Origin of the sequence: Rhodoplanes tepidamans, from assembly GCF_030813915.1 — a bacterium.
GTDB classification, from domain to species: Bacteria; Pseudomonadota; Alphaproteobacteria; order Rhizobiales; family Xanthobacteraceae; genus Rhodoplanes; species Rhodoplanes tepidamans.
Genome location: NZ_JAUSUJ010000012.1, coordinates 113,238 through 205,818, shown reverse-complemented (window position 1 = coordinate 205,818; position 92,581 = coordinate 113,238). Strand labels below are relative to the sequence as shown.

Here is a 92,581-nt window from a genome sequence, read left to right as displayed (position 1 = left end):
CAGGATCGATGTCTCCGAGGCCATGCTCCACGTCGCCATGGGAAGCCTCCTCCTACGACGCATCAGCCACTGAATCGAGTTTCCAAACGGACTCTGAGAGCCGGCGAGATCGACGACCGCAATCTCCTGGTTGGTATTAGTCACGGCACACACCCCTGGAGAACCCGTGAAAGGGGCGCCTATCGCTCTGCCCCCTCACAGCTTTCTGACATGGGGCTTACGCTGTCCGGCTTTAAGCCAGGCTTAACAGGTGATAGCCTGGGTAATTGGCACTTACTAATAAAGGACCCACAAATATCGTTTAGAATTCGTCTCGACCCTGGACCAGAACGTTACCGGACGCCCGGTCACGCGATTGTCGCGGAGCACGAAACGCACAACGGGCCGTGGCGTTTGTTCACTGTCGAGCCCGCGCGCAAGTCGTAAACGCGGGGGCTCCGCGGCGGGTTTCCGGCCCCCCGGGAGTCGCGTTCCGACGTGATCAGAAGGCCCGGGCGGTGAAATTCTGCATGGCCGCCATGCAGGCGTTATCACCGGAGCCGATGGGCGCGGACGCCGCGGCGAGGCCGTCGCGCCGCGCGGAACGCATCGCCTCGCCGATCATCACGAGGCACGGCCCTGCCGGCAACGCCGCGACCTCCTCCACCAGCGCACCGACGGTCGTGATCACGTGGCGCTCGCCGGCGCGCGTCGCGTTCACGACCGCGACAGCCGGGGTGGTCGGCGGCAGACCGGCGGTGCAGGCGCGGGCGACGAGCGCCGGCAGCGTCTTCTTCGGCATGTAGACGACCGTCGTCACCGACGGATCGGCGAGCGCGGCACCGTCGAGCGTCGCGGGCAACCGGCCGTCACGGTCGTGGCCGGTGACGTACTGCACACGGCGCGCCACCGCGCGCTCGGTGAGCGATACGCCGAGACGCGCCGCAGCCCCCTGCGCGGCCGTGACGCCGGGCACGATCGCAACCGCGACGCCGGCGGCGCGCGCCGCCGCGATCTCCTCGGTCGCGCGGCCGAACACGCCGGGATCACCGCTCTTCAGCCGCACGACGCGCTTGCCCTGACGGGCGAGGCCGACCATCAGGGCGTTGATGTCGTCCTGCCGACAGGACGGCCGATGGCCGGTCTTGCCCACCAGGAGGGTGCGGGCCTCGCGCCGGGCGAAGGCCAGCACGTCGTCGGAGACCAGATCGTCGTACAGCACCACGTCGGCGCTTCGCAGCGCCCGCACGGCAGCGAGCGTCATCAGCTCGGGATCGCCCGGGCCGGCGCCGACCAGCGTGATGTCGCCGGCCCCTTCCCCGGCTCCGCCGGCGAGCAGATCGTCGAGATCGTCGCGGGTCGGCCGCCGGTCCGGCTCGGCGAAGGCGCGGTCGGCGAAACGCTGCCAGAAGGCACGGCGCATCGTCATGCCGCCGATCCGGGCCGCCACCTCGCCGCGCCAGCGCTTGGCGGCGTCGAGCCAGCCGGCGAGGCCGAGCGGGATCAGCGACTCGATCTTCGAGCGCAGCGTCTGGGCCAGCACCGGCGCGGCGCCGTCGGTCGAGATGCCGACGACGAGCGGCGAGCGGTTGACGATGGCACCGAACTGAACGTCGCACAGCTCCGGCCTGTCGACGGCGTTGACGATCGCGCCGCTCTTGCGCGCGATGTCGACGGCACGGCGCGCCTCCCCGGCCTCCTCCGGCGCGACGATCACGAACCGGGCGCCATGGAAATCCTCGGCCGCCCACGGACGCTGGTGCAAGGCCACGCTGCCGTCCGGCGCGACGCCGGCCGTTTCGCGCATCTCGTCCGAGAGGTCTGTCGCGATCACGTCTACATGCGCCCCGGCGGAGGCGAGCAGCCGCGCCTTCCAGGCGGCGCCGGCATTGCCGCCGAGCACGACGGCACGGCGGCCGCGCAACCGGACGAACACGGGCAGCACGGCGAGCGGCGCGAGGCCGCCGGCCCGCGTCTCCTCCGGAACTCGGTCAGGCTGCGACACGGGGGACCTCCGCCAGAAGCCGCTTCAGCTCGGGAATGCAGGAGCCGCAATTGGTGCCGGCCTTCACGGCGGCGCCGATCGCGGACGCATCGTCGGCGCCGGCCGCGATGGCGGCCAGGATCGCCTCGCGGCCGACCGAATGACAGGCGCAGACCACCGGGCCGCAATCGGCGCTTCCGTCCGGTGCGCGGCCGGAGAGCAGCGACAGCCGCGCCGCCGACGCGACAGGCCCGCCGAGCAGCGGCGCCAGGGTCTCCCAGCGCGGCACCTGCGCGGCCGGCCCGACGAACAGTGCTCCGGCGAGCCGGCCGTCGTCGAAGGCGGCGAGCCGGAACACGTCGCGGGCGGGATCGCGCAGCTCCGCCCGGTCGCAGCCCGGGAACAACGCCGTCGCCGCCGCGACGAGAGCCGCCAGTGGCCCGTCGCCGGCGAGCGTCCAGGCGAAGCCGCCGGCGACGGCGATGCGGGCCCACCAGAGCCCCACCGGCAGCGCGAGCGGCGCCGTCGACAGCGCGAAGCCGGCGAGCCGCATCGGCACGGGGACGAGCGTCGCCGGTGTCGCCTTCGCCTCGGGCTGGCCGGAATGGGGATCGGTCGCGCCCTGCACCAGCGGTCCCACGCGGCCGTACGAGGACGTCTCGGCGGTCCAGTGGATCGGCGCGAAGATCTCGCCGGGCCGCACGATCTCGGTCGCCACCACGCGCAGCACGGCACTGCCGTGCGCCGTCTCGGCCCGAGCGAAGCCGCCGTCTCTCAGGCCGCAGCGGGCGATGTCATCCGGGTGCACCTCGACGAACGGCTCCGGCCGGTGCGCGCCGAGTCGCGGCGACAGGCCGGTACGCGTCATCGTGTGCCACTGGTCGCGGACCCGCCCGGTGTTCAGGCGCAGCGGAAAGCGGGGCGACGCCGCGGATGCGAGCCCCGGCGCGGCGGCTGGCACGAAGCGGGCGCGGCGGTCGGCCGTGACGAAGCCGCCGTCGCCGAACAGGCGGGCCGTGCCGTCGCGAGTTCCGCGCCGGACCGGCCACTGCACCGGTGCGAGCGCGTCGTAGCCGGCGTCGTCGAGATCGTCGAGGCCGGAGATGTCGAAGGCGCGGGCGCCGTCGTTCTCGAACCCGGAGAGCGCGGCGTGCTCGCGGAAGATCGCGGCGGGCGACGTCCAGGCGAACGCCACGCCGTGCCCGAGCCGCTCCGCGACACGGGAGAGAATCCACCAGTCCGGCTTCGCCTCGCCGGCGAGCCGCAGGAAGGGCCGCTGACGCGAGATGCGGCGTTCCGAATTGGTGACGGTGCCGTCCTTCTCGCCCCACGCGGCGGCCGGCAGACGGATGTGGATGCCCGCCGCGCCGATACCGGCCGAGAGCGTGTCGTTGGACGCGACGTTGTCGGACACGACCAGCAGATCGAGCCGCCCGAGCGCATCGCGCACCGCGTCGGCCCGCGGCAGCGACACGGCCGGATTGGTGCCCATCACCCACAGCGCCCTGATGCGCCCGTCGGCGACGGCGTCGAACAGGTCGACGGCCTTGAGGCCCTCGCCCGTCACCATCGCCGGCGCGGTCCAGAACCGGCGCACGCGGTCGACCTCGACCGCGGAGAAGCCCATGTGCGCGGCCAGCATGTTGGCGAGGCCGCCGACCTCGCGGCCGCCCATCGCGTTGGGCTGCCCCGTGAAGGACAACGGCCCCATGCCGGGTCGCCCGATCCGCCCGGTGGCGAGATGGCAGGCGACGATGCTGGTCACCTTGTCGGTGCCTTGGGCCGATTGGTTGACGCCCTGCGACCACACCGTCACCACCCGTTCGGTAGCGCACCAGGCGCGGACGAAGTCCCTCACCTCGGATTCGGCCAGACCGGTGCGGGCCGCCGTCGCGGCGAGGCTCGGCGCGATCTCCCTCGCGCGCGCCAGCGTCTCGTCGAAGCCGGTCGTGTGCGCGGCGACGAAGGCGCGGTCGAGCACGGCCGAGTCGGCGATCTGCGTCAGCAGATGGGCGAACAGCACCGTGTCCTGGCCGGGGGCGACGGCGAGATGAGCGTCCGCCTCCTCGGCCGTGGCCGTGCGGCGCGGATCGATCGCGATCACCCGGGTGCCGCGCGAGCGCCGTGCCGCGGCGATCCGCTGGAACAGCACCGGGTGGCACCACGCCGCGTTGGAGCCGACCAGGACCACGAGATCGGCCTGCTCCAGGTCCTCGTAGCTGCCCGGCACGACATCGGCCCCGAAGCTGCGACGGTGGCCGGCAACCGAGGATGCCATGCACAGGCGCGAGTTGGTGTCGACGTGCGGCGTGCCGATGAAGCCCTTGGCGAGCTTGTTGGCGACGTAATAGTCCTCGGTGAGGAGCTGGCCGGACAGATAGAACGCGACCGACTCGCGGCCGTGCCGCGCGATCACGTCGGTCAGCCGCGTCGCGACCGCGTCGAGCGCCGTGCTCCAGCTCGTCCGCGCGCCATCGACGACGGGATGCAGCAGTCGCGTCGCGAGGCCGAGCGTCTCGCCCAGCGCCGCGCCCTTCGAGCACAGCCGGCCGACGTTCGACGGATGCCCGGGGTCGCCGGCGACGGTCGCTCCGCCCGCCCCGTCCGGAGTCGCGAGAATGCCGCAGCCGACCCCGCAGTACGGGCAGGTGGTGCGGACCGTTGGCATCGTGCCGATGGGATCGCTCATGGCTTCGTTCCGGCTCGCTGATCTCCGTCCGCATCATTCCGGGACGGCGCGGAGCGCCGGACCCGAACTCCAGCCCCGGCGAAGGTCGTCGCTGGGGTCCGGGGTCGCACCTTCGGAGCGCCCCGGAATGACGGGGAGTTGATCATCACGCCGCTCAATACACGTCGGCCTGATAGCGGCCCGCCTTCTTCAGCGCGGCGACGTAGGCGACGGCAGACTCCGCCGGCCGCCCGCCGTGCAGCTCGACGATGTCGACGAGGGCACGCTCGACGTCCTTGGCCATGCGCTTGGCGTCGCCGCACACCGCGACATGGGCTCCCTCCTCCAGCCAGGCGAACAGCTCGGCCCCGACCTCGCGCATGCGGTCCTGCACGTAGAACTTCTCCGCCCCGTCGCGCGACCAGGCGAGCGACAGCCGCGTGAGCACGCCGGCGCTCTTGAGCGCGTTCAGCTCGCTCTCGTAGAAGAAGTCGTGATCGCGCCGCTGATGGCCGAAGAACAGCCAGTTCCGGCCCGGCGCCTGGGTCGCGGCGCGCTCCTGCAGGAAGGCGCGGAACGGCGCGATCCCGGTGCCCGGGCCGATCATGATCAGCGGCGTCGCCGGATCCGGCGGCACGCCGAAGCCGTGCGCCCGCTGCACATAGACCGGGATGCGCGCGCCCTCGGACACGCGCTCGCCCAGAAACGTCGAGGCGACGCCGAAGCGGCCGCGCCGGTTGATCGTGTAGCGCACCGCATCGACGGTGAGCGAGACGCGGCCGGGATTTGCCTTCGGCGACGACGAGATCGAGTAGAGCCGCGGCTGCAGCGGATCGAGCGCCTCGACGAACGCCTCCGCCGACGGCCGGACGCCGAACTTGTGGAGCGCCCCGAGCACGTCGAGCGTCGTCGCATCGCCGTCCGGATCCTCGCCGGCGGCGAGCGCCCGCGCCTTCTGCCGCAGGGCTCCGCCCGTCACGTAGGAGAAGAGCTGGAACAGTGCGTCGGGTGCGGCGCCGAGCGAGAGGTCGCGCGACAGAACGTCGTGGAGCGACCGACCGGCGACGAGTCCCTCGGGACGGGCGCCGAGCTGGGCAATGACGGCATCGACGAGGCCTGGCGCATTTACCGCGAACACCCCGAGGCTGTCGCCCGCCGCGTAGCTCACGCCGGTTCCGGCGAGATCGAGCTCGATGTGGAACGTCTCCTTCTCGGATCCCGGCCCGTTGAGCCGACGCCGGCCGACGAAGACGGCGTCGACGGGCGCCTCCCGCGAGTAGCCCCGGTCCACCGCCCCGGCGGAAGCCGCCGCCGGTTCGGCAGGTGCCGCGGCCATTGACGGCGATGCCGCGACACCAATCTCGGCCGCCAGCACCTTCACGGCCCTGAACGTATCCTTGCCGCCGGGGGCGCAGAGATTGAGCCGCGCCTCGGCACCGGTGGCGAGCGCATTGGCGTAGGCGGCGCAGGTGTAGCCGCACTGGCCGCAGTCCTGCTGCGCCATCGCGGCCATCAGGCGGGGCGCCAGCGGGCGCCCCGTGGCCAGCGCCTGCCGCTCGGCGAGCGGCATCGCCGGATCGTGCCATGGCGCATCGTCGTTGTCGGCGAGCCCGGACTCCTTCGCCGACCCGACCGCACCCGCCGTCGCATCGACCGGCATGGGCGCCGTGCCAGGGGCCGCCAGCGCAGCGAAGAAGCCGCCGAGCCACGCGCGCTGCTCGGGCGAGAACGGCGCCGTCTCGGGCAGCATGAAGACGGAGGGCGGCTGGACCGACGCGTTCATTCGGCGGCCTCCAGGGCGCGCGTCGCGGTCGGCGCGGCGCCTTTCAGGACATCGACGCCGACCCGGAGCGTGAACTGCTGAAAGCTCTCGTCGGGCCCGCTGCGGCCGGCCAGATAGGCGCGCAGCAGCGCCTCGACATGCACGGCGGCACGCTCCTCCGGCACCCCCGTCCACAGCATGCGGCCGATGGCGGCGTTCTCGGCGAAGCCGCCGCCGACGACGACGTCGTAGCCCTCGACCGTTTCGCCCTCGCTGCCGACCGGCACCTTCACGCCGATCAGGCCGATATCGCCGATATAGTGTTGGGCGCAGGAGTTCGGGCAGCCCGTGAGATGGATGTTGACCGGCACGTCGAGCGCGAGTCGCGCCTCGACGTGAGACGCGATGTCGAGCGCGTTCTCCTTGGTGTGCGCATTGGCGAACTTGCAGCCGGTCATGCCCGTGCAGGCGACGAGCCCGGCGCGGATCGAAGTCGGCTGCGTGGAAAGGCCGAGGGCCGCAAGCCGCGCCTCCACCTCGCTGGCGCGATCCGCCGCGACGCCGGAGATCAGAAGATTCTGCCACACCGTGAGCCGCACATCCCCGTCGCCGAGCTCGCGGGCGATCGCCGCGATGCCGCGCATCTGCTCTGTCGTGAGCCGGCCGACCGGAACCACGACGCCGACATGGACGCGACCGTCCTGCACCTGCGGGTGCACGCCGAGATGCGCCATCCGGTCCGTCGCGGGACGCGGCGCGACGTGGGCGGCATCGACACGGTCGAGCCTGCGGCCCAGCACCTCCTCGACCCTCGCCAGGAAGGCCTCGAAGCCGAGCCGGTCGAGCACGTATTTGAGGCGGGCCTTCGCACGGTTGGTGCGGTCGCCTTCGGCGACGAAGACGCGCACGATCGCGTCGGCGACGGCCGTGCAGTCGGCGGGCCGCACCACGACGCCGGTGTCGCGTGCGAGATCCTTGTGGCCCGAGATGCCGCCGAGCGCGAGCCGCATCCACACCCCCGGTTCGACGGCTGCGCCGTCGAGCACCCGGACGGCCTGGAAGCCGATGTCGTTGGTCTCCTCCAGCGCCGGAATCCGTCCGCCGCCGTCGAACGACACATTGAACTTTCGCGGCAGGCCGATCATGGCCCGCTCGTTGAGGATGTGGAAATGCCAGGCACGCGCCAGCGGCCGCGTGTCGATCAGCTCCTGCGGGTCGATGCCGGCGGTGGGCGAGCCGGTGACGTTGCGGATGTTGTCGGCGCCGGCCCCGCGCCCGGTGAGGCCGAGATCCGAAAGCGCCTCGAGAAACGGCCCCGCGCTTTCCGGCGCGATCTCGCGGATCTGCAGGTTCGCCCGCGTCGTCACATGGGCGTAGCCGCCGCCGTGGCGGTCGGCCAGATCCGCGACGCCGGCGAACTGCCAGTGGTTCAGGATCCCGTTGGGGATGCGCAGCCGAGCCATGAACGAGGTCTGGGTCGGCGCAACCCAAAAGAGACCGTGATAGCGCCAGCGGAAGTTGTCCGGCGGGGTCGGCGCCTTGCCGGCGTCGGCCTCGCGCTTCATGCGGCCATAGGCGTCGAAGGGATGCTCGGCGCGCTTCCACTTCTCCTGGTCGACCAGCTTCTGGCCCGCCGCCAGAGCCTTGTCCTGTGCGGCGAGGTGGATGGCGTCGGGGCCGCTCGGCGGCGCCGACGGCGTGGCCGCCCCGGCGGGCGCAGCGACCGACTTCATCACGGCCATGCCGGCCGCCATGCCCTCGAGATAGCGTTTCTGCTCGGCCGAGAAATCGGACATGGGACGCTCCTCAGGCGGCCGCGGCGACCGCCGGCACGGGCGACGCGACGGCGACCGGCGGCCCGAACACCAGATCGTCCCGCATCGCGTTCACCTCGGCGCCGGACGCGATCAGGTCGAGATAGAATCCGGCATGGCGGGTCTCGCCGACCAGGATGGCGCCGACGAGCCTTTCGTCGTTCACCACCAGCCGCGCGTAGCGGCCGGTGCACGAATCGGACAGCGTGATCACCTCGGCACCGGCCGGTGGCATCACGTCGCCAGCGGAAAACACCGGGACGCCCGAGACCTTCAGGCGCGTGGACAGCAGCGTACCCTCGTAGCGCGCGTCCTCGCCGGCGAGCCGGCGCGCCAGAACAGCGGCCTGGGCGTAGCCCGGCTCGACCAGGCCGTAGACGGTGCCGCGATGGGAGATGCATTCGCCGATGGCATGGATGCCCGGCACCGACGTCGCGAGCGCGTCGTCGACCACGATGCCGCGCTCGACCGCGAGGCCGGCCGTGGCGGCGAGTTCGGTTGCCGGCCGCACACCGACCGCGACCACCACGAGTGCGGCCGGGATCGTGCGGCCGCCGGCCAGCCGCACGGCCTCGACCCGCTCGCCGCCCTCGACGGCCGCGGTCTGCGCCGCGAGCACGATCTCGATGCCCTTCTCGCGCATCGCCGCCTCGACGATCCGGGCGGCCCCGTCGTCGAGCTGGCGTTCCATCACGCGCTCGGCGAGATGGACGAGGGTCACCGGCACGCCGGCGCGCGCGAGCCCGTAGGCGGCCTCGAGCCCGAGCAGGCCGCCACCGATCACCACGGCCGGCGCCTTCCGGGCCGCCGCCTCGCGCATCAGGCCGAGGTCGGCGAGGTCCCGGAAGGTGATCACCCCGGGCAGGCCCATGCCGGGCACCGGAAGCCGGATCGGATCCGAGCCGGTCGCCAGCACCAGCCGGTCGAACGGTACGACGCCGTGGCCGCCGATCCGCACCTCTCGCTCGGTCGTGTCGATGCCGGTCGCGCGTGCCCCGGTGATCAGCCGCACCCGGTTGGCGAGATACCAGCGGCGATCGCGAAACCGGCACTCCTCCTCGCTCACCTCGCCGGCGAGCACGGCCGAGAGCAGGACGCGATTGTAGGCGGGCGTGGGCTCGGCGCCGATCACCGTCACGTCGAAGCGATCGGCGGCGCGCCGCGTCACCTCCTCGACGAACCGCAGGCCGACCATGCCGTTGCCGACCACGACGAGACGTTCACGCATGACCGCCTCCGGTGAGCGGCGTCAGGGCGGCATCACCCCTTCCCGCCGGCGGGAAGAGGTCGACGGTCGCGCGCCTGGCGCGGATGTCGGGTGAGGGGGCGCATCCGTATCCTCGCAGCGCTCCCTCGCCCCACCCCTCTCTCCACGCGCGGGGAGCGGGAGCGTGGGCGCCGTGTGTGGAAGATGATGCGCGTCTCACGACCGCGGACCTCGACGACACCGTCATCACGCCCTCACGCCGCCTCGACGAAGCGGTTGCGGGCGTAGAGGAACTCGAGCACCGCGGCGCGGCAGCGGTTATACTCGTGGTCGTCGACGAGCTCGAGCCGCCGTCGCGGACGCGCGAGGCCGACGGTCAGCACCTCGCCGATGGTGGCGGCCGGGCCGTTGGTCATCATCACGATGCGGTCGGAGAGCAGCACCGCCTCGTCGACGTCGTGCGTGATCATGATCATGGTGTTGTTCAGGCGGGCGTGAATCTCCATCACCTGGTCCTGGAGGTGCGCGCGCGTCAGCGCGTCGAGCGCGCCGAACGGCTCGTCGAGCAGCAGGATCTTCGGCTCCATGGCGAGCGCGCGGGCGATTCCGACCCGCTGCTTCATGCCGCCGGAGATCTCGGCCGGTCGCTTGTCCCTGGCGTGCGTCATGTTGACGAGCGCCAGGTTCTCCATGATCCATTCGCGCCGCTCGGCCCGCGAGCGGGTGCCGCGGAACACCTTGTCGACCGCGAGCGCGACGTTCTCGTAGACGGTGAGCCAGGGCAGCAGGCTGTGGTTCTGGAATACGACGGCGCGGTCCGGCCCCGGCTCGGCGACCTCGTGCTCCTCCAGGATCACGCCGCCCGTGGAGGCGCGCAGCAGGCCGGCGACGATGTTGAGCAGCGTCGACTTTCCGCATCCGGAGTGGCCGATGATCGAGACGAACTCGCCCTGCCCGATCCGCAGGGTGACGTCGCGGAGGACCTCCGAGACGGCACCGCCGCGCGTGAACGAGATGCCGACGTGGTCGATCTTCAGATAGGCGTCCATGTCCATGGCTGGTCCTCAGTTCGACGCAGTGCCGCGGGTGACCAGCACGGCGGCGCCCGCCACCAGCCGGTCGAGCAGGAAGCCGACGGCGCCGATATAGGCGAGCGCGACGACGATGTCGGGCAGCCGCGACGAGTTCCAGGCGTCCCAGATGAAGAAGCCGATGCCGACGCCGCCGGTGAGCATCTCGGCCGCCACGATGGCGAGCCAGGCGAGGCCGATGCCGATGCGCAGGCCCGTGAAGATGTACGGCGCCGCCGAGGGAACCATGATCTTGACGAAGAACTCGAGGTGATTCAGCCGCAGCACCCGGGCGACGTTGCGGTAGTCCTGCGGGATGTTGCGGATGCCGACCGCCGTGTTGATCAGGATCGGCCAGATCGACGTGATGAAGATCACGAAGATCGCGCTCGGATTGGCGTCGCGGAAAGCCGCGAGCGAGATCGGCAGCCAGGCGAGCGGCGGCACGGTGCGCAGTACCTGGAACACCGGATCGAAGCCGCGCATCGCCCACACCGACTGACCGACGATGGTGCCGACCAGGACGCCGGCGACCGCGGCGAGGCCGAAGCCGATCGCCACCCGCTGCAGCGAGGTCAGCACCCGCCAGCCCAGGCCGATGTCCTGCGAGCCGGCGACGAAGAACGGATCGACGATCAGGTCCTTGGCTTCGCTCCACACCCGCGAGGGCGGCGGCAGCGCCGAGGTGGGACTCCAGCACGCCATCTCCCAGACGAGCAGCAGCAGGGCGGTGACGACCAGCGGCGGCACGAGCATCGAGGCGACCCGTCGGACCACCGGCAGAACACGACTGGCGAGCGGCGGCCTCTTCAGCGCGAGCGACACCACGGTCGCGGCTGCGGGCATGGGGGTGACGGCGGCAGGCGGCGCACCGCTCTCGGCGGCGAGGCGCACCTGCGAGACGGTCTTGAGTTTCGGCATGGAAGTCGCCACGGGGGGCTCCTGGGGTCGGTGTTGCGTTCGCCCTCATGGTGAGGGGCGGCCGGAGGCCGCGTCTCGAACCAAGTGGCCCGATCTCGCGGGCCGCCCCCGCCCTTCGAGACGGCCGCTGCGCGGCCTCTTCGGGTGAGGGCGGTGAGGGGTCTGAAGCCTAAGTCACACGGTCACACGCTTGATGCGCTGGGCGCGCAGATAGGCCATCGGATCGGCCGGATCGAACGTGACGCCGTCGAAGAAGGTCTCGACGCCGCGGCTGTCGGAGGTGGGAGTCCCCGAAACGCCCAGCGCCTTGGCAGCCTCGATCCAGAGGTCCGACCGGTTGGTCTTGTCGACCAGCGCCTTGATGTCGATCGAGGGATCGAACTTGCCCCAGCGGATGTTCTCGGTGACGAACCAGGTGTCGAGGCTCTTCCACGGATAGGAGGTCGAGCCGCCTTCGCCCCAGAACTTCATGTACAGGTTGGTGCCCTTCGCGGTGCGGCCGAGGCCGTAATTGATGTCGCCCTTGATGCGGCCGATGATGTCCGGCACCGGCACGTTGAACCACTGCCGCTTGCCGATGATGGTCGCCATCTCCTGCTTGTTCTCGGGCTTGTCGCACCACTGCTGCGCCTCCATCACGGCCATCATCAGGGCCTTGGCAGCGCGCGGGTTCTTGTCCACCCAGTCGGCCCGCATGCCGAGCACCTTCTCGGGATGGCGGAACCACAATTCGCCGGTGGTCAGGGCCGTGTAGCCGATGTTCTGGTTGACGAGCTGCTCGTTCCACGGCTCGCCGACGCAGAAGCAGTCCATGTTGCCGACCTTCATGTTCGCCACCATCTGGGCGGGCGGCACCACGATCACCTTGATGTCGGTGTCGGGGTCGATGCCGCCGGCGGCGAGCCAGTAGCGGATCCACAGGTCGTGGGTGCCGCCCGGGAAGGTCATGGCGGCGGTGAGCTCCTTGCCCTGGGCCTTCTTGCGCTCGAACGCCGCCTTGAGGGGCGAAGAGTCCTTCTCGATCTTGAGGTCCTTGTACTCGTTGGAGACCGAGATCCCCTGGCAGTCCTCGTTGAGGTTGAGGAGCGTGTACATCGGCAGAGACTGGTTGCTCTGCATCACCTTCCCGGTGGTGTAGAGATGCACCTTGGGCCGCAGCAGGTGGGCGCCGTCGATGCCGTTGTGGGCGGTGCCGAGCGCCATGTTGTCGCGTGTCGCGCCCCACGAGGCCTGCTTGGCGATCTCCATGTCGGGCAGGCCGTGCTTGTCGTAGAAGCCCTTCTCCTTGGCGATGATCAGCGGCGATGCGTCGGTCAGCGCGATGTAGCCGAGCTTGGTTCCCTTCACCTCCGGTCCCGCGCCTTGCGCGAAGGCGCCGGCCGGCAGCGCGGCCCTGGCGGCGGCGAGGAGGGCTGCCGTGTTGGCGACGTTGCGCAAGAAGTGGCGACGGGTGGAACGCAACGCGCGGGGGGTGATGGTCATGCTGTGTCCTCGCTCGGCGAAAAACGAAAACGCCGCCGCTTCGAACCGACACCACGCACCCCCGGGGATTCCAGGTGCGTCGGACAGGTCGAAGCAGCGGCGTTGCTGCGTCAGTCGATATCGGCCACCGTCAGCGTCGGCGGGGCCACTGCAGATACTCATACAAGCGGCGTGCCAACCGTGCCGCGCTGCGGAAAACCACTTAATGTGCAGAGATTAGAGCGCGTCCCCGGACCAGAGCCGGACGGCCATCGCCACGGCGTTGCGCCGGTTCGCGGCACTGCGAAAGCGGCAGTTGATCAAACCGTGAGCAGATGCACGCGTTCAGGGGCCCGCCGGGCGGCCGAGAGCCGCGTCGTACAGATCGGTGCGGAACACCGCCCGCACCGCGTCGCGCGATCCTTCCGGCAGATGGCCGGCGGCCGCCATGGCGTCGAACAGCCAGTCGGCCTGGGCGGGCTCCGGACGATTGGCGCCGAGCAGCAGGAACTCGGGGTCGGTGCGCACCGTGCCGTCGGCGTCAACCACCAGGGCGCCGTCGAGGGTGCGGAGGATCACGGCGGCCGGAAGGTCGAGGTGGCGCGGCTCGCCGAGCACCGCCGCGAGATCCTCGCGGTTCTCCGGCGCGGAGCACCAGGCGGCGGCGGCGGCGAGCGCCCGGATCAGCGCGGCCGCCTCCGGCGCGCCGGCCCGCTCCGCCGGCACCGCCAGGACCTTCTCGGGCGCGCGGCGGACGATCGCATTGCCGAGCAGCAGGATCGTGCCGACCCCCTGGTCGACGGCGACGCTGTTCCACGGGCTGCCGACACAGAAGCCGTCGACGAGTCCGCGGCGCAGCGCGTCGACCATGAAGGGCGGCGGCACCACGACGAGGCGCACGTCGCGCTCGGGATCGAGGCCTGCGGCGACGAACAGGGTGCGGAGCTGATAGGCGTGGGTGGAGAACGGGAACACGGCCGCGAAGGTGAGCGCCCCCTGCCCGGCCGCCGCCCGCTCGCGCGCCACCGCGCCGAGCGCCGCCGCAGCGTCCGGGAGGCGCCCCGACAGGCCGCCCTTCGCCGCGAGCTGCGCCGCGAGCGGCCGCGACACCGTGACGGCGTTGCCGCCCAGATTGAGCCAGAACGGCGCGGCGAGCGGCAGCGCCACATGACCGAGGCCGAGCGTCGTCGCCACCGCGAGCGGCGCCAGCATGTGGGCGGCGTCGAAATGCCCGAACACCAGCTTGTCGCGGATATTGGCCCAGGAGGTCTCGCGCACCGGCACGAGATCGAGCCCTTCCGCCGCCGCGAAGCCGCGCTCGGCCGCCGCGATCAGCACGGCGGCGTCGGTGAGCGGCACGTAACCGACCGAGAGGCGCGTCATCAGAACAGCTCCGCGGCCGTGATGATCGCCTGGGCGATCTCGACCATCCGCTTCTTCTCGTTCATCGCGGTCCGCCGCAGCAGCGCATAGGCGTCCTGCTCGGAGAGGCCCTTGCGGGCCATCAGCAGGCCTTTCGCCTTGTCGATGGTCTTGCGGTCGGCGAGCGCGGTCTTCGCCTCCTCGAGCTCGCGGCGCATGCGGCTGTAGGCGTTGAACCGCATCACCGCCATGTCGACGATGGCGCGCACCCGCTCGGGCTTGAGCCCGTCGACCACGTAGGCCGAGACACCGGCGTCGATCGCGGCCTGCATGGTGGCGGCGTCGGAGCGGTCGACGAACATGGCGACCGGGCGCTCGACGATGCGGGATACCCGGAACATCTGCTCGAGCACGTCGCGGTTGGGGCTGTCGAGGGCGATCACCACCACGTCGGGAGCGAGCGTCACCAGGCGGTCGAGGAGATCGGGCGAGTCCGGAACGATCGCGACCCGCGGGATGCCCGCGGCGCGCAAGCCTTCCTCGACGATCGTCGCGCGGGCCCGATCGGCATCGACCACGGCGACGGACACCACCCCGTCCTGCATCGCACCATTCTCGCCGGAACGGCGGCGCGATGCAAACCGCCGGATTCGATTCTCGACGGCCGGCTGAAACCTCCGTCGCACTCGCGCTTTGTCCCGATGACACAACCGGGAGAAACGCATGCTCAAAGGCTTTCTGAGCGCCGTGGCCTGCCTGCTGATGCTGAGCGGCACGCCGGCGTCGGCGGCGTCGCGCGACGCCACACCGTCCGGCACCGTGCAGACGACCTCGGCCTCGGTGCCGATCATGCTCGCCCAGCGTTTCGACCGCGACGACCGCCGCAGGATGCAGGACGGCCGTCGCCACGACCGGCGCGATCGCTGGCGGGGGCGTCACTCCGGTCCGCGCCGCGATTTCCGCGGTCCGCCCCCCGGCTGGCGGCGCTACCAGGCGCGCCCGCGCGGCTGGCAGACGCGGGGATGCATGCAGATCGGCCCGATCTGGTACTGCCCCTGACGGGATCGCGACGGCGACGCGCCTCGCGCGCCGGTGCGGCTCTCCGCTCCGGCGCGGTCCCGCATGAGCGGACGGGACGTCACGCCGCCGCCCGGAAGCCCTGCAGCACGTTCACGGCGTTGAGGCCGATCGCCTCGACGGCGTAGCCGCCCTCCATGACGAACAGGGTCGGCAGCCCCGCCGCCGCCAGCCTCTCCCCGATCGCCGTGTAGTCGGGGCTGTCGAGCCGGAAGCGCGAGATCGGATCGCCCTTGAAGGTGTCGACGCCGAGCGACACGACCAGCGCCTCGGCGCCGAACGCGGCGATCCGCGCGAGCGCATGGGCGAGCGCCTCCGACCACGCCGCGAAGTCGGTGCCGAACGGCAGCGGGTAGTTGGCGTTGGCGCCCTCGCCCGCGCCCGTCCCGGTCTCGTCGGCGAAGCCGAGGAAGTAGGGATACTCCTGCACCGGATCGGCATGCAGCGAGACGAACAGCACGTCGCCGCGATCGTAGAAGATGTCCTGTGTGCCGTTGCCGTGGTGACAGTCGATGTCGAGCACGGCGACGCGCTCGGCGCCGGCGTCGCGCAGCGCCTGCGCGGCGATCGCGGCGTTGTTGAAGAAGCAGTAGCCGCCGTAGCAGGCCCGGTGCGCGTGGTGGCCGGGGGGCCTGCACAGGGCGAACGCCCCCCGCTCGCCCCGCACGATCAGCTCCGCCCCGGTGAGCGCCACGTCGGCGGCGGCCCGCACCGCCCGCCAGGTGCCGGCCGTGATCGGCGTGCCGGCGTCGAACGAGTAGTAGCCGAGCTTGCCGTCGATGTGGTCCGGGACGACCCGGCGCATGCCCGGCGCGATCCAGGTGAAGGGCAGCGCATCCCAGGGGCCGTGTTCGGCCACCCAGGCGTCCCAGGCGCCTTCGAGGAAGGCGACGTAGTCGGCGGCGTGCACGCGCCGCACCGGGTCGAGCCCGAAGAGCTTCGGCGGCATCACCGGGCCGAGCCCGGTCTCCTGCACCCGGGCCAGCACCAGGGCGGCGCGCCGCGGCATCTCGAAGCTCGGCACCAGCTTGCCGTCGTGCAGCTCGGCCTTCCCGTCGTGGCCGACGTGATCGTCGCTGTAGACCGTGATCATGAGGAGACTCGAAAGGCTCAGCCGGACGCGCGCAGGAAGGCGAGGACGACGATCCGCGGCGCGCGGCAGACGGCGAGATCGAGAATCCGTCCGCTCGGCACCACGGCCTTGCGGCCGACGAGGTCGACGACGATGTCGTGGAAATCGAGAAAGACGCCGTCGAGCGGATGCATCGCCTTGTACACGGCTTCCTTGGCCGCGAACAGGAGGCGGGCGCGGAGCGGATCGCCGGCGAGGCCTGACCGCTCGGCGACCGTGGCGACGAGCTCGACGATGTCATCGGGCAGCGGCTCGGCCGGCTCGACGTCGATGCCGAGCGCGGCGAAGCCGGAGCACCGGGCCACCGCCGCGACCGCCACCGCGTCGTCGTGGGCGAGCGAGCCGACGATGCCGTCCGGCCAGGCCGGCGCGCCGGAGGCGGTGCGCACCACCGCGACGCCGGGGTGGCCGAACCCGGCGAGCAGCCGGCGGACGACCACGCGGGCCGCTCCACTCGCCCGCCGCACCGCCACGACCGACGAGACGATCGAGTCCTGCTCGGCCTCGAGCAGCGCCGCTTCGTCGCCCGGCGCGATCACCCGATGCGCGATCGCGACGCCGGGCAGCAACGCGTCGAGCGCGCGCTGCAGGACCGGATCCCCGGGGGCGGGCGCGTCCGGCGGAGCCATGATCGTGTCTTCGAGCAGCGGCGGCATGGCGGCGGATCAGGCGGAGGCCTGGACGGCGAGCTCGGCGATCACCTCGCCGTCCTCGTCCGAGCCGATCTCGACGAAGCCGACGCCGAGGTAGAGCTGCTTGGCCGGGTTGTTCGGCTCGTAGCAGATCGCGATGGTGACGACGCCCGGCACGGCGCGGATCTCCTCGATGGCCTGCTCGAGGGCGACACGGCCGTAGCCGAGCCCCTGGAAGCGGCGATCGATCATGAAGCGATAGATGACGGCGCGGCGCGGATCCTCGTCGCCGACGTCGTACATCAGGAAGCCGACCAGCTCGGACCCGGCATAGATCGCCCGCGGCCGCGCCAGCGGATCGAACTTCGACTCGGCGATCGAGTAGAGATTGCCGGCGACGAGGTCGCGCTGCTCGGGCTCGAGCTCGAGCGCGGCGACGTCGCGCCAGTTGTCGGCCGTGACGGCGGCGAGCCGGACGCTCCGCGGCGAGGGAGCTCCGGGGACGTAGCGCCGCGTTCTGGGAGTCGTCGTCATGTCCACGGCCACGTGCTCCGTCGGCGCGCTCCGCGCCGGCCGGCGCGGAATACGCGAATGGCCGGGGCGAGCCCGGCCATGTCGATGATCGGGATTTCGGCGACGGTCGGCACGGCCTACTCCGCCGCGATCCGCCAGGCGGGCGCGACCGCCTCGGGCGCCCGATAGACGGCGGCGCCGAGCGCGCCGTCCGGGGTGCCGTGCCGGCGGAACAGCTTCGCCGGATTGCCGCGCCAAGTGGTGTGCGCATCGACCACCTCGCCCTTCATCAGGAACGCGTCGGTGTCGATCACCACGTGGTCGCCGAGCGTGACGCCGTAGTGGACGAAGGCCGACGGCCCGAGCGTGCAGCCGGCGCCCATGCGGATGAGGTCGGACTTGAACACGCCCTCCTCCAGCGAGTGGGCCTGCAGGACGCTGCCCTCGTTGAGATTGGCGAAGTCGCCGACCTCGGTGAGGCTGCGGTCGGTGATCGAGCAGCCGAAGTCGACGACCTTGCGGCCGACCTTCACGCCCATCATCTGCAGGATCAGGCTCTTCACAGGCGTGCCGCCGAACAACTGCACGTGCGGCCAGTCGGACAGCTTCCAGTGCCGCTCGTGGCTCCAGAAATACGGGTCGTAGATGGTCACCATCTGGGGCTTCAGCGCGCCGAAGCCGAGCGAGGCGCGCTCCATCAGGGTGAACCACAGCACCGCCCCGGCCGAGGTGACGGCGCCGGCGACGAAGAGCGCGAGGACGCCGAAGCTGTCGTAGGTCAGCAGCGCCGCCTGCCACACCGCGAGCGAGGCGAACACCAGGAGCCAGCGGGTGGCGAGGAACAGCGCCGCCGTGACGGCGTTGTAGCGGTTCTTGGCGGCGAGGCGGCGCAGCCGCTCGTCCTCGGGAATGGCGCCGAGCATCGACTTGTCGCGCTCGACCATGCGCGGGATCGCGAAGGGCGGCGAGCCGAGCAGGCCGACATTCTCCTGCACCGGGCCGTCGATCGGGATCATCACCTTGGTGCCGAGCAGCACGTTGGCGCCGGTGCGGCCGCCGGGCGGATAGTGGATGTTGTTGCCGAGATAGTTGTTGTCGCCGATGCGGGTGTGGCACAGGCGGAACGACGACGCCGACATCTCCAGGTTGATCATCGACAGCCCGTCCGAGACCATCGTGCCGGAGCCGATCTCGCAGCAGAACGGGTTGTCGTGCTTCTGGTTGGTGCCCATGTTCGAGCCGGTCTGCTCGACCGTGTTCAGGTTCCAGCCGACGAAGCGCATGTAGTGGACGATCGCCGAGGCGTCGCCGAACAGCACGTTGAAGAACTGCGAGTTCGAGAACTTCTCGGTGAGGCCCTGCAGCCACGCGTGGAGGCCGTAGTTCGAGTAGGTCCGCCCCTCCTTCAGGAACAGGCGGGCGAGCCGCGGCACGGCCCACACACCGGCGAGGCCGGTGACGATCGAGCCGAAGAACGAGACGAGCGACACCACCAGCACGGTCGGCAGCGAGGTCCAGAATCCGCTCGCGGCGGTCGCGGAGCTCTGCTCCCACAGCGCCAGCGCGACGATCGGGGCCGGGATCACCAGTGCGAACAGTCCGGCGAGCTGGACGACCTCGGAGAGACCTCGGCGCAGCGCCGTCGACGGCACCGCCTCGACCCGCACATAGTCCGCCGTCGTCTCGACCGCCGGCGAGCCGTGGAACCGCCTGCCGTCCGGCACGCGCTGGCCGCTCTGCAGCGAGGAGGCGTGGCCGAGCTGGGTGTCGTTCCCCATCGCCGTGTCGATGTCGAGCACGCTCGCCTCGCCCACGAAGGCGCGGTCGCCGATGCTCACCCGGCCCGTATGGATGTAGTTCGACTGCGCCCGGTAGCCGAGCAGGATCGTCTCCTTGCGCAGCACCGTGTCGTCGCCGATCGAGATCAGGTCGGTGGCGACCGGCACGAAGCGCGTCTTGACGATGGTGTTGCGGCCGATCCGGGCGCCGAGCAGGCGCAGATAGACGTTGAAGATCGGATGGCCGGCGAACAGCGCCACCGGCGCGTTGCGCATCAGCGTCTTGGCGGCCCAGAAGCGGAAGTAGCGGGCCGACCAGATCGGGATGCGCTCCTCCGAGAAGCGGCCGACCAGCAGCCATTTGCCGAGGATCGACACGGCGGTGAGGCCGAAGAAGCCGGCCACCGCGGCGGCGACGCTGCGGACGTAGAGATCGACTGGACCCGTCGCCGCATAGGTCCATTCGAGCCCGGTGTCGAACACCCACAGGCCGAACAGGCTGTAGGCGCCGTAAAACAGGAGCTGCGCGGCGCCGCAGGCGTAGTACGAAAAGTCCGACGGCGTGTGGAACGGCTCCGGTGCGGTCTCGACCGCCGCCGCCGCGCCGCTCTCTTCGAAGGTCGCGGCGAGCCGCGCGATGGTCGGATTGGCGTAGATGTCGCGCATGGAGACGCTCTCCATGCCCGGGTTGCGGCGGATGCGCGCGCAGAACCGCGCCATCAGGAGCGAGTTGGCGCCGAGATCGTCGAAGAAGTTGTCCTCGATCGAAACGCGCTCGACCGTCAGGATCTCGGCGATCGCCTCGACCAGCAGCCGTTCGTTGTCGGTGCGGGCGGCCACCACCTTGCCGCTGCCGCCCGGCTGACAGCGCGGACCGGTGGGCTTCGGCAGCCGCTTGCGGTCGGCCTTGTTGGAGGCCGACATCGGGATGGCGTCGAGCTGCTCCAGATAGGCCGGCACCATGTAGGCCGGCAGGCGGCGCTTCAGCGCCTGGAGTATGTCACCACCCGACAGCGCGCCGGCGCCCGGCTTCAGGGCGTAGTAGCCGACCAGCTCCGGCAGACCAGGCTCGGGCTCGAAGGTGGACACCGCCGCCTGGGCGATCTGCGGCAGCTCCATCATCACCGACTCGATCTCGACGAGCTCGATGCGGTAACCGCGGATCTTCACCTGGGTGTCGATGCGGCCGAGATACTCGATCTCGCCCGCGTCGTTGATGCGGCCGAGGTCGCCGGTGCGATAGATGCGCTTCGACGCGTTGTTGGGGATGCCGACGAAGTCCGGGATGAACTTCTGGGCGGTCAGTTCCTCGCGGTTGAGATAGCCGGCGGCGACGCCGATGCCGGCGATGCCGATCTCTCCGAGCTCGCCGCGCGCCACCGTACGGGGCTCGGCCGGATCGAGGATGACGATCGAGTAGGTCGGCATCGGGATGCCGATGGTGACGGGCTTCTCCGGCACCAGCTCGGTGACGGTCGCCGTGACGGTCGCCTCGGTCGGGCCGTAGGTGTTGAGGATGGTGCGGCCGCGGCGACTCCAGCGCATCACGAGGTTCTGCGGGCAGGCCTCGCCACCGACCATCAGCAGGCGCAGATGCGGCAGGTCGCGCTCGATGGTGGAGAGCAGCGTGGGGCAGCAGCACATCGCGGTGACGCGACGCTCGTGCAGGAAGTCGGCCAGCTCCTCGCCGACCAGCCCGCCGCCGGCCCGCGCCGGCACCAGCGTGGCGCCGGCCATCAGCGGCACCCAGGTCTCCTCGATCGAGAAGTCGAACGCGATGGTCATGCCCTGGTAGACGCGGTCGCCCGGCCGGTAGCCGTAGCGCGCGGCGGCGATGCGGACGAAGTTGCAGATGCTCGGATGCTCGACCAGCACGCCCTTCGGGTTGCCGGTGGTGCCCGAGGTGTAGATGACGTAGCAGCCCGGGTCGTCGGTCTCCCCGGCCTCGCCGGCGAACAGCCGGTCCGGCGAGCGGGCGTCGATCTCGGCGCGATCGGTGTCGAGCAGGACGGCGGCGGCGTCCTGGGCGGCGAGGCGCTCGGAGAAGCTCGCCATCGACACGATTGTGCGGATCTTGGCGTCGCCGAGCATGTAGCGGATGCGCTCGGCCGGCAGGCCGGGATCGAGCGGCACATAGGTGGCGCCGGCCTTCAGCGCCGCGACCAGCGCCACATAGGTCTCGATCGTCTTGTCGAACAGCAGCCCGACGCGGTCGCCGGCCGCCACGCCCCGTGCGATCAGGTGGCGGGCCACCTGATTGGCGCGGCGGTCGAGCTCGGCATAGGTCAGCGTCGCGTCACTCGTGACCACGGCGGCGAGCCCGCCGAACCGGTCGGCGGCATCCTCGAACAGGTGGTGCAGCCGCTCGCCCGGCCGCCAGCGGGGCGACGGGTCGACGCTGCCGCAGAACAGCACGTCGTGCCCGGCGATGGTCCGGGCGTGGCTCTCCCGAGAGGCGCCGTCGAGGCCGCCCTGCGACCCCTCGTGCATCCGGGCGGAACCGCCGGTCGATCCGTCGTGGAGATCGGCGATGTCGATTCGATGAGCCATCGTTCTGCTCTGGTTGCGGTCCGGTGCGGGTCGCACACCGGGCCGGGGTCGTGCTGCCGTGTTGCTGGGCCGAAGGCGATCCGAACCCGCCGCGGGCGCGGCGCATCCGATCGAACTCGGATTGGATGGGACTCGCTCGAGAATTTCCCCCGAGGCTTCTTGGATCCGGCAGCCTCTCACGGCGCGCACCGTGGGGATCGGCACATGAATGCCCGCTGAATAGGCCGTTTAGGCTTCGTGAACGCCGCACCGCGGCAGCGCCGGAACGCCCGCCCGACGCGGCGAGGCGGCGTCCCTCCGCACGATTACGGAAGTGCGAGGGGTGGTTAGCGGGACGTTACGAGGGCCCGTTCCGCCCCTGTGACGGCCCCCGGCCGGACCGCTCACAGGGCGATTCGCATGGCCTGGGCGGCGCGGCCGCCCGGGCCCGCACTCCGCGCCGCAGCCGCGCCTGGCCCGGCAGCCCCGCGAGCGCCGAGGCGCCGGCCGGCCGTGGACGGCAGCGCCGATCGTCCTGCCGGAAAATCCGGCCCGCCGGGGTCTGGCGTTCGGTCGGGACGGTGTGCTAAGGAGCCGTCCCCGACGCGATTCAGGCGGCGCTGCCGCCCTGGATCGTCCGGGGAGCCGGCCATCGAGAGATCGCCCGCCGAGGCACCCCTCGCAGCGATCCGGGCCGCCGGCGGCGGAGTAGCTCAGCTGGTTAGAGCAGCGGAATCATAATCCGCGTGTCGGGGGTTCGAGTCCCTCCTCCGCTACCACTTGATCCCCCCCGCAGGGTACATTGCGGGAACGCCCAATTCCCACAAAGCCTTGCGAGGAAGCCGGTGATGGTGAGGTCCGGGGTCACCCCGGTCGGCGCCGGCTCCACGACCACGGTCTCCACCAGCGCCCTGACCGCCTCGACGTGCTCGATCATGCTGCCCGGGTCCCCGGCGAGCGCGGCGGCCAGCCGGTCCACCTTCGCGAGGTAGGCGTCCACGGCGGCCGGGTGCAGCGTCACCAGCTTCGGCGGCTCGTCCAGGGCGGCGACCTCGGCCTTCAGGCGGTCCCGCTCTTTTCGCAGGTCAGGCAGGAGCCGGTCGGCCTCCTCTTCGCTGATCCGGCCCCGGACCAGCCCCTCGACGGTCCGGTCGAGCGCGCGCTGGGCGTCGTTGAGCAGGACCTCGGCCCGGGCGCGGGCGGCCGCAGCCTCGGACGTCCCTCGGACGATCTCGTCGTTGTAGGCCCGGACGTACAGCTCGATCGCCTCCCGGCTGCCGAGCTGCTCCCGCAGGTTCCGGACGACCCGGCTCTCGATGTCCAGGAGGTCGTAGGCGCGCCGGTTCGTGCAGGCGCCGGCCTCCTTCGCTTGCGAGCACATGATCCGGATCGTGCCGCGGTGGATGTCCTTCATCGACATGCCGGCCCCGCAGCACCCGCATCGCAGGAGCCCGGTCAGCAGCCGCTTCGTCTTCCGCTTATGGGGGGTCGCCGTGTAGCGCATCTTGCCGTGAGCGGCCTGCCACAGCTCGTCGGACACGATCCGCAGGTGGGGCGCCTCGACGCGCTGCCATTCGCTCTCGGGGTTCTCCCTGGACACCCGCTTCCCGGTGTCGGGGGCCTTGACCATGCGGACCCGGTTCCACACGAGCTGCCCGCGGTAGACCTCGTTGTTGAGGATGCCGTTCGCGCGCTTGTGGTTGCCGCTGATCGTCCCGCCGCGCCAGAACTGGCCGCGGGGCGGCGCCACGCGCTCGTCGTTCAGGCGCGCCGCGATCGTGCGAGCCACGTCGCCGGCGGCGCGCTCTTCGAAGATGCGCCGGACGATGGCGGCCTCCTCCTCCACGATCTCCATCTCGCCCGGCTTCCCGGGCACCGGCCGATAGCCGTAGGCCCGGCCACCGGCGTGGCGACCATCGCGCACGACGCCGGCCATGCCGCGGCGGACCTTGTGCGCGAGGTCGGAGAGGTAGAGCGCGCCGACCAGCCCGCGAATGCCGACCTGGACGATGTCGGCCTTGCCGTCATGGACGGCGACGATCTCGATCCCGCCGAACGAGAGCCGCTTGAAGATGCCGGCGAGGTCCTCCTGGTCACGGCTGATGCGGTCCAGGGCCTCGACGACCACCACGTCGAAGGCGTGCTCTCGGGCGTCGCTTAGGAGGTCCATCAGGCCGGTGCGCCCGAGCATGCTCGCACCGGACCGGGCGCGGTCGTCGTAAAGCCCGACGACCTGGAAATTGCTCCGCTTCGCGAACTCGCGGCAGAGGGCGACCTGATCTTCAATGCTCCGGTCGCTCTGCAGCTCCGTCGAAAAGCGGGCGTAAATCGCCGCTCGCTTCATCCTTGCAGTCCTTTTTTGCTTGGGCAGCAATATCCCGCCGGGCGTCGGCCCGTGCAAGGGCCACAACGATCTTCGCCACAGCCGGGTGGAGGCCTGGCGGGCACGAGAGTTCGCGATCGCGCCTCCTCATTCGAGGTCTCCAACCGCATTGTCGAACATGCTGCTCTCCTAAGCCTCGGTCTTCGTGTCGCTGAGGCGGCGGCACCAGCCGCGCGTCGGTCTCGTCGGCAGGCCGAACCGCTCCCGGTTCTCGGCGACGAAGCGCACGGCCTTCCGCTTGTTCGGGGTGCTGTCGCCGATCTCCTCGGCGGCCTTCTGCACGGCGGTCACCCACTCGGGGCCGTCGATCGGCAGCGGCCCCCAGCGCCACGCCATGCACTCGGACGCGGCACACATGGCGGGGTGATAGACCGGCGGCTCGTAGTGCTGGATCACGCCGCTCTCGTTGATGCAGTGGCTCTGGAACGGGCACAGCTTCGTGCGCGCGTCCTCTTCCGTGGTCAGCACGTTGTGTCCTCCGGCTCGCTGTTGGTCGTCGGTACCGGCAGTCCGTCCCTGAGCCGCGCGAGCGTGACGGCCCCCTCCTGCGCGAGCAGCGCCGCATGTGCCAGCTCGCCCGGATTGATGCGCTTCCGGGCGAGCATCAGCGACAGCTTGCCGGCCGCGCCGGCGAGCGCCTTGTGCGCCTTCTTCACGTCGTCGCCGATCGCCATCAGAGCCTCGCCATCGCGAGCGCGGCGGCGCGGGCTTGGTTCAGCTCGACCATCGCCTCGTCGCTGCCGCCCACGTCCGGGTGCTTGGTCTTCGCCAGCTCCCGCCACGCGGCGTTGATCTCGGACTTCGATGCGCCCGGCTGCAGCCCGAGCACCGACCAGCAATCCGGCGACCGCGGCGGGGTGTAGCGGAAGCCGGAGGAGCTCGAGGAGCCGCCGGCGCGGCGGGGCTTCGAAGCCCGCAGCGCCTCGTCGACCTTCTCCTTGAAGAAGGGATCGTTGGCCCACCGGGCGGCTCGATCCCAGATGTCCTCCTCCTGGGTGCGGGTGCGCATCTTTGCCTCGCGCAGGAGCAGGTGCCCCATCAGCTTCCGCGCGTTGCTGAGGTTCTCGTTGGCGCTGTTGAGGTCCGTCGTGTTCAGCCGCCGGCGCTCCAGCATGCGGTCCACGCTGCCGAGCGCGAGCATGATGCTGCTCTTCAGAGCGAGCAGCTCGGCCTCGGTGCCCATTACCAGCGCCTCGCCATGTGCAGCGCCTTGCTCGCGTCGGCGGCCAGCTCCGCCGGCACCAGCCCGTAGAGGCGGCCGTAATTCCAGGCCGTGTCGCGGAAGACGCGGCCGTCCTGGCAGTCGTGGAAGCTGTTCACGGCGGCGTGGACGTCGGCGGCGATCTCGCGGTCCTGGTCGGTCTCGATGGTGAAGCGGCCGAGCGCGTCCGTGACGGGCTCGCACCCCTCATTCCAGTCGCCGCGCACCTCCTCCATCGCGACCGCGAGGTCGACGATCTTCGACTTCGCCCGGATCGCCCGGAGGAGGTCGTAGGCGGTAGCGTCGGCGCCGAGCCCGTAGCGGACGAGCAGCATCGCGTACTCGATGTCCGCCTGCCGGCGGGCGAGCGCGGCGGCCTGCTCCGCCTCCAGCTTGGCCTTCTCCTTCTCGGCCTCGGCCGTGTAGGCCTGATAGGCCTTCTGGAGCCGCTCGTAGTCGCTCGAGGCGCGGGCGAAGTTGTCCTCCACCGGGAAGGCCTCGCAGACCTCCGTGATCCACTCGGCCCTCACGCGCCGCCGCTTCGGCGGGTAGCTGCGGCTCTTCGGATCGACCTTGGTCAGCTCCTCCGGGACACCGGCCCGCTTCATGACGATGTTGAGCAGCTTCCGCATCTGGGTGTTGTGGTCGATCGCCGGGATGTTCTTCTCGTGCGTCTCCACGTCGCGCGCTCGCGCCTGCTCCAGGAGCCGCGTCGCCTCGGCGGCGATGCTCGCCTTCGTCTGGTAGGCGCGCGAGCCCGCCGAGACGTTCCCCTCCGGGTTCAGGCACAGCCGGCTGACCGCGCCGCAGGGCGTGATCGGCTGCGCCGGGCCGAGGGCCGAGATGTCGATCGTCTGCTCGGTCATGTTGGCCTCTCGCATGGTGCTCACAGGAGGGCTCCCTGCGCGGGCGGCAGGTCGTCAGTGGAGGGCTTCGGGAGCATGGCTTCGCGGAGCGCCTGGACGATGCTGGACGCCCATCGGAGCTGGCGCGCCTCGCCGGTCTTGTTCGAGCGTTCGACCTCGACCATGTGGCCGCCCGCCTTCAGCCCCTTGTCGGTCGGCTCCCAATGGAGGCGGCCCTTGTGGTCGCGGACGCTCTTCTGAAAGCCGTGCCGCTCCAGCAACTCGTTCACGCGCTGCGCGGACAGCCCGCCGAGCTTCTGGCCGATGTCCGTGGCGGTCAGCAGCACCTCGGGCTCGGGCGCTGGCAGGAGCGGCACGCCCATCGTTTCGAGCATGTCGATGCCGAGCACCCGGCGGGTGTAGCGGTTGGCGGCGATCAGGAGCTGGTTGCCCTTGAGGCCGACGCTCGCGGCGATGCTCGTCGCGAGCTTCCACGAGAGCCGGGCCTCCCGAGCGGCGTCACGGGTCAGCCGGGCCGGGCTCTTCCCCGGCGCGCGGTACTCGCCGGTCTTCCGGATCGCCGGCAGGACTTCATGGAACACCTTCCTCTGGAACCGGCTGACCCTCTCAGCAAGGTCGGGAGCGATCCTCTTGGTCGCCCGGCGCTGGACGATCGCTCGGTACAGTCCCGGCTCCGAAATGATCGACATATCCTGGTCCGCGGAGGGGGTCGGCACAATGTGCCGACCCCTCTCGTCCGCATCCAAGGTTCGGGTCAGGTCTTTGGCTTCGGCGTACCCGAGTTCTCGCGCGACATCGGAGGCCACGAACCAGACCTCCCCATCCAGCTCGACCATGCGAATGGTGCGGTTCTCGAATTCGAACGGGATGACCTCGTTTCTGCTCATCGCTTCCTCCTGATCTCCCAGCCGGCGGCGGTGATGGCGTTCACCGCGGCGCCGAACTCGCGGATGAAGCTCTCGCGGACGGTGAGCGGGGCGGTGTCCCACCTCTCGCTCGGGTCCCGCTTGGAGTTGGCCCCGCGCAGGAACTCCGCATGGATGGCGCGCCCGCCGACCTCCAGGAGCGCGTCGATGTCCTTCTGGGTGACGGTCGGGATCAGCCTCGTGTTGACGATGTTCACTTCCACGTCCTCCCGGCGCCGCCGCACGCCGGGCAGTCCGGCCAGCCGGGTCCGCCGAACCGCCCCATGAAACGCCCGGTGCCGCAGCACTCCGGGCAGTCCTCCGTCTCCCCCTCCGCCGGGCGGAACGGGGCCGCCATCACCGCACGCGAGATGTCGAGCACCGCGGCGTGCGCGTCCGCTCGATCCGCGACGGCATTGTCCAGCGCGGTCAGGACCGCGGTCACCTCGGCCTTGCTCAGGACGACATGGCTGAGGGCGGCCTCGGCCTTGGCGCGCACCAGCGAGATCACGTCCTCGTTCGTCACGACTTCCTCCTGAACGGCCGGCTCGGCCACCGGCCCTTGCGCTCGCGCGGCTGACCGCACGGCCTCTCCAGAACCCGGCGCCGGAACTCCTCCTGCTCGGCGGAAAGGCGCTTCGTCTTCGCGATGGTCGGGACGTCCTGCGTCGCCGTCTTCACGCGGTGCGGCCTGATCAGCTCGGGTTGCAGGTTCCACGGCTCGTCCGGACCGCCGAGCGCGTGGGGGATCGGGTAGTGGTCCCACTGAAACAGGCTGATGATCTGCTCGGCGCTCATCAGCTTGGCGTGCTCGTGCGGGATGATCGGCACGAGCACGCCGTTCTCGTCGACCCGGCGCAGCGTGAGCAGCGCCGCGGCCAACTTCGTCTTCAGGGAGATGTGCTTCCTGGTCGCCATGTCACTTCGAGCTGGTGACCGCCGCGATCAGGGAGCGCACACGGAAGCCGGTCTGCTTGCCGTCCAGCGACCGCCACCGGCCCGTGCTCGGCCACCAGTCGAACCGCTCGTCGACCCGGTAGTGCTCCCCGTGGTCCAGGCACCGGACGCGGATGCCGGCCTCGGCCAGCGTCTTCAGCGCGGCGGGGATGCGGGCGCGGAACTCGGCGGCTCGCTGCCGCTTGTGCTCGCGCCACGCCCTGAAGTCGTCGCCCATGTCGCCCACGGCGCGCCTCGTGATCAGAACGGGATTTCGTCGTCGAGGTCGTCGCGGCGGGACCGCGTGCGGCTGCCGCCGGAGCGTTCCCGGGGCGGCGCGTCGTCATCGTCGTCGCCGCCACCGCCCCCACCGCGGCCCTTGCCGCCGAGCAGCACCAGGGTGGAGTTGAAGGGCCGCATCACGATCTCGGTCGAGTACCGGTCCTGCCCGGACTGGTCCTGCCACTTCCGGGTCTCGATCGCGCCCTCGATGTAGACCTTGTCCCCCTTCTTTACATACTGCTCGATCACCTTGCAGAGGCCCTCGTTGAAGCACACGACGCGGTGCCACTGAGTGCGCTCCTGGCGCTCGCCGGTGCTGCGATCGCGCCACGTCTCGGAGGTGGCGAGCCGGAGGTTCGCGATCGGGCGTCCGTCCTGCGTCCGCCTGATCTCGGGGTCGGCGCCGACGTTGCCGAGCAGCGTCGCCCTGTTGATGGAACCGGCCATCAGCGTCCCTCCATCGCGCGGCGGACCTGCGACCGGAGGCGCGGCATCTCGTAGTGCTGCGTCTCGGCGCCCTTGTGGACCAGCACTCGGGCCGGCCGGCCGTTCGCGTTGAAGGCGACCTCGGTGTGGCGGCTGCGCTGGCGGTGGATGATGTCGGTCCTGCCGGCGGCGCGGATCAGGTCGATGGTGTCGCGGAGAATTCGGTGCATGGCCCGCTCCTATGCGTTGATCTGCGGGGCGGCGAACTGGCGCTTCATCACGAGGCAGCTCATCTCGGCGGGCGGCAGCGTGATTTCGACGAAGCCGGCGGCGCGCCACACCTCGCTGACGCGCATGACGCTCTCGGGCGTCTTCGCTGTGCCGGCGGCGATCTTGTCGACGAGAGCGTGGTCCACGTCCTCCCACCAGTCACCGACGCTCTCGGACAGCTCCACGGCCGCGGCCGCATCTTCGATGGTGGCGAACCGCGCGAGCGGGTAGCTGGTCGCGAGGTGCGTGAGCAGCACCACGCCCACCTTGAAGCCGGTGAGGTCCTGGCCGCTCTGCTTCTTGACGGCCTCCACAAACGCCGGCGCGACCGCCACGTTCACCAGCACCAGGGCGAGCCCGCCGCGCGTCCACGCCTTGCCCGACGCCTTGAAGGCCGGCCCGGTGGCGTCGGCCACCTTCCTGACCTCCAGCTCCTCCGGCTCCGTCGTCCAGCCCTCGCGGCTCCACTCGCGCGGGTCCTGGATCATCCCGTCCTCCGGGATCATGGCCTCGATCTTCACGTCTGCTCTCCCATCAGGGTGTCCAGTGCGGCCTTCGCGTCGTCGATCTGGGCGGCGACGTAGGAGGTGAGTTTCCGGAGGGCGAGCAGCTCGGTTTCGCCTTCGGCCACCTTCTGCTCGGCGGCGCGCGCGGCGTTCCTGATCGCCCGGTTGATCTCTTCGAGCCCCGTGATCGTGTCCCGGAGCCCGCGCTCGTTGAGGGTCTCGGTCATCGGGTGCCGAGCCCCATCAGAGCCACGCGGTGGATGCGGCCGGCCGCCAACATCGCGGTCGTCACGAGGTGCTGGCGCACCGAGGGCTCGTTGAGGTCCGCGGGGCGGGAGCCGGCGAACTTCTCGCCGGTGGCGATCTCGGCGACGCGGCCCGGGTTCACCTGGAACAGGGCTGCGATGTCGTGCTGATTGATGCCCCGGCCGAGCAGGGCGAGGATCAGCTCGGCGTCGAGCGCCGTGAGGGTGTTGGACGGCTCAGCCATCTCAGCCCTCGCCCGTCTCGGCGCTGATGGGGTCCTGCGGATCGGCGGCCGGCGTCGCCCCCGGGCTCGCCGCTTCGGCCGGCGCGCGCTCGGGGTCCGCCGGGCTCGCCGGCTCGCCGCCCGCAGGAATGGTGGAGGCCTCGCCCTCGATCACCGTGTCGGCCGCCGGCTTGGCGGCGTCGCGCACGGCGTCCGCCTCCTTCTGGACGTGCTCGGCGTTGAAGCCGCGCGTGTCCTTCTGGCCCTTGCGATCGCGCAGGCGCTGCGCCAGCGACAGGCGCTTCGGCGTCACGTCCTTCGCGTTCTCGAACCCCTCGTCCTCCAGCTCTTCGCGGGTGTAGATGCCGAGCAGGACGTCCGGCGCGTAGATGCGGCACCACTGCCGGGACGCGCTGTAGAAGAGCTGGACCTCGGGCTGGGTGTCCCACAGCGGGGAGCCCTTCACCTGCCCGTACTGGTTCCGGCCGCGCGCGTCGCGCAGCTTGCCGAGCGTCTCCGAGACGTAGACGTGCGGCTCGGTCTCGCCCTTGAAGGTGCCCCACACCTTGCAGCGGCGCTCGTCGCCCTCGCCGATGATCTCGTAGCGGAGGCGCCCCTTCAGCGGCGCCCGGGCTTCGATCACGGCGTGGGTCAGTTGGCTCTCGAAGGCGAGCCGCTTCTCGCCACGGTTCTCGACCTCGTAGCTCTTATTGGCGACTGCAAAGGGGGACATTCGCCACTCTAGGGCGTGGATGCAGATGGCGAGGCAGGTGCCGGGGTTGGCGCGGAGGTGGGGCGGGACGGCGGTGCCCGCGACGCTCATCAGCTTCGCGAACTCCATCACCTCTGACATGCTGGTGAAGGCGACGCCGCCGATGTTGTCGGAGACCGGGACCGCGCCGGCGATGGCGCGGTCGATCTTCTCCTCGATCTTCTGGACGTCCAGGGCCATCAGAACGTCTCCCCGAGCATGGTCTCGATGAACTCGACCCGCTTGGCCCGGCGCTCCCGTGCGGCCTGCCCCATGCCCATCACGCGGGCGTCGCCATAGCCGCGGCCCGGCCACTCGCCCTTCTCGATGCAGCGCGCGATCATCTGGATGGCGGCGCGGTTGGCGCGGCGCGCCTCGGCGAGGTCCTCGTCGGGCACCACGATCGGCACGACGTCCCATGGGGCGTCGCTTTCCACGAAGAGGAACGTGAAGCTCTCGACCTCCAGGCCGAGCGCCTCAGCGCCCTCCCACACCAGCGCGGCTTGCTGGTCGTAGCCGTCCATCGCCATGCTGATCGACGGGATGCTGGTGTCGCGGATCGTCTTCAGGTCCGCGAACATGCCGCTGTCGGTGGGGATCACGTCCGGCCGCGCCCGGAGCCACAGCCCGGTCTCGGCGTCGCGCCAGATCAGCGAGTGCTCGACCAGCCCATTGAGGAGCCCCTCCTGCACCTCGGGCGTCTTCGCCAGCTCGCGGGCCATGCCCTTGATGCTGTCCAGCTCGGCGCTCGTGAGGACGATGCGGCCGGCCTGCTCCTGCGCGGCGAGCCAGGCCTTGCAGACCTTCCGGTTGCCCTGCCACGGCTTCATCTCGCCCCACTCGTCGGCCAGCTCGTCGGGCCGGGCGATGTAGAGGGTGGAGAAGGCGTCCTCGCCGAGCAGCAGGTGGTGCGCCGCCGAGCCGAGGATCATGGCTCGCGAGGGCTCGTCCGGCGGGGCGTCCGGGTTGCCGCTCCAGGTCGCGAAGAAGTGCTTCGGGCTCGCCTCCACCAGCGTGCGCAGCCCGCTCGACGAGACGCACGGGCCGACCGTGATGTCCGCCGAGTGGTAGCGCCGGAGCGGGATGCCGGCGTAGACGCCCGGCCGGTCGATGGGCAGGGTCGGGTTCTGGATGATCTTCACGTCACAGCCTCACGATGATCGTTGGGCGCCGATCGGGTTCGCACACGATTGGCAAGGTCACCTGGACAAGCCGGTCAGCAGAAAAGGAGGCGCCCTTGTTCGGCCACCGCCTCCCGTCTGCATTGAGGGTCCTGATCCAGTGGGGCGCGCCCCTGATCACGATGGGGCGCGCCTTCGTCTTCGGCCGCGGGGCGGGCATCTCAGGCCCTCCGCTTCCTCCGCGGCGCCGGGGCCACCGAAGTGGCGGCCTTCGGCCAATACTCGGTGCCGCCGCCGGCGAGCCGCACGTAGATCGTGCGGCCGGTGGTGGCGATCACGCGGCCCCACGGCCGGGCCGGCCGCACCACGATCGCGCCGGCGGGCGGGGTGTGGTTGTGGCCGAGCATCGTCAGCCCTCCAGCACTTCGGGCTCGTGCTTGGGCGCCGGCGGCGCGACGCGCTCCCAATACTGGCGGAAGTTCAGCTCGAAGTACCGGCGCTGCTCCTGGATCGTCTCGACCTCGCGCAGCTTTGCCGCGATCTGCCGGTCGAAGTGCGCCATGATGCGGTCGCGGTCCGGATGGAAGTCCTCGTCCGCCGCGGCGACGATCTCGGCGCCGTCGCTCTTGGCGTTGTAGTGCAGGAACTTCAGCTCGGCCGTGCCGTAGTTGTCCTTGATGTAGGCCACCACGATGGTGGGCAGCTCCTTGAACGGCTCGAAGCCGACGATCACGCCCGGGTGGACCTCGTGTGCGCTGTAGGCGCTCTTGATCAGCACCTTCACACGGTCGCCGATGCGCAACTCGTCCACGCGCTTCGCGTAGCGGAGGTCGACCTCCATGTTCACGCCGTTGATCTCGATCAGTGTCTTCTCGCTCATTGCAGTCGTCCTTGCTTGGGTGGTGGTGGTCAGTTCGCGCCGGCCGCGGCGACGGGCTCGCTCTCCGGCTGCCGGGCCTCAGCAGCCTCGCGCTCGCGGCGGGCCTTGCAGTCGGGGCACGAGCACTCGTCGATCCGGGCGTGGAACTTGCGGCCGGTGAGCGTCTCGAAGTTCTTGTGGGCCTCCTGGACGGTATCGCCGGGGCCTTTCAGGTAGCGGGCGGTCAGGCTGGCGGCGAGGAGCAGCGACGCCCACAGGACGGCATCGGCCGTGATCAGCTTGGCGACCTCCTCCTCGTTCTTCGGCCGGTCGCCCTCCCGCATGTTCATCATCGCGGACAGGAGCATCACGCCGGGCTCGGAGGCGCAGAGCGCGAGGTACATCTTCGCCCCGAAGGGCATGGGGAGGAGGTTGAAGGACCGCTGGATCACGTTCCCGACGTCGTCGGTCACCTTGGCGCCGAGGTCGGTGACCAGCGACTTGATGGCGGGGTTGACGGACATGAAGGTCTCCTTGCAGTGTTTGGTTATCTGGCCTTGCCACCGCGGGCACGGCTATGCCGCCCCGCGTTGTTCTTGCGGCTGCTCCCGTGGGTGAACCGGAGCCCGTGCTCGCGGCCCCCGTAGGAGATGTGGACGTGGTTCACACGTCCATAGTCGGTGGTCGCCCCGCCGGGCCACCCGTGCAGCATCGAGTAGATGCAGCTCGGGTTGCCGCGGAGGTCGACGGCCTGTCCGGTCGCGTGGAGCGACACCCGGCGGGTGCCGGCCACGAGCGTGTTCCGGACGGACGAGATGATCTGCGATCCGCACGCGGTGACGATCTCGGCGGCCTTGGTCGCGAGCGGGGCGACGAGCCCCGCCACACGGGGAAGCGCATCGCCGCGCTGCCGGATCGGTGCCCGGCTGGCCGGCACCTCCCACCCCCGCACGTCGCAGGTCCACGGGTAGCGGTCGTCGCACTCCAGCCGGCCTCCGGTCTGGAACGCCGCCCGACGCGCTTCCGCCGTGGAGACGGCGGCGAGCAGCACTGCGGCCGCGATGGTCACACGCTTCATTCGGGTTCTCCTCTGGTGGTGATCAGTCGGTGTGGTCGATGGCGATCCCGATCGCCGCGTCCCGGGCCTCGTGGCCTCCCTCCTTCACCAGGAGCGCCGAGCAGGTGACGATCACGTTCGTCAGGAACGTGATGAAGGCGGTGCGGCCGGAGAGCTTCAGGAGCGACGTGGCGACCAGCGTCACGTTCCTCGTGACGGACTTCGTGACCCGTTCGCGGACCTCCGGCTCTTCCGCCAGGGGGCTCGCCACCCCGCGAGATGCGCGGCGAGACTGCAGGCTGATCACGGTCATCGCGCGCGGCCCTCCGCCTTCACGGAGGTGGCGGCGGCCAGCAAGACGGCGCTCGCGGCCAGAGCGAGCCCCGCGACCGCGGCGGCCACGGCGCACCAGAGGCCGGTGTTGACCGCCGCCTGGGTAGCAAGTCGGTCGCCATCCGAGAGGCACCAGACCACGATCCAGATGGCGAGCAGGACCGAGGCCTTTGCAGCTTCCTTCAGCAGAAACAGGGACATTTTCGTCGCCTAGTGGGGGGTCGTGGTTCCTATAAGGGGCGGCTTGTTGCGTGCCGCCCCGGCCGTTCGGCGCCCGTCATCACGCCGCTTCGAGCACCTCCTTCCATTCGCTGGAGGGGAGATTGATCAGCGCGCCGCCGGCCTGTTCGAACTCGACGGAGCGGTCGTAGTCGGTGACCGTGTGGGCCTGATGCGTCACGGCATTCATGAGGCCCCACGCGGAAAGGTCCCCGCCGCGGATCAGCGACTGCAGGATGCTGGTGCGCTCGCCCTCGGTCGCGCCGACCTTCTTGGCGAGCAGCTCGACGGCCTTCACGGGGTCACCCTTGATGGGCGCGCCGGCGAGGCGCCGCATGCGGTCCACGGTTTGCGCGAACCGGGCCTCGTCGAAGGCGGCGCGGACCATGTCGCGGACCTTCAGCCGGATCGCGGCGTCATCCGCCTGCCGGGTGTCGTCGGCCCACTGCAGCTCGCCGTCCTCTTCGATGCGGCGGCCGACGTGGTAGGCGCGGAACGAGTTGTCCGGCACAACGGCCCCGTTCAGGCACACGAGACGGCGGACCAGGGCGGCGATGGACACGGAGCCTAGGCCGATCTCGCTGTTGCGGACGATGACGCCGGCCTCCACCACGTCCCCGACCTTCACCTCGGCCTGGAGCCGCGGCGTGACGGCCTGGATGTAGAGGCGGGCCTCGGTGAGCTGGGTGCTCACCACCTGCACGCCGGGGACCTCGGCGAGCGTCTGGAGCGCGCTGTCGGCGATGTCCTCGTGGTCGATCCGGCGATAGCGGTCCGAGAGGAACGCCCGCGCCGAGCTGTCGAGGGTGCGGACCATGCGCCGCTCGGGCTCGCGGGAGAACCAGTGGTTCACGTTGCGAGCGAGAAGGCGGCGCTCCTCCACGGAGCCTTCGAGCATCCGGTTGTAGTAGCGGGCCGGCACCTGCAGGCGCTGCCCGATCTGGTCGTGGGCGACCGGGCGGACGCTGAACTCGCGCTCCCCGTTCGCATCGAAGGCGAGGCGCACGCCGCCGTCCTCGCCCACCCGCATCTCCATCTGGCGCGTGTCCACCACGAAGTCGTTCTTCGCGGCGGAATTGGCGGCGATCCGCTGTGCGAGCGCCACAAGGTCCAAGCCCGCTTGCATTCCAGTCTCCGCATTTCGGTTAGGCGGCCTTACCACGTTTGTCTAGCTGGGCTTGCCACAGCTTGTCAAGCGGAGCTAACCAATACGCCGCAAAATTCCTACCGACCGACTTCTGGAGTGGGGCTGGGCAATTTCAGGGGTGTGATGATGTGCTTGGAAGCGTTTGAGTTGTAGGTTTAATCCTATCGTAAGTATTTATTAACGATTTGTGTCGGCGTGTGCAACAAGGAACTGCTTAGTTACACATTCTCGCGCATAATGACTCATCAGTTTCCGAAATATACTATTACTACAAATAGAGAGGGGGGCCTTCGGCCCCCCTCAATTGTCTATTCTGAGTTATAATATAGCAAGGCCCGGGCCAATTACATTGGGCGAAGGTGGCCCACCGCTCTACCTACGATCTTGCCTGCCCGATCTCTGGCGGCAATCACCGCCCCATTCGCGTCTTGGGCGAGCATCACGGCGCCCTTCACCGGCTCCCGCTGCGAGGTGTCGATGAACACGTAGTCGCCGGCGGACACGCCGGGGATGCCGTCCGAATTGACCTGCCGGACGACCAGGTGCTTGGCCTCGGCCTTGAGGACGTAGCGGCACATCGCCTTCGGGATGCGCCAGAAGACGGTGGCCTCGCCGCGCGGCCGTCCGACCTCTCGGATCGAGGCCATCTCGTGAGCAGCTATTCGCGAGGTCACTTCCGGCTCGCCGATCGTGGGAGGGCCTTCCCCTTCGCCAGTTGCGAGCCAGGAGGTCGAGACGCCGGTGGCGCGAGCCCAAGCCTCGATCACCTGGATCGTGAGCCCGTACTTCTCGTTCTCGGCGTTGGTGATCGTCCCGTGCGACCGCCCGACGTGTTTCTCCATGTCACGCACGGTCATCCCGGCATGCGTGCGGGCCGCCTTCAGACGCTGCCCGATCCCCTTACTAACCATCTACATCTCCTCGCATTTTCACACTCGAAGGACAACGCACTCCTCCCCTGACTTGACAGGACGATCCCCGCTATCGTAGCGATCGTGGTTAGGCCAGCTAACCAGACCACTGAAGCACACCTGACCAGGACTGACCAATGGACCCGGCAATCGCCTACATCCGCTCCACCAAGGGGCTCGCGGTGAAGGTCGCGAAAGCCCTCGGGATCGGACGGCAGGCGGTCTACCAGTGGCGCCGCGTTCCGCCGGAGCGCGTCCTCACTGTGTCCGAAGTCACCGGCCTGCCGCCTCATCAAATCCGTCCTGACCTCTACCCGGTCCCCGCCCGGGCCGCGTCGTAATTGGAAAGCACACCTTGCCAATGGTGGCAAGGAATTTTACCCGCATTGGCAAGCTGAGCTAACCAAGCACCACCAGGAGAGGTAAATGGCACGGAAAGCGAAAGAAGGAACCAACGAGTTCACGGAGTTCGAGCCGGCGTTGGTCCAGGACCTCGTCGAGCGGATCGAGGAGTGCAAGGGCGACCTCGACAGCGAGCGCGGCGCCTACATGAAGCGGTGCCGGGACATCCGCGATCGCATCGCGGGCGTCTTCCAGGAGGCGGACGCGCGCGGCGTCCCGTCGCGCGCCCTGAAGAAGTTCCTGAAGGTCCGTGATCAGATCGCGAAGGCGCGAGCGGTGCTCGACGACCTGGAGCCCAAGCACCAGGAGACCGTCCACGACATCGCCAAGGCGTTCGGCGACGCGGCGGACCTCCCGCTCTTCGCCGAGGTGCTGAAGCGCAAGGGCGGCGCGGCGGCGGCGGAGGAGCCCGCCACGCAGGTCGAGGTCGACAACGGGGCCTCCCGGCTCGCCGGCATGAAGAAGCCCCGCAAGACGAAGGCCGACGAGGACGAGCCGGCCGAGACGGCGGTCACGCTCAACTGAGGACCACGGGCGCGCTGTGAGGGGGCGCCCGCTTCTGTGAGATCGCCATGTCCCGTCGCCGGTTTGATCCGATCCTGGTGCCGCCCACCGCAGGCACCCCGACCTCCCGCAGGGTCCATCGGTTCCGATGCTCCTGCGGCAACGTCCACGACGTGAGCGCCAACACCTTCGGCGGCGCCCGCGCGAACGAAGACCTCCTGCGCATCATGAAGCGGGCCGGGTGGGAACTCGGCAACAAGCCCGAGCACGACCGATGCCCGGACTGCCTCGCTGCGGCCCGCAAGGCGCGCCGTGAGCGCCTGAAGGTGGTCACCCCAAGCAAGGAGCCCGAGATGCAGAAGATCGAGCCTGCGGCCGCGCCGGCGCCGGAGATCACGGCGGCGGCCGCCCCGGAGCAGCCCGCCCCGAGCAACGCGCCGCGGGAGATGACGCTCGACGACGCCTTCGTCGTCTATGAGCAGCTCGCGGAGGTCTACGACACCTCACGCAAGAGCTACACCGGCGACTGGACCGACGCGAAGGTCGCCACCCATCTCGGCGTGCCGCGCGCCTGGGTGGTCGACGTCCGCCGGCGCCGGTTCGGCGACAGCGGCATGAACGAGGGCATCGCCGCTCTGGCGCAGGACGCGCGCGAGCTCGTGGCCGACGCCCGCGCTGAGGTCGACAAGCTCACCGCCACCATCGGCGCCCTGAAGGCGACGATCCGTGAAGCGGAGACCAAGCACCGTGACCTGATGGCGAAGGCCGACCGGATCGAGCGCAAGATCGCCGAGATCGAGCAGGCGGTGCGCTGATGCACCCGGACAATGACATCGAGTTGAAGTGCCCCGAGCGGGCGCTGTGGCTCGCGGTCATCCAGGCGGCGATCTCCGACGCCTGCGCGACCTACTGCCTCGTAGGCAAGACCCACACGAAGTACGTGCTCTCCACCGACCGCAGCGCGGCGCTCAACCGCGAGGCCGCCCGGCGCTGGCTCACCGGACGCTCGCGGGACTTCCGGGAGGTGTGCTCGCTGGCCGGCCTGAATTGGGAGGCCGTCCACGACGTCGCCGTGAAGCTCCAGGCGGCCGGCTGGCCGCCGGGCGTCCGGATGCGCCTGGATCGGGGGCCGTGATGCGTGACTATCCGATCCTCGCTCTGGACGTGGCGAAGCGGCTCGGCTGGGCCTATGGCGCGCCCGGGCAGAAGCCGACCTCCGGCTCCGTCCGCCTGATCACGCCGAAGCAGGAAGAGGGCATCCCCGAAGGGGAGCTGCGCCGCGCCGTCTATCGCTCGCTCCGGCGGTGGCTGTCCGACTTCCTGATCGTGAACCGGACGCGGATGGTCACCTACGAGAGCCCTGTGGCGTCGATGATCCACGGCAACACCAACGTGCAGACCGTCCGGCTGCTGATCGGCATGGCCGAGCACGTTGAGGAGGTGGTGCCGGACGGCGTCGAGCTGCGCGAGGGCGGCATCTCCGAAATCAGGAAGTATTTCATCGGCACCGGCCGGCCGCCCAAGAACCAGGGCAAGAAGATGGTGATGGCCCGCTGCGCCGCGCTCGGCTGGCAATATGCCGACGACAACGCTGCCGACGCGCTCGCCCTCTGGGCCTACCAGTGCTTCTGCGTCGACCGGTCCGCCGATGTGCGGGGGCTGTGATGTCGCAGGGTGGTCGAACGCCGAAGACCCCGCGCCCGGAGGAGTGGTGGCGCTCCGAACTGGAGAAGGCTCGTGACGCCGGCGACAGCATGCCGGCCGCCGCGGCGCGGCTCGGGGTCACCCTCACGGAGGTGAAGTACCGGGCCTCCCGCTACGGCATCTCCTTCGCCGGGCACGCGCTCGCCGAGAAGGGCGTGCTGGTCCTGCAGGCTCACCCCGACGTGCTGCGCATGCTGTCGGACGAGGGCCGGCGCCGCGGAATGAGCCGGCGCCAGATCGCGACCAAAATCCTGGACACCGTCGCCCGGGACGATCTCTACGCCGCGGTGCTCGATACCGGGGACGAGGGGGATGGCGATGCTCTCCCCTGACGCTGCCGAGCTGCACCCGCTGCGCGGGGCCGAAGCCGTGGACCTGGAGCGCCAGCTCCTGGGCATCATCCTCTGCCATCCCGGGCTCGCGCTCGCGGCCGAGGAAGAGATCGGCCCGTCCGACTTCCTCCTCCCGGAGCATGGCCGCCTGTTTGCGGCGATCATCGGCGCCGAGAGCGCCGGCGAGAAGGTGGCGATCGAGAAGCTGGTCGCGGCGGTGAAGGGGCCGGATGACGCCCCGGTGCTGCCGGACGGCATGACGCCGGGCCAGTACCTCGCCCGGCTGATGGCCTCGACGTCGCCGGCCGACCTCGCAGAGGCGGAGGACCTGGCTCGGGCGATAGCCCGCGAGCTGCGCACCGCGGTGGACGTGGAGCACGGCGAGGCGGAGTTCGAAGCGCCCCCGCCGGACCCGGAGACGTTCCGGTCGAAGTTCGGCGCGGTCTGGTTCCATCAGCTTGAGCGGGACACCTTCGAGCAGCACGAGTGGCTGATCGACGACTGGCTCACGGTGGGCGACAAGTCGCTGGTCTATGGCGCCTCCGGCTCTGGGAAGTCGTTCCTCGCGATGCACGCGGCATTCTGCGTCGTGCTCGGCATCCCGTTCTTCGGGAACAAGGTGCTCGCCAAGGGCGGCGTGGTCTATCAGGCCGGCGAGGGCGCGAAGGGTATCGCGAAGCGGGTCAAGGCTTTCCGGAAGCACAACGGCATCCCGCCGAGCGAGCAGCTCCCGTTCGTGCTGCTCCGCAGCCCCGTGAACATCTGGTCCAAGGACGGCGACACCCAGGCCCTGATCGCCGAGATCAAAGCCCTCGGCCGCATGATGGCGCCGGCGCCGCTCCGGATGGTCGTGATCGACACGCTCGCGACGGCGACCGCCGGCGCGGACGAGAACTCCGGCCGGGACATGAGCACCGTGATGGACCACGTCACGCTCATCGCGAAGGAGTGCCGCTGCCATGTGATGCTGGTCCATCACAAGAACGCCAACGGTGAGCGGCCGCGCGGGCACACCAGCGTCTTCGCCAACATCGACAACGCGATCGAGGTGCGCCGCGACCCGGACACGGACATCCGGACCGCCGTCAACGGCAAGCAGAAGGACGACGCCGATGCCAAGCCGATCAGGTTCGAGCTAATGCGCGTGGTCGTCGGGCACCGCCGGGAGGACGGGAAGGAGATCAGCTCGTGCGTCTGCCTGCCGGTGGGCAAGAAGGTCGAGGCGCCCGCCACCAAGACGGTGGAGCCCGTGGCGCTCCGGGCCGCCGAGGCGGTGTTCTTCAAGGCGCTCCGGCGCGCCATCGGTGAGCACGGCGTGGCGCCGCCGGCGAGCTGCCGAGTGAGGAAGGGCGTCCAGCTCGTCGTCGACTACACCCACGTCAAGGCCGCCTACGCGGCTCTCGTGCCGCCCGAGGATGACGACCCGGCCAAGTACAGGGAGCGCATCAAGAAGGCCCTGCAGCGCGGCCGCGAGAACCTCACGAAGGCGGGCATCGTGGACGTCGACAGCCCCTTCATCTGGTACACGGGCAAGCCCGTGAAGGGCTGGGCTCAGCCCCAGCTTCCCGGCCCTGCCGACAGCGACGCGCCTCCGATCGACGAGGCCTCTCCGGAGCCCGAGGGCGACCCCGTTGGCGTCGAGGTGCTGCCGCCTGACGCCGAGGTGGAGCCGTGAGCGCGGTCACCCACAGGGAGATGTACTGGTGGGCCTCGGGCGAGGCCGAGCGCGCCCGGCTGCGCTTCGCGACGTGGCAGGACGACACCAGCAAGACGCAGCTCGCTCGGGCCGAGGCCGTCATGCGGCTGGTCGGCTGGTGTCAGGACCACGCCGAGGAAATCCGGGAGATCGCCGAACGGGATAAGGCCAAGGCGAAGAGATTGTCCCGTGACCGGGCCGCAGCCGCACAGGCAAGTGCGGCGGGAAATCCCGATGCCGCGGGCACAAATCACGCAACCACTGCGCAGGGTGATTGAGCAAAATGTCCCCCTTGTCCCCGTCTGTCCCCATCTCTGTCCCCATCTCTGATCACGAGAAGCTCCGGTGCGCCGAGCGAGAGGTGCGCCAGCGGCTGCGCGTCTATGGCCGGCTGGTCCAGCTCGGGCACATGCGCCAGCAGACCGCGGATCGTGAAATCGAGGTGATGCAGGCGATCGCCGAGGACTATCGGCGCAAGGTCGGCGCCCCGGCGCCGGAGCCGGCCGCCCCCGCGGCCGAGCGCGGTCTCTTCGACCCCCTGGAGCCGTGAGGATGGCGCGCCTCATCTCAGGTCAGGAGATCGTGGACGGCTGGCACCCGCTCGACGGCGTGCCGGCCCCCGAGTTCGTGCCCGACCAGTGGACGGGTCCGCACGTCGGTCTTCGCTTGTGGGAGGCCTTCGAGGTGCTGCGCCGAATGCCAATGCCGCGCGGCCCCCGCGAGTTCGGCCGCGCGTGGCCGGCCTATCGGGTCGAGTGGGCGGACCTCCTGGCCGAGCAGGAAGGCGCACAGCAGGCGGCGCAGCTCCGGGAGAAGCAGCGCGTCGCCAAGGTGCTGCCGACCGCGGAAGAGGTCTCGCGCATGGAGCGCGCCATCTCGTGGCCGGCCCGGTTCCTCGCCACCGACCGCCGGCTGTTGCTGGCGGTGCAGCGCGCCGCCCTCGCGTTCTCGGTCGGCCGGGACTTCGAGTGGATCGCCCACACCTGGGGCGGCTCGGCGGCCGTGTGGCAGCAACGGGACTGGCAGGGCTGCGACGTCATCGCTGACGGGCTCATCGCTGCCGGCGACCTGGTTTTCTGAGGAGGCGATCATGGGTGTGTGCTGGGTGAAGCGTGGGCGCCTGCGGCCCTACGGCCTCGAGTTCGGCGAGCGCGAGATGCCGCGGTTCGAGGTGGCGCGCTGGCGCAATCAGGGGCGGGTCTGCCGGCCGTACCGGCGGCTCGGGTGGACCCCGAACTGGCAACGAGTGCTGGAGGACCAGCACGAGAGGCGCCGATGTCCCGGGCGCCTCGGCGAGTGGCCGCACTGGCGGCCCTTCTTCGCCAAGCCGAGGCGCCGCGCCAACAGGAGCAAGCGGTGATCATGATCGGACGCGAGCACGCGGCCAAGCACGCGCAGGAATTCGTCCAGAAGCTGGACCGGTTCAGGAAGGCCCGGAACCTCACGATGGCGGACACGCTCTACGTCGTGGCGCTCGCGCTGTCGTCCCTGCCGCCGGAACTCTGCGAGGCCTACGACAAGCTCTACGGCCACCTCCGGGAGGAGATCGCCGAGGTGCGCAAGGTCCTCGCGGCGCGCGAGGCTGCCGAGGCCACCAAGCAATGAGCGGCACCCCTCCTGACTGGCTCACGGCGCTCGCGCTGATCGTGATGTTCGCCGGCGGCATCGGCTGTGGGTGGCTGGCTCGGGATTGGGCCGCTCCGATCTGCCTCATCTACTGGCGGGCGCGGTGCCGGGACCGCGAGCGGGAAATCGAGGAAATCATGTCGGGCAGCGCCCACGAGGCGGACCTCCAGGAAGCCGAGGAGCTGCGGACCAGCCTCACCTCCGCCCTGCACTCGGTCGGCGAGCTGCGCGCGGAGGCGCGCGAGCTGCGGTTCTTGCTGTGGCACGCCGTCCACGCGGCCGGCGGCGAGATTGTCATCTCGGTGCATGCGCTCGCCCGCCACGATCCGCGGGACTTGGTCCTGCACAAGAGCGACGACGTCGGCACCCGGGACGTGGCGCTGAGGGCGAGCGTGGTGGGGGCGTCGGAAGAGCCCAGCGTGGAGGCGGGACAGTGATCATCGTCGAGGACCTCAACAAGGACCCGCGCGCCACGTCCGAGTGCATGCACTGCCGGCTCCTGCACACCGTCCAGGTCTACTTCGACCAGTGCGGGGAGCGGGAGGCCGGCAAGACGGTCTATTCGCTCACCGAGGCCATCGCCGGGCTCGGCGAGGCGCTGGCGAGCGTGGTGCGTCTGGCCCCGGAGAACCGGCGGTCCGAGGCGCTGATGTTCGCCCACGCGCTGGTGGACGCCGCCTTCAACGCTCAGGAGCGGGGCGAGGACGACTACGAAGTCGTGGTCCCCAAGCCGCAATGATGGACGTGGTGAGCCTGGAGCTGCCGCGCGGGCCGGAGCGGGACTACCTGCTCCAGTTCGGCGTGGTGGCCGTCTACGTCGCGTGCGCGGCGGCCGGCAGCCCGTGCATCATCGGCACGAGCCGGGACCTCCTGGCGACCGCCGGCTATTGGAAGGACCACAGCCCCGTGCCGATCGAGGTCACGGTGGCCTACTGGACGGACAGCCAGGTCTCGGCCGACCTCGTGGTCGAGCGGCTCCAGCTCCTCTTCAAGGAGCGCCTCACCCCCGAGGGCCGCTATCGCGTCACCGCGGAGCAGGTGCGCATCGCGATCGAGCGCGTGTCGCTCGACGCCGGCGTCCGCGCCACCTGTCACGACGTGGCGATGCAGCGGGTCAAGGCGGGCGTGGAGCGGATGACCACCATGCTCGCCGAGGCCAACAAGAGCGGCCACATGCGCTGGTTCAACCGCATGTTCAAGGCGTACCGGCAGGCGGCGGCGCGCACCGGCGGGCGGACCATGTCCTACAGCGAGGCGCTCGCTCGGCTGCGCAAGGTGATGGTGCATCGGGTCGCCGCCGGCCAGTCTGTGGCCCTCACGAAGGAGGTGTTCGTGCAGGCGTTCCCGGCGGAGTTTCAGTCTGTCATAACATCGACAGATTGACCCGGGCTGGAAACGAGGGTTCTATTCGCGCGCACCCGCGACGGGGAAGTGCGTCGGCGGCGTAAGCCCCTCACCCAACGCGCTTCACTGCGGTGCAGTCTCCTTGCAGAATGGGCCTTAGCCGAGCCGCCTCCCCGGGCGGCTCGGTTCTTTTTGGGGCGTGCCGTGGACATCCGGGTCTCTGGAAACTTCGCCACCATCGCGGCGCCGTTCCAGAACCTGTCTGAGCGCCTGATGCGCGTCGCCACCGAAGGCCTGCAGGCCGGAGGGGACAAGACGCGCACCCTGGTCAAGAAGGCCCTGCGCATCCAGACCAACGTGCTGCTCGCTCGCTCCATCAACGAGCGCGTCTCCTCCTACTGCCCGGGTGGTTCGGAGACCTACATCATCCGCGCCACGGGCAAACCGATCCGCATCCCGGACGAGATCAGGACCACGGGCCGCGCCGGCGGGGCGTGGATGCGCTACTCGTGGCGGGAGCACTGGCGTCTTCAGCCGCGCAAAGGCAAGGGCCAGTGGGGTCCACTGCCTCAAGACTTCGCGCCAGAAGTCACGTCCTATCCCTGGGGACCAGCGCACACATTCCAGCGCAGCTTCTGGGACCCGAAGCGGGGACCACGCGCCGCCCTCCCGGACAACCGCCACATCCGAACCCTCTATGGACCGAACCTCGCCAAGGAGATTGGCAAGGGGCAGAGCCTGGAGGCCTTCCACCTGGGTGTGCAGACAGAGGTTGTGCCGGCCATCCAACGGAAGCTGGCTCGGGCCTTCAACCTATGATCTCGGCGCAGGGCTCAGGCCCTGGCCGGGGGGTGTCGCTAGGGACCGTACGACCTCGGCGATGGCCCGCCCGGCCGGCGCAGCCCGGGATTTCGCCGTTTTTCGTGGGGCAAAAAACCCGGTTTGCTTCCCCGGGAGAGCCTCAGAGGAAAAGTCGGGTCTGAGGGGGTCCTCAGACCCTCGCCATCAGCGCATGGGTCAGCCGGCGAGCGGCCCGCGCTCCTACACCGCAGAGGTTGCAATGGCACGGAAGCCCACGAACTGGCCGGCCGCGCGCGTGGAAATGCGCTCCGTGGAGGAGCTGCAGGTCTACGCCCGGAACGCCAAGACCCATTCGGACGAGCAGGTCGCCGAGCTGGTCGCCTCCATCAAGCAGTGGGGCTGGACCACGCCGGTTCTGGTCGACGAGGACGGCGTGCTGATCGCCGGCCACGGTCGGCTCGCGGCGGCGCGCAAGCTCGGCATCACCGAGGTGCCGGTCATGACGGCTCGCGGCTGGACGGAGGCGCAGAAGCGCGCCTACCGGATCGCAGACAACAAGCTCACCGAGAAGGGCGAGTGGGACGAGGGCCTGCTCCGCATCGAGCTGGGCGAGCTGCACAAGGAAGAGTTCACGCTGGAGCTGACCGGCTTCACCGGCTCGGAGCTGGAGGGCCTGATGCTCCCGCCGGACGACGGCGAGGGCGAAGGCGGCCCGCGCGTCTCGACGCCGGTGATCCAGTTCAACATCGTCTTCGACGACACGGCCCAACAGGAGGCCTGGTTCGGGCTCGTGCGCCGGCTCCGCGGCAAGTACCCGGACGAGCCGACGCTTGGCGCGCGCCTCGCGCGCTACATCGCGGAGACCGAGAGTGGCGAGGGTTAAGCGGTTCATCGACGTCGATGTGCTGACCGAAGCGAAGCGTCGGCTGCACCACATCTTCGACGTCTTCGACAGCGTCGCCGTGATGTTCTCCGGCGGCAAGGACAGCCTCGCGGTCCTCCACCTCACGCGCGAGGTGATGCTGGAGCGCGGCCTCCAGGAGCCCGTGAACGTCGTGTTCCGGGACGAGGAGCTGATCCCCGACGAGGTCATCGACTTCGTCGACGAGTATCGGCGGAAGGACTGGATCAAGATGATCTGGTTCACCGTTCCGCTGGCATCCACGAAGTACGTGCTCGGCGTCTCCCGCCCCTATGTGCAGTGGGACCCGGGCCGTGAGTGGGTGCGCGAAAAGCCACCTTGGGGCGTGAGCCTCGCGCCGGGCGACACACGGGTCTTCGATCAGTATTCGATGGACGCTTTCACGGCCGAGTTCTTCCGCGGCAAGGTGGCCTTCCTCACAGGGATCAGGGCGTCCGAGAGCCTGATCCGGTTCCGGGCTTGCGTGAACAAGCTCAACGAGAACTACATCAACGGCGTCGTCGATCCGCGTGCGCAGAACGTCAAGCTGTGCAAGCCGATCTTCGATTGGGAGGAGGACGACGTCTTCCGCTACTTCTTCGATCGAGGCATCCGGTACTGCCCGCTCTACGATCTGCAGATGTGGGCGGGCAACCAGCTCCGGGTCTCGACGCCGCTCCACGCCGAGAACGCGAAGCGGTTCGACCTCCTGCGCTCGACGGCGCCGGACTTCTACTCGCGCGTCATCAAGGTGTTCCCGGAGATGCTCGCGCACGAGCGGTACTTCCGGGACCTCAACCGCGAGGCGCTCCAGGCCCGCTACGGCCAGACCTACGAGGGCGTGGAGGCCTGGATCACGGAGAACCTCGAAGGGTCTCAGCTCGACCTCGCGCTGAAGCGGTTCCGCTCGGCGATGGGGCGGGCTCGCAAGGACCCGGAGGTCTACCCGCCGCGCTACCTGCTCTCCGCCTTCATGTCGGGCAGCTACAAGCGCGAAATCCTGCCCGCGCCTCGCCCCAAGGTGTCCTCGTGACGAACTTCCCGAACGACCCCATCTCGAAGATCGAGTGGCGCGACGCGGCCTCGCTGGACGCCAACGACTACAACCCGAACGTCGTGTTCACGCCCGAGCTGCGGCTCCTCGAACGGAGCCTCCTGGTCACCGGGTGGGTGCAGCCGATCTTGATCACGCCGGCCGGCCAGATCATCGACGGCTTCCACCGGGCGATGCTCTCGCGGGAGAGCACGGCGCTCCGGGCGCGCTACGGCGGCCTGGTGCCGTGCGCGGTGCTGGACGTGCCGCGCCACAAGGCGATGCTCCTCACGGTCCGGATGAACCGGGCGAAGGGCACGCACGTCGCGGTTCGCATGTCGGCGATCGTCCGGGAGCTGATCGACGTCCACCACTGCGACCCGCAGGAGGTGGCGATCGAGATCGGCGCCACCCGGGACGAGATCGACCTGCTCTACCAGGACGGCGTCTTCAAGAAGAAGAACATCGCGGACTATCGCTACTCGTTCGCGTGGTACCCGGCCGAGACGACGGCGCGATGAGGTTCGACGACCCCGGCTATCTGGCGGCCTGGAGGGCCGGCCGATACCCGCGCATCCACGACGCCATCTTCGAGATGGCGGTCGTCTACATGCGGGGCACGCGCGTGCTCGACCTCGGCTGCTCCTACGGGCTGATCGGCGACCGTCTGGTCCGCAACGGCATGGCGGAGTTCGTCGTGGGCGTGGACGCCGACGAGGCGGTGCTGGCGCAGGGCCGGGACGCCGGCGTCTCGGGGACGCTCTACAGCCTCCGGGTGACGGAGGAGACGCTCCCCGAGCTGATCGAGCTGGTCTCCAGCCGGCGGCTCGACGTGCTGGTGGCGCGCCGCGTCCTGCCCGAGTTGTTCGGCGAGAACGTCCAGCTCGGCCGGCGCTTCGCTCACGAGCTGCGCGCTGCCGGCATCCGGGAGGTGTTCGTTGAAGGGCGGGTGGCGTCGGTGCGGAGCGTGAACGCGCTCCGCTCCATCGACGAGGAAGTCGACCTCCTCTCGGAGGCCTACCGCGAGGCGCGCCGGATCGGCGCCGTCTCCTTCATGCAGGCCCGCTGATCAATCTCGTCCAGCGGCCGCCGCGCCGGCGGCTCGTGCTGCTCGTACTCGGCCCGCGGCAGGAGCCCGGGCGCGTCCAGGAAATCCGCCGAGAAGCGCCCGAAGTTGCGGGTGTGGAACGGGCGGGACCGCTTCCCCTCGCGGATCGCGGTCCGGTAGCGGTCCCACGCATCCCGGTTCTTGAACCGGCAGTGGACCATCATGTGGCAGACGAAGCAGAGGTGGAACTCGTCGGTCTTCCCCGCAGCGAAGGGCTCGCTGTAGTCCTCGGCGTGGGCGTCGATCACGCCTTCCGTCTGCCCGCACGCGCAGCACCGGCCCGGCCGGGCGAGGCGCCCTGACGCCCACTCGGCGCGGAGCCATGCCTGTGCGCGGTTCCTCTGTGCGGGCGAGAAGCCGTTGTAGGGGTTCATTGCTTCGGGTCCACGTCCAGCTCGTCGGGCAGCGCGCCGAAGAGCAGCTTGTAGCGTAGCAGCTCGATCGACCATGTGGGCACCACGTTGGACCCCTTGGAGGTCTCGGGCTTCAGCCATGCGTGGACCGTGTGAATGCTGACGCCGAGCAGGTCGGCGACGTCCTGCCGCTCCAGCTTGCGCGTCTGCATGATGCTCTGGAGCCTCTTCCGCCGGCTCTCGCGTTCAGCGTCGCCCATGTGCTATCTCCATCATCGCTGATCGTGCGCTCCCCCGGTGTCCTCGCGGGCCTGGGTGAGCCGATCAGCACGACCCCGGGCGCGCCAACGCCCGGGGTCACCAACTCCGCCGCGTTCGCGGCCGGCCGACGAATAGCATCGTCGTGCCCTCTCTCAGAAGCTCGGGTCCCGGTGCTCTTCGCACCGGCCGATCAGGAGGCCGGAGCCGCCGTCGTGGCGCTTCCAGCGCCGGGTCTCGCGGTTCCAGTAGACCTCCTCCCACGTCCCGTCCTTGCGCTGGCGGAAGGTCGCCTTCGTGCCCTGCGCGTTCGGGGTGAAGGCGTATTCGGCCGACCCGTCGTGGGCGCTGCCGCTGACCACCTTCGCGGTGTCGCGGCTCACCCGAACCAGGACGGCGCGGCCGCTCTTCTCGACCTCGTAGATCGTCGCGGCGTAGCGGTCGGTCCAGGACAGGACCGTCGCGCCCATACCGACCTCGGGGGTCGGCTGGCCGACCACCATGCGGGAGTAGAGGTGGTTCACGAGGCTGCTCGTCTCGGTGCCGATCTTCATGGCCGCCTCCCTTAGTTCGGCCGGCCGGCGGCGGCGATCTGCGCCACGCAGGTCGCCACCGGGGTCTTCCAGACCAGATCGGCGCGGGTCGGGAGCAGCTCGCGCTCCATGCTGTACTCGGGGCCGGTGAGGAAGCGGCGCATCTCCTCGCGCATCAACACCAGCGCGGTGTCGATGTTGGCGTTCGTCACCACGCCGGTGGCGACCACCGCGCGCATCAGGCGGTGCGCAATGTCGGCGATCATGTCGGCGGCGGGCTCGGCGGTGCGGGTGGTGGCAGTCATCGCGGGTCTCCTCGCGGTTGGGGCCTGCGCCAACAGGCCGGGGTTTCAGCCCGCCGGGGCCTGCCGCCCCGGTCGGTCCGGGGGTGCCGCCCCCGGTCGGGAAGCCGCTGCTCGGCGGCTCCATGTTGGGTATTCTATACCCATCAACATCACGAGCAACATCAAAATGGGCAGTCCGCCACGAATTCGTGGTCGGGCTCGCTCCACTCCGGCGGCTCCTCACCGATAGGGTATCGCTTCCGTCCGTGGGCTTCGTCGTGGATCGCGGCGAGCAGCTCGTTGATCGACGATCTGGAGACGCCTCGATCCCACGCGGGGTCGCGCAGGTATCCGGCCTCGGCGGCCGCCTCCCGTGCGCGGTCCAGCGTCATGCCGCTGCTCCTGATCAGGGCGCCTCGGCCCGGCACCAGGGGGATGCCGTCGAGGATGTAGCGGATGTCGCCGTCCGGCCTCAGACCTCCCCGGCCGGCGAGGAACTGAAACAGCGATACAGGGCGCCTCGGGCGTTCCCAGGCGGGCCGTCTGCGGTCGATGTGCTGCAGGCGGCCCCACGCCTTCGCGATGGCTCCACGGCGCGTCCTGGCGCCCCTGATCGCCTCTGCGATCTCGTCGTCGGTCCAGACGTCCGCGACGAGGTCCCACGAGGTCGTGAAGTAGTGCTCGCGCGCATAGTCGCGGACGACCCTCACGAGGTCCGGCATGGCCGAGCCTCACGCGGTGATCCGGCCGGTCGCACGGGCCTGATCCGCATAGACGGACAGGGTGTGCTCGGCCTCGAAGTAGGCGTCGCGCTCCATCGAGAAGGCGTAGCGGCCGACCTGGATGCGCGCGCCCTCGATCTCGGAGCGCAGCACGTAGCCCGGCTCGGGCTCGCCGACGCCCATGTCGCAGAGGCCGAAGAGGCGGTCGGGCTCGTCCGGATCGCTCTCGGTCAGCAGCCACCGCGCCGAGCCGTAGGGGTTGAACACCTTGACCACCGGCTTGTGGTCGGGCTCGCGCTCGCCGCGCTTCTGCGCCTCGCGGGTGGCGAGGCCGTTCGCTGCGAGCTGCCGCAGGATGTCGGCGGTGAAGATTTTCTGCATGGTCGTGGTCCTCGCGGTTTTCTGACGCGCCAACGTCAGGCGGTGATGGTGTCGGGGTTGACCGCCGTGAACTCGGCGGGCGTCATCGGCTCCAGGCATTCGAAGTGACCGGAGCGGTTTCGGATGAAGGCGGCGTAGGCGGCGCGGAACTCGCCGGTGACCCGGCAGGTCCGATGCGTCCAGGGCTCGCCGACCAGGAAGCCGTGCGCGCGGTGGACGGCGGGCGGCATGATGTCGAGCATGTCGGCATAGCGGCCTGCGTCGACCTTCTTCCATGCGGGCGTGGTCATCGTGTCCTCCTCAAGCTCGCGGGGAGCCCCACGGCAGGCCGTAGTGCTCGGCGCAGGTGGGGCCGTAGCCGACCGCGGTGCTGCGCTCGTCGGTCAGCGTGCGGCGGCAGAAGCAGCAGTTGCCGGTCATCAGGCCGTGCTCGGCGGCCACGCCGGCCGGGTCCCGGGCGAACCGGATCAGGTAGTCGACCAGCCCGGGCGCCGACGCGCGGGACGGCTCGAAGGTGCCGTCCCGGTGGATGCGCCCGTAGAAGCGCCGGCTCTCGTAGGGACCGTCGTCGGTCACGTTCAGCGACCCGGGCACGCGCGCCCGCTGGCCGGCAACGTTCAGCCGGACGTTCCCGAGGCCCTGGCAGTTCAGCACGATGGCCGGGCGCCTCAGATGCTGGCCGGCCCTGTCGAACAGGGCGATGACGCTGGAGAGGTCTCCGACCTGGACCGGCGTCGGCCGAGGCGCGTTCGCGCGCTCGACCAGCCTCTTCACCCACTCGCCCTGCTTCATGCTCAGCGAGCCAAATCGAGCCGCTCCGTTGAGGAGGCTGCGCGCAAACTCCTGGTCGCGCGGGCTCAGCCGCGGCAACGCCGCGGTCAGATCGTTCAGGGATGCCATTGTGGTGTCCTCGCGGTGCGCCGGCGCCAACCGGCATGGGTATTTGATACCCTAGTCAATATCGAGGGCAAGCTCGTTCTCGCCCTCGACGGAAAAAAGATCGTCATGCCGGAGCCACATCCGGCGCTTCAGGTCGCGGGTCTTCTCGACGGCGGCGGTCAGCTTCGCGAAGTCGATGCCGAAGTCCTTGTAGCCCTTCCTGATTACGCCGAGGTAGTAGGCGCTCGGCATGTCGTAATGGTCGCTGTTCATCAGGTAGATCAGCGCGCGGCGGGCCTTGCGCTTGCCGTCGCGCGTCACCGCGAGCTTCAGGTACTCCTTCCGGTACAGGCCGGAGGAGACGCCCTCGTAGCGATCCAGCGCCCGCTCACAGGCCTTCGTGATCTCCCACAGGCCGCACTCGACCTCGTCGCCCTCGGACCGCTCCACGTCGGCCACGCCGCGGAACACGAGGCGCGCGTCCGGCAGGGTGAAGTGTGCGATGGGCTTCGCCAGCGGGCAGCGCCGCGCCATCTGCTCTTTGTTCAGGTTCGATCCGTAGGCCACGTACAGCATCGCTCAATCTCCTCTGGCAGCGGGCGGGGGCCGATCCCCCGCCCTGGTCTCGGGGCAGCTCAGGCGGCGCGCTCGATGGCCGCCTCGATCTGCTCCAGCGTCTCGGACACGGCGAAGCCGCCGCCGTCCGCAAAGGTGATCCGGGAGCCCGGCTTGTCTTCCTTCCGCGGGTTCATGGAGCGGATGTAGACGGGGTTCACGCGGACCGGGCTGGTGACTTCGCGCTCGATCTCGTCCTCGTCGACAATCGTGGCGCGCACCATCGTCAGGGAGATCATCTTCATGGTCGTTCTCCTGCCGGCAGGGTTGGGCCGCGGCGGTGCCGGCGCTTCGCCGCGGCGTTCGTGATCACTCGGCGGCGGTCAGGCTGGCGGCGGCCAGCATCTTCCGGCGCTCGTGGTAGAAGCGGCGCACGGCCGGCTCAGCGCCCACAAAGGTCAGCAGCATCGACAGCTCCTTCGAGGGGTCGTGCGGCTTCTGAGAGGGGCGCTGGCGCGGGCGGGCTCGGAGGCACTTCTCAACGAAGCCCACGCACACGCGCACCCAATTCTCGACCTTGTCGGCGTCAACCGTGCCGCCGTGCTGGCGGAATTCAACGGTCCGGTAGCGGTTGTAAGAGGTCATGTTCAGCTTCCGATACCGGGTGGTGTTGGCCGGCATGCCGCAGCCCGAGACGCGCTGGATCAGGCTCGGGATGTCAGTCGCCAGCTTGTAGTTCTCGACCGCCCGGTTGATGGCCTCGTTGTCGTAGTGCCCACCGAAGGCGGTGCGGTTGCTCAGCACGTACTGGTTCAGGTCGCGGCGCCGGCTCGGCGGAACGATGGCGTCGAAGGCCGTCTCGCAATGGACAAAGTTAATCGCCAGCGCCCGGAGCTGGTCGGCGTTCATGTCGCCGGCGTAGACGTGGACGTGGAAGCCGCACCGCACCGAGACCCGGCAACCAAACTCGCGCATCGCATCAACCACGCGGCGCGCCTCGGCAATACCCTCCTCACCGCTCAGCACCGGGGAGACGACCTCCACACTGCGCGGGCCGAGGGACGCATCGGTGGTCAATTTCCAATGCGGGCGGGTCTGGTGGTTGTACTGCTCGCACTCGGCCACAACGCCCGCCCGGCGGCGGATCAGCCCGCACAGGCCGCGCGCGGTGCGGCGGTCCGGGAGGTGGCACTCAAGCTCAATCCCAAAGGTCCGGGCAGCGATCATCGTCAGGTCCTCGCGGTGTAAGCGGCGCCAACCGCTTATGGGTATAAAATACCCTACTAAGTATCAGGTGCAACCTCTTTTTTGGAAAAAACCGTGGTCGACGCAAAAAAGATGGAAAGCGAGAGCGAGCGCCGCGCCGGAGTGATCACGACGGCACAGGCCGCGGCGCTCCTGAAATGCACGCCTCAGTGGATCAGGCAGCTCGAAAAGCAGGGCTACTTCAGGCGGCTCGGACGTGATCAGTACCAGCTCGTCGCCGTCGTGCAGGGCTACGTCGACTTCAAGAACAGCGAGGAGCGGCGCTCCAGCAAGACAGCCGCCGACGCCCGCGTGCGCGACGCCCGCGCTCGTGAGTACGAGCTGAAGAACGCCGAGCGCGAGCGAAAGCTGGTCCAGTTCGATGAGCACATCGCCATCGTCGATGAGATGGCCGGCATGGTCCGGTCCGAGTTCGCTGGGCTGCCCGCGCGGGTGACGCGCGACCTGCAGCTCCGGCGAACGATTGAACAGGCCGTCAATGACATCCTCGATCGACTTGCCGATCTTGCCGTCGCGCGCGCCCGAAAGTTGGGGCCGGCTGGCGCGGCTGCTCCGGCCCTCACGGCCGCAGACGCCGGATCAGTGGGCGGCTGAGAACCGCGAATACCCGCGGTCGGCGGCGGTCCCGGGGCGCCGGGACCCTTACCTCACGCCCTACGTCGTCGAGCCCGCGCGCCGGATCGCCGCGTCTGATCGGAAGCGCGTCGTCTGGGTGATGGGCGCGCAGTCCGGGAAGACCGAGACGTTCCTCGACGTCGCCGGCCAGCGCCTGGACCAGCGCCCGGCGCCGATCCTCTACGTCGGCCCGAACGACCAGTTCCTCCGGGAGCAGTTCGAGCCGCGCGTGATGGCGCTGCTCGATGAGGCCCCGTCGCTCGCCGACAAGGTGGCGCGCGGCAAGCGGATGACACGGACCCGCAAGGTGATCGCCGGCGTCCCGTGGCGTCTCGCCTCGGCGCAGTCTTCGTCCGCCCTGAAGTCGGACCCCTTCGCGCTCGCGCTCGTCGATGAGTACGACGAGATGGTCGCGAACATCCGGGGTCAAGGCGACCCCCTCGGCCTGATCGAGCGACGCGGCGACACCTACGCCGATTTCTGTTGCGCGGTCGTGAGCACCCCCACGATTGGCACGGTGAAGTCGGTGCAGGACGAAGCGAGCGGCCTCGATTTCTGGGACGTGATGCCCGCCGACGACATCGAGAGCCCGATCTGGAGGCTCTGGCAGCAAGGCACCCGGCATCACTGGTGCTGGCCGTGCCCGCACTGCGGCGACTACTTCGTGCCGCGGTTCGACCTGCTCCGGTGGCCCGAGGGCGCGTCGCCGGCCGAGGCCGCGAAGGCGACCTACATCGAGTGCCCGCACTGCGGCGGCGTCGTGGAGGAGCAGCACAAGGCCGACATGAACGAGCGCGGGCGCTACGTCGCGCCCGGGCAAGCGGTGGACCGCGAGGGCGTCGTCTCCGGCGAGCCGCGCGACGCCGCGACGATCTCGTTCTGGACGTCTGGGCTCGCGAGCCCCTTCGTCGCCTTCGGCGATCGCGTGCGCGTCTACCTCGAAGCCGTCGCGATGGCCGACAGCGACATGGTCCAGACGGCGGTCAACGCCGGCTTCGGCGAGCTGTACGCCCGCGGGGGCATCCACCTGAAGGAGTGGGAGGCGGTCGCGAAGCTGCGGCAGCCCTACCGCATGGGTGAGGTCCCGAGCGGCGTGCTCCGCCTCACGATGGCGGTCGACGTCCAGAAGAACCGGCTCGTCTACTCGATCCGCGGGTGGGGCGCTCGCGCCACCTCCTGGCAGATCGAGAGCGGCGAGCTGGCGGGCTACACCGACGAGCAGACGGTCTGGGGGGACCTCGCCGACCTGATCACGGGGACGTGGGGCGGCCTGCCGATCTCGCTGGTGCTGATCGACAGCGGCTTCCGGCCTAACAAGGTGTCCGAGGGCAGCGCCAACATCGTCTACGACTTCTGCCGGCGCTTCTCGCGGCTCACGCGGCCGACAAAGGGCCACCCAACCCTCGACGCCCCGATCAAGCGGTCGCGCCTGAAGGTGACCGTGCCCGGGCAGCGGATGCAGGTCCCTGTCGAGCTGATCAACCTGGACACCGACTTCTGGAAGAGCCGGCTCCACGAGCGCCTCGCGTGGCCCTTCGGGCAGCCCGGGAGCTTCACAATCGCGGGCGACAGCACCGACGACTACTGCAAGCAGCTCGTCTCCGAGGTGCGCCAGCTCACGCCGGGCGGCCGCGCCGAGTGGGTGCAGGTCTCCAAGAACAACCACTTCTTGGACTGCGAGGCGATGAACGAGGCTGCCGGCCACCTCCTGAACATGCAGCGCGTTCCGCTCGGCGCCGGCCGCCGCGCGGAGACCCCGCCGGAGACCGAAGTGCCGGCGGAGACGCCGCCGCCCGCGGCAACGGCGAAGGCCACTCGCAACCGGATGGCTGATCTCGCCGCCCGGCTCAACAGGTGATCGAGATGACCACTTCGACCAGGAAGAGGAAGGTCTCCGCCAAGAAGGCGGCCGCGGGCGAACAGCCTTCGGCCGCCTTCATGCGGAGCGATCACTCCCCGTTCTTCTTCTCCTGGCGGCCGGCGCTCCGTGATGAGCGGGACGACGTGCTCGCCGGCTACGTGATGGCCGCGGCCCGCGTCATCGACACGATGCACAACTCCGGCTGGATCGCCGGAGCCGTCGAGCAGGCCGTGTCCTCGACGCTGGGGACCGGGCTCCGCCTCACGGCGAAGCCGGACGTCGTCGACCTCGGTTGGACGCAGGATATGTCCAACGAGTGGGCTCGGAACGTCGAGCGCCGATGGGAGGCCTGGTCCTCCGCTCCGCTCGAATGTGACGCCGCCGGTGTGATGAACGTCGCGCAGATGACGGCCGCCGTGCTGAAGTCGTTCTTCGGCTACGGCGAGAGCGTTGCGCTCCTGCCGTCGATCCGCCGCCCCGTCTCGCAGACGCGGACCAAGGTCCGGCTGATCCCGGCGCACCGCATGGTGCAGGAGACCAATCCTCTGATCGGCATGGTCCAGGGGGTGCGCGCCGACGTGAACGGCCTGCCGGTCGCCTACCGGTTTCAGTTCAAGGACCCGCGGCTCGGCTACGAGAACCTCGTGGACGTCGCCGCCCGCGACGCCGCGCTGCGGCCGCAGGTGGTCCACGTCTTCGAGGGGGCGCCCGGGCAGGTGCGCGGCATCTCGCCGATGACGCCGGCGCTCCGGGTGATCCGGCAGTTCGACCAGCTCGCGGACGCGACGCTGGAGGCTGCGCTGATCCACGCGATCTTCGCCGCCACCGTGGTGTCGGACGCGCCGACCGAGGACGTCCTCCGGGCTCTCCAGGACGACGCCGAGCAAGGCATCGGCGGGCTCGCCGGCGGCTCGATGGCGGACTGGCTCGGGGCGAAGGCCGGCTGGTACGAGAACACGAAGATCGACTTCGGCCGGGCCGGGCGCATCGCGCACCTGTTCCCGGGCGAGAAGCTGGAGCTTCACAAGTCGCAGTCCCCGAACGCCACCTACGAGGCGTTCGCGAAGTTCCTGCTCCGGGAGATCGCCCGGGCGCTGGGGATGACCTTCGAGACGCTGACTGGCGACTACACCGGCGCGACCTACTCTTCGGTCCGGATGGCGACCTCGGAAATCTGGCCGATCATCCTGCGCCGGCGCGCCAACATCTGCGCCCGCTTCCTGCAGTTCGTCTACGAGGCGTGGCTGGAGGAGGAGATCGAGTTCGGGCGCATCCCGTTCCCCGGCGGCCTCTACGGCTTCCTCGCGAAGCGGCCGGCAGCGGCGCGGGCGGACTGGCGCGGCCCTCCGAAGCCGCAGGCCGACGATCTGAAGACGGCGAAGGCGCACGAGACCTACTACCGGCTCGGGCTCTCCACCGCCGAGATGATCTGCTCGGACCTCGGCCACGATTGGGAGGACGTCTACGAGCAGCGCGCTCGCGAGGCCGAGGCCCGGAAGCGGCTGAAGCTCGACGACGATCCCACCATCACGCCCGGCAAGAAGGACCCGGTGGCCGACAAGCTCGCGGTCCAGGAGGACAAGGTCGATGGCTGACGTCGACTGGAGCGATCCCTGTGCTCGCGCGGCCGCGCTCCGGGCCGCCTATTACGCGATCGTGGGCGGCCAAGGCACCCAGCGCATCCGGTTCGCCGACCGCGAGGTCTGGTTCACGGCGACGAAGATCGACGTGCTCCGAACCGAACTGAGGCAGGCCGAGGCTGAGTGCGCGGCGAAGCAAGGCGTGGATAGCCCGCACCGGCGCTTCGCGATCCGAGCGGGCTCTCGGCGCCTCCCGCGCACCTTCTGAGGACGACGGCATGAACACCAATGGACTGCCGGCGGTCGCGCAGACCGCGTGGCCGGCGGCGCTCGCCTCGCGACCCCTGCTGATCTACGAGCCGCACGCTCTGGAGTTCCGGGAAGCCTACCTGGAGGCCGAGCGGCTGCTCGCCGAGCCGCAGGCGGCCGCGGGCAGCTACTCCGACGACGCGCCACGCTACGCCGTCGTGGACGACGTGGCGGTGATCCCGATCAACGGCGCCCTGATCTCGCGGGGCGACTACATCGGGGGCTCCTACTACACCTCCTACGGCGCCATCACCCGCGAGGTCCGGCGCGCGACCGCCGACACCTCGATCCGCGCCATCGTCACGGCGATCAGCTCGCCGGGGGGGACGGTGGAAGGCATCCTCGGCGCAGCCGGAGCGATCCGCGAAGCCCGACTGGCCGGCATGCCGGTCGTCGCGCACGTCCGCGGCATGGCGGCGTCGGCGGGCTACTGGCTCGCCGCGCAGAGCGACGAGATCGTGCTGAACGACGACCTCGCGCTCGTCGGCTCGATCGGCGTCTACACGATGCACATGGACGTCTCGAAGCTCCTGACGGACATCGGCATCAACGTCTCCCTGATCTCCTCCGGTCGGCACAAGGTGGACGGGCACCCGTTCGCCCCGCTGCCGGCTGATGTGCGCGAGCGCATCCAGATGGAGGTCGACGACCTCCGGCTGATGTTCGCGCGCGAGGTCGCCGCGGGGCGCCCGAAGCTCACCGCTGAGCTGGCGCTCTCCACCGAGGCCCGGGTCTACCGGGCTCTCAACCCGCGCACCGGCGATCGCGAGGCCATCACCAACAAGCTCGCCGACCGGGTCGACAGCCTCGACGCGGTGATCGGCAAGCTCCCCCGCGCCTCCCGGCGCGCTTTCTCAGGAGGTCTCCGGATGGAGAACCAGAACGGCACGCCGGCTGCCACGACGCCGAGCACCACCGACCAGATCGCCGCGGCCCGCGAAGAGGGCCGGAAGGCCGGCGTCTCGGAGGGCATCAAGGTGGGCATCGACACCGAGCGCGCCCGCATCAGCGCCATCATCGGCCACGCCGAGGCCGAGGGCCGCGAGCAGCTCGCGCGCACCTTCGCCTTCGACACCGACATGACCGTCGACAAGGTGGCCGCGCTCCTGAAGTCGGCCCCGAAGGCCGACGCGAAGCCGGCGGTGCCGGAGCAGCGCGCGTCCACCTCGCCGCTCGGCCTCGTCGCCGAGGCGGTCACCGCCCCGCAGGAACAGGCGAAGTCCGGCTGGTCGAAGGCCGTGGCCGCCGCCAACAAGCGTTTCGAGAGCATCGCCGGCTGACCGGCCCGGCTGACCGAAGGAGGTCCACATGACGGTTCTGAAGGAAGGCCGGCACCCCGGCGAGTTCATCATCAACGAGGCCGATGGCACGTATTGCCGCGAGGCGATCGTGATCTCGTCCGGCGCCGGCAAGGTCGAGCCGGGCACCGTGCTCGGCAAGATCACGGCGACCGGCGAGTACAAGCCGGCGGCCGTGGGCGCGAGCGACGGCTCCGACAAGGCGGCCGCGATCAACATCTACGGCGTGGACGCGACGTCGGCGGACCAGAAGGTCGCCGCCATCGTGCGCGGCCCCGCCGAGGTGAACGGCAACTTCCTCGTCTTCGACGCTTCGGTGGACACCGCGGCGGAGAAGGCCACGAAGCTCGCCGAGCTGGCCGCGATCGGCATCATCGTCCGCTGACCGCAGACACCTAACCCACCACACAGACGGCCGAACTGCGTCCAATCTGGTGAGCTGTGCTAACCGGAGCGCGGTCGGCTGCGCCAAGACACCAGGAGTTGGCAATGGCCGACATGCTCGACATCTTCAAGGGCGACGCCTTCAGCGTGACGTCGCTCACCGACGCCATGCGGGAGATCAAGTACGTCCCGTCGCGCGTCGGCGCGCTCGGTCTCTTCACGACCACCAGCATCGACACCCTCGATGTCGCGATCGAGAAGGACAGCGACCGGACCTTCATCATCGTGCCGGCCTCGCCGCGCGGTAGCCCCGGGAAGACCTGGGGCAAGGGCCGGCGCTCGATGCGCAAGCTGAGCGTCCCCCACTTCCAGGTCGACGACGCGATCTACGCGGACGAGGTCCAGGCGGTGCGGGCGTTCGGCGAGACGGTCGCCGTCGAGACGCTCCAGGGCAAGATCGCCGGCCGGGCGGCCGAGGCCTCGCAGTCGTTCGCCCTGACGGAGGAGTTCCACCGCCTCGCCATCCTGAAGGCGGGCACGCTGCTCGACAGCGATGGCTCGGTGCTCTTCGACTATTACACCGAGTTCGGCGAGGAGCAGCCGGTCGAGATCGACTTCGATCTCGACAACACGGCGGCGCCGGACGGCACGCTGCTCGACCAGTGCGCGTCCCTCTGGGAGGCGATGGCCGAGACCCTCGACGGCCTGCCGTTCACCGGCATCCGCGCGCTCGCCGGCTCGGGCTTCTACAAGGCCCTCCGCAAGCACAAGGAAGTCCGCGAGACCTACAAGTACCAGGAGGGGCGCGCCCTGCGCGAAGGCTTCGTGAAGCCGCAGGACGGGCTCCTCAGCCGCTTCGAGTTCGGCGACATCACCTGGGAATGGTACCGCGGCGGCCTGAACGTCGGCGTCGCGTCGGACAGCGTCCACTTCATCCCCGAGGGCGTGCCGGGCCTCTTCCGGACCGTCTTCGCCCCGGCCGACTACATCGAGACGGTGAACCGGCCGGGACAGCGCCTCTACGCGAAGCAGTGGCCGATGGAGAACGGCAAGGGCGTGAACCTGGAGTTCCAGAGCAACGTCCTCCACTACTGCACCCGCCCGCGGGTTCTGATGCGCGGAAAGCGCACCTGACCGATGGCGGATTGGCGCGATCTGGCGGCCGCGGTTGACGCGGCCGTCCAGCGCCAGTTCGGGGAGCGCGTCAGGATTGTCCCCCGCCGGGTCGATGGCTTCGACGTTCCGCAGCCGGACCCGGCCCGCGAACCCTTCGAGGTGGCGGGCGTCCTGGGCACGCTCAACGACATGGCGATGGGGCTCTCCGGCGATCACGCCGGGTCCCCCTTCCGAGGGCGCATCGCCCTCCAGAACGTGGCTCTCCACGTCAAGCTCGGCGACCTCGCCGGCAAGGACGTGCAGCTCGGCGATCTGGTCGAGCCCATGGACCGCCCGGGCGAGAGCTTCGAGATCAATCGCATCGTGAACGAGGCGGCCGGCTTCACGATGTTCTCCCTGCTCCGGGTGGACTGATGATCCTGCGCGCGTGCATTCGGCTCGCGGCGGTGCTCGCGCTGCGGAACCAGACGTGGGCCGGCGCCCGCGTCTACGACAGCAACAACATGCCGCTGCCTTCGGCCCTGAAGGAGATGCCGGCTCCGTTCATCGCCGTCTTCACGGAACGCGACCAGCGCAAGGTGGAGGGCGGCCGCGCGGTCGCCCCCGCCGAGCGCGAGCTTAGCGTGACGATCGAGTTTGGCCTCGCCAGCAAGGTCGAGCAGAAGACCGGCGGCCCGGCCATCGAAATCCCGTCGTCCGACAGCTCCTTCGAGCTCGCCCTCGACGTGATCGAGAACCAGGTCATTAAGGCGCTGGTGACCGGCCCCACGAACGAGTGGGGCGAGTTCTGGAAAGCCTTCTGCACCTCGATCACCCGCACGACCGGCGAGCGAGCCGGCGAGGCTGAGCGCGGCGCCCGTTGGGCGGCCCGCCAGCTCACCTTGATCGTCGACACGATCGCGGACCCGGCGCCCGGTGTCCCGCTCGGCGCCGACCACCCCGTGACGCTCTTCCTCGCGCGGCTGCGCCAGATGACGGACGAGCCCACCGCGGCCAAGTACGCCGACCTGATCAGCTCCGAGCTGTCCGCAACCTCGGCCCCGGAGTGGGAGCAGGCCGCGGCGCTGCTCGGCCTCACCGGCCGGGAGGCGCAGAGCCTCGGCATGTCGGTCGAGGGCTCCGACGCCATCGACCCCAACACCTACGACCCGGCCACGGACGGCCCCGACGTGGAGGTGACCTGACATGCGCGACCTCCTGCAGGAGCTGGTGACCCGCGTCGCCGAGCTGGAGCGCAAGAGCGACAACATGCTCCGGCCCGGCCCGGTCCAAGCCCGGAAGAAGATCGACGGCGAGTGGTTCGTGCGCACGAAGATCGGCGGCACGGACGAGAAGCCGACGCTCTCCCCCTGGCTCCCCTACGCCCAACAGAACGGCGGCCCGAAGGGCCTGAACGTCTACCGTGTTCCGCAGATCGGCGAGAACATGATGATGGTGAGCCCGACCGGCGATCCGCGTCAGGCGCTCCTCGTCCCGATGTTCTGGTCGAACGAGCACAAGCCGCCCTCCGATAAGGAGGACGAGGTCGTGGTCACGCACCCGAAGTTCCGCCTCTCCCTCGCGGACGGGACGCTGAAGATCGAAAGCTCCGAGGTCATCGAGTTCAACAGCGCGCAGACGATCCGGCTCGTCGGCGGTGGGAGCGAGGTGGAGCTGAAGGGCGGCCACATCAATATCGTCTCGGGCGACATCCACACGGTTGGGAAGACCCACCTGGGTGTCGAGAGCAAGGACGAGCAGGGCAAGAAGAAGGCCGTCATGGAGGGCCTCCTGATCGGCCCGCGCGTCAAGCTCTCCGAGAAGGACGCCACCGAGGACCCGAAGGTCGGGGAGATCATGGCGGCGATCGCGGCGGCCGGCGGCGGCGGTGGCGGCGGGGACTGACATGGCGGGCATCGACCGGCAGACCGGCCGTCTCCTCGACGGCTGGGATCACGTCGAGCAATCGGTCGCCGTGATCATGACCACCGCCTTCGGCACGCGAATGCTGCGGCGCTGGTTCGGCTCTGCGGTCCCGTACCTGCTCGGCCGCAACCTCACCACTCAGACCGTCGTCCAGTTCTTCACAGGGCTGATCGCGGCGCTGGAGGTGAAGGAGCTGGATACGGGCCTCCCGCGGGAGCCTCGCTTCAAGATCACGAAGATCGTTCCGAGCAACGCGAGCGAGTTTCGCGTTGGCGCGCTCCACCTGGAGATCACCGGCATCTACATGCCGCGCGGCCACCTCGGCGACTTCACCCCATTGGACACGCGCACCATCGTGCTGAGGCAGGGCAAGACGGGCGCCTTCGAGACGGTTGGCTGACATGGCGCGCTATCTCCAGCCCGACCTCACGCGGCTGCCGAAGCCGCAGCTCATCGAAGAGATCACCGCGAACGGCATCATCGCGGAGATCAAGGCCTACGTGCTCGCCCTGTGGGATCAGGTGCGAGCCACCAGGCCGGACCTCCCGCCGCTCGACTTCCTCGGCCTCGAAACGGAGCCGATGACGATCCTCATCGAGGCGTTCGCCTATCGCGAGACCTTGCTGAGGGCGCTGGTCAACGACAAGGCCCGGGCGGTGCTGCTCGCCTTCGCCGTCAAATCGGACCTGGACCACATCGGCGCGCTGATGGGTGTGGTCCGGGCGACGCTGGTGCCGGCGACCGACACCAGCCCGGCTATCATGGAGAGCGACGACCAGTTCCGCCGCCGCATCCAAATGGCGCCGGAGGCTCTCTCCGTCGCCGGGCCGGCCGGGGCTTACGAGTTCCACGCGCTGTCGATCGACCCTTCGATCCTCGACGCCTACGCCTACACGCCGCGCGAGGGCGAGGTTCACGTCGTGGTCGTCGGCCAAGGCGTGGAGCCGGTGTCCGACACCGTCCTCAAGAAGCTGGTCCGGCGGTTCAAGCTCGACGACATCGTGCCCCTTACGGACACGGTGACCGTGCGCCGGGCGGAGATCGTCACCTTCGACCTGGCTCTCCGAGTGCAGGTCGTCGCCGGCGCCGACGTCTCCGCGGTACGGAGCGCGATCGAGGCGGCGGTGCGGGGCTATCTCGCCACGCGAGCGCGCATCGGATCGGCGGTCTACCTCTCCGCGATCGTCGCGGCCGCGAAGACCCCGGACATCGAGAACATCGTGATCACAGCGCCCTCCGCAGACGTGCTCTGCGCGCCGGCCCAGATCGCCAAGGTCGGCTCGATCGCCATCGACGTGATCGTGGTCGGCTGACGGAGCTGCCACATGATCCCGTATGAGCTGCACCTTCTCCCGGTGAACGCGAGCAGCCTGGAGCAGGTCATCTCGTCGGCCGGGCAACGGGTCCAGGTGATCCCCACGCCGATCGAGACGGTCAAGGGGCCGTACACCGCGCCGCTGGGCTTCCTCACCTTCGACGCATGGGAGTACAGCGCGGACCTCTGGAAATCGGGCTGGCCGGAGACGCTGAAGCGGGTCGTGACCGCTTCCTGGTTCACCGACCACTCGCTGAAGGGCACCGAGCGGGCAATCTCGCGCTACTGCTTCTACGTCGGCAGCGCCCTGCTGAAGGTCACCAAGCCGCCGTCGAAGTTCTTCCTCTCGCCGGCCTGGACCAAGACGGAGCGCGAGGCGTGGCTCCAGTCCCTCCCGCAGATCAGGGTGTGGGACCTGAAGCAGCGCGGCAAGCGCAAGCACCTGATGTTCGCCGGATCGAAGACGTTCAAGGCGTTCTTCGAGGGGCATTGGGTCGCGCCGTCCGACGCCCGGTTCCGGCTGGAGCGCCGGGCCGAGCTGATCATCGACGGCGAGCACCGGCCCGTGGATGTGGACGGGCTCGGCAATCAGGCTGACCGGGTCCGCATCCGCGACAAGGCGACGTCTGGCTTCTTCCTCGGGGTCCCTCGGCGGCAGAGGTTCGCGACGCCGTCCACCGCCGCGGAGCGGGTGATCACGTTCACGTTCGTCGGGCAGCCGGCGCACGGCATCCGCTTCCCCGTCAGGCCCGGTCTCGAAGTGAAGTCGGTGATCCCCGACCTGATCTTCGAGCACGGCCGCGCTCCGGCGTCGATCTTTCCCGGCCGGCCGCTGAACAAGAAGTTCCTCGTTCCGAGCGGGGCGTCGCTCCGCATCTATTCGAGGATCGCGATGTGGGACAACGACCGTGTCCCGCCGGCGCGGAAGGCGCTCGCCTTCGCCGGTGTCGGTCGCCTCGGCATGCCGCCACACACGGCGGAGCTGAAGGTGTCCATCCCTGGCCGGCGGTCGTCGAAGGCCTTCGGCCGGTTCATGACCGGCCACCTCATCGCCGCGGACCGAGAGCGGTGGCGTGACACGTTCACGGCCGTGCGATCGGCAAAGCGGCTCTCCGACAAACTCCAGGTGAACAGCAAGACGTACCGGCCATTCCGGATCGGTTCGGTCATTCGAATTGGCGGCTCTTACAAGCTCGGCCGCTGGACTAGGAGCTGACGAACAATGCGGCAGATTGTGAACTTCCGGGACCGTCAGGAGGTCCAGGCGCCCGACCTCACGAACCTGCAGCTCTACGCCCGGGCGTCGTTCGACGACCTGATCCGCGACGCGGTGACCGGCGGCAAGGGCTTCGCGGGCTTCGAGGTCACTCAGCAGACCTCTTCGGACGTCAGTGTGGCGGCCGGCCGCTTCTACACCACCGGCGCCATGTTCTTCCGCGACACCGCGACCACGGTCCAGCTCGCGCCCATGCTGCCGCTCGTGACGAAGAAGAAGGTCGCGATCGTGGTGTGGGGCATCTCGGCCGACATCGACACGGAGCCGCGCGACTTCGTCGTGGACGTCGAGACCAACGAGACCGAGCCGCAGGTCGTGGCGATGCACAACGCCCGGCAGGTGCAGATGCAGGCGATCGCCGGCATCGAAGCGCCGGACCCGCAGCCGCCGACGAACCTCGATGCCAACGTGCTGCCGGTTGCCTACGTGACGCTGTCCAGCACCGGCATCATCGCGATCGAGCCGGCGTCGGGGAACCGCCTCCCGAACCTCAAGGACATGGACGCGCTGATCAAGGCGCTCCAGACGTGGAAGGAGACGGTCGACCCGCGCATCGCGACGATCGTGTCGGAGATCGCCGAGATCAAGCGCCGGCTGGCGGAGACCTCCGACCAGCACGACGTGACCCGGATCGCGGCCGACCTCGCGCGCGTGAAGGAGGTGGTGGGCCTGCCGCCGGACTATGCCGAGTACGGTGCGGACCGCTTCCTCGACACCGACGACACCGACACCGGCGACCTGACCTGGCTCGCCAAGGTGCAGGAGGGCATCCGCTTCGCGCCCGAGGCGGAGAACCTCTCGCAGATCGCCGTCTTCAACCCGCTCGATCCGAACATCCGGATCAGCTCGTCGGGGTTGGTCCTGCCGGCCTACGATCACGCGCGCCGGCTGACCGTGGGCGACTACGTGGCCGAGGCCTCGCTGTCGCAGTACGGTTACCAGACCGTCGAGATGGTGCAGCTCACGATGAGCTACCACCGGCGCCGCTACGGCGCCGAGTTCACCGTCTGCACCAATGCGTTCTGGTTCCAGAGCGGCTACTACGACCCGGTCAGCCACACGCTCTACAAGGACGGCGAGACCTACGAGGTCATCGGCGACGGCTCCGTGAACCATACGATGGTCCGCGTGCGCCAGTATTGGCAGGACGACTTCGACGTGCCGTATTGGACCGCGCAGACGGTCCCGCACAGCATCACCGGCGCCTCCGTCGCCCAGACCTTCCTCAACTCGCAGGACGGCTGGATGACGCGGGTCTGGCTGTGGTTCACGCGGCTGGCCGGCTCCGGCAACGTGACGCTGGCGATCAGCGAGACCACCGCCTCCGGTACGCCGGACCCGAAGAAGGTCGTCTGCTATCAGACGATCCCCTACGAGCAGCTCCGCATCGGCTGGAATGGCTTCGAGATCGCGCCGACCTTCCTGAAGGCCGGCACCCTCTACGCCATCCGGGTGATCACGAACGCCGATCACTGGATCGGCATGGCGTCGGGCAACAAGTACACCCACGGCACCTTCTTCTACACCACCGATGGGGTCTTCTATTCGGGAGACCTCACCCGGGACATGATGTTCGCCGTGGACTTCGCCGCCTTCCGCGCTCCCCGCGTGGAGGTGCAGCTCACCCCGCTGATGCTGAACGGCGGGATCGCGGCCGTCGACATCCTCGCCCCGATGGTGGTCACCGAGATCGCGAACATCTCGTTCGAGGTCCAGATCGGCGGCCAGTGGAAGGCGCTCAACGCGGTCACGCCGAACCTGCTGATCGGCCTGCCGCCGCTGCTCCCGCTGCGCGCGGTGTTCGTCGGCACCACCGACGTTCACGCCGGGCTGCAGCAATCCGGCTCGCAGGTGAAGGTCTCGCGGCCGCGCACCACGTTCCACCACCCCTCGAAGGCGCAGCTCCTGGCGTCGCCGACGAACAAGGTCCACGTCATCGTGCGGCTGGAGGCGTGGAATCCCGCTCGGCACACCTACGCCTGCAAGCTCGACACCCCCGGCGGGCTCATGAGCCCGGCGAGCGTCGAAGAGAAGAACCTCGGGACGGACATCAACAACGGCAACGGCGTCGTGGAGAGGACCTACCTCTTCAACCTCCCGACCGACGTGTCCTCCTACCGGATAATCTCGGACGGCACGACGACCACCGCCCTCGACACGTTCCACGTCGCCGAGCGCGTGCGCGTCGACTTCTAAAATCCCGGAGAGAGACATGGCTCGAAAGAAGCTGGCGGCCGTCACGGCCGCCTCGTTCGACGCTGCGCGGACCTATCAGGTCGACTTCACGCGCCCCTGCACGTCGCCGTGCGGAACCCTGCGGTTCCGCCCGGTCCACAACCCCTACACCGTGACGGGCTCCGTCGCGGCCGCGGTGGCCGAGTTCATCAAGCCCGACACCGTGATCGAGATCACCGACTGACGGATCAACTGAAATGCCGAGCCGAGCTGCCGCCTACCGGGTCGTCCTGGGGGACGACATCGGCGATCCGGATTACCTGGACTTCCGGTTCCGCGACATCGACCTCCGGGTCACCGCTCTGGAGGACGTGGAGAAGGACTGGACCAAGGCGCTCGCGACGCTGACCGAGGTCGGCCTCGCGCGCATCGACGAGGTTCTCCGGCCCGCCTACAACGAGATCAGGCGGCTGGCGGACCTCGGCGCCATCTTCCTCGCGCACAGCGACACCGAGCTGCTCCTGGAGACGGGGCTCCACCGGTTCACCGTGCGCGCCGAAGAGCGGGACGCCTACGCGCCGGCGGGCTACGTGGCCGCCTTCGTGGAGGGCGACACCTCGAAGTGCTTGCTCGGGACCGTCCGGACCTACGACCGCGCGAGCGGCGTCCTGGAGGTGATGGTCGAGAAGGCGGCGGGCTCCGGCTCCGCCACCGGCTGGGCCATCTACCCGGCCGCCGCGAGCGACACCGCGGACGATCGCGCTGCGATCGACGCGATGAAGGAGGTCATCAACGGCTATCGCGCGCAGTGCGAGACCTTCCGTCTCGGCGCCGAGGCCGACAAGGACACGGCGGCGGCGATGCGCGACAGCGCCGTCGTCGCCAACGGGCAGGCGCAGGCCGCCGCGGACTTCGCCGGGCTCGCGCGCGACGACGTCAAGACGGGCATCGCCGCCTGGAATGCGGCGGTGCTCGGCCCGCTCGCCGTGGCGCCATCGCTCCGGCCCGGCGGCCAGCCGCTCCAGGTCGGCGACCAGTATTTCGACACGAACCCCGGGGTCCTCCAGTGGAAGACCTGGAATGGGGCTCAGTGGACGATCAACGCCGTCCCGCTAGGCTCGGAGGTCGGCAGCGTCTTCGGGCGCACGGGCTCCGTCGAGGCGCAGGCCGGCGACTATCGTGGCGACCTGATCAGCCGGACGGCGGCGCAGCAATCCGCGCTCGCGGGCGCCTCGGTCGAGGACGCTCTGATCACGCTGAAGGGTCAGGTCGCAACCGAGGTCGCCGCCCGGACCACGGCCGTCGCGGCGAAGGCCGACAAGACGATCACCGTGACCGGCGGCGGGCTGGCGACCGGCGGCGGCGACCTCACGGCCGCCCGCACCATCACCGTCCCGGAGGCGACCACCGCGCAGGCGCAGGCCGGCACGGACAGCACCTCGGCGATGACGCCGCGGCGCACGAAGGAAGCCATCCTCGCGCTCGCCCCGTCGCCGGCTGCGGCCTCCCCCACGGTCGCCGGCGTCGTGCAGCTCGCCACGACGGCGGAGGGTACCGCGGGCACCAGCGCCACGAAGGTGCCCAGCGTCGCCGTCGCGAAGTCGATGATCGACGAGCGCATCGCCGCCGTCGTGAACACGGCGCCGGCGGCCCTGGACACCCTCCAGGAGCTGGCGGCCGCGCTTGGTGGCGACGCCAACTTCTCTGCCACCGTGACGGCCCTGATCGGCACGAAGCTGGCGGCCTCCGCCGTCTCGCCGTTCATGCTCACGGTGCTCGATGACCTGGACGCCGCCGGCGCCCGGGGCACGCTCGGCGCCGCGGCGGCGGCGCACGTCCACGCCATCGCGGACGTCGCCAATCTCCAGGCGGCGCTCGATGCCAAGCTGGCGGCCGGCAGCTACACGCCGGCGGACATCCTCGCCAAGCTGCTCACGGTCGACGGCAGCGGCTCCGGCCTGGACGCCGACAAGGTCCGCAACACCACGCCGACGACCTTCGGCCTCGCCCGTCTGAGCGACGCCGACGCCGCGTCCGCCCGGCTTGGGCTCGGGCTCGGCTCGGCCGCCACGGCCGCGGCATCGGCTTTCCAGGCCGCCTTCTTCACGACTTCGGGCAACGACGCGACGTTCCCCGGTGTGGTGACCGCGGTGGACTTCAACTCCACCTCGGACGGGCGGCTGAAGCGGGAGGTCGAGACCGTCCTGCCTTCGATGGCGGCGACGATCGTCGCCCGGCTGCGGCCTGTCACCTTCCGCTGGCGCCGCGGCGGCGACGAGCGGCGCCATTACGGGCTGATCGCCCAAGAGGTGCTGGAGGTGATGCCGGAGGCGGCGGGGGCCATGCCGGACGAGGAACTCGGTCAGGTGCTCACCGTCAACTATGCGGCGCTGGTGCCGCCCCTGATCGCGCTCAACCAAGAACTGATGCGCAAGGTCGAAGAGCTGACCACTCGGCTGGCGCGTCTCGAAGCGAGGGTGTGATGGTCGTGAACAACCCGTATCGGGGCTTCCGGCTGCTGAAGCACAACGCGGTCCTGCCGACGTTCCACTCCGTCGTCACCCTCGACACCATGAAGGACACGATCACCTACGCCTCCTTCTGGATGGAGAACTCGGCGCTGCCGGAGGGCCTCACCTACACCGACATCTACCCGGAGACCTCGTGGAACATCGTCAAGATGTACGAGCCCGCGGTCGCCGCCGAGTGGCTGCCGAGGTTCACGACGCCGCCGAGCTTCGACTGGAGGCTCGCCGGCATCGTGGACGTCTACCCGGCCCTCCAACTGGAGCTGGAGCGCACGCGCTTCCGCTTCGTGGAGGGCGGTCCCTGCTACATCTACCGGGGCAAGCTGACGCTCGCGCTCCGCTCCGAGTTCCTCGGCGGCGACGAGATCGACACGTTCAGCTTCATCGAGTTCCCGGTGGGCATGAAGGGCGAGTTGTTCCCGTGGCGCAGCCGGCACCCGACCACTGAGCCGACGCGCACCTACTGGCCGGTCCGGAACCGGGCCGCCTCGGCGACCGCCGTCTTCCTGAGCGTGTTCGTTCCGCACAAGGACGCCCGCCTGGACGATTGCTCGATCTATTTCGAGGCCAGCCTCGACGGGCTGGAGCCGATTACCAACCGTCGCTTCGACGAGGTGAAGCTCCTCGATCGGACGGTGGACAAGCCGTTCGACGTGGCGAGCTACGTCCGCGTCGAAACGCCGGAGGGCCTGGTGCTCGCTCCGGACGGCACGATCACGATCCCGGTCCAGGTGAAGTGGGCGGACGGCACGAACTGGAGCGGCCCGCCGCTCTCGCTCGTGGCCGAGGCGACGTCCGGCTACCTGCCGCACCGCCGGATCAGCATCGACGGCGGCGGCGCCGGCGAGTTCCGCCTCTGCGCGCTCGGCGTCCGCGCCGGCGAGAGCATCAAGGTGAAGATCGGGACGCGGCACTACACGACCGTCAACTCCCTCCTGATCCCCGTGGAGTGATCGGATGGCCTACAAACTGTCGAGCACGGTCGTGATCGACGACAATGGCATGGTCGATTGGAACTCGCTCGCCAACCGGCCATCCATGCTCGGCGGCATCGCGATCGGGACGATCGGAAATTGCTTCTCGTCTGGCATCGACGGCTCGGCGAACTGCAACTATCCGCGGGCCTCGTCCAGCTCTTCGTGGAGCGGGACCACCAAGGTCCTGAACCTGAGCCAGTGGAGAGAGAGCCCGGCCAACCTGTGCTGGAACTGCCTCTGCTGGAACTGCACCTGCTGAGGAGGCGCCATGTCGTACAAATCCAAGGCGACCACGGTGATCTCCAACGACGGGCTGATCGACTGGAGCCGCGTCAAGAACGTTCCGGCCTACATCCGGGACGCCCGGATCGCCGCGGTGAACAACTGCGTCAATCAGTGGGGCGGGACGCTGAGCGTCTCGGTGTCGGTCGACGCCAACAAGATCGCGTGGCTCACCTTCACCCAGATGGGCGGGGCATGCGACTGCGCGTGCGACTGCAATTGCCAGTGCTCCTCCGACTGCAACTGCGGGTGAGGTGACGCATGGCTCTAAAGCAGGGCGGAACGACCGTGATCGCTGGCGCGTCCATCGACTGGTCGAAGATCAAGAACGTCGCCCCCTACCTCACCGACGTGACGGTCGACTACAGCCGCATGTGCGGGAACTTCATGGCGTTCCAACGAACGCAGAGCGGATCGGTCGTCACCTTCCTCGGTGGCCTCTTCACCTCGCAGTGCAACTGCGACTGCAACTGCCAATAGAGAACCCCTCATGCCGGTCTACGAGTTCGTCCTGGAGGACCGGGACGGGCAGCGCCAGTCGCTGTTCTACGACAACCACACCTCCCGCCTGACCAACGAGAAGGGGGAGGAGGTTCTGACGCCCGAGAGCTTCCAACAGTTGGAGCACAAGCCGGTCGAGCGCGTCTCCCCTGAGACGCCCGGTCGGAAGGTGCGGAACCCGAAGCGGCTCCGCATCCAGCTCGGGCTCAAATGCAACTACGCCTGCTCCTACTGCCTGCAGGCGGCCAACATCGGCGACGCCGAGGACACGAACATCGAGGACGCCGAGCGGTTCTTCCGGAACCTCGATCTCTGGCTCGAAGGCGCGCCGAAGCGGATCGAGTTCTGGGGCGGCGAGCCTCTCGTCTACTGGCGGAAGATCAAGTACCTGCTCCCCCGGCTGGCCGAGAAGTTCCCGGGCGTGGACTTCCTGATCGTCACGAACGGGTCGCTGATCCACCAGGACTTCATCGACCACGTCGTCCGGTACGACGTGCAGGTGGCGATCTCGCACGACGGGCCGGGGCAGCATGTGCGTGGCCCGGACCCGCTGGACGATCCCGAGAAGTTCGAGATGATCCGCCGGCTGATGGAGCTGCGGCCGGGCCGCTTCTCCTTCAACACGGTCCTGCACTCCGAGAACCGCGACCTCTTCGCGATCGCCGACTTCTTCGACAGCCGCTTCGGCCCGGGGACGCCGATTGGCCTGGAGGGGGTCGCGCTCACGATCGAGAACGAGCAGGGCGAAGGCCACGCGCGGCCGTTCACCGACCAGGAGTACCGGGAGCTGGTGAACAACATCGCGATGGCGATGGCCTACGGGCTCGGCGAACGCTTCGGGACCCTGAACGGCGGCTCGATGATGTGGATCAGGTCGATCGCTGAGCGGCGCCCGGCCGCGTCGCTCGGCCAGAAGTGCGGGATGGACCTCCCTGATCAGCTCGCCGTGGACCTGCGCGGGAACGTGATGACCTGTCAGAACACGGGGGCCAAGGGGAAGCATCGGATCGGCCACGTCTCGCGGATGGAAGACGTCCGCCTGAACACCGCCTGGCACTGGTCTTTCCGCGACGAGTGTTCGTCCTGCCCGGTGCTCCAGCTCTGCCGCGGCTCGTGCATGTACACGAGCGAGGCCAACTGGTTCTACACCTGTCAGAACGAGTATCATTACAACATGGGCATCCTGGCCGGCACGCTGATGCGGATGACCGGTATGGTGCTGAGGGAGATCAAGGGGGACATCGTCCGCCCGACGCTCCCGGAGGCCGGCGAATGATCGGCGAGGCGCGGATGGTTCCGGTCGCGGGCGACCCGCGGCCGGTCTTCTACAATCCCGAGCTGCTCCCCCAATACATCGCCGGCGAGGTCCGGGACGAGTTCACGATCGTGGACGCCCACCTGCTCGACGAGCTGCGGGCCTTCTACGAGGTGTTCGGGTGGACGCACATGGGCGACCGCTCGGGGGCGCTGCCGTTCTTCCTCCGGATGACCAACGACAGCCCGATGCCGCGCGACGCGACGTCGAAGACGTTGGCGGAGATCATGATGGAGCGCGCAACCGAGCTGGTGGCGATGGGCCGCCCGCTGAAGGTGTTCTGGAGCGGCGGCGTGGATAGCACGGCGATGATCGTGTCGCTGCTCCGGGCCGGCGCCCGGCCTGATCAGGTCGAAATTTATCTGACGACGGACGGGATCGCCGAGTACCAGTGGTTCTTCAGCAAGGTGATCTATGGCGGCCGGCTGCCTTTCCGGCTGATCCGGCCGACCGAGAGCCAAGCCCCGACCATCGGCTTGAGGGAGTACCCGGACCCGCGCGGCCGCCGACGTGTCGACCCGCGCCCGACGCCCGGGCCGGGCGACGTGTGGGTGACGGGCGAGCTGTTCAACTGCCTCTTCGGCCCGCACAACGCGAAGATCGACATCGCGCGGGAGACCGACGAGCAGGCGGACTATCGGCTCCGGGTCCCCGGGCGGGTCCTGGACTTCATCGCGCCCCTGATCGACGGCTGCCCGCGGCCGCTGGCCGGCTTCCCCGATCTGGCGTGGTATCAGATGTTCACCTGCCATTGGGTGAAGCACAAACACCGCTTCGTCATGAACCTGCCGCGGAAGCCGGACGGCTACATCCGGTTCTGCGACACCCCGGACTTCCAACGGTGGGCTCTCACCAACGCCGAGCCCAAGATGAAGGATGAGCGTGGGCGCCCCTGCTACAAGCACCCGCTGAAGCGGTTCATCTTCGAGTTCACGGGCGACGAGGCGTATTTCGCGAAGGGGAAGGTCGGCTCCATGCCGATCCAGCCGGGCCACGTCCCGGCCGCCAACCCGATGTTCTATCGCTACCTCATGGACGACGGAGAGATCAGGTGATGCGGTCCATTCTGGCCGCCGCGCTGGTGCTCGTGATGGCCCTGCCGGCGGGCGCCGCCGATCGGCTGACCCTTGTGGTCGCCCACTCGCCGGGCAGCATGATCGACACGGTCGCACGGGTGCTGGCGCAGAAGATCGGCGAGCGCCACGGCACCGCGGTGCTCGTCGAGAACCGCCCGGGCGCCGGCGGCATCATCGCCGGGCGGCAGGTCGCCGACGCGCCGCCGGACGGCACGACGCTCCTCCTCAACACCTCGGCGTTCATCGTGAACGAGCTGAGCGGGACGATCTCCGCCGAGGAACTCCGGCGGCTCCAGCCGATCGCCACGGTGACCAGGTCTCCGGACGTGCTGGTGGTCGGCGGGGCCTCGGGGATCAAGGGGCTGGACGCCCTGAAGAGCCTCGGGCGGCCCGTGACCTACGGCGGCGCCACGGCGCGGTCAGCGGCCACCCTGTTCGGCGGCCACGTCCTGAAGGGCGTGCCGGCGACATTCGTGCCGTTCAACGGCGCCCCGCAAGTAATTGGGGCGGTGATCGGCGGCCACATCGATGCGGCGATGCTCGGGCTCGGCGGCGGCTCCGTGCCGGCGATCCTCAACGGCGACCTCGTCGGCATCGCGGTGGCGGACACGCAGCGGTGCCCGCTGATCCCGGACGTCCCGACCTTCGCCGAGCTGGGCATCCCAGCGACGAGCCAGAACTGGATCGGGGTCTTCACGTCCAGCCGTGTGGACCCGGGCGCGTTCGCCAAGCTCAACGCCCTGCTCGGCGAGATCATCGCCGACCCGGCGGTGGTCGAGACGCTCGCGAAGCAGGCGATCTACCCGGACCACCGGACGGTCCCGGCGACGCGGGAGTTCATCTCCGCGGAGCGGGACCGGATCAGGTCCTACCTCGACTGACGCTCTGCAGAACCAAAGGACCGGACCGCGCACCGTGAGGTCGCGCGGCCCGAAGTGATGCGCGCCGCTCCGTCTGTGCCGAGACGGAGGGGCGCCGACCGATGACACGAAGGCGGGCTCGGCACCGAGCGCCCGACCACCAGCACAGACCAGACCGAAGGGCCGTCCGGCGGGGCGGCCCTTTTTCTTTGGAGGACGCTATGACCGAACCGACCTTCGGTATTGTCTTCAATCGCGACGACACGGAGCCGCGGCCGGCCGTCGACAGCGACCTCTCGGTCGTTGGCATCGCCGCGCCGGCGCCGATGGCGGCGGACGGGATCGGCTTCTACGATCCGATCGAGTTCAACAGCGACGACGTGACGACGATCAACGCGATCGGCAACGGCGTAGTCCGCGACGCGCTCGACGGCATCAACGACCAGCTCGCCGAATTCCAGCGCGCCGCGCGGGTGGTGTTCGTCCGGACCGAGCACTCGACGTCCACCGACCCGGTGACGAAGCTCAACGAGGAGACGGCGGACATCGTCGGCGACAGCACCGCCGGCACCGGCATGCACGCCCTGCTGAAGGCCGGGCAGAAGCTCGCCGTGATCCCGCGGCTGATCATGTTCCCCGGCTACACCGCGCACCAGAGCGCCCCGGACGAGGCCAACCCGGTCTGCGCCGAGGCCACCGGCGTGCTGAACAAGCTGCTCGGCGTCGCCGTCATCGGCGGCCCGGCCACCTCGAAGCAGGCCTTCATCGACTGGCGCGAGACGCTCCAGTCCGACCGGCTGATCCCGCTGGCCTCCACCGTGAAGATCGCGACGCAGCCGAGCGGCACGATCGAGCGGCCGGCCGAGGGCCGGATCATCGGCATCGGCGTCCGGCGGGACTACGAGAAGAACGGCAAGCCGTTCCACTCGTGGGCGAACCAGCCGGTGCAGGGCATCGTCGCCCCGAACCGCTTCATCGACTTCTCGCTCACGGACGGGGCGACCGAGGGTCAGGAGCTGCTCGCGGCGAACGCCGGCGTGATCCTCCGGGGTCAGGTCGGGATGGAGACGGCCATCGCCTCGGGCGGCTTCGTCTTCGTCGGCACCGACACCCTGTCGGAGGACAGCCTCTGGCAGTTCTACAATCAGGTGCGCGGCCGCGACTTCATCCACCTGCTGCTGCTGAAGACGCTCCGCTACTACCTCGGGCGGTTCAACCTGACGGGCCAGACGATCCAGGCCGTCATGAACACGATGGAGTTCGCGCTCCGGGACCTAAAGGCGGAGGGCCACATCCTCGGCTATCAGGTGACGTTCACGAAGGACAAGAACTCGCCCGAGCAGCTCCGCACCGGCAAGTTCACGGTCCGCTTCGCGGCCGAGGAGCCGGCGCCCCTGCGCAAGCTGGTCATCGAGAGCGCCCGCTACCGGGCGGCGCTCGACGCCATGCTCGACGAGCTGCTCACCCAGCTCCAGCTCGGTCAGGCCGTGTCCTGACCGCCTATGCCCCGCGCTCGCGGCCGGTGACCGTGCCGCCGGCGCGGACGCCCCTGCTCGCCGGCAGGGCGCGGGCGCGGGGCGCCACCTCTTCCATCTCTCACTCGAAAGGGCTGCATCGTGAGCAACCTCTACGTCATGGAGGCCGCGAACCTCTATTGCGGTGACGACGACCCGACGAAGTCGAAGCACCTCACCATCTCTAACCTCCGGCTGCCGAGCCTGGAGGAGCTATTCCAGGACCACCACCCCGGCGGCTCGCGCGTCGCGATCGAGGTGGAGGTCGGCATCAAGAAGCTGGAGCCGACCTTCAAGCTCGTCGGCTTCGACCCGGACCTGCTCGCTCAGTTCGGCCTCGGCTCCCGGGCGCGCCGCGTGTTCACCGCCTACCGCGTGATCCGCGACAAGCTCTCGGGCCTCGCGATCGAGCACAAGGCGATCATGGAGGGCCGCCTCGGCAAGATCACTGAGGACGAGTTCAAGCGCGGCGACCTCGCCGGCGCCGACTACGCGATCAATGAGGTCTACCACTACGAAATCTGGTTCGACCGGAAGGAGGTCCTCTATTGGGACTTCAAGACGCAGACGCACCGGGTGAACGGCGAGGAGCCGTACCGCACCGAGAACGCGATCCTGCGCATCCCCGGCACGGTCTGATCAACGGAGGCACGGATGACGACCAACACGGAGCCCGCCCCGGCGGCGGGCACCGATGACGCCCCGCGTTTCGTCGGCGGCAAGCCGCGCGCGCGCGTCATCACCCTGGAGTACCCGATCGAGTACCGCGGCAAGCTGTGGGAGCAGATCACGGTCCGCCGCATGACGGCGAAGGAGCTGCAGGACTTCGTCGATCAGGCGAGCAAGGACGGCGAGACGCCGAAGCTCCCGATGTTCGACGCCCCGATCGAGGTGATGGACTTCCTGGACCCGGATGATCAGGCGACCGTGAGCGAGGCGGTCCAGGATTTTTTGCCCCGCGCCTTGCGGCAGGCGGAAGAGCCGCACCCCGCTTCTATCGGGGGTATGTCGCCGTCGTCGCCCACGTCCTGAACACGCCGATCCCCGCCGTCCTGGAGATGGAGTGGTGCGAGGTCGTCCGCTGGTATGAGCGGGCGCTCGCGCTGCTCGAACGAAGGTCGCCGTTCCTATGAGCAGCTCCACCACTGCCCAACTGATCATCTCGCTGATCGACAAGGTCAGCGGCCCGGCGAAGCAGGCGGCGTCCGCGCTCCAGGGCGTCGGCAAGGCGGCCGAGACGTTGGCGAGCAGCGCCAACGCCAAGGGCGTCGACAACCTCACCGCGTCGGTCAAGAAGGCGGCCGAAGCGGCGAAGGGGATGCAGAAGGGCTTCCAGGCCGACTGGTCGAAGGGCTTCAGCGCCGAGATCGACAAGCTCGCTCTCAGCGCGAAGAAGCTCGACGAGGTCAAGCGGTCGTGGAAGGACCTGCTCGCCAGCCTGCAGTCGGCGGGCAAGGTCCGGCCGAACGACTTCCTCCCCGCGCTCGATGCGTGGGAGAAGAAGACGCTCGCCGGGCTCAAGAAGGTCCAGCGCGAGGCGGAGCGGACCGGGCGGTCCACCTCCCGGCTCACCTCCGGCGCGCAGTGGGCGGCCGGCGCGCTCGGCGTCGGCGGCTCCGCCTATGCGGCGAACCGTGTGGGGCGGGCGAGCGTCAGGGCCGCGGCCGACTACGGCCGGGAGGGCGCCCGCAACTACCTCGCCGGCATGACGCCGGCCGAGATCGCCGAGAGCAAGGTGCTCGCCGGCAAGTATTCGGCGCAATTTCCGTCCCTGGATCAGGCGCAAATCCAAGAGCGCATCCGGAACATGCGCTCGTTCGCCGGCAGCCTCGAAGCCGCGAAGCCGCTCCTGGAGGACCACCTCCGGGCGCTGGTGGTGCTGCAGTCCATCAAGGGCCGCGAGCGGTCGATGGACGAGATGCAGTCCTTCATGAAGGGCCTGGACGTCCTCGGCAAGAACGACGACCCGAAGTCGATCGCCGGTCTCACGAACGCCTACGTCAAGGCGCTCGGCGTCGACAGCGACCTCGACATGGGCGCCTTCGCCTCGTTCGCTCGGCGGTCGAAGGCGGCCGGCGCGAGCCTGTCGAACGAGTTCCTCGGCGCGGTCGTGCCGACGTTCCTCCAGGACATGGGCGGCCCACAGCTCGGCACCGCGCTCGGCACTGAGGTCGCGGCGATGATCGGCGGCCGTGCCACGAAGGAGAGCAAGTCGTTCCAGAAGAGCGTCGGGCTGCGCGACAAGAAGGGCCGCGTGGTCGACGAGAAGCTGCTCGGGTCGAACCCCTACGAGTGGGCTCGCAAGTACGTCCCTGATGCCATGCGCCGGGCGAAGATGAACCCGGAGGATGAGCAGGACGTGATGAAGTTCATGACGCGCAACTTCTCGGACCAGACCGTCGCGAACCTCTTCACGAAATTCATCACCCAGGCCTCGCAGGTCGAGCGCAACAAGGCCCTGTACGGAAACGCACCGGGCATGGAGCAGGCGGCCTCGGCCCTGCCGGGCAAGGACCCCTACGTCGCTTGGCAGGGGCTGCTCTCGCAGCTCACCAACCTCGTGGCGACGGCGGCTGACCCGCTGGTCCCCGCGGCCACGGCCGCGCTCAACGGGCTCGCGGCCGCCATCGCCGCCATCTCCAAGGCGGCGGCCGACAACCCGGTTGTCGCCGGCACCGCCACCGGTGTCGGCGTGGCGGCGGCCGCCGGCGGCGCGACGTGGTTGGGCGCGAAGACCCTTCAGCAGGCTTGGCGCTTCATTCGAGGCGGGGCACCAGGTGCTGGCGGGGCCGGGGCTCCGGCCGCCGAGACCGCGGGCGCCGCGGCGGCGAGCGCCTCCCGGTTCGGCGCGGTGGCGTCCCGGTTTCTCGGGCCGCTGGGTGCCGTGCTCGGCGCCGCTGGTGGCGCCAACGAGGTCTACGACACCTACCACAAGGAGACGGGGACCCTCGGCGATCGCCTGCGTCGGCAGCGCGGCGGCAAGACGGTGCGCGAGACGCTTCGGGAGGCCTTCGAGGAAGAGCGGCAGCGGCAGAGCATCGGCTGGGGCCAAGGGCCGGCACCCTACTCGACGCCCGACCCGTGGCCCGACAAGCCGGTCCCCGACCGGAGCGGCGACGCCGGGTCCGCGGGAGCCAAGACGGGCGAGGCCTACAAGCAGAGCCTTATGCGCCAGCTCGACGAGCTGGAGGCGCTGGTGAACACCCGGATCAACGGGCTCATCCAGAAGATGTCGTTCACGGCCTCGCCGACCATCTCGCCGACCGTCTCACCGAAGATCGCGCCGGCGCCCGCCGGCACGCGGGTGACGGACGGCACCTACACCGACTTCTACTCGTCGAGGGCCTGATGCTCTACGCACTCGGACCGGTCGCCTTCGAGGTGCTCCCGGTCAACGTGACCGAGGTCTCTCGCGAGACGTCGGCCTCCTTCGTGGAGAAGCCGGTGGTCGGTCGCCGGCCGCCGCTGGAGTTCACCGGCGACGGTCCGGAGAACATGCGCCTCTCCGTGAAGCTCTTCCCGGAGAAGTTCGGCGGCCTCTCCTCCCTGTCCTCGTTCGACACCATGCGGATATCCGGCGTGCCGTGGGTGTTGGCCCGCGGCGACGGCGCGAACCTCGGCTGGTTCGTCGTGGAGAAGGCCTCCGAGCGCAGCACCTACCTCGGGCCGAACGGCATCGGGAAGATCGTTGAGGTGGACCTTTCGCTGAAGCGCGCCGACGCCCCGAGCGCCGGCGGCTACATGAGCGCGCTCCTCAGTCTGATCGGGTGACGGCATGGCAATCGCGACCGAGACCATCGTGGTCAAGAGCGAGGGGCAGTCCGTCGATGGGGTCATCTGGCAACGGTACAGGTGGCCGCTGCCCGGGATCGTGGAGCTGACGCTCGACATCAACCCGGGCCTCGCGGGGCTCGGGCCAATCCTTCCGCTCGGCACGAAGTTCGAGCTGCCCATCGTCAACCCGCGCGAGATCGTGCCCGCGCGCGAGGTCATTGCTCTCTGGGACTGATGAATGAGCGAAACGGCGATCTACCGTGTCGTGGTCGACGGCACGGACATCAGCCGCGCGCTCGCCCCCATCCTGATCAGCCTGAAGGTCTCGCTCCACGCGGAGAAGTCGTCGGACACCGCGACCATCGAGATCGACGACACGAACGGCCGGATCAGGTTCCCTCGCGATGGCGCCAGTATGAGCGTGGAGCTTGGGTGGCAACACTCAGGGACCGCGCTCGTCTTCATGGGCACCGTGGACGACGTGAAGTCGAGAGGGGCGCGCGGCGCCGGCCGGACAATCACGATCACGGCGCGTAGCGCCGAGACGAAGGGAAAGGGCAAAGAGCACCAGGACCGCCATTGGGACGACAAGTCGCTGAAGGAGGTCCTGGAGGACGCGGCCAAGGCCGCCGGCATCACCGTGAAGGTCGACCCGAAGCTCGGGGCGATCAAGCGCGAGTGGTGGGGCATGAACGCCGAGAGCTTCTACCACTTCGGGACGCGGCTCTCGCGGGAGGTGGGCGGCGCCTTCAAGGTGTTCGGGAAGACGGCCGTGTTCGCGGCGCGGAACGCTGGGCTCTCCATGAGCGGGGCCGCGCTCTCCATCGTCACCGCGCGGTGGGGCGACAACCTGATCAATTGGGACATCGCCCCCGTCACCGGGCGGCCGCGCTTCAAGGCGGTCGAGGCCCGGTGGTTCGACCGCAAAGAGGCGAAGTGGAAGCGCGAGAAGGTCGAGATCGACGACCCGTCCGCGGTCGCGAGCGCCATCACTCGCTTCGTCCGCAAGGACAAGGACGAGGCCAAGGCGGCGGCGACCAACGACAAATCGGACAGTGAGCGCGAGAAGGGCGAGGGCTCTGTCCTGATCGACGGCAACGTCGCGGCCACGCCGGAGGGCACCTGCATCGTCATCGGCGCCCGCCCGGGCGTGGACGGCTCCTACCGCATCGACACCGTCGACCACGAGCTGTCGCGCAGCAACGGCTTCACGACCTCGCTGTCGTTGAAGCAGCCGTCCGGCGACGCCGGCAAGGACAGCCGCGGCTCGGCCGGCGGCTGACCACCACCATCGACCATCGCGAGCAGAGAACCCCGGAGGTGCGTGTGCCGCCGATGATCAAGACGTTCGGCCTCATCGAAGAGGCCCACGCCATCGCGCTGGAGGACCAGCTTCGACGGCAGGGCATCGAGGCCGATCGGTTCCCCCTGAACAACGAGGAAGGCGAGCGGATCGCGTGGCGCGTCGTGTGGACGCCGCTGCCGCGGCCGCAGCCGCATGGAGGACGCAATGGACCTGTCGCGTGACGTCGGCGAGCCGATCGTCAAGGCCTTCGAGAGCTGCCTGTCGCCCGTCAAGGGCCGGCCCGGCTTCTTCACGGCCTACCGGTGCCCCGCCGGCGTCGTGACGATCGGCTGGGGCACGACCTCGGAGCACGGCCACACCGTGCGCATGGGGGACGTGTGGTCGCAGGCGCAGTGCGACCAGGCCTTCACCTCCGACGCCACCGTGTTCGCGCGGCACGTCGAGAAGATGCTCCGCGGCACGAAGGTGACGCAGGCGCAGTTCGATGCCCTGCACTCGTGGAGCTACAACACCGGCGGCCCGGAGACGTCGGCCGTCTGGACCTACGCGCGGAAGGGCGACGTCGAGGAGACGTGCATCCGGCTCGCCCGGTGGAACAAGGGCGGCGGGCAGGTGCTGCGCGGGCTCGTCCGTCGCCGCGACGCCGAGTGCGCGCTCTACCGCGGCCAGATCGACGAGGCGCTCCGGATCGCCGGCACGAAGCGGGCGACCATCAACTACCTCGCCGAGCCGTCCGGCCGCGCCACGGATCGACCGGCGCCGCCGGCCACCGAGATCGCTCGCCGCACCACGAAGGAGGCTGGCGCGGTCGCGGGCGGCGTCGGCACCACCTCCGCGGCGGCCGGCAGCAAGAGCACCACCGTCCAGCCCTACAAGCCCGCCGCGCCGCCGGCGGCCGGAGGCTTCCCCTACAGCACGGCGTTCATGGCGCTCGGCGCCGCGCTGGTCATCGTGGGCGCCGCCCTCCTGATCAGGAAGATCATCTCGGTCCGCGCCGATTGGGCGTGACCGTCATCATGAAAGGAACGCGAATGCGCACTCTCGCCCTTCTCCTCGCTCTGCTCTGCGGAGCCGCCACCCTCGCCGCGTGCGGCCAGCCGGTCCCGTCCGATCCGGCCAAGGGCGGCATCGAGGGGAACTGATCACTTGGCTCCCTGCAACGGGGTCGCCTCGCCGGCGGCCCCGTTTTTGTTTCTGCACGGTATGGAGGCAGCGATGCTGTCGTGGGTTCTCTTCACCCTGTTCATCTTGGCGGTGCTCGTCGCCGCCTACGTCATGATCCTGCGCCCGGTCCTGAAGCGCATCCCCGACCTCGCGCCGTTCTATGCGGAGGCGGACGGCTTCTGGGCGAAGCTCAACGTCACCTTCACCGGCTTCCGGACGCTCGCGTTAGCCAAGCTCCAGGTCGTCATCGGGTGGGCGCTCACGGTCCACGAGGTGGTGGCGGCCATCCTCCAGCAGCTCGCCCCGACCTTCGGCGCTCTCGACTGGACGCCGCTCAGCACGCGCCTGCTCAGCGCCGCCGGCGTCCCGCCGGACCTTCAGCCGATGGCGATGTTCGTCCTCGGCAGTGTCGCGGTCGCCGTGCTCGGCCACGTCCACGCGATGCTCCGCAAGGCGACGACCGGCCCGGTGGGTGAGCCGGTGGAGGTGAAGGCCTCCGAGGGGGGCTGACCATGTGGGGCTTCCTCACCGCGATCCCGGGCCTGCTCAACGGCCTGCTCGGGTATCTCGCCAAGAGGCAGGATGTCGACCTGGAGAAGTTCCGGGTCGGCACCGTCTCCGGCAAGGAGGTCTCGATCGAGCTGATCCGGGGGTTCATCCAGTCGCAGGGCGTCGCGAAGGACATCATCCTCGCCGGCATGAACCACCCGGTCTGGTGGGCGGCCTGGATCGTCTTCGTGTTCCCGGTCGGGCTCTATCACGCCTCGGTCTTCTTCGTGTCGATCTTCGACATGTTCCTCAACTCGCCGGGATGCGGCCCGCACACCTTCCCCTGCGAGTGGTACGTGAAGCGAGTTCCGATCGAGCAGGAGGAATTCGGCCGGCAGGTCGTCTACGCAATCTTCGGAGGGCAGATCACACACGGCATCGTTAGCTCGGTGGCGTCGCGATGGCTCAAGAAGTAACCGTCGTGGGGGCTGGGGGAATGTCCGAATGGATCGACCCGGTCGTGGTGAACGCGCTCTGCACCGCGATCGGGGGTCTCGCTGGCGCTGTCGCGTCGGTCCAAATCGCCCGGTGGAAGTTCGCCGAGAAGGCGGCTGAGAAAGCGCCGGACGTGCAGTCCATCATCTCAACGGCGGTCGCCGGCATCATCAAGCACTACGCCGACGCGCTGGCCGAGCAGACGGAGGAGGTCAAGAACCTGCGGCTGGAGATCGTCGCCCTGCGGGGGACGGTCGAGCAGCAAAATGAAGAGATCGCCGGGCTCCAGGCCCACGTCGCGGTCCTGTCTGCCGAGCTGGCGAAGCACGGCATTCAGCCGCCGCCGCGGCCGCACATGCCATCCGACACCTTGGTCTGAGGGTCCAACAGGCAAAAAGGCCCGCCCCAGGGCGGGCTTTCGGTGCTCAACAACAGCCGAAACGTCTATCGCGTTTAGAAATACAGACGGCGTTGGTTTCGTTGGTCGTTCATGCGACTTCAAGTTCAACGCAAGCATAATACGGCGACTGTGTCGTCATTCTTTGTCGAAAGCAATCTCAGGTCTCAACTATAAGCTTACCAATGTCGCTAATGTCATACCCTCCGATATTCTTAAACTCATTCTGAAATTTACCCGATCGTAGTATATTCAACATCGCGGTCACTTCCGGCGTGTCGACATCCTCTTTCTTCACGACCAGGTCGTATCGCTCCTTCTTCAATGGAATGAAGTCGACGTTCTCCACCTGTCGGGCGATCTTCTCGTTGCCGACCGCGACGTCGGCGTCACCGCGCCCGACCGCGCTCGCCACCGTGAGGTGGGACTGGTTCTCGTTCTCATACCCCTTGATCCGGCTGCCGTAGAGGCCGAGCAGCTTCAGGTTCTCGTCGAGCAGCACCCGCGAGCCCGCCCCCTTCTCCCGATTGATCATCGCGATGTCGTCCCGCGCGAAGTCCTGCCAGGACTCGATGTGCTTGGGATTGCCCTTGGCGACATAGAGGCCCTGCATCCGGTAGGTGACATTGACGATCGCGCACCGGATACCCGGCAGGAGCGACCGGACGTAGGGCACGTTGTAGTCGTCGGTGAGACTGTCCCAGAGGTGAGCCGTCGCGACGTTGATCCGGCCCTGGTAGAGGGACACGAGGCTGTCGTAGCTGCCGATATAGGCCCTCAGCGCCATGACGCCTTGCATCCGCAGGTAGTTCGACAGGACATCGAGGATGAGGTCCTGGCCGCAGATGATGAATCCGGCCTCCTTGCGACGCTCCATCGACAGGTCGAAATATCGGCTCTCGTCGAGCGCGGTCGGGATCGGGTGAACGGCGGCGCGCGCCGCGGTCTTCGACCTTTCGATGTAATCGCGGACGTGGGCTTCGGTGAACCGGATCTTCCGTCCGACCTTGTAGTGGTCGATCTCGTTCTTCTTGATCAGCCCGTAGATGCCGCTCTTGCTGACGTGAAGCATCGTCGCCACGTCCTCGGCCGTCAGGGCGCTTTTGTCGCTCACGGTCGCACCTTCATTCCGGTTCGTTCGTTATCGTAACGCTACGCACAAATCCGCCGAAAGTCTGTGCCGCTGCCCGCGATTTGCGCTTTACAGAATTTCGAGCTTCGTCTCATTTTGCGTAATCCGGCCGTCTGTGAGACGGCTTACGTTCGTATTCGTATCGTTTCGTATCACTTGAAGCGCCCTAAGTCACGCGGGGCTCGAGGCATACGGCGCGAGACCGATCCGGAGCCTCCCAATGGCCGCGCCTTCCGCCCCCGAACTCGTCCAGCCCGTCGAGGAGACCGCCTTCTGTGCTGCCGATGGCCCGCGCCCGCTTCCCACCTTTGCGGGCGGCGGACTGATCGGGGTGCTCGGAGGGCTGATCGGTCTCGGCGGCGCCGAGTTCCGGCTGCCGATCCTCATCGGCCCGTTCCGGTTTCGCGCGCTCGAAGCCGTGATCCTCAACAAGGCCATGAGCCTCGTCGTGGTCGCCACGGCCCTGCCGTTCCGGGCCGGGACGGTGCCGTTCGCGACCGTCGCGGCGAATTGGCCGACGGTCGTCAACCTGCTCGCCGGCAGCCTGCTCGGTGCGTGGCTGGGGGCCGGCTGGGCGACGAAGCTCGGCTCCCGCGCTCTCTACCGCATCCTCGCCGTTCTTCTGGTGCTGATTGCGGTGGCGCTCGTCCTCGGGCACGGCACCACGGCCGTCGAGCCTCTGTTCTCGGGGGCATGGCAGATCGTCGCCGGGATCGCCGCGGGGTTCGCGATCGGTGTCGTCGCGTCGTTGATGGGGGTCGCGGGCGGTGAGCTTCTCATCCCGACGCTCGTCCTGCTGTTCGGTGCCGACATCAAGCTCGCGGGCAGCCTGTCGCTGGCCGTCAGCCTGCCGACCATGATCGTCGGCTTCACCCGCTACAGCCGCGACAGCGCCTTCGCGGTCGTCGCCCGGAACAAGAGCTTCGTGCTGGTCATGGCGATCGGATCGATCGTCGGCACCTTCGTCGGCGGCCGGCTGCTCGGGATCGTCCCAGATCATGTCCTGTTGCCGGTCCTGGCGCTGATCCTCGTCGTCTCGTCCGTGAAGGTGTGGCGGCACGGGTGATCGCTCGCGTTCAGCACCGTTTCTCGAACGATACACTGTCTTGTCTGGAGGTTCCATGCCGCTCTGTCGAACCGCAATCGCATCCCTGTCCCTGTGGGTACTGCTGCTGATCGGTGTCACCACGTTTCCGATGGCGCCGCAGGCGCGGGCCGACGAGGTCCAGGTCGCCGTTGCCGCCAACTTCACGGCACCGATGCGGAAGATCGCCGCCGAGTTCGAGAAGGACACGGGCCACAAGACGGTTCTCATGTTCGGGACGGTCGGCAAGTTCTTCGCGCAAATGAAGGCCGGCGCGCCGTTCGAGGTCCTGGTCTCGTCGGATCGCGAGACCCCCGACGCCCTCCTTCGCGAAGGCCTCGCCGTCGAGGCGCCCCGGTTCACCTATGCGATCGGCAAGCTCGTCCTGTGGAGCGCCTCGCCCGGCGTCGTCGATCCGAAGGGCGAGGTGCTGCGGAGCAATGCGTTCAGGCATTTTGCGCTCGCCAACCCGAGGCTCGCGGTCTACGGCGCGGCCGGCCAAGCGGTGATGAAGAAGCTCGGCGTCTGGGAGGCGATCGAGCCCAGGATCGTCACCGCGGAGAACATCACCCAGGCCTACCAGTTCATCGCCAGCGGCAACGCCGAGCTCGGCTTCGTGGCCTACTCGCAGGTGGTGGGTCTGGACGGCAAGATCGCATCGGGCTCGGCCTGGATGGTTCCGACCGATCTCCATCCTCCGCTTCCGCAGGACGTCATCCTTCTCACCCCCGGAAAGGACAGTGCCGCGGCCAAGGCGATCATCGCGTACCTCCGCTCGGAGAAGGCGCGCGCCATCATCCTCTCCTACGGCTACGATCTCCCCAACTGAAAGAAGGGCAGTGCTCTCATGCGCTTTCTCACGTTCGTTTCCGCCGCGCTGCTGGCCGCGCTCGCGTCACTGGCGATCCCAGCCCAGGCGGCCGATAAGGTCACCATTGCGGCGGCCGCCGACCTCAAGTTCGCGATGGACGAGGTCGCAGCCGCCTTCCGCAAGGCCCATCCGGGAGCCGAGGTGACGATGATCTACGGATCGTCGGGAAAGTTCCACACCCAGATCCAGCAGGGTGCGCCGTTCGACCTGTTCTTCTCGGCGGATGTCGGCTTCGCGCGCGAGCTGAGAACGGCCGGACAGGCCGTCACCGAGCCCAAGCTCTACGCCATCGGTCGCATCGTCATCTGGAGCACGTCGCGAGACGCCAGCAAAATGACCCTGAGTGACCTCGCCGATCCGACGATCCAGAAGATTGCCGTTGCCAATCCCAGACACGCCCCCTACGGCAAGCGCGCCGAGGAGGCGCTTCGCGCCGTCGGCCTGTGGGACAGCCTCCAGGGCAAGATGGTGTTCGGCGAGAACATCGCGCATACGGCACAATACGTTCAGAGCGGTGCCGCCGACATCGGGATCATCGCCCTCTCGCTGGCGCTCAACCGCGAGCTGGCGAGCAAGGGCGGCTATGCCCTCATCCCCGACGACAAGCATGCGCCGCTGGAGCAGGCCTATGTGATCACCAAGCACGGCGAGGGCAACGCGTTCGCGGCCGCCTTCGCGGCTTACATGGAGACTCCGGAGGCCCGCCGGATCATGCGCCGATACGGGTTCGTGCTTCCCGGCGAAGCCGCTGCCGCGAACTGAGGTTCGGATGCTGACCGGCGATGATGTGCAGGCCATCCTGCTGACGCTCAGGCTGGCCGCCACAACCGTGGCTCTGCTGCTCCTGATCGGGACACCCATCGCCTGGTGGCTGGCCCGGACGAAATCGCGGCTCAAGGGGCCGGTGGGGGCGCTCGTCGCGCTCCCGCTGGTCCTACCGCCGACCGTCATCGGCTTCTACATGCTCGTCGCGATGGGGCCTTGGGGTCCTATCGGCAAGCTGTCCAGCGCGCTGGGCCTCGGGACACTGCCCTTCACCTTCACGGGGATCGTCATCGCGTCCGTCGTCTACTCGATGCCGTTCGTCGTCCAGCCGATCCAGAACGCCTTCGAGGCCATGGGGAACCGACCCTTGGAGGTGGCCGCCACGCTGGGGGCCAATCCGGTGTCTGCCTTCTTCACGGTCGCCTTGCCGCTCGCTCGTCCGGGCTTCGTGACCGCCACCATCCTCGGCTTCGCCCACACGGTCGGCGAGTTCGGCGTGGTGCTGATGGTCGGCGGCAACATACCCGGCAAGACGCGCTTGATCTCGGTCCAGATCTACGACCACGTCGAGGCCATGGAATACGCCAACGCTCACTGGCTGGCCGGGGGCATGCTCGTTTTCAGCTTTCTGGTCCTGCTCGCCCTCTACTCCCGCCGCAAGGATCGGGTCGATGCATGAGGCGGCTGCTCGAAACGGGATCACGGCGCGCTTCGGCCTCGATTTCCCGTCATTCGCTCTCGACGTCGATCTGGTTCTGCCGGCCAGGGGCGTCACCGCGATCTTCGGACCATCCGGGTCAGGCAAGACGACGGTCCTGCGGTGTGTCGCCGGACTGGAGCGGGCGACCACGGGGTTTCTCGCCTACGACGGGCAGGTCTGGCAGGATGAGGCTCGCCGCGTCTTCGTCCCCACCCACCGACGGCCGATCGGCGTGGTGTTCCAGGAGGCGAGCCTGTTCCAGCACCTGTCGGTGATGGGCAACCTGAAATACGGAATGACCCGCGCCGGCCTCTCCCCCGAGCAGGCCGGCCTCGACGCCATCGTCGCGCTGCTCGGGATCGAGCACTTGCTCGCACGCGGAACGAAGACGCTGTCGGGCGGCGAGCGTCAACGCATCGCGATCGCGAGGGCACTGCTGCGGCGTCCCCGTCTCCTCCTGATGGACGAGCCTCTCGCCGCGCTCGACCTGAAGCGGAAGTCCGAAATTCTGCCTTATCTCGAACGACTCCATGACGAGCTGGACATCCCCATCCTCTATGTGAGCCACGCGCCCGAGGAGGTCGCCCGGCTCGCGGACCATCTCGTCCTGATGGACGGCGGCAAGGTGATCGCCCAGGGGCCGCTCTCCGAGACCATGGGACGGCTCGACCTGGCGTCGCGCTTCGCGGACGATGTGAGCGTGGTTCTGCCAGTCACCATCGGGGCTCACGACGACGACGACCTCACCCGGCTGGATTTCGCGAGTGGGGCGATCGTCGTCGGGCGAAGGCCCGAGCCGGTGGGGCGAAAGCTGCGATGTCGCATTCGCGCCCGCGACGTCAGCCTGAGCCTCGGCAACCATGCCGACATGAGCATCGTCAATATCCTGCCAGCGACCGTGACGGCGTTGGGCGAAACTCCCGTCCCCGGACACATATTGGTCGAGACAGCGCTTTCAGGTGGCGAAAGACTCGTCGCCAGGATCACAAAGCGGTCGTCCACCCAACTTGGCATCCGGCCGGGTGTGCCGGTCTACGCCCAGGTCAAGGCGGTGGCCCTATTCGGAGAATGAACGGTCGCGTCCGCTTTTGGCACTTTGCGTCGATGCGTCCGGTGCAGAATACCAACGAAGGTGGGCACCAAGCGTCAGATTTGGCCGCTAGCTGGTTGCGGCGGCGAAACGTCGGTTCTCTTTTCACGGTCCGCCATCGTCGCGGCAACGAAGGCCAGCACCCACGCGCCGATACCCGGGACGATGCCGAACAGGAACAACACCGGCGTGCCGAGGCACAGGCCGAAGGTGGCGAGCTTCGGCGCGACACCGGCGCCGCCGAAGGCGATGTAGAAGGGGATGAAGGCGACGGCGTAGACCGCGACCAGGAGCAGGATGCTGTTGGGTTCCATGAACGCTCTCCTTGAGGGAGAGCCCGAACATATCACGGCTACCCGTAGCGGTTAGCCCGGCGTAATCGGCCACCGCCCGGGTCCAGCAAACGGAACGGGAACTCGCGGGGGGGATCATGATGAAACGGACCTCCGCTACCAACTTCAAAAATATCTTGTAATTACAATTATTTAGATGGTGCGCCCCAGCTCTCGCCGGGTGACGCCCTGGTTCCGCGCGCTCACGGGCCCCGCCCGGTCATGAACAGGCGGCGGCAGGGATGGCCCGAGGATCGGAGCGCACGTCGCGGAAGCGGCCCTCGCCCGCCGGCAGCGGACGGGATGCCGGTGGGTGCGATCAAGTCGCGTTCGCGAGCCGCGACGCGACCGAGGCGAGCAGGATGCCGTGCGCGCGGTCGACGATGTCGTCGAGCGACGGGGTCTTCGCGAACATGGCGCGGGCCTCGGCTCGCAGCTCGTCCCGACTCGGAACATGCGGCAGGTGCAGACTCGCGAGCATGTCGACGGTGCGGTTCTGGGCCCGGGCGAAACTGGCGCGGAACGTCGCCAGCTCGGGACCGTGCAGCGCGGCGGCGGCCGCGGCCGCGATGCGATCGACGTTGAAGCGGGCGACGAGCTGCTCCGCCGCCCGGTGCACCACCTTGGTGCCGAGACGCTGCTCGTTGCGCAGCACCTGGGCCGGCGGGGTCTTCAGGCCCCAGACGATGCCGAGCCGGGACAGGCCCAGAAGGACGTAGTAGGTCGGATCGATCTCCCACCAGCGGAAGCCCTGGCGCGCACTGCTCTGATAGGCGTGGTGATTGTTGTGCCACCCCTCCCCCATGGTGACGAGCGCGAGGACCCAGTTGTTGCGGGACTCGTCGCCGGTGACGAACCGCTTCTTGCCGCGCACATGGGCGAGCGAATTGATGCAGAAGGTCGCGTGATAGACCAGCACGGTGCTCCAGAAGAAGCCGACCACGAGCCCGGACCACCCGGCCGCCGCGAAGCAGAGCACGGCCAGCCCCACGGCCGGAACCAGCTCGAAGCGATGCAGCCACATCAGCTCCGGAAAGCGGGCGAAGTCGGCGATCTTCGACAGGTCGGTGGTCTCATGCCGGCGGGCGAAGATCCAGCCGACGTGACTGTACAGGAATCCCTTGTGGACCGGCGAGTGCACGTCGTGCTCGGTGTCGGAATGCAGGTGGTGGTGCCGGTGCTTGGCGGCCCACCACAGGACGCTCTTCTGCGCCGTGCTCTGGGCCAGCACGGCGAGCACGAGCTGGAAGGCACGGCTGGTCGCGTAGGCGCGATGCGAGAAGTAGCGGTGGTAGCCGGCCCCGATGGCGAACATCCGCAGCCAGTAGAGGCCGACGCCGATCAGCACGGCCTCGAGCGTCACGCCGGTCCAGACCGCGGCGAGGCACGCGACGTGGACGAGCACGAACGGAACGGCGGAAGGGTAGACGATGTCGTCGTGCTCGTCTGTGCACTCGATCTGGCTCGGCAACGGAGGCTCCGTGAGCTGAAGTGTATGGACGTCAACGCGTGGTCTCCCGCCGGGTTGCGTCGGCCCGGGGAGCCGAGACGGCCGCCGTCGGCGGAGCGACGTCCGCGCCGGCTGTGTCTCCGTATCGTCATCCTCGAGTCGGTGAGGACAGGTGAGGACGAGTCAGTGACGACCGGTCAGCGACGGTGAACTGGATCCGGCGTGCGCATCGCGGCGGGACGGCGGGCGGGACGATGGGCGGGACGGAGGCGCCCCGACGGCAGACGAAGGCGACCGAGCCGTCATCCTGACCCGCAAATCCTTCCAAACTAAGGCGTTCCTCCGGACGAGCCGGGCTCCTCCTCGACGACGACCTCCACCGTCATCGCGTCGAACGCATAGGTCGGCCCGCTGAACGTGCCGATCACCGGAATCGCCTGCCGGATGTCGCGCGCCACGGCGACCGGGACCAGGTTCGCGCCGCCGATGCTGCGATTGGTCGGGTCGAAGGTCACCCAGCCGGCGCCGGGCAGATAGACCTCCGCCCAGGCATGGGTGGTCGAGGCGCTCGCGCTGTCCGTCGGGGCCACCGCCGCGCCGTCGCCGGTCCGGTCGTGCAGATAACCCGAGACGGCGCGAGCCCCGAAGCCGAGCCGCCGGGCCGCCTCGATGAACAGGGTCGCGAGGTCGCGGCACGATCCGGACGCGCGGTCGAGGGTCTCGGCGGGCGACCGCGTGCCTTCGTCGTCGCGCGTCTCGTAGGCGATCGTTCCCGAGACTCCGGCGGCGAGATCCTTCAGGAGGCTCAGCGTGTCGGTCGGGTGGCTGTGCACGAAACCGCGCGCCCAGCGGTGCAGCCGGTCGTCCGGATCCGGGTGCTGCGGCACGGTGAAGGGTCCGAGGTCCAGCCACTCCTCGTCGCCGTATCTGAACGGGTAGGACGTCGCCGACGCGGCGATCGTGAAGACCGGCCAGGCAGCGGCGTCGAGCTTCAGGGTCGCGACGCTCTCGACGACGAGACGGTCCGCCGGCGAGCCGAAGGTCGCGGTCGCGACGGTGTTGCCGAAGACGTCCTGTGCCCAGGTGATGGTCGCGGCCGGGTGAACCGTGACCTCGTGGCCGATCAGCCTCAGCTCGCGGCTTTCCCGCGGCCGCAGCATCAGCCGGTGCGGCCACAGCATCACCGGCGCGCGATACCGGTAGGTCGTCCGGTGGCGGATGCAGAGATCGACCAATCCTCACCCCGTCGCGATGTCGCCGCGAAAGGCACGGCTGCCCCTGTCCGGCCGTGAACGATGGACCGCACGCCCTAACGGTCCTTCATCAGCCCCGCCGACCGGAGCGCCGACGTGATGACAGCCTCGACGTCGACGGGTGTAAACCGACCGTAAGGCGGCGCCCCGGCTTTTCCGGTGCTGTCGCGTCTGCGATC

At 69.1% G+C, this 92,581-nt stretch carries 115 protein-coding genes, 1 tRNA gene and 1 pseudogene (1 of these 117 running past the window's edge); 62 read left to right on the top strand and 55 right to left on the bottom strand.

Going from position 1 to position 92,581, the window contains the following annotated elements; genetic code table 11:
- Nucleotides 1-481 precede the first annotated feature (481 nt).
- The 10 genes from cysG to J2S22_RS16115 all read right to left on the bottom strand — a co-directional run bounded on the left by cysG (nt 482) and on the right by J2S22_RS16115 (nt 14,833).
- Nucleotides 482-1,984 (bottom strand): siroheme synthase CysG, encoded by a 1,503-nt coding sequence (cysG, locus tag J2S22_RS16160; RefSeq protein ID WP_272775693.1) that lies wholly within the window; start codon nt 1,982-1,984, stop codon nt 482-484.
- Nucleotides 1,971-4,652, bottom strand: a complete 2,682-nt coding sequence (locus tag J2S22_RS16155) for a nitrate reductase (protein ID WP_272775692.1) — start codon at nt 4,650-4,652, stop codon at nt 1,971-1,973. The genes cysG and J2S22_RS16155 overlap by 14 nt, the downstream gene beginning before the upstream one ends.
- 154 nt (nt 4,653-4,806) lie before the next feature.
- Nucleotides 4,807-6,414: a sulfite reductase subunit alpha gene (locus tag J2S22_RS16150; RefSeq protein ID WP_272775691.1), complete on the bottom strand. Its 1,608-nt coding sequence runs from the start codon at nt 6,412-6,414 to the stop codon at nt 4,807-4,809.
- Nucleotides 6,411-8,189 (bottom strand): NirA family protein, encoded by a 1,779-nt coding sequence (locus tag J2S22_RS16145; RefSeq protein ID WP_272775690.1) that lies wholly within the window; start codon nt 8,187-8,189, stop codon nt 6,411-6,413. Before J2S22_RS16145 ends, J2S22_RS16150 begins: the two co-directional genes overlap by 4 nt.
- A gap of 10 nt (nt 8,190-8,199) precedes the next feature.
- Nucleotides 8,200-9,435, bottom strand: a complete 1,236-nt coding sequence (locus tag J2S22_RS16140; RefSeq protein ID WP_272775689.1) for an NAD(P)/FAD-dependent oxidoreductase — start codon at nt 9,433-9,435, stop codon at nt 8,200-8,202.
- 233 nt (nt 9,436-9,668) lie between these two features.
- The gene (locus J2S22_RS16135; RefSeq protein ID WP_272775700.1) at nt 9,669-10,463 is read right to left on the bottom strand and encodes an ABC transporter ATP-binding protein; all 795 of its coding nucleotides are present in this window, start codon (nt 10,461-10,463) and stop codon (nt 9,669-9,671) included.
- 15 nt (nt 10,464-10,478) lie between these two features.
- Complete coding sequence (gene ntrB, locus J2S22_RS16130) at nt 10,479-11,405, bottom strand: nitrate ABC transporter permease (RefSeq protein ID WP_370878216.1); 927 nt, start codon at nt 11,403-11,405, stop codon at nt 10,479-10,481.
- A gap of 174 nt (nt 11,406-11,579) precedes the next feature.
- Nucleotides 11,580-12,887 (bottom strand): CmpA/NrtA family ABC transporter substrate-binding protein, encoded by a 1,308-nt coding sequence (locus tag J2S22_RS16125; RefSeq protein ID WP_272775688.1) that lies wholly within the window; start codon nt 12,885-12,887, stop codon nt 11,580-11,582.
- Nucleotides 12,888-13,211: 324 nt separating this feature from the next.
- Entirely contained in the window at nt 13,212-14,249 is a 1,038-nt protein-coding gene (locus J2S22_RS16120; protein WP_272775687.1) for an ABC transporter substrate-binding protein, read from the bottom strand.
- On the bottom strand, nt 14,249-14,833 hold the full coding sequence (locus J2S22_RS16115; protein ID WP_272775686.1) for an ANTAR domain-containing response regulator: 585 nt from the start codon (nt 14,831-14,833) through the stop codon (nt 14,249-14,251). The genes J2S22_RS16120 and J2S22_RS16115 overlap by 1 nt, the downstream gene beginning before the upstream one ends.
- A gap of 118 nt (nt 14,834-14,951) precedes the next feature.
- Between J2S22_RS16115 and J2S22_RS16110 the strand changes: the two genes are divergently transcribed.
- On the top strand, nt 14,952-15,287 hold the full coding sequence (locus J2S22_RS16110; protein WP_272775685.1) for a hypothetical protein: 336 nt from the start codon (nt 14,952-14,954) through the stop codon (nt 15,285-15,287).
- A 79-nt stretch (nt 15,288-15,366) separates the two neighbouring features.
- Here J2S22_RS16110 and J2S22_RS16105 read toward each other — a convergent pair whose 3' ends face one another.
- From J2S22_RS16105 to J2S22_RS16090, 4 genes are all read right to left on the bottom strand, one after another.
- Nucleotides 15,367-16,398, bottom strand: a complete 1,032-nt coding sequence (locus J2S22_RS16105) for a histone deacetylase family protein (protein ID WP_272775684.1) — start codon at nt 16,396-16,398, stop codon at nt 15,367-15,369.
- A gap of 17 nt (nt 16,399-16,415) precedes the next feature.
- Entirely contained in the window at nt 16,416-17,066 is a 651-nt protein-coding gene (locus J2S22_RS16100; protein ID WP_272775683.1) for a 4'-phosphopantetheinyl transferase family protein, read from the bottom strand.
- 36 nt (nt 17,067-17,102) lie between these two features.
- Nucleotides 17,103-17,603, bottom strand: coding sequence for a GNAT family N-acetyltransferase (locus J2S22_RS16095; RefSeq protein WP_272775682.1), 501 nt, complete (start codon nt 17,601-17,603; stop codon nt 17,103-17,105).
- Nucleotides 17,604-17,719: 116 nt separating this feature from the next.
- Nucleotides 17,720-21,910, bottom strand: coding sequence for a Pls/PosA family non-ribosomal peptide synthetase (locus J2S22_RS16090; protein WP_272775681.1), 4,191 nt, complete (start codon nt 21,908-21,910; stop codon nt 17,720-17,722).
- Between the two features lie 681 nt (nt 21,911-22,591).
- Here J2S22_RS16090 and J2S22_RS16085 point away from each other — a divergent pair.
- Nucleotides 22,592-22,668 (top strand) — tRNA-Met (locus tag J2S22_RS16085).
- Nucleotides 22,669-23,237: 569 nt separating this feature from the next.
- On the opposite strand, the pseudogene J2S22_RS16080 reads toward J2S22_RS16085, so the two are convergent.
- The 25 genes and pseudogenes from J2S22_RS16080 to J2S22_RS15960 all read right to left on the bottom strand — a co-directional run.
- Nucleotides 23,238-24,233: pseudogene (locus J2S22_RS16080) on the bottom strand (recombinase family protein); the annotation flags it as partial.
- 168 nt (nt 24,234-24,401) lie between these two features.
- The gene (locus J2S22_RS16075; RefSeq protein WP_272775680.1) at nt 24,402-24,740 is read right to left on the bottom strand and encodes a hypothetical protein; all 339 of its coding nucleotides are present in this window, start codon (nt 24,738-24,740) and stop codon (nt 24,402-24,404) included.
- Nucleotides 24,734-24,946: a hypothetical protein gene (locus J2S22_RS16070; RefSeq protein WP_272775679.1), complete on the bottom strand. Its 213-nt coding sequence runs from the start codon at nt 24,944-24,946 to the stop codon at nt 24,734-24,736. The genes J2S22_RS16075 and J2S22_RS16070 overlap by 7 nt, the downstream gene beginning before the upstream one ends.
- A complete protein-coding gene (locus J2S22_RS16065) occupies nt 24,946-25,455 on the bottom strand; it encodes a J domain-containing protein (protein WP_272775678.1) in 510 nt (169 codons plus the stop codon). Before J2S22_RS16065 ends, J2S22_RS16070 begins: the two co-directional genes overlap by 1 nt.
- Nucleotides 25,455-26,363 carry a hypothetical protein gene (locus J2S22_RS16060; RefSeq protein ID WP_272775677.1) on the bottom strand — a complete coding sequence of 303 codons (909 nt, stop codon included), beginning with the start codon at nt 26,361-26,363 and terminating at the stop codon, nt 25,455-25,457. Before J2S22_RS16060 ends, J2S22_RS16065 begins: the two co-directional genes overlap by 1 nt.
- Nucleotides 26,360-27,226, bottom strand: coding sequence for a BRO-N domain-containing protein (locus J2S22_RS16055; RefSeq protein ID WP_272775676.1), 867 nt, complete (start codon nt 27,224-27,226; stop codon nt 26,360-26,362). The genes J2S22_RS16060 and J2S22_RS16055 overlap by 4 nt, the downstream gene beginning before the upstream one ends.
- Nucleotides 27,223-27,462, bottom strand: coding sequence for a hypothetical protein (locus tag J2S22_RS16050; protein ID WP_272775675.1), 240 nt, complete (start codon nt 27,460-27,462; stop codon nt 27,223-27,225). The genes J2S22_RS16055 and J2S22_RS16050 overlap by 4 nt, the downstream gene beginning before the upstream one ends.
- Nucleotides 27,459-27,770: a hypothetical protein gene (locus J2S22_RS16045; RefSeq protein WP_272775674.1), complete on the bottom strand. Its 312-nt coding sequence runs from the start codon at nt 27,768-27,770 to the stop codon at nt 27,459-27,461. Before J2S22_RS16045 ends, J2S22_RS16050 begins: the two co-directional genes overlap by 4 nt.
- The gene (locus tag J2S22_RS16040; protein WP_272775673.1) at nt 27,767-28,162 is read right to left on the bottom strand and encodes a hypothetical protein; all 396 of its coding nucleotides are present in this window, start codon (nt 28,160-28,162) and stop codon (nt 27,767-27,769) included. The genes J2S22_RS16045 and J2S22_RS16040 overlap by 4 nt, the downstream gene beginning before the upstream one ends.
- Before the next feature lies 1 nt (nt 28,163).
- Entirely contained in the window at nt 28,164-28,427 is a 264-nt protein-coding gene (locus tag J2S22_RS16035; protein ID WP_272775672.1) for a hypothetical protein, read from the bottom strand.
- A 14-nt stretch (nt 28,428-28,441) separates the two neighbouring features.
- Nucleotides 28,442-28,909 (bottom strand): single-stranded DNA-binding protein, encoded by a 468-nt coding sequence (gene ssb / locus J2S22_RS16030; RefSeq protein ID WP_272775671.1) that lies wholly within the window; start codon nt 28,907-28,909, stop codon nt 28,442-28,444.
- Nucleotides 28,909-29,118 carry a hypothetical protein gene (locus J2S22_RS16025; protein ID WP_272775670.1) on the bottom strand — a complete coding sequence of 70 codons (210 nt, stop codon included), beginning with the start codon at nt 29,116-29,118 and terminating at the stop codon, nt 28,909-28,911. The genes ssb and J2S22_RS16025 overlap by 1 nt, the downstream gene beginning before the upstream one ends.
- A 9-nt stretch (nt 29,119-29,127) precedes the next feature.
- Nucleotides 29,128-29,679, bottom strand: coding sequence for a hypothetical protein (locus J2S22_RS16020; RefSeq protein ID WP_272775669.1), 552 nt, complete (start codon nt 29,677-29,679; stop codon nt 29,128-29,130).
- Nucleotides 29,676-29,891 carry a hypothetical protein gene (locus J2S22_RS16015; protein WP_272775668.1) on the bottom strand — a complete coding sequence of 72 codons (216 nt, stop codon included), beginning with the start codon at nt 29,889-29,891 and terminating at the stop codon, nt 29,676-29,678. The genes J2S22_RS16020 and J2S22_RS16015 overlap by 4 nt, the downstream gene beginning before the upstream one ends.
- Nucleotides 29,888-30,154, bottom strand: a complete 267-nt coding sequence (locus J2S22_RS16010) for a hypothetical protein (protein WP_272775667.1) — start codon at nt 30,152-30,154, stop codon at nt 29,888-29,890. Before J2S22_RS16010 ends, J2S22_RS16015 begins: the two co-directional genes overlap by 4 nt.
- 1 nt (nt 30,155) lies before the next feature.
- Complete coding sequence (locus J2S22_RS16005) at nt 30,156-31,085, bottom strand: recombinase RecT (RefSeq protein WP_272775666.1); 930 nt, start codon at nt 31,083-31,085, stop codon at nt 30,156-30,158.
- On the bottom strand, nt 31,085-32,026 hold the full coding sequence (locus J2S22_RS16000; protein ID WP_272775665.1) for a PD-(D/E)XK nuclease-like domain-containing protein: 942 nt from the start codon (nt 32,024-32,026) through the stop codon (nt 31,085-31,087). The genes J2S22_RS16005 and J2S22_RS16000 overlap by 1 nt, the downstream gene beginning before the upstream one ends.
- 200 nt (nt 32,027-32,226) lie before the next feature.
- Nucleotides 32,227-32,412 carry a hypothetical protein gene (locus J2S22_RS15995; protein ID WP_272775664.1) on the bottom strand — a complete coding sequence of 62 codons (186 nt, stop codon included), beginning with the start codon at nt 32,410-32,412 and terminating at the stop codon, nt 32,227-32,229.
- Between the two features lie 2 nt (nt 32,413-32,414).
- Nucleotides 32,415-32,885: a hypothetical protein gene (locus J2S22_RS15990; RefSeq protein ID WP_272775663.1), complete on the bottom strand. Its 471-nt coding sequence runs from the start codon at nt 32,883-32,885 to the stop codon at nt 32,415-32,417.
- A 29-nt stretch (nt 32,886-32,914) separates the two neighbouring features.
- Nucleotides 32,915-33,388: a hypothetical protein gene (locus tag J2S22_RS15985; protein ID WP_272775662.1), complete on the bottom strand. Its 474-nt coding sequence runs from the start codon at nt 33,386-33,388 to the stop codon at nt 32,915-32,917.
- 23 nt (nt 33,389-33,411) lie between these two features.
- Nucleotides 33,412-33,942 carry a hypothetical protein gene (locus J2S22_RS15980; protein WP_272775661.1) on the bottom strand — a complete coding sequence of 177 codons (531 nt, stop codon included), beginning with the start codon at nt 33,940-33,942 and terminating at the stop codon, nt 33,412-33,414.
- 22 nt (nt 33,943-33,964) lie between these two features.
- The gene (locus tag J2S22_RS15975) at nt 33,965-34,234 is read right to left on the bottom strand and encodes a hypothetical protein (RefSeq protein WP_272775660.1); all 270 of its coding nucleotides are present in this window, start codon (nt 34,232-34,234) and stop codon (nt 33,965-33,967) included.
- On the bottom strand, nt 34,231-34,455 hold the full coding sequence (locus tag J2S22_RS15970) for a hypothetical protein (protein WP_272775659.1): 225 nt from the start codon (nt 34,453-34,455) through the stop codon (nt 34,231-34,233). Before J2S22_RS15970 ends, J2S22_RS15975 begins: the two co-directional genes overlap by 4 nt.
- A gap of 79 nt (nt 34,456-34,534) precedes the next feature.
- On the bottom strand, nt 34,535-35,599 hold the full coding sequence (locus tag J2S22_RS15965; protein ID WP_272775658.1) for a DUF932 domain-containing protein: 1,065 nt from the start codon (nt 35,597-35,599) through the stop codon (nt 34,535-34,537).
- Nucleotides 35,600-35,964: 365 nt separating this feature from the next.
- Nucleotides 35,965-36,531 (bottom strand): helix-turn-helix domain-containing protein, encoded by a 567-nt coding sequence (locus J2S22_RS15960; RefSeq protein ID WP_272775657.1) that lies wholly within the window; start codon nt 36,529-36,531, stop codon nt 35,965-35,967.
- A gap of 137 nt (nt 36,532-36,668) precedes the next feature.
- Here J2S22_RS15960 and J2S22_RS15955 point away from each other — a divergent pair, with 137 nt between their 5' ends.
- From J2S22_RS15955 to J2S22_RS15860, 20 genes are all read left to right on the top strand, one after another.
- Nucleotides 36,669-36,872, top strand: coding sequence for a Cro/CI family transcriptional regulator (locus tag J2S22_RS15955; RefSeq protein ID WP_272775656.1), 204 nt, complete (start codon nt 36,669-36,671; stop codon nt 36,870-36,872).
- An 85-nt stretch (nt 36,873-36,957) separates the two neighbouring features.
- Nucleotides 36,958-37,458: a hypothetical protein gene (locus J2S22_RS15950; RefSeq protein WP_272775655.1), complete on the top strand. Its 501-nt coding sequence runs from the start codon at nt 36,958-36,960 to the stop codon at nt 37,456-37,458.
- Between the two features lie 152 nt (nt 37,459-37,610).
- A complete protein-coding gene (locus J2S22_RS15945) occupies nt 37,611-38,252 on the top strand; it encodes a hypothetical protein (protein WP_272775654.1) in 642 nt (213 codons plus the stop codon).
- Complete coding sequence (locus J2S22_RS15940) at nt 38,252-38,572, top strand: hypothetical protein (RefSeq protein WP_272775653.1); 321 nt, start codon at nt 38,252-38,254, stop codon at nt 38,570-38,572. The genes J2S22_RS15945 and J2S22_RS15940 overlap by 1 nt, the downstream gene beginning before the upstream one ends.
- Entirely contained in the window at nt 38,572-39,102 is a 531-nt protein-coding gene (locus J2S22_RS15935; protein ID WP_272775652.1) for a hypothetical protein, read from the top strand. The genes J2S22_RS15940 and J2S22_RS15935 overlap by 1 nt, the downstream gene beginning before the upstream one ends.
- Nucleotides 39,102-39,473, top strand: coding sequence for a hypothetical protein (locus J2S22_RS15930; protein ID WP_272775651.1), 372 nt, complete (start codon nt 39,102-39,104; stop codon nt 39,471-39,473). The genes J2S22_RS15935 and J2S22_RS15930 overlap by 1 nt, the downstream gene beginning before the upstream one ends.
- Nucleotides 39,454-41,148: an AAA family ATPase gene (locus J2S22_RS15925; protein WP_272775650.1), complete on the top strand. Its 1,695-nt coding sequence runs from the start codon at nt 39,454-39,456 to the stop codon at nt 41,146-41,148. Before J2S22_RS15930 ends, J2S22_RS15925 begins: the two co-directional genes overlap by 20 nt.
- Nucleotides 41,145-41,447 (top strand): hypothetical protein, encoded by a 303-nt coding sequence (locus J2S22_RS15920; RefSeq protein WP_272775649.1) that lies wholly within the window; start codon nt 41,145-41,147, stop codon nt 41,445-41,447. The genes J2S22_RS15925 and J2S22_RS15920 overlap by 4 nt, the downstream gene beginning before the upstream one ends.
- An 83-nt stretch (nt 41,448-41,530) precedes the next feature.
- A complete protein-coding gene (locus tag J2S22_RS15915; RefSeq protein WP_272775648.1) occupies nt 41,531-41,719 on the top strand; it encodes a hypothetical protein in 189 nt (62 codons plus the stop codon).
- A gap of 2 nt (nt 41,720-41,721) precedes the next feature.
- Nucleotides 41,722-42,249 carry a hypothetical protein gene (locus J2S22_RS15910; protein ID WP_272775647.1) on the top strand — a complete coding sequence of 176 codons (528 nt, stop codon included), beginning with the start codon at nt 41,722-41,724 and terminating at the stop codon, nt 42,247-42,249.
- Nucleotides 42,250-42,259: 10 nt separating this feature from the next.
- A complete protein-coding gene (locus tag J2S22_RS15905; RefSeq protein ID WP_272775646.1) occupies nt 42,260-42,529 on the top strand; it encodes a hypothetical protein in 270 nt (89 codons plus the stop codon).
- On the top strand, nt 42,526-42,774 hold the full coding sequence (locus tag J2S22_RS15900; protein ID WP_272775645.1) for a hypothetical protein: 249 nt from the start codon (nt 42,526-42,528) through the stop codon (nt 42,772-42,774). The genes J2S22_RS15905 and J2S22_RS15900 overlap by 4 nt, the downstream gene beginning before the upstream one ends.
- Nucleotides 42,771-43,232 (top strand): hypothetical protein, encoded by a 462-nt coding sequence (locus tag J2S22_RS15895; RefSeq protein WP_272775644.1) that lies wholly within the window; start codon nt 42,771-42,773, stop codon nt 43,230-43,232. Before J2S22_RS15900 ends, J2S22_RS15895 begins: the two co-directional genes overlap by 4 nt.
- On the top strand, nt 43,229-43,534 hold the full coding sequence (locus tag J2S22_RS15890; RefSeq protein WP_272775643.1) for a hypothetical protein: 306 nt from the start codon (nt 43,229-43,231) through the stop codon (nt 43,532-43,534). The genes J2S22_RS15895 and J2S22_RS15890 overlap by 4 nt, the downstream gene beginning before the upstream one ends.
- Nucleotides 43,531-44,178 carry a hypothetical protein gene (locus J2S22_RS15885; RefSeq protein WP_272775642.1) on the top strand — a complete coding sequence of 216 codons (648 nt, stop codon included), beginning with the start codon at nt 43,531-43,533 and terminating at the stop codon, nt 44,176-44,178. Before J2S22_RS15890 ends, J2S22_RS15885 begins: the two co-directional genes overlap by 4 nt.
- Nucleotides 44,179-44,343: 165 nt before the next feature.
- Nucleotides 44,344-44,958, top strand: coding sequence for a hypothetical protein (locus tag J2S22_RS15880; protein ID WP_272775641.1), 615 nt, complete (start codon nt 44,344-44,346; stop codon nt 44,956-44,958).
- 241 nt (nt 44,959-45,199) lie between these two features.
- On the top strand, nt 45,200-45,823 hold the full coding sequence (locus J2S22_RS15875) for a ParB/Srx family N-terminal domain-containing protein (RefSeq protein ID WP_307155846.1): 624 nt from the start codon (nt 45,200-45,202) through the stop codon (nt 45,821-45,823).
- Nucleotides 45,810-46,874, top strand: a complete 1,065-nt coding sequence (locus J2S22_RS15870) for a phosphoadenosine phosphosulfate reductase domain-containing protein (protein WP_272775639.1) — start codon at nt 45,810-45,812, stop codon at nt 46,872-46,874. Before J2S22_RS15875 ends, J2S22_RS15870 begins: the two co-directional genes overlap by 14 nt.
- Nucleotides 46,871-47,395 (top strand): ParB N-terminal domain-containing protein, encoded by a 525-nt coding sequence (locus tag J2S22_RS15865; RefSeq protein ID WP_272775638.1) that lies wholly within the window; start codon nt 46,871-46,873, stop codon nt 47,393-47,395. Before J2S22_RS15870 ends, J2S22_RS15865 begins: the two co-directional genes overlap by 4 nt.
- On the top strand, nt 47,392-47,943 hold the full coding sequence (locus tag J2S22_RS15860; protein ID WP_272775637.1) for a class I SAM-dependent methyltransferase: 552 nt from the start codon (nt 47,392-47,394) through the stop codon (nt 47,941-47,943). Before J2S22_RS15865 ends, J2S22_RS15860 begins: the two co-directional genes overlap by 4 nt.
- Here the strand turns inward: J2S22_RS15860 and J2S22_RS15855 are convergent.
- The 11 genes from J2S22_RS15855 to J2S22_RS15805 form a co-directional block, all read right to left on the bottom strand.
- Nucleotides 47,892-48,230 (bottom strand): hypothetical protein, encoded by a 339-nt coding sequence (locus tag J2S22_RS15855; RefSeq protein ID WP_272775636.1) that lies wholly within the window; start codon nt 48,228-48,230, stop codon nt 47,892-47,894. The two genes, J2S22_RS15860 and J2S22_RS15855, sit on opposite strands and share 52 nt — an antisense overlap.
- Before the next feature lie 122 nt (nt 48,231-48,352).
- Nucleotides 48,353-48,595 (bottom strand): hypothetical protein, encoded by a 243-nt coding sequence (locus tag J2S22_RS15850; protein WP_272775635.1) that lies wholly within the window; start codon nt 48,593-48,595, stop codon nt 48,353-48,355.
- Nucleotides 48,596-48,748: 153 nt separating this feature from the next.
- The gene (locus J2S22_RS15845) at nt 48,749-49,147 is read right to left on the bottom strand and encodes a hypothetical protein (RefSeq protein ID WP_272775634.1); all 399 of its coding nucleotides are present in this window, start codon (nt 49,145-49,147) and stop codon (nt 48,749-48,751) included.
- An 11-nt stretch (nt 49,148-49,158) separates the two neighbouring features.
- Nucleotides 49,159-49,431, bottom strand: a complete 273-nt coding sequence (locus J2S22_RS15840; protein WP_272775633.1) for a hypothetical protein — start codon at nt 49,429-49,431, stop codon at nt 49,159-49,161.
- Nucleotides 49,432-49,592: 161 nt separating this feature from the next.
- On the bottom strand, nt 49,593-50,132 hold the full coding sequence (locus J2S22_RS15835; RefSeq protein ID WP_272775632.1) for a hypothetical protein: 540 nt from the start codon (nt 50,130-50,132) through the stop codon (nt 49,593-49,595).
- Between the two features lie 9 nt (nt 50,133-50,141).
- Nucleotides 50,142-50,513 (bottom strand): DUF2958 domain-containing protein, encoded by a 372-nt coding sequence (locus J2S22_RS15830; RefSeq protein WP_272775631.1) that lies wholly within the window; start codon nt 50,511-50,513, stop codon nt 50,142-50,144.
- Between the two features lie 35 nt (nt 50,514-50,548).
- The gene (locus tag J2S22_RS15825) at nt 50,549-50,803 is read right to left on the bottom strand and encodes a hypothetical protein (RefSeq protein ID WP_272775630.1); all 255 of its coding nucleotides are present in this window, start codon (nt 50,801-50,803) and stop codon (nt 50,549-50,551) included.
- Between the two features lie 10 nt (nt 50,804-50,813).
- Nucleotides 50,814-51,413, bottom strand: a complete 600-nt coding sequence (locus tag J2S22_RS15820) for a DUF6011 domain-containing protein (RefSeq protein WP_272775629.1) — start codon at nt 51,411-51,413, stop codon at nt 50,814-50,816.
- 51 nt (nt 51,414-51,464) lie between these two features.
- Nucleotides 51,465-51,968, bottom strand: coding sequence for a gamma-glutamylcyclotransferase family protein (locus tag J2S22_RS15815; protein ID WP_272775628.1), 504 nt, complete (start codon nt 51,966-51,968; stop codon nt 51,465-51,467).
- 59 nt (nt 51,969-52,027) lie between these two features.
- Nucleotides 52,028-52,252, bottom strand: a complete 225-nt coding sequence (locus tag J2S22_RS15810; protein ID WP_272775627.1) for a hypothetical protein — start codon at nt 52,250-52,252, stop codon at nt 52,028-52,030.
- Between the two features lie 64 nt (nt 52,253-52,316).
- Nucleotides 52,317-53,174: an amidoligase family protein gene (locus tag J2S22_RS15805; RefSeq protein WP_272775626.1), complete on the bottom strand. Its 858-nt coding sequence runs from the start codon at nt 53,172-53,174 to the stop codon at nt 52,317-52,319.
- Nucleotides 53,175-53,267: 93 nt separating this feature from the next.
- Between J2S22_RS15805 and J2S22_RS15800 the strand changes: the two genes are divergently transcribed.
- The 35 genes from J2S22_RS15800 (at nt 53,268) to J2S22_RS15630 (ending at nt 83,707) form a co-directional block, all read left to right on the top strand.
- Nucleotides 53,268-53,807, top strand: coding sequence for a type IV toxin-antitoxin system AbiEi family antitoxin domain-containing protein (locus J2S22_RS15800; protein ID WP_272775625.1), 540 nt, complete (start codon nt 53,268-53,270; stop codon nt 53,805-53,807).
- A complete protein-coding gene (locus J2S22_RS15795; protein WP_272775624.1) occupies nt 53,692-55,686 on the top strand; it encodes a terminase gpA endonuclease subunit in 1,995 nt (664 codons plus the stop codon). Before J2S22_RS15800 ends, J2S22_RS15795 begins: the two co-directional genes overlap by 116 nt.
- A gap of 5 nt (nt 55,687-55,691) precedes the next feature.
- Complete coding sequence (locus tag J2S22_RS15790) at nt 55,692-57,284, top strand: phage portal protein (protein WP_272775623.1); 1,593 nt, start codon at nt 55,692-55,694, stop codon at nt 57,282-57,284.
- Nucleotides 57,277-57,537: a hypothetical protein gene (locus tag J2S22_RS15785; protein WP_272775622.1), complete on the top strand. Its 261-nt coding sequence runs from the start codon at nt 57,277-57,279 to the stop codon at nt 57,535-57,537. The genes J2S22_RS15790 and J2S22_RS15785 overlap by 8 nt, the downstream gene beginning before the upstream one ends.
- Before the next feature lie 10 nt (nt 57,538-57,547).
- A complete protein-coding gene (locus tag J2S22_RS15780; RefSeq protein WP_272775621.1) occupies nt 57,548-58,858 on the top strand; it encodes a S49 family peptidase in 1,311 nt (436 codons plus the stop codon).
- Nucleotides 58,859-58,886: 28 nt separating this feature from the next.
- Nucleotides 58,887-59,261, top strand: coding sequence for a head decoration protein (locus tag J2S22_RS15775; protein WP_272775620.1), 375 nt, complete (start codon nt 58,887-58,889; stop codon nt 59,259-59,261).
- A 104-nt stretch (nt 59,262-59,365) separates the two neighbouring features.
- Nucleotides 59,366-60,394 (top strand): major capsid protein, encoded by a 1,029-nt coding sequence (locus tag J2S22_RS15770; RefSeq protein ID WP_272775619.1) that lies wholly within the window; start codon nt 59,366-59,368, stop codon nt 60,392-60,394.
- Nucleotides 60,395-60,397: 3 nt separating this feature from the next.
- On the top strand, nt 60,398-60,790 hold the full coding sequence (locus tag J2S22_RS15765) for a hypothetical protein (RefSeq protein WP_272775618.1): 393 nt from the start codon (nt 60,398-60,400) through the stop codon (nt 60,788-60,790).
- Nucleotides 60,790-61,560: a hypothetical protein gene (locus J2S22_RS15760; protein WP_272775617.1), complete on the top strand. Its 771-nt coding sequence runs from the start codon at nt 60,790-60,792 to the stop codon at nt 61,558-61,560. The genes J2S22_RS15765 and J2S22_RS15760 overlap by 1 nt, the downstream gene beginning before the upstream one ends.
- A gap of 1 nt (nt 61,561) precedes the next feature.
- Nucleotides 61,562-62,260 carry a phage baseplate assembly protein V gene (locus J2S22_RS15755; RefSeq protein ID WP_272775616.1) on the top strand — a complete coding sequence of 233 codons (699 nt, stop codon included), beginning with the start codon at nt 61,562-61,564 and terminating at the stop codon, nt 62,258-62,260.
- A 1-nt stretch (nt 62,261) separates the two neighbouring features.
- Nucleotides 62,262-62,681, top strand: coding sequence for a GPW/gp25 family protein (locus tag J2S22_RS15750; protein WP_272775615.1), 420 nt, complete (start codon nt 62,262-62,264; stop codon nt 62,679-62,681).
- A 1-nt stretch (nt 62,682) separates the two neighbouring features.
- Nucleotides 62,683-63,594, top strand: coding sequence for a baseplate assembly protein (locus tag J2S22_RS15745; RefSeq protein WP_272775614.1), 912 nt, complete (start codon nt 62,683-62,685; stop codon nt 63,592-63,594).
- 12 nt (nt 63,595-63,606) lie between these two features.
- Nucleotides 63,607-64,812, top strand: a complete 1,206-nt coding sequence (locus J2S22_RS15740) for a phage tail protein I (protein ID WP_272775613.1) — start codon at nt 63,607-63,609, stop codon at nt 64,810-64,812.
- A 6-nt stretch (nt 64,813-64,818) separates the two neighbouring features.
- Nucleotides 64,819-67,068, top strand: coding sequence for a hypothetical protein (locus J2S22_RS15735; protein ID WP_272775612.1), 2,250 nt, complete (start codon nt 64,819-64,821; stop codon nt 67,066-67,068).
- Between the two features lie 16 nt (nt 67,069-67,084).
- Nucleotides 67,085-67,291, top strand: a complete 207-nt coding sequence (locus J2S22_RS15730; RefSeq protein WP_272775611.1) for a hypothetical protein — start codon at nt 67,085-67,087, stop codon at nt 67,289-67,291.
- A 13-nt stretch (nt 67,292-67,304) separates the two neighbouring features.
- Nucleotides 67,305-69,530, top strand: coding sequence for a tail fiber domain-containing protein (locus J2S22_RS15725; RefSeq protein ID WP_272775610.1), 2,226 nt, complete (start codon nt 67,305-67,307; stop codon nt 69,528-69,530).
- Complete coding sequence (locus J2S22_RS15720; RefSeq protein WP_272775609.1) at nt 69,530-70,528, top strand: hypothetical protein; 999 nt, start codon at nt 69,530-69,532, stop codon at nt 70,526-70,528. Before J2S22_RS15725 ends, J2S22_RS15720 begins: the two co-directional genes overlap by 1 nt.
- A gap of 4 nt (nt 70,529-70,532) precedes the next feature.
- Nucleotides 70,533-70,811, top strand: a complete 279-nt coding sequence (locus J2S22_RS15715; RefSeq protein WP_272775608.1) for a hypothetical protein — start codon at nt 70,533-70,535, stop codon at nt 70,809-70,811.
- A 9-nt stretch (nt 70,812-70,820) separates the two neighbouring features.
- Nucleotides 70,821-71,087: a hypothetical protein gene (locus J2S22_RS15710; RefSeq protein ID WP_272775607.1), complete on the top strand. Its 267-nt coding sequence runs from the start codon at nt 70,821-70,823 to the stop codon at nt 71,085-71,087.
- A gap of 8 nt (nt 71,088-71,095) precedes the next feature.
- Nucleotides 71,096-71,314: a hypothetical protein gene (locus J2S22_RS15705; RefSeq protein WP_272775606.1), complete on the top strand. Its 219-nt coding sequence runs from the start codon at nt 71,096-71,098 to the stop codon at nt 71,312-71,314.
- Nucleotides 71,315-71,324: 10 nt separating this feature from the next.
- Entirely contained in the window at nt 71,325-72,611 is a 1,287-nt protein-coding gene (locus J2S22_RS15700; protein WP_272775605.1) for a radical SAM/SPASM domain-containing protein, read from the top strand.
- Complete coding sequence (locus tag J2S22_RS15695; protein WP_272775604.1) at nt 72,608-73,705, top strand: hypothetical protein; 1,098 nt, start codon at nt 72,608-72,610, stop codon at nt 73,703-73,705. Before J2S22_RS15700 ends, J2S22_RS15695 begins: the two co-directional genes overlap by 4 nt.
- Nucleotides 73,705-74,607, top strand: coding sequence for a Bug family tripartite tricarboxylate transporter substrate binding protein (locus tag J2S22_RS15690; protein ID WP_272775603.1), 903 nt, complete (start codon nt 73,705-73,707; stop codon nt 74,605-74,607). The genes J2S22_RS15695 and J2S22_RS15690 overlap by 1 nt, the downstream gene beginning before the upstream one ends.
- A 200-nt stretch (nt 74,608-74,807) precedes the next feature.
- Nucleotides 74,808-76,082, top strand: coding sequence for a phage tail sheath protein (locus tag J2S22_RS15685; protein ID WP_272775602.1), 1,275 nt, complete (start codon nt 74,808-74,810; stop codon nt 76,080-76,082).
- A gap of 120 nt (nt 76,083-76,202) precedes the next feature.
- Nucleotides 76,203-76,739 (top strand): phage major tail tube protein, encoded by a 537-nt coding sequence (locus tag J2S22_RS15680; protein ID WP_272775601.1) that lies wholly within the window; start codon nt 76,203-76,205, stop codon nt 76,737-76,739.
- Between the two features lie 15 nt (nt 76,740-76,754).
- The gene (locus J2S22_RS15675; protein ID WP_272775600.1) at nt 76,755-77,132 is read left to right on the top strand and encodes a phage tail assembly protein; all 378 of its coding nucleotides are present in this window, start codon (nt 76,755-76,757) and stop codon (nt 77,130-77,132) included.
- Nucleotides 77,133-77,229: 97 nt separating this feature from the next.
- Nucleotides 77,230-79,449: a hypothetical protein gene (locus J2S22_RS15670; protein ID WP_272775599.1), complete on the top strand. Its 2,220-nt coding sequence runs from the start codon at nt 77,230-77,232 to the stop codon at nt 79,447-79,449.
- Nucleotides 79,449-79,871: a phage tail protein gene (locus J2S22_RS15665; RefSeq protein WP_272775598.1), complete on the top strand. Its 423-nt coding sequence runs from the start codon at nt 79,449-79,451 to the stop codon at nt 79,869-79,871. Before J2S22_RS15670 ends, J2S22_RS15665 begins: the two co-directional genes overlap by 1 nt.
- A gap of 4 nt (nt 79,872-79,875) precedes the next feature.
- Entirely contained in the window at nt 79,876-80,109 is a 234-nt protein-coding gene (locus tag J2S22_RS15660; RefSeq protein ID WP_272775597.1) for a tail protein X, read from the top strand.
- A 3-nt stretch (nt 80,110-80,112) separates the two neighbouring features.
- Nucleotides 80,113-81,156 (top strand): phage late control D family protein, encoded by a 1,044-nt coding sequence (locus tag J2S22_RS15655; RefSeq protein ID WP_272775596.1) that lies wholly within the window; start codon nt 80,113-80,115, stop codon nt 81,154-81,156.
- Between the two features lie 53 nt (nt 81,157-81,209).
- Entirely contained in the window at nt 81,210-81,401 is a 192-nt protein-coding gene (locus tag J2S22_RS15650) for a hypothetical protein (protein ID WP_272775595.1), read from the top strand.
- The gene (locus tag J2S22_RS15645; RefSeq protein ID WP_272775594.1) at nt 81,385-82,188 is read left to right on the top strand and encodes a lysozyme; all 804 of its coding nucleotides are present in this window, start codon (nt 81,385-81,387) and stop codon (nt 82,186-82,188) included. The genes J2S22_RS15650 and J2S22_RS15645 overlap by 17 nt, the downstream gene beginning before the upstream one ends.
- Nucleotides 82,189-82,395: 207 nt before the next feature.
- Complete coding sequence (locus tag J2S22_RS15640; protein ID WP_272775593.1) at nt 82,396-82,854, top strand: hypothetical protein; 459 nt, start codon at nt 82,396-82,398, stop codon at nt 82,852-82,854.
- A gap of 2 nt (nt 82,855-82,856) precedes the next feature.
- On the top strand, nt 82,857-83,309 hold the full coding sequence (locus J2S22_RS15635; protein ID WP_272775592.1) for a hypothetical protein: 453 nt from the start codon (nt 82,857-82,859) through the stop codon (nt 83,307-83,309).
- A 20-nt stretch (nt 83,310-83,329) separates the two neighbouring features.
- The gene (locus J2S22_RS15630; protein ID WP_272775591.1) at nt 83,330-83,707 is read left to right on the top strand and encodes a hypothetical protein; all 378 of its coding nucleotides are present in this window, start codon (nt 83,330-83,332) and stop codon (nt 83,705-83,707) included.
- Between the two features lie 178 nt (nt 83,708-83,885).
- Here the strand turns inward: J2S22_RS15630 and J2S22_RS15625 are convergent, their stop codons facing one another.
- Nucleotides 83,886-84,839 carry a helix-turn-helix transcriptional regulator gene (locus J2S22_RS15625; protein ID WP_272775590.1) on the bottom strand — a complete coding sequence of 318 codons (954 nt, stop codon included), beginning with the start codon at nt 84,837-84,839 and terminating at the stop codon, nt 83,886-83,888.
- Nucleotides 84,840-85,077: 238 nt separating this feature from the next.
- On the opposite strand from J2S22_RS15625, the gene J2S22_RS15620 reads away from it, so the two are divergent.
- Genes J2S22_RS15620 through modC form a run of 5 tightly spaced genes read left to right on the top strand, consistent with a single transcriptional unit; the run spans nt 85,078 to nt 89,349 of the window.
- Entirely contained in the window at nt 85,078-85,923 is an 846-nt protein-coding gene (locus tag J2S22_RS15620; RefSeq protein ID WP_272775589.1) for a sulfite exporter TauE/SafE family protein, read from the top strand.
- A 55-nt stretch (nt 85,924-85,978) separates the two neighbouring features.
- Complete coding sequence (modA, locus tag J2S22_RS15615; protein ID WP_272775588.1) at nt 85,979-86,770, top strand: molybdate ABC transporter substrate-binding protein; 792 nt, start codon at nt 85,979-85,981, stop codon at nt 86,768-86,770.
- A gap of 18 nt (nt 86,771-86,788) precedes the next feature.
- Nucleotides 86,789-87,574 (top strand): molybdate ABC transporter substrate-binding protein, encoded by a 786-nt coding sequence (gene modA, locus J2S22_RS15610; RefSeq protein WP_272775587.1) that lies wholly within the window; start codon nt 86,789-86,791, stop codon nt 87,572-87,574.
- Nucleotides 87,575-87,581: 7 nt separating this feature from the next.
- Nucleotides 87,582-88,256, top strand: a complete 675-nt coding sequence (modB, locus tag J2S22_RS15605) for a molybdate ABC transporter permease subunit (protein ID WP_272775586.1) — start codon at nt 87,582-87,584, stop codon at nt 88,254-88,256.
- Nucleotides 88,249-89,349: a molybdenum ABC transporter ATP-binding protein gene (gene modC / locus J2S22_RS15600; protein ID WP_272775585.1), complete on the top strand. Its 1,101-nt coding sequence runs from the start codon at nt 88,249-88,251 to the stop codon at nt 89,347-89,349. The genes modB and modC overlap by 8 nt, the downstream gene beginning before the upstream one ends.
- 74 nt (nt 89,350-89,423) lie before the next feature.
- Here the strand turns inward: modC and J2S22_RS15595 are convergent, their stop codons facing one another.
- The 4 genes from J2S22_RS15595 to J2S22_RS15580 all read right to left on the bottom strand — a co-directional run.
- On the bottom strand, nt 89,424-89,681 hold the full coding sequence (locus J2S22_RS15595; RefSeq protein WP_272775584.1) for a hypothetical protein: 258 nt from the start codon (nt 89,679-89,681) through the stop codon (nt 89,424-89,426).
- A 337-nt stretch (nt 89,682-90,018) separates the two neighbouring features.
- Nucleotides 90,019-91,170, bottom strand: a complete 1,152-nt coding sequence (locus J2S22_RS15590; RefSeq protein WP_272775583.1) for an acyl-CoA desaturase — start codon at nt 91,168-91,170, stop codon at nt 90,019-90,021.
- Between the two features lie 308 nt (nt 91,171-91,478).
- Nucleotides 91,479-92,384 (bottom strand): transglutaminase family protein, encoded by a 906-nt coding sequence (locus J2S22_RS15585; protein WP_272775582.1) that lies wholly within the window; start codon nt 92,382-92,384, stop codon nt 91,479-91,481.
- A gap of 74 nt (nt 92,385-92,458) precedes the next feature.
- On the bottom strand, nt 92,459-92,581 hold the 3' end of the coding sequence (locus J2S22_RS15580; RefSeq protein ID WP_272775581.1) for an extracellular catalytic domain type 1 short-chain-length polyhydroxyalkanoate depolymerase. 1,305 nt of this gene lie beyond the right edge of the window; 123 of the gene's 1,428 nt are visible here — the last part of the coding sequence; its start codon lies off the right edge, out of view; its stop codon occupies nt 92,459-92,461.

Bases quoted from the DNA above. Each gene is read 5' to 3' on its own strand.
- J2S22_RS16155 (WP_272775692.1), bottom strand. From the start codon at position 4,652: ATGAGCGATCCCATCGGCACGATGCCAACGGTCCGCACCACCTGCCCG.
- J2S22_RS16150 (WP_272775691.1), bottom strand. From the start codon at position 6,414: ATGAACGCGTCGGTCCAGCCGCCCTCCGTCTTCATGCTGCCCGAGACG.
- J2S22_RS16145 (WP_272775690.1), bottom strand. From the start codon at position 8,189: ATGTCCGATTTCTCGGCCGAGCAGAAACGCTATCTCGAGGGCATGGCG.
- J2S22_RS16140 (WP_272775689.1), bottom strand. From the start codon at position 9,435: ATGCGTGAACGTCTCGTCGTGGTCGGCAACGGCATGGTCGGCCTGCGG.
- J2S22_RS16135 (WP_272775700.1), bottom strand. From the start codon at position 10,463: ATGGACGCCTATCTGAAGATCGACCACGTCGGCATCTCGTTCACGCGC.
- ntrB (WP_370878216.1), bottom strand. From the start codon at position 11,405: ATGCCGAAACTCAAGACCGTCTCGCAGGTGCGCCTCGCCGCCGAGAGC.
- J2S22_RS16125 (WP_272775688.1), bottom strand. From the start codon at position 12,887: ATGACCATCACCCCCCGCGCGTTGCGTTCCACCCGTCGCCACTTCTTG.
- J2S22_RS16120 (WP_272775687.1), bottom strand. From the start codon at position 14,249: ATGACGCGCCTCTCGGTCGGTTACGTGCCGCTCACCGACGCCGCCGTG.
- J2S22_RS16115 (WP_272775686.1), bottom strand. From the start codon at position 14,833: ATGCAGGACGGGGTGGTGTCCGTCGCCGTGGTCGATGCCGATCGGGCC.
- J2S22_RS16110 (WP_272775685.1), top strand. From the start codon at position 14,952: ATGCTCAAAGGCTTTCTGAGCGCCGTGGCCTGCCTGCTGATGCTGAGC.
- J2S22_RS16105 (WP_272775684.1), bottom strand. From the start codon at position 16,398: ATGATCACGGTCTACAGCGACGATCACGTCGGCCACGACGGGAAGGCC.
- J2S22_RS16100 (WP_272775683.1), bottom strand. From the start codon at position 17,066: ATGGCTCCGCCGGACGCGCCCGCCCCCGGGGATCCGGTCCTGCAGCGC.
- J2S22_RS16095 (WP_272775682.1), bottom strand. From the start codon at position 17,603: ATGACGACGACTCCCAGAACGCGGCGCTACGTCCCCGGAGCTCCCTCG.
- J2S22_RS16090 (WP_272775681.1), bottom strand. From the start codon at position 21,910: ATGGCTCATCGAATCGACATCGCCGATCTCCACGACGGATCGACCGGC.
- J2S22_RS16070 (WP_272775679.1), bottom strand. From the start codon at position 24,946: ATGGCGATCGGCGACGACGTGAAGAAGGCGCACAAGGCGCTCGCCGGC.
- J2S22_RS16065 (WP_272775678.1), bottom strand. From the start codon at position 25,455: ATGGGCACCGAGGCCGAGCTGCTCGCTCTGAAGAGCAGCATCATGCTC.
- J2S22_RS16055 (WP_272775676.1), bottom strand. From the start codon at position 27,226: ATGAGCAGAAACGAGGTCATCCCGTTCGAATTCGAGAACCGCACCATT.
- J2S22_RS16040 (WP_272775673.1), bottom strand. From the start codon at position 28,162: ATGGCGACCAGGAAGCACATCTCCCTGAAGACGAAGTTGGCCGCGGCG.
- ssb (WP_272775671.1), bottom strand. From the start codon at position 28,909: ATGGCCGGTTCCATCAACAGGGCGACGCTGCTCGGCAACGTCGGCGCC.
- J2S22_RS16025 (WP_272775670.1), bottom strand. From the start codon at position 29,118: ATGCACCGAATTCTCCGCGACACCATCGACCTGATCCGCGCCGCCGGC.
- J2S22_RS16015 (WP_272775668.1), bottom strand. From the start codon at position 29,891: ATGACCGAGACCCTCAACGAGCGCGGGCTCCGGGACACGATCACGGGG.
- J2S22_RS16010 (WP_272775667.1), bottom strand. From the start codon at position 30,154: ATGGCTGAGCCGTCCAACACCCTCACGGCGCTCGACGCCGAGCTGATC.
- J2S22_RS16005 (WP_272775666.1), bottom strand. From the start codon at position 31,085: ATGGCCCTGGACGTCCAGAAGATCGAGGAGAAGATCGACCGCGCCATC.
- J2S22_RS15995 (WP_272775664.1), bottom strand. From the start codon at position 32,412: ATGCTCGGCCACAACCACACCCCGCCCGCCGGCGCGATCGTGGTGCGG.
- J2S22_RS15990 (WP_272775663.1), bottom strand. From the start codon at position 32,885: ATGAGCGAGAAGACACTGATCGAGATCAACGGCGTGAACATGGAGGTC.
- J2S22_RS15985 (WP_272775662.1), bottom strand. From the start codon at position 33,388: ATGTCCGTCAACCCCGCCATCAAGTCGCTGGTCACCGACCTCGGCGCC.
- J2S22_RS15980 (WP_272775661.1), bottom strand. From the start codon at position 33,942: ATGAAGCGTGTGACCATCGCGGCCGCAGTGCTGCTCGCCGCCGTCTCC.
- J2S22_RS15975 (WP_272775660.1), bottom strand. From the start codon at position 34,234: ATGACCGTGATCAGCCTGCAGTCTCGCCGCGCATCTCGCGGGGTGGCG.
- J2S22_RS15970 (WP_272775659.1), bottom strand. From the start codon at position 34,455: ATGTCCCTGTTTCTGCTGAAGGAAGCTGCAAAGGCCTCGGTCCTGCTC.
- J2S22_RS15965 (WP_272775658.1), bottom strand. From the start codon at position 35,599: ATGCAAGCGGGCTTGGACCTTGTGGCGCTCGCACAGCGGATCGCCGCC.
- J2S22_RS15960 (WP_272775657.1), bottom strand. From the start codon at position 36,531: ATGGTTAGTAAGGGGATCGGGCAGCGTCTGAAGGCGGCCCGCACGCAT.
- J2S22_RS15955 (WP_272775656.1), top strand. From the start codon at position 36,669: ATGGACCCGGCAATCGCCTACATCCGCTCCACCAAGGGGCTCGCGGTG.
- J2S22_RS15950 (WP_272775655.1), top strand. From the start codon at position 36,958: ATGGCACGGAAAGCGAAAGAAGGAACCAACGAGTTCACGGAGTTCGAG.
- J2S22_RS15940 (WP_272775653.1), top strand. From the start codon at position 38,252: ATGCACCCGGACAATGACATCGAGTTGAAGTGCCCCGAGCGGGCGCTG.
- J2S22_RS15935 (WP_272775652.1), top strand. From the start codon at position 38,572: ATGCGTGACTATCCGATCCTCGCTCTGGACGTGGCGAAGCGGCTCGGC.
- J2S22_RS15930 (WP_272775651.1), top strand. From the start codon at position 39,102: ATGTCGCAGGGTGGTCGAACGCCGAAGACCCCGCGCCCGGAGGAGTGG.
- J2S22_RS15925 (WP_272775650.1), top strand. From the start codon at position 39,454: ATGGCGATGCTCTCCCCTGACGCTGCCGAGCTGCACCCGCTGCGCGGG.
- J2S22_RS15910 (WP_272775647.1), top strand. From the start codon at position 41,722: ATGGCGCGCCTCATCTCAGGTCAGGAGATCGTGGACGGCTGGCACCCG.
- J2S22_RS15905 (WP_272775646.1), top strand. From the start codon at position 42,260: ATGGGTGTGTGCTGGGTGAAGCGTGGGCGCCTGCGGCCCTACGGCCTC.
- J2S22_RS15895 (WP_272775644.1), top strand. From the start codon at position 42,771: ATGAGCGGCACCCCTCCTGACTGGCTCACGGCGCTCGCGCTGATCGTG.
- J2S22_RS15885 (WP_272775642.1), top strand. From the start codon at position 43,531: ATGATGGACGTGGTGAGCCTGGAGCTGCCGCGCGGGCCGGAGCGGGAC.
- J2S22_RS15875 (WP_307155846.1), top strand. From the start codon at position 45,200: ATGGCACGGAAGCCCACGAACTGGCCGGCCGCGCGCGTGGAAATGCGC.
- J2S22_RS15860 (WP_272775637.1), top strand. From the start codon at position 47,392: ATGAGGTTCGACGACCCCGGCTATCTGGCGGCCTGGAGGGCCGGCCGA.
- J2S22_RS15850 (WP_272775635.1), bottom strand. From the start codon at position 48,595: ATGGGCGACGCTGAACGCGAGAGCCGGCGGAAGAGGCTCCAGAGCATC.
- J2S22_RS15845 (WP_272775634.1), bottom strand. From the start codon at position 49,147: ATGAAGATCGGCACCGAGACGAGCAGCCTCGTGAACCACCTCTACTCC.
- J2S22_RS15840 (WP_272775633.1), bottom strand. From the start codon at position 49,431: ATGACTGCCACCACCCGCACCGCCGAGCCCGCCGCCGACATGATCGCC.
- J2S22_RS15835 (WP_272775632.1), bottom strand. From the start codon at position 50,132: ATGCCGGACCTCGTGAGGGTCGTCCGCGACTATGCGCGCGAGCACTAC.
- J2S22_RS15830 (WP_272775631.1), bottom strand. From the start codon at position 50,513: ATGCAGAAAATCTTCACCGCCGACATCCTGCGGCAGCTCGCAGCGAAC.
- J2S22_RS15825 (WP_272775630.1), bottom strand. From the start codon at position 50,803: ATGACCACGCCCGCATGGAAGAAGGTCGACGCAGGCCGCTATGCCGAC.
- J2S22_RS15820 (WP_272775629.1), bottom strand. From the start codon at position 51,413: ATGGCATCCCTGAACGATCTGACCGCGGCGTTGCCGCGGCTGAGCCCG.
- J2S22_RS15815 (WP_272775628.1), bottom strand. From the start codon at position 51,968: ATGCTGTACGTGGCCTACGGATCGAACCTGAACAAAGAGCAGATGGCG.
- J2S22_RS15810 (WP_272775627.1), bottom strand. From the start codon at position 52,252: ATGAAGATGATCTCCCTGACGATGGTGCGCGCCACGATTGTCGACGAG.
- J2S22_RS15805 (WP_272775626.1), bottom strand. From the start codon at position 53,174: ATGATCGCTGCCCGGACCTTTGGGATTGAGCTTGAGTGCCACCTCCCG.
- J2S22_RS15795 (WP_272775624.1), top strand. From the start codon at position 53,692: ATGACATCCTCGATCGACTTGCCGATCTTGCCGTCGCGCGCGCCCGAA.
- J2S22_RS15790 (WP_272775623.1), top strand. From the start codon at position 55,692: ATGACCACTTCGACCAGGAAGAGGAAGGTCTCCGCCAAGAAGGCGGCC.
- J2S22_RS15785 (WP_272775622.1), top strand. From the start codon at position 57,277: ATGGCTGACGTCGACTGGAGCGATCCCTGTGCTCGCGCGGCCGCGCTC.
- J2S22_RS15780 (WP_272775621.1), top strand. From the start codon at position 57,548: ATGAACACCAATGGACTGCCGGCGGTCGCGCAGACCGCGTGGCCGGCG.
- J2S22_RS15775 (WP_272775620.1), top strand. From the start codon at position 58,887: ATGACGGTTCTGAAGGAAGGCCGGCACCCCGGCGAGTTCATCATCAAC.
- J2S22_RS15770 (WP_272775619.1), top strand. From the start codon at position 59,366: ATGGCCGACATGCTCGACATCTTCAAGGGCGACGCCTTCAGCGTGACG.
- J2S22_RS15765 (WP_272775618.1), top strand. From the start codon at position 60,398: ATGGCGGATTGGCGCGATCTGGCGGCCGCGGTTGACGCGGCCGTCCAG.
- J2S22_RS15760 (WP_272775617.1), top strand. From the start codon at position 60,790: ATGATCCTGCGCGCGTGCATTCGGCTCGCGGCGGTGCTCGCGCTGCGG.
- J2S22_RS15755 (WP_272775616.1), top strand. From the start codon at position 61,562: ATGCGCGACCTCCTGCAGGAGCTGGTGACCCGCGTCGCCGAGCTGGAG.
- J2S22_RS15750 (WP_272775615.1), top strand. From the start codon at position 62,262: ATGGCGGGCATCGACCGGCAGACCGGCCGTCTCCTCGACGGCTGGGAT.
- J2S22_RS15745 (WP_272775614.1), top strand. From the start codon at position 62,683: ATGGCGCGCTATCTCCAGCCCGACCTCACGCGGCTGCCGAAGCCGCAG.
- J2S22_RS15740 (WP_272775613.1), top strand. From the start codon at position 63,607: ATGATCCCGTATGAGCTGCACCTTCTCCCGGTGAACGCGAGCAGCCTG.
- J2S22_RS15735 (WP_272775612.1), top strand. From the start codon at position 64,819: ATGCGGCAGATTGTGAACTTCCGGGACCGTCAGGAGGTCCAGGCGCCC.
- J2S22_RS15730 (WP_272775611.1), top strand. From the start codon at position 67,085: ATGGCTCGAAAGAAGCTGGCGGCCGTCACGGCCGCCTCGTTCGACGCT.
- J2S22_RS15725 (WP_272775610.1), top strand. From the start codon at position 67,305: ATGCCGAGCCGAGCTGCCGCCTACCGGGTCGTCCTGGGGGACGACATC.
- J2S22_RS15720 (WP_272775609.1), top strand. From the start codon at position 69,530: ATGGTCGTGAACAACCCGTATCGGGGCTTCCGGCTGCTGAAGCACAAC.
- J2S22_RS15715 (WP_272775608.1), top strand. From the start codon at position 70,533: ATGGCCTACAAACTGTCGAGCACGGTCGTGATCGACGACAATGGCATG.
- J2S22_RS15710 (WP_272775607.1), top strand. From the start codon at position 70,821: ATGTCGTACAAATCCAAGGCGACCACGGTGATCTCCAACGACGGGCTG.
- J2S22_RS15705 (WP_272775606.1), top strand. From the start codon at position 71,096: ATGGCTCTAAAGCAGGGCGGAACGACCGTGATCGCTGGCGCGTCCATC.
- J2S22_RS15700 (WP_272775605.1), top strand. From the start codon at position 71,325: ATGCCGGTCTACGAGTTCGTCCTGGAGGACCGGGACGGGCAGCGCCAG.
- J2S22_RS15695 (WP_272775604.1), top strand. From the start codon at position 72,608: ATGATCGGCGAGGCGCGGATGGTTCCGGTCGCGGGCGACCCGCGGCCG.
- J2S22_RS15690 (WP_272775603.1), top strand. From the start codon at position 73,705: ATGCGGTCCATTCTGGCCGCCGCGCTGGTGCTCGTGATGGCCCTGCCG.
- J2S22_RS15685 (WP_272775602.1), top strand. From the start codon at position 74,808: ATGACCGAACCGACCTTCGGTATTGTCTTCAATCGCGACGACACGGAG.
- J2S22_RS15675 (WP_272775600.1), top strand. From the start codon at position 76,755: ATGACGACCAACACGGAGCCCGCCCCGGCGGCGGGCACCGATGACGCC.
- J2S22_RS15670 (WP_272775599.1), top strand. From the start codon at position 77,230: ATGAGCAGCTCCACCACTGCCCAACTGATCATCTCGCTGATCGACAAG.
- J2S22_RS15665 (WP_272775598.1), top strand. From the start codon at position 79,449: ATGCTCTACGCACTCGGACCGGTCGCCTTCGAGGTGCTCCCGGTCAAC.
- J2S22_RS15660 (WP_272775597.1), top strand. From the start codon at position 79,876: ATGGCAATCGCGACCGAGACCATCGTGGTCAAGAGCGAGGGGCAGTCC.
- J2S22_RS15655 (WP_272775596.1), top strand. From the start codon at position 80,113: ATGAGCGAAACGGCGATCTACCGTGTCGTGGTCGACGGCACGGACATC.
- J2S22_RS15650 (WP_272775595.1), top strand. From the start codon at position 81,210: ATGATCAAGACGTTCGGCCTCATCGAAGAGGCCCACGCCATCGCGCTG.
- J2S22_RS15645 (WP_272775594.1), top strand. From the start codon at position 81,385: ATGGACCTGTCGCGTGACGTCGGCGAGCCGATCGTCAAGGCCTTCGAG.
- J2S22_RS15640 (WP_272775593.1), top strand. From the start codon at position 82,396: ATGCTGTCGTGGGTTCTCTTCACCCTGTTCATCTTGGCGGTGCTCGTC.
- J2S22_RS15635 (WP_272775592.1), top strand. From the start codon at position 82,857: ATGTGGGGCTTCCTCACCGCGATCCCGGGCCTGCTCAACGGCCTGCTC.
- J2S22_RS15630 (WP_272775591.1), top strand. From the start codon at position 83,330: ATGTCCGAATGGATCGACCCGGTCGTGGTGAACGCGCTCTGCACCGCG.
- J2S22_RS15620 (WP_272775589.1), top strand. From the start codon at position 85,078: ATGGCCGCGCCTTCCGCCCCCGAACTCGTCCAGCCCGTCGAGGAGACC.
- modA (WP_272775588.1), top strand. From the start codon at position 85,979: ATGCCGCTCTGTCGAACCGCAATCGCATCCCTGTCCCTGTGGGTACTG.
- modA (WP_272775587.1), top strand. From the start codon at position 86,789: ATGCGCTTTCTCACGTTCGTTTCCGCCGCGCTGCTGGCCGCGCTCGCG.
- modB (WP_272775586.1), top strand. From the start codon at position 87,582: ATGCTGACCGGCGATGATGTGCAGGCCATCCTGCTGACGCTCAGGCTG.
- modC (WP_272775585.1), top strand. From the start codon at position 88,249: ATGCATGAGGCGGCTGCTCGAAACGGGATCACGGCGCGCTTCGGCCTC.
- J2S22_RS15595 (WP_272775584.1), bottom strand. From the start codon at position 89,681: ATGGAACCCAACAGCATCCTGCTCCTGGTCGCGGTCTACGCCGTCGCC.